Source organism: Paraburkholderia terricola (assembly GCF_003330825.1).
Taxonomy (GTDB): Bacteria; Pseudomonadota; Gammaproteobacteria; order Burkholderiales; family Burkholderiaceae; genus Paraburkholderia; species Paraburkholderia terricola.
Map to the genome: position 1 here is coordinate 3714599 of NZ_CP024941.1, position 115343 is coordinate 3829941.

Below are 115343 nucleotides of genomic sequence, written 5' to 3' on the forward strand. Positions count from 1 at the left end.
GCCATCCGGTGAACTTCGTCGCGCTTCTTCATTGCGCCGCCACGGCCTTCAGCCGCTTCGGAGAGTTCACCTGCCAGACGCAGGGCCATCGACTTCTCGCTGCGCTTCTTCGCGGCTTCACGCAGCCAACGCATCGCCAATGCCATACGACGCGACGGGCGCACTTCGACCGGAACCTGATAGTTCGCACCACCAACGCGGCGGCTCTTCACTTCCACCACCGGCTTGACGTTGTTGAGCGCTACCGTGAACACTTCCAGCGGGTCCTTGCCACCCTTGGTCTGGATCTGTTCGAAAGCGCCGTACACGATACGCTCGGCAACCGACTTCTTGCCGGAGAGCATCAGCACGTTCATGAACTTAGCTACATCTACGTTGCCGAATTTCGGATCCGGCAACACTTCCCGCTTGGGGACTTCGCGACGACGCGGCATGTTTCTTCCTTTACTTTTCAGTTGGAGCTATTTTTAGCTCCGCGGCCACCAACTAACCCGATTCATCTCTAGCGACTTACCAGCCTGGTCGGGTGACCACTTACTCGACAGCGCCGGCGATTCCGGCACCACCGCTATTACCGCCCTTGCAGGCGACCTGAAACTACTCTGACCGGCTAATTACTTGCCAGCTTTTGCACGCTTCGCACCGTACTTCGAGCGAGCCTGCTTACGGTCCTTGACGCCCTGGGTATCCAGCGAGCCGCGAACCATGTGGTAACGCACACCCGGCAAGTCCTTGACACGGCCGCCGCGAATCAGCACGACCGAGTGTTCCTGCAGGTTGTGGCCTTCACCACCGATATACGAAATGACTTCGAAGCCGTTCGTCAGGCGCACCTTCGCAACCTTACGGAGCGCCGAGTTCGGCTTCTTCGGCGTCGTGGTGTACACACGGGTGCACACGCCGCGACGCTGGGGGCAGTCCTGCAAAGCCGGGCTCTTGCTCTTCGTCGTTTCCGACGCGCGGCCTTTGCGAACCAGTTGATTGATGGTTGGCATTGTTTATTCCTGAAATTGAACAAAATCGACGCATCTGTTTCCGGGCAAAGCAGAAACGATTGCGCATCGAACTTCCGGATCCGATCGCAGCGCGTGGATTGATTCCGCGCGCAGGCATCTCAAGAACCGGAACCTAGCATAATATTCCGAAAATACTAAGAGAGTCAACAGCTTGCGATGCTTCGCACCCCAGCGGAGGCGCCCGAGCACTCAGTCGGCGGCGACGACTTCCAGCAACTCGTCGCCGAAACGATCCAGTTTCCGCGCCCCCATGCCCGGGATACTCCGCAAATCTTCGATGGAATCTGGGCCGTTGCGGGCAATCTCCGCGAGCGTCGCGTCGTGGAAGATCACATAAGCCGGCACACCGTCGCTCCTGGCCGTTTCGGTGCGCCACGCGCGCAGCCGCTCCCAGCGGGCGCGTTCGCGCGGACCCATGCCGATCGTGGGGTCGGCACGCTCGCTGGTGCGTCCGGACGACTGGCGGGAGCGCGTCGGCTTTACATAGCGACGCATCGTGACACTCTGCTCGCCCTTGAGCACCGGCTTGCTCGCTTCGGTGAGAACCAGCGAGCCAAATCCTTCGTGGTCGACCGTCAGATAGCCGAACGCGACGAGTTGGCGAAACACCGCACGCCACTCCGGCTCGCCTAGCGCGGCGCCGATGCCGAATGTGGTCAGCTTTTCATGCCCACGCTGCAAGATTTTTTCGCTGCGGTTGCCGCGCAGGATATCGATCAGATGGCCCGCGCCGAAGTGAAAACCGCTCGCCCGCTGCGCGCGAAACACGCAGGAAAGCGCCATCTGCGCTTCGCGCGTCGCGTCCCATGTGTGGGGCGGCTCGAGGCAGTTGTCGCAGTTGCCGCATGGCTCGCTCGATTCGCCGAAATAGGCGAGCAACCGCACCCGCCGGCAGGTCGCGGCCTCGCACAGACCGAGCAACGCATCGAGCTTGCCGGTCTGCACGCGTTTGTGTGCGTCGTCGGCGTCGGATTCGTCGATCATCTTGCGCTGCTGCACGACATCGCCGAGGCCATAGGCCATCCACGCGTTGGCAGCCATGCCGTCGCGACCGGCGCGCCCCGTTTCCTGGTAATAGCCCTCGACGCTCTTCGGTAAGTCGAGGTGAGCGACAAAGCGCACGTCCGGCTTGTCGATTCCCATGCCGAATGCGATCGTCGCGCACATCACGATGCCTTCCTCGCGCTGAAACATCTCCTGATGCTTCTGGCGGATTTCGAACTCCATGCCGGCGTGATACGGCAACGCGCGCATGCCTTTTTCCTTCAGCCACTCCGCCGTTTCTTCGACCTTGCGGCGCGACAGGCAATACACGACGCCGGCGTCGGTCGTGCCGTCCGGCCGCGTATGTTCCGCGCGAATGAAATCGAGCAACTGGGTGCGCGCATTGTCTTTTTCGACAATGCGATAGCGGATGTTCGGCCGATCGAAACTCGACACGAAAACGCGTGCGTCGTCCAGCGCCAAACGGTGAATGATCTCGTCACGCGTAATCGCGTCGGCCGTGGCGGTGAGTGCGATGCGCGGCACATTCGGGAAGCGCTCGTGCAGCACCGACAACTGGATATATTCCGGCCGGAAATCGTGCCCCCATTGCGACACGCAATGCGCCTCGTCGATTGCGAAGAGCCCGATGCGCGTGCGCTCCAGCAACTCCTGGAATCGGGGCGTCATCAACCGCTCAGGCGCCACGTACAACAGATCGATTTCGCCATCGCGCAATGCGCGTTCCGTGGCCATCGCTTCGGCACTCGACAACGTCGAATTCAGATACGCCGCACGCACGCCGACTTCAGTCAGCGCCGCCACCTGATCCTGCATGAGCGCGATCAGTGGTGAAACCACGATTCCCGTACCGAAGCCGCCTTCTCGCCGTACCAGCGACGGAATCTGATAGCACAACGATTTGCCGCCGCCCGTTGGCATCAGTACGAGACAATCGCCGCCGCCCGAGACGTGTTCGACAATTTCGCCCTGCTGTCCTCTGAACGCGGGGTAACCGAAGACTTCGTTGAGGATTTCGAGCGGACGGGACATGAATTTGAGAGAAGCAGCGTGGAGCCGGTGACACGAATTTTACCAACGCATTCGTGCTGCGCCCGCCATTTGCGACAAACGTTAGCCGTTTGGCCTAACAAATCAGCGCAAAGCACGCAAAAGAAGAGCGCATAAAAAAAAGCCGCTCAGTCGAAACTGAGCGGCTTCGCTGGCTGGTGAGTCCAAAGCGGCTAACGCCGCCCGGACTTACTCGCCGGAGTGGTGCTGTTCGGCGGCCGGGGTTTCCGGCGTACCGAATTCGAACGACTCTTCCGCTGCGATCTGATCGAAACGCTCGCGGTCGGACAGTTCCTTGCTCTTGCGTGCCTTGTGGAACGCGAGACCCGTACCGGCCGGAATCAGACGGCCGACGATCACGTTTTCCTTCAGACCACGCAGGTCATCGCGCTTGCCCATGATCGCCGCTTCGGTCAGCACGCGGGTCGTTTCCTGGAACGACGCCGCGGAGATGAACGAATCGGTCGACAACGAGGCCTTCGTGATACCGAGCAGCACGTTTTCGTACGTTGCCGGACGCTTGTCTTCCGCGATCATACGGTCGTTCTCGTCGAGCATGTCCGACCGCTCGACCTGTTCGCCCGGGATGAAACGCGTATCGCCGTTGTCCGTGATCTGCACACGGCGCAGCATCTGACGAACAATCACTTCAATGTGCTTGTCGTTGATCTTCACGCCTTGCAAACGGTACACGTCCTGCACTTCGTCCACGATGTAACGCGACAGCGCTTCGACGCCCTGCAAACGCAGGATGTCGTGCGGATCCGCCGGCCCGTCCACGATCATTTCGCCCTTGTTGACGACCTGACCATCGTGCACCAGAACCTGCTTTTCCTTCGCGATCAGGAACTCGTGCTGGTTGCCCTCGAGGTCCGTGATAACGAGACGCTGCTTGCCCTTCGTGTCCTTGCCGAACGACGTCGTACCCGTGACTTCCGCCAGGATACCTGCGTCTTTCGGCGAACGTGCTTCGAACAGTTCCGCCACACGCGGCAGACCGCCGGTAATGTCACGCGTCTTCTGCGATTCGGTCGGGATACGTGCGAGCACTTCGCCGACCTGCACTTGCTGCCCGTCCTTCACGGTGATCAGCGCGCCGACCTGGAAGCCGATTTGCACCGAGTGCTCGGTGTTCGGGATCTTGACTTCTTCGCCGTTCGCATCGAGCAGCTTGACCTGCGGACGCACCGTCTTCGACGCTTGCGAACCGCGGCGCTTCACGTCGATCACGACCAGCGTCGAGAGACCCGTCACATCGTCGATCTGCTTGGCAACCGTCACGCCTTCCTCGACGTTTTCGAACTTCACCGTGCCACCGTACTCGGTGATGATCGGACGCGTCATCGGATCCCACGTCGCCAGTTGCGTGCCGGCCTTGATCTGCGCGCCGTCCAGTTGCAACAGCGTCGCGCCGTACGGCACCTTGTGACGTTCGCGCTCGCGGCCGTGGTCGTCGGTGATCATCGCTTCGCCGGAACGCGAAATGACGATCTGCTCGCCCTTCGCGTTGGTGACGTAGCGCATCGTTGCCGTGAAGCGCACCGTACCGTTCGACTTCGCTTCGATCGACGAAGCCACCGCTGCACGCGACGCCGCACCACCGATGTGGAACGTACGCATCGTGAGCTGCGTGCCCGGTTCACCGATCGACTGCGCGGCGATCACGCCGACTGCCTCACCGACGTTGACCGACGAGCCTCGGCCCAGGTCGCGGCCGTAGCAGGCTGCGCACAGACCGTAACGCGTTTCGCAAGTCAGCGGCGTACGCACGCGCACTTCGTCGATGCCGAGGCGTTCGATTTCCTCGACCGCATCTTCGTCGAGCAGCGTGCCCGTTTCGTACAGCGTTTCCTGCGATTCCGGATTGACGACGTCAGCCACCGTCACGCGACCGAGGATACGGTCACGCAGCGCTTCGACGACTTCACCGCCTTCGACCAACGCCTTCATGGCAACGCCGTTGGACGTACCGCAGTCGTCCTCGACCACGACCAGATCCTGCGTCACGTCCACGAGACGACGCGTCAGGTAACCCGAGTTTGCCGTCTTCAGTGCCGTATCAGCCAGACCCTTACGTGCGCCGTGGGTCGAGATGAAGTACTGCAACACGTTCAGGCCTTCGCGGAAGTTCGCCGTGATCGGCGTCTCGATGATCGAGCCGTCCGGCTTCGCCATCAGGCCACGCATACCGGCCAGCTGACGAATCTGAACCGCCGAACCGCGAGCACCGGAGTCGGCCATCATGTAGATGGAATTGAACGACTCCTGACGCGTTTCGTTGCCGTCGCGATCGACCACCGGTTCCGTCGACAGCTGTTCCATCATCGCCTTGCCGACCGCTTCCGACGTTGCCGACCAGATGTCGACGACGTTGTTGTAGCGCTCTTGCGACGTGACGAGACCCGACATGTACTGACGGTCGTATTCCTTCACCTTCTTCGCGGCGTCGCCGACGATGGTTTCCTTCTGCGGCGGCACGAGCATGTCGTCGACGCAGATGGAGATACCCGCGCGCGTTGCCAGACGGAAACCCGACTGCATCAACTGGTCGGCGAAAATCACCGTTTCACGCAGACCGCACTTGCGGAATGCGGTGTTGATCAGGCGCGAGATTTCCTTCTTCTTCAGCGGCTTGTTCAGCACCGAGAACGGCAGGCCCGGCGGAAGAATCTCCGACAGGATTGCGCGGCCGACGGTGGTCGGATACAGCGTGATCTTCGGCACGAACGCCGGCGCACCTTCCGACTTGTCTTCGTTGTGGACCATTTCCGTGATCCGCACGTTGACGCGCGAGGCGAGCTCGACTTCCTTGTTCTCGTAGGCACGCAGTGCTTCCGAGACGCCGGTGAACGTCAGGCCTTCGCCCTTCGCATTCACCGCTTCACGCGTCGCGTAGTACAGGCCAAGCACGATATCCTGCGACGGCACGATCGACGGATCGCCATTGGCCGGGAACAGGACGTTGTTCGACGCCAGCATCAGCGTGCGCGCTTCCATCTGCGCTTCCAGCGACAGCGGCACGTGAACAGCCATCTGGTCACCGTCGAAGTCGGCGTTGAACGCCGCGCAAACGAGCGGGTGCAGCTGGATTGCCTTGCCTTCGATCAGCACCGGCTCGAAAGCCTGAATGCCGAGGCGGTGCAGCGTAGGCGCACGGTTCAGCATGACCGGATGCTCGCGGATCACCTCTTCGAGGATGTCCCACACCACCGGCGTCTGGTTCTCGACTTCCTTCTTCGCAGCCTTGATGGTGGTAGCGACACCCATCACCTCGAGCTTGTTGAAGATGAAAGGCTTGAACAGTTCGAGCGCCATCAGCTTCGGCAGGCCGCACTGGTGCAGCTTGAGCGTCGGGCCGACCACGATCACCGAACGGCCGGAGTAGTCCACGCGCTTACCGAGCAGGTTTTGACGGAAACGGCCGCCCTTACCCTTGATCATGTCAGCGAGCGACTTCAGCGGACGCTTGTTCGCGCCGGTCATCGCCTTACCGCGGCGACCGTTGTCGAGCAGCGAATCGACGGCTTCCTGCAGCATCCGCTTTTCGTTGCGGACGATGATTTCAGGCGCCTTCAGCTCGAGCAGACGCTTCAACCGGTTGTTACGGTTGATCACGCGGCGATACAGGTCGTTCAGGTCCGACGTCGCGAAGCGGCCGCCGTCCAGCGGCACCAGCGGACGCAGTTCCGGCGGCAGCACCGGCAGCACTTCGAGCACCATCCAGTCGGGCTTGATGCCCGAACGCTGGAAAGCCTCGAGCACCTTCAGGCGCTTCGCGTACTTCTTGATCTTCGCTTCCGAACCCGTGTTCTTGAGTTCGGTGCGCAGCATCTCGACCTGCTCGTCGATGTTGATCGCGCGCAGCAGTTCGCGCACGCCTTCCGCGCCCATTTCGGCGCGGAACTCGTCGCCGTACTCTTCGACCTTGTTGTAGTAATCCTCTTCGGTCATGATCTGCCGCGCTTTCAGCGGCGTCATGCCCGGATCGATCACCACATAGGCTTCGAAGTACAGCACGCGTTCGATGTCGCGCAGCGTCATGTCGAGCACCATGCCCAGACGCGACGGCAGCGACTTCAGGAACCAGATGTGCGCAACCGGCGAGGCCAACTCAATGTGGCCCATCCGTTCGCGACGCACCTTGGCGAGCGTCACTTCGACGCCGCACTTTTCGCAAATCACGCCACGATGCTTCAGGCGCTTGTACTTGCCACAAAGGCATTCGTAGTCTTTGATCGGCCCGAAAATCTTCGCGCAGAACAGACCATCACGCTCCGGCTTGAACGTCCGGTAGTTGATGGTTTCCGGCTTCTTCACTTCACCGAACGACCACGAACGGATTTTGTCGGGCGAGGCCAGACCGATCTTGATCGCGTCAAAAACTTCTGGTTGTTGGACTTGCTTGAATAGATCGAGCAGAGCTTTCATTGCCTTCTCTCCGTAGTCCGATTAGTTGCGGTCGAGGTCGATGTCGATACCGAGCGAGCGGATTTCCTTCACCAACACGTTGAAGGATTCCGGCATGCCGGCGTCGATCACGTGATCGCCCTTGACCAGGTTCTCATAGACCTTGGTCCGGCCGGTCACGTCGTCCGACTTCACCGTCAGCATTTCTTGCAGCACGTACGATGCGCCGTACGCTTCGAGCGCCCACACTTCCATCTCACCGAAACGCTGGCCACCGAACTGCGCCTTACCGCCCAACGGCTGCTGCGTCACGAGCGAGTACGGGCCCGTGGAACGCGCGTGCATCTTGTCGTCGACCAAGTGGTGCAGCTTCAGGTAGTGCATGTAGCCGACAGTCACCGTACGTTCGAACATCTCACCCGTGCGACCGTCGTACAGACGCACCTGGTTTTTCGACGGCGTCATGCCGAGGTTCTTCGCGATGTCGTCCGGGAATGCCAGGTCCAACGCGCGCGACATTTCTTCTTCCGTCGCACCGTCGAACACCGGCGTGGCGAACGGCACGCCTTCGCGCAGGTTCTTCGCCAGTTCGACGATTTCGTCGTCGGTGAAGCTGTCCAGCTCTTCAGCGCGGCCCGACTCGTTGTAGATCTTGGTCAGGAATTCGCGCAGTTCTTCGATCTTCGCCTGACGCTGCAGCATTTCACCGATACGCCAGCCGAGACCCTTCGCGGCCCAACCCAGATGCACTTCGAGAACCTGACCCACGTTCATCCGCGACGGCACGCCGAGCGGGTTCAGAACGACGTCAGCCGGACGGCCATCGGCCATGTACGGCATGTCTTCAATCGGAACGATCTTCGACACGACACCCTTGTTACCGTGACGGCCGGCCATCTTGTCGCCGGGCTGCAAACGGCGCTTGACCGCCAGGTAAACCTTGACCATCTTCAGCACGCCCGGCGGCAATTCGTCGCCTTGCGTGAGCTTCTTGCGCTTCTCTTCGAACGCGAGATCGAACTGGTGACGCTTCTGTTCGATCGAGTCCTTGATGGCTTCGAGCTGTGCCGCTGCTTCTTCGTCCGCGAGGCGGATGTCGAACCAGTGGTAGTGGTCGAGATCTTCGAGGTAAGCCTGTTCGATCTTCGTACCCTTCGCAAGCTTCTTCGGACCGCCGTTCGCGACCTTGCCGGTCAACATACGTGCGAGACGCTGGAACGCGTCACCTTCCACGATACGCAACTGGTCGTTCAGGTCGAGGCGATAACGCTTCAGCTCATCGTCGATGATCTGTTGCGCGCGCTTGTCGCGCTGAATGCCTTCACGCGTGAACACTTGCACGTCGATCACGGTGCCGCTCATGCCCGACGGCACGCGCAGCGACGTGTCCTTCACGTCCGAAGCCTTCTCACCGAAGATCGCGCGCAGCAGCTTTTCTTCCGGCGTGAGCTGAGTCTCGCCCTTTGGCGTGACCTTGCCGACCAGCACGTCGCCTGCTTCGACTTCAGCGCCGATGTAGACAATGCCCGACTCGTCGAGACGGCCGAGTTGCACTTCAGCCAGGTTCGAAATGTCGCGCGTGATTTCTTCCGGTCCGAGCTTCGTATCGCGAGCAACGACGTTCAGCTCTTCGATGTGGATCGACGTGTAGCGATCGTCCGCAACCACCTTCTCCGAGATCAGGATCGAGTCTTCGAAGTTGTAGCCATTCCACGGCATGAACGCGACCAGCATGTTCTGGCCGAGCGCCAGTTCGCCGAGGTCGGTCGAGGCGCCGTCAGCCAGCACGTCGCCACGCGACACGATGTCGCCGACCTTTACGATCGGGCGCTGGTTGATGTTCGTGTTCTGGTTCGAACGCGTGTACTTGATCAGGTTGTAGATGTCCACGCCGACGTCGCCGGCAGCGGCTTCATCGTCGTTCACGCGAATCACCATACGGCCCGCGTCGACGTAATCGACCACACCGCCACGGAATGCCTGAACCGTCGTGCCCGAGTCGACCGCGACCGTGCGCTCGATGCCCGTACCGACCACGGCCTTCTCAGGGCGCAGACACGGCACAGCCTGACGCTGCATGTTCGAACCCATCAACGCGCGGTTCGCGTCGTCGTGCTCGAGGAACGGAATCAGCGATGCCGCCACCGACACGATCTGCGACGGTGCCACGTCCATATACTGGATGCGGTCCGGCGTGACCATCAGCGTTTCGCCCGCTTCACGCGAGGAAACCAGTTCGTCGGTCAGCGTGCCGTCTTCAGCCACCGCCGCGTTCGCCTGAGCGATCACATAACGGCCTTCTTCGATCGCCGACAGGTAGTCGATCTGGTCGGTCACCTTGCCGTCCACAACCTTCCGATACGGCGTTTCGAGGAAGCCGTATTCATTCAGGTGCGCATACAGCGCGAGCGAGTTGATCAGGCCGATGTTCGGACCTTCCGGCGTTTCAATCGGGCACACACGACCGTAGTGCGTCGGGTGCACGTCGCGGACTTCAAAGCCGGCGCGCTCACGCGTCAAACCGCCCGGGCCAAGAGCCGAAACACGGCGCTTGTGGGTGATTTCCGACAGCGGGTTCGTTTGGTCCATGAACTGCGACAGCTGCGACGAACCGAAGAATTCGCGAATCGCCGAGGAAATCGGCTTTGAATTGATCAGATCGTGCGGCATCAGGTTTTCGCTTTCGGCTTGGCCGAGGCGTTCCTTCACAGCACGTTCGACACGCACGAGACCTGCACGGAACTGGTTTTCCGCCAGTTCGCCGACGCAACGCACACGACGATTGCCCAAGTGGTCGATATCGTCCACTTCGCCCTTGCCGTTGCGCAGCTCGACCAAGATCTTGATCGTGGCGAGGATGTCGTCGTCTTGCAGCGTCATCGGGCCGATGATTTCATCGCGACCGACGCGGCGGTTGAACTTCATACGACCTACCTTCGAGAGGTCGTATGCATCTTCGCTGTAGAACAGACGGTTGAAGAGCGCCTCGACCGCTTCTTCGGTCGGCGGCTCGCCAGGACGCATCATGCGGTAGATCGCGATGCGCGCGGCCATCTTGTCTGCGGTTTCGTCGATGCGCAGCGTCGACGAAATGTACGGACCCTGATCCAGATCGTTCGTGTAGAGCGTCTGGATGTCCTTGATCTTCGACTCGCGCAGCTTTTCGAGGACGGTTTCCGTGATTTCGTCGTTCGCGTTGGCGATGACTTCACCGGTGTCGCCGTCGACGACGTTCTTCGCCAGCACGCGACCGAGCAGATAGTCTTCCGGCACCGAAATGAACTTCGTCTTCGCGTTGTCGAGATCGCGAATATGCTTGGCGTTGATCCGCTTGTCCTTCTGGACGATCACGTTGCCGTCACGGTCCGTGATGTCGAAGCGCGCGACTTCACCACGCAGACGCTCGGGCACGAATTCCATCTGCGCGCCTTCCGGCATCAGCGTGAAATTGTCGAACACGAAGAAGTTTGCGAGGATCTGTTCCGGCGTGAGGCCGATCGCCTTCAGCAGGATCGTGACCGGCATCTTGCGGCGACGGTCGACGCGGAAATACAGTACGTCCTTCGGATCGAATTCGAAGTCGAGCCACGAACCGCGGTAGGGGATGATACGCGCGGAAAACAGCAGTTTGCCCGAGCTGTGCGTCTTGCCCTTGTCGTGTTCGAAAAACACGCCGGGCGAACGGTGCAGCTGCGAAACGATCACACGTTCCGTGCCGTTGATGACGAAGGAACCGGTCGGCGTCATGAGCGGAATTTCGCCCATGTAGACTTCCTGTTCCTTCACTTCCTTCACGACCGGCTTACTCGGCGATTCCTTGTCGAGCAGCACAAGACGCACTTTGGCGCGCAGAGCCGAACAATACGTCAAACCGCGCTGCTGACATTCCTTGATGTTGAATGCCGGCGGCGACAGCATGTAGCTGACGAACTCTAGACGTGCGAACCCGTTATGCGAAACAATCGGGAAAACGGATGTGAACGCAGCTTGCAGACCTTCCGGCTTGCGTTGCGTGGACGGCGTGTCTGCTTGCAGAAACGTGCTGAATGATTCAAGCTGGGTAGCCAGCAGGAAAGGTACTTGGTGAACGATGGGGCGCTTCGCAAAACTCTTGCGAATGCGCTTCTTCTCGGTGAAGGAATATTGCATACGATCTCCGAATCACGGCGGGCATTGTTGTCGAGGCAGGATACCTTGATGAGACAACCCGAGTGTTCACCGACTGAGACCCGATGGCCGTCCGATGGCTTGAACGAGCCTAGAAGCTTGGTGGTTGGCCGCTACCAACCGCTGGCTGACGGCAGCGGATGCCTGTGTTGCCCGCTACCCGACCAAACTTGCCTTCTGCAGTCGCTTCAGAAGACAAAGAGAAACGCCGGTCAATCTTGCCGATAGACGGTTTTTCTTTGACTTCTGGGAGCGATGTTTTTGCCCAAACGTCTTGCAAAAACGTGCCCCCCACAAAGCACAAAAAGGCCGGCGGTGGAAAACCGCCAGCCTTAGCGCAACGCGCTGAAACTTACTTGATTTCAGCCTTCGCGCCGGCTTCTTCCAGCTTCTTCTTGGCTTCTTCAGCAGCAGCCTTCGGTACCGATTCCTTAACAGGCTTCGGTGCGCCGTCGACCAGGTCCTTCGCTTCCTTCAGGCCGAGACCCGTCAGTTCACGAACGGCCTTAATGACCGAAACCTTGTTCGCGCCGACTTCCGTCAGGTTGACCGTGAATTCGGTTTGCTCTTCAGCAGCAGCAGCAGCACCACCGCCTGCCGGGCCTGCCACTGCAACAGCAGCTGCCGACACGCCAAACTTTTCTTCGAACGCCTTGACCAGCTCGTTCAGTTCCAGAACCGACATCGAGCTTACTGCCTCGAGGATGTCTTCTTTTGCGATTGCCATTTGAAATACTCCTAAATTGAATTCGGATACAGCCAGCGATCAATCACGCTCGACTGAAGTACCTTATGCAGCGGTTTCTTCGCCTTGTTTCTTTTCTGCCAGCGCGGCCAGAGCGCGCGCAAAGCCCGAAACAGGTGCTTGCATAACGTACAACAGCTTGGAGAGCAGTTCTTCGCGGCTCGGGATGTTTGCCAGCGCTTGCACGCCAGCCTTGTCCATCACCTTGCCTTCGTAGGAACCAGCCTTGATGACCAACTTGTCATTGCTCTTGCCGAAGTCGTTGACGACCTTAGCAGCAGCAATTGCATCTTCCGAGATGCCGTAGATCAGGGGACCGGTCATCTGCTCTGCCAGCGGAGCAAAGGGGGTACCTTCGACAGCGCGACGCGCCAGCGTGTTTTTCAACACACGAAGGTAAACCTGTTGCTCACGCGCTTTCGCGCGCAGCTTGGTCAGATCGCCAACCGTGATCCCACGATACTCAGCCAGAACCACGGTCTGGGCTTTCGCGACTTGCGCGGCAACCTCAGCGACGACGGCCTGCTTGCTTTCTTTGTTGAGTGGCACGGTTAACCTCCAGATTCGATACACGCGGCGTGCGCCTTGTGTACCGCGTTCAATAACGGCGTCCGACCAGTCAGGAGTATTTCGACCGTTGGAAATCCACATTGCTGCGGATATCCAACGGTTTCATCACTACAAAACCTTTTCGGGTTCGCCATCTGCGTTGGCTTTCCATTAAGGACCCGCCTACCCGCTGCGTGCCCGCCAACGGTCTTTGACAACCGGTTGCGTGATGCAGACCGCCACCTCGCAACCGCCCAAAGCCCATAAAAGCGTCTCGACTCTCGCCGAGACGACGTGAAATCTCTTACTGTGCCGCGAGCGACGCTTGGTCGACGCGAACGCCAACACCCATCGTGCTCGACAGAGCGACCTTGCGCAGGTAGACACCTTTGCTCGTTGCCGGCTTCGCTTTTTGCAGCGCGTCGACGAGAGCGTTCAGGTTGCTACGCAGAGCCGTCGGCTCGAACGAAGCGCGGCCGATGGTAGCGTGGATGATACCGGCCTTGTCGACACGGAATTGCACTTGGCCAGCCTTGGCATTCTTGACTGCCGTTGCGACGTCGGCCGTAACCGTACCGACCTTCGGGTTCGGCATCAAGCCACGCGGGCCGAGGATCTGACCCAACGTACCGACTACGCGCATCGTGTCTGGCGAAGCGATCACAATGTCGAAGTCCAGCTTGCCAGCCTTGACTTGTTCAGCCAGATCTTCCATACCGACGATTTCCGCGCCGGCGACACGGGCTTGTTCCGCCTTCTCGCCCTGTGCGAACACTGCCACGCGGACCGATTTACCGGTACCTGCCGGCAGCACGACCGAGCCACGAACTACCTGGTCAGACTTCTTCGCATCGATGCCGAGTTGCACTGCAACGTCGATCGACTCGTCGAACTTTGCGCTTGCACATTCCTTCACGAGCGACAGTGCGTCATCGATCGGATACAGTTTTTGACGATCCACCTTGGCTGCAAATGCTTGCAGACGCTTCGAAAGCTTAGCCATTTACACGCCCTCCACGGTGATGCCCATCGAGCGGGCGCTACCAGCGATCGTACGAACCGCTGCGTCCAGATCAGCTGCCGTCAGATCGGGCATCTTGGTCTTGGCGATGTCTTCAGCTTGAGCACGAGTGATCTTGCCGACCTTGTCCGTATGCGGCTTGCTCGAACCCTTGTCGATCTTCGCTGCCTTCTTGATCAAAACCGTAGCCGGCGGCGTTTTGAGAACAAACGTGAAGCTCTTATCCGCAAATGCGGTGATCACGACAGGAATCGGCAGACCCGGTTCCATTGCTTGAGTCTGAGCGTTGAACGCCTTGCAGAACTCCATGATGTTCAGGCCACGTTGGCCTAACGCCGGACCGACCGGCGGCGACGGATTGGCTTTACCTGCAGGAATCTGCAGCTTGATAAAGCCGATGATTTTCTTTGCCATGTTAAAAACCTCTTTGGAACGCCGCTCCGATACATGCAGACGTTCAGTGAGTAGTAGCGCGCGTTCACCGAAAAACAGGCTACTTGCGCTCCTCAACGGCCATTACGCGAGCCGTAAGCGCGAGATGCGGAACGCGCCGATGCCGCGTTCCGCAAAATTCTGAATTACAACTTTTCGACCTGGCCAAATTCCAGCTCGACCGGCGTTGCGCGGCCGAAGATCGTAACGGAAACCCGGACACGTGACTTCTCGTAGTTCACTTCTTCGACGCTGCCGTTGAAATCCGTGAATGGGCCGTCCTTTACCCGCACCATCTCGCCTACTTCAAACAGGGTCTTCGGTCGCGGTTTTTCGACACCTTCCTGCATCTGCGACATGATCTTCTCGACTTCTCGCGGAGAGATCGGACTCGGACGATTACGCGCGCCACCAACGAAGCCTGTCACCTTTGCCGTATTTTTCACGAGGTGCCACGTTTCGTCCGTCATTTCCATTTCCACGAGCACATAGCCCGGGAAGAAACGACGTTCGGTCACGGATTTGTGGCCGCCCTTCACCTCAACAACTTCTTCAGTCGGTACGAGGATCTGGCCAAACTGGTCTTGCATGCCGGCGCGTTCGATGCGCTCCTGAAGCGCGCGTTGCACGCTCTTCTCCATTCCGGAGTAGGCGTGCACGACGTACCAACGTTTTCCGCTCGGGGATGCCGGAGTATCGCTCATATCATTTCCAACCCAGAATCACCGAGAAAATCGCCCATTCGATGGATTTATCGCTAATCCAAAGAAAGATCGCCATGACGAAGACGAAGCCGAATACTACAAGCGTTGTCTGCGTAGCCTCTTTGCGCGTTGGCCAGACAACTTTGCGAACTTCTTTATACGAATCCTTGGCGAAAGCGATGAAGCCCTTGCCAGGCGCAGAGAGAAGACCGACTACGATGCCGGCAATCACACCGACAGCCAAGGCGGCTCCGCGGACGTACCACTCCTGGCCATTGAGCCAGAAAAATCCCACAAATCCGGCCAAGACCAACAATACGCCCGCGACGAGCATCAGCTTGTCGCTGGATGTATTTACAGTTTCGACGGAAGGATTCGCCATAACACCTTAACGAAGCGTCAAATGCGACGCGAGAGTTGGCAGGGGCAGAGGGAATCGAACCCCCAACCTTCGGTTTTGGAGACCGACGCTCTGCCAGTTGAGCTATACCCCTAAACCATTTGGGGTTGACGACACCGCCAACCCCGAAATTACCGATTAACGAGAACTATCTGGCGTTACTCGAGAATCTTGGCAACGACACCTGCGCCGACGGTACGGCCGCCTTCGCGGATCGCGAAGCGCAGACCTTCTTCCATCGCGATCGGATTGATCAGCTTCACCGTGATCGACACGTTGTCGCCCGGCATGACCATTTCCTTGTCCTTCGGCAACTCGATCGAGCCCGTCACGTCCGTCGTACGGAAGTAGAACTGCGGACGATAGTTGTTGAAGAACGGCGTGTGGCGGCCGCCCTCGTCCTTGCTCAGCACGTACACTTCGGCCGTGAAGTGCGTGTGCGGATTGATCGAGCCCGGCTTCGCCAGCACCTGACCACGCTCCACGTCTTCACGCTTCGTGCCGCGCAGCAGGATACCCACGTTGTCGCCTGCCTGACCCTGGTCGAGCAGCTTGCGGAACATTTCCACGCCCGTGCAGGTCGTCTTCACCGTCGGTTTGATACCGACGATCTCGATTTCCTCGCCGACCTTCACCACGCCGCGCTCGACGCGACCCGTCACCACCGTGCCACGACCCGAGATCGAGAACACGTCTTCCACCGGCATCAGGAAGGCGCCGTCAACTGCACGCTCCGGCGTCGGGATATACGTGTCCAGCGCGTCGGCCAGGTTCATGATCGCCACTTCGCCCAGCTCGCCCTTGTCGCCTTCCAGCGCCAGCTTGGCCGAACCCTTGATGATCGGCGTGTCGTCGCCCGGGAAGTCGTACTTCGACAGAAGTTCGCGAACTTCCATCTCGACCAGCTCCAGCAGCTCGGCGTCGTCCACCATGTCGCACTTGTTCAGGAACACGATGATGTACGGAACACCCACCTGGCGCGCCAGCAGGATGTGCTCGCGCGTTTGCGGCATCGGGCCGTCAGCGGCCGAGCACACCAGGATCGCGCCGTCCATCTGCGCTGCGCCCGTGATCATGTTCTTCACATAGTCAGCGTGGCCCGGGCAGTCGACGTGGGCGTAGTGGCGGTTAGCCGTTTCGTACTCGACGTGCGCCGTGTTGATCGTGATGCCGCGCGCCTTTTCTTCCGGCGCCGCGTCGATCTGGTCATACGCCTTCGCTTCGCCGCCGAACTTCTGCGTCAGAACCGTCGTGATCGCTGCCGTCAGCGTGGTCTTGCCGTGGTCAACGTGACCGATCGTGCCGACGTTCACGTGCGGCTTGGTCCGCTCAAACTTACCCTTGGCCATTTTCGACTCCTAAGAGGATTTATCCGTACGTTGCGCCGGGCGCAAACAATCACCGAGTACTTCTGGTGCCCATGGGCAGGATCGAACTGCCGACCTCTCCCTTACCAAGGGAGTGCTCTACCACTGAGCCACATGGGCGCTACATCTTGTGCTGGAGCGGGTGAAGGGAATCGAACCCTCGTCGTAAGCTTGGAAGGCTTCTGCTCTACCATTGAGCTACACCCGCAAGGATTCATGGATTCCCAACCACTTCTACAGCTTGCATTTTCTGGTGGAGGAGGTTGGATTCGAACCAACGTAGGCGTAAGCCAACAGATTTACAGTCTGCCCCCTTTAGCCACTCGGGCACCCCTCCGCAGAGAACTGACGATTATGAGGGAACAACCGCTCGATGTCAAGGCTTGCTTGATCGTTCCCACACCACAGCTTTCACCTATAAGGTAAATTCCTCTTCGCGTAAACGCACAAACCCCACCGGTGTGGGGTGGGGTCTGTGTTTCTGCATGGGAGCCTGACGATTACCTACTTTCACACGGGCAATCCGCACTATCATCGGCGTGGAGTCGTTTCACGGTCCTGTTCGGGATGGGAAGGGGTGGTACCGACTCGCTATGGTCATCAGGCATGACTTGTTGTCAGGTTGACGCGGGGGTCAACACGACCAATCTGGAAGAAGTAGTGTCTGGTGCATCGCACCAGGGGCAATGGGGTGGTGAGTGTATCGGGCACAACGCGGATCTCAACCGTGCGGGGCGACGCGGGGAGGCGCCACCGGAAACACACTGGTTATAGGATCAAGCCTTACGGGCAATTAGTATCAGTTAGCTCAACGCATTACTGCGCTTACACACCTGACCTATCAACGTCCTGGTCTTGAACGACCCTTCAAGGGGCTCGAAGCCCCGGGGATATCTCATCTTAAGGCGAGTTTCCCGCTTAGATGCTTTCAGCGGTTATCTCTTCCGAACATAGCTACCCGGCGATGCCACTGGCGTGACAACCGGTACACCAGAGGTTCGTCCACTCCGGTCCTCTCGTACTAGGAGCAGCCCCCTTCAAATATCCAGCGCCCACGGCAGATAGGGACCAAACTGTCTCACGACGTTTTAAACCCAGCTCACGTACCTCTTTAAATGGCGAACAGCCATACCCTTGGGACCGGCTACAGCCCCAGGATGAGATGAGCCGACATCGAGGTGCCAAACACCGCCGTCGATATGAACTCTTGGGCGGTATCAGCCTGTTATCCCCAGAGTACCTTTTATCCGTTGAGCGATGGCCCTTCCATACAGAACCACCGGATCACTATGACCTGCTTTCGCACCTGCTCGACTTGTCGGTCTCGCAGTCAAGCACGCTTATGCCATTGCACTATCAGCACGATTTCCGACCGTACCTAGCGTACCTTCGTACTCCTCCGTTACACTTTGGGAGGAGACCGCCCCAGTCAAACTGCCTACCATGCACTGTCCCCGGTCCGGATTCACGGACCAGGGTTAGAACCTCAAACAGATCAGGGTGGTATTTCAAGGATGGCTCCACGCAAACTGGCGTTCACGCTTCAAAGCCTCCCACCTATCCTACACAGACCGGTTCAAAGTCCAATGCAAAGCTACAGTAAAGGTTCATGGGGTCTTTCCGTCTAGCCGCGGGGAGATTGCATCATCACAAACACTTCAACTTCGCTGAGTCTCGGGAGGAGACAGTGTGGCCATCGTTACGCCATTCGTGCAGGTCGGAACTTACCCGACAAGGAATTTCGCTACCTTAGGACCGTTATAGTTACGGCCGCCGTTTACCGGGACTTCAATCAGGAGCTTGCACCCCATCATTTAATCTTCCGGCACCGGGCAGGCGTCACACCCTATACGTCCACTTTCGTGTTTGCAGAGTGCTGTGTTTTTATTAAACAGTCGCAGCCACCAGTTTATTGCAACCCCTTCACCCTTTGCGCGCAGGCGCATCAAGCTACAGGGGCGTACCTTATCCCGAAGTTACGGTACCAATTTGCCGAGTTCCTTCTCCCGAGTTCTCTCAAGCGCCTTAGAATACTCATCTCGCCCACCTGTGTCGGTTTGCGGTACGGTCTTGTTGAACTGAAGCTTAGAGGCTTTTCCTGGAACCACTTCCGATTGCTTCGTCACCGAAGTGACTGGCCTCACACCCTTGAATTACGCGCCCGGATTTGCCAAAGCGCCTTCTCCAATGCAAGGACCGGGACTTCCAACACCCGGACAACCTTCCGCGATCCGTCCCCCCATCGCATTCAACAATGGTGCAGGAATATTAACCTGCTTCCCATCAGCTACGCATTTCTGCCTCGCCTTAGGGGCCGACTCACCCTACGCCGATGAACGTTGCGTAGGAAACCTTGGGCTTACGGCGAGGGGGCCTTTCACCCCCTTTATCGCTACTCATGTCAGCATTCGCACTTCCGATACCTCCAGCACACTTTCCAGTGCACCTTCGCAGGCTTACGGAACGCTCTCCTACCATGCATATAAATATGCATCCGCAGCTTCGGTATATTGCTTAGCCCCGTTACATCTTCCGCGCAGGACGACTCGATCAGTGAGCTATTACGCTTTCTTTAAAGGATGGCTGCTTCTAAGCCAACCTCCTGACTGTTTTAGCCTTCCCACTTCGTTTCCCACTTAGCAATATTTGGGGACCTTAGCTGGCGGTCTGGGTTGTTTCCCTCTTGACACCGGACGTTAGCACCCGATGTCTGTCTCCCGTGATTGCACTCTTCGGTATTCGGAGTTTGCTATGGCGTAGTAATCCGCAATGGACCCCACAACCATGACAGTGCTCTACCCCCGAAGGTGATACACGAGGCACTACCTAAATAGTTTTCGGAGAGAACCAGCTATTTCCAGGTTTGTTTAGCCTTTCACCCCTATCCACAGCTCATCCCCTAACTTTTCAACGTTAGTGGGTTCGGACCTCCAGTACGTGTTACCGCACCTTCATCCTGGCCATGGATAGATCACCTGGTTTCGGGTCTACACCCAGCGACTGAATCGCCCTGTTCGGACTCGCTTTCGCTACGCCTGCCCTAATCGGTTAAGCTTGCCACTGAATGTAAGTCGCTGACCCATTATACAAAAGGTACGCCGTCACCCCTTGCGAGGCTCCGACTGTTTGTATGCATGCGGTTTCAGGATCTGTTTCACTCCCCTCCCGGGGTTCTTTTCGCCTTTCCCTCACGGTACTGGTTCACTATCGGTCGATCACGAGTATTTAGCCTTGGAGGATGGTCCCCCCATCTTCAGACAGGATTTCACGTGTCCCGCCCTACTTGTCGTACACCTAGTTCTTCCTCGCTGTTTTCGTCTACAGGGCTATCACCTGCTATGGCCGCACTTTCCAGAGCGTTCGACTAACAATGAAGATAAAGAGTACAGGCTGCTCCCATTTCGCTCGCCACTACTCTGGGAATCTCGGTTGATTTCTTTTCCTGCGGTTACTTAGATGTTTCAGTTCACCGCGTTCGCTTCACGTAGCCTATGTATTCAGCTACGGATACTCCATAAGGAGTGGGTTTCCCCATTCGGATATCGGTGGATCAAAGCTCGTTTGCCAGCTCCCCACCGCTTTTCGCAGGCTACCGCGTCCTTCATCGCCTGTGATCGCCAAGGCATCCACCACATGCACTTGTTCGCTTGACCCTATAACGAGTGTGTCTCCCGGTCCTTGCGGATCCGTTGAGCTCGCTACAGGTTGAGTATTCGTGTTGCGCCGTATTCCAGGGCAATCTTCCGATTCCCCTTTCATACATTGATACAATCACAACCCTGATTCACCTACTCGGACACCCATCTCGAGGTACCCTTTCGTGAATCTCTTTACTACTTCTTCCTGATTGTTAAAGAACGACAGCCGATATCGCAGTTGCCATAACCGCGTATCACTCTGACTGGCTCAATCGCCAATGCAAAACGCTCTGTGCCGTACACAGAACACTGCGCATTGAGGATTGGTGGAGGATGACGGGATCGAACCGACGACCCCCTGCTTGCAAAGCAGGTGCTCTCCCAGCTGAGCTAATCCCCCGGGATCATGCAGATGCGCCAGAGGGGTTGCATTCAGCACACCAGACAAGACAATGGTGGGTCTGGATGGGTTCGAACCATCGACCCCCGCCTTATCAAGACGGTGCTCTAACCAGCTGAGCTACAGACCCCTGAGTCTGCCTGATTTCACAGCCGATAAGCGTGAGCGCTCAACACTTGGACGCGTTAGCTCGAGAAAGGAGGTGATCCAGCCGCACCTTCCGATACGGCTACCTTGTTACGACTTCACCCCAGTCATGAATCCTACCGTGGTGACCGTCCTCCTTGCGGTTAGACTAGCCACTTCTGGTAAAACCCACTCCCATGGTGTGACGGGCGGTGTGTACAAGACCCGGGAACGTATTCACCGCGGCATGCTGATCCGCGATTACTAGCGATTCCAGCTTCACGCACTCGAGTTGCAGAGTGCGATCCGGACTACGATCGGTTTTCTGGGATTGGCTCCACCTCGCGGCTTGGCGACCCTCTGTTCCGACCATTGTATGACGTGTGAAGCCCTACCCATAAGGGCCATGAGGACTTGACGTCATCCCCACCTTCCTCCGGTTTGTCACCGGCAGTCTCCCTGGAGTGCTCTTGCGTAGCAACTAGGGACAAGGGTTGCGCTCGTTGCGGGACTTAACCCAACATCTCACGACACGAGCTGACGACAGCCATGCAGCACCTGTGTTACGGCTCCCTTTCGGGCACTCCCACCTCTCAGCAGGATTCCGTACATGTCAAGGGTAGGTAAGGTTTTTCGCGTTGCATCGAATTAATCCACATCATCCACCGCTTGTGCGGGTCCCCGTCAATTCCTTTGAGTTTTAATCTTGCGACCGTACTCCCCAGGCGGTCAACTTCACGCGTTAGCTACGTTACCAAGCCAATGAAGGCCCGACAACTAGTTGACATCGTTTAGGGCGTGGACTACCAGGGTATCTAATCCTGTTTGCTCCCCACGCTTTCGTGCATGAGCGTCAGTATTGGCCCAGGGGGCTGCCTTCGCCATCGGTATTCCTCCACATCTCTACGCATTTCACTGCTACACGTGGAATTCTACCCCCCTCTGCCATACTCTAGCCCGCCAGTCACAAATGCAGTTCCCAGGTTAAGCCCGGGGATTTCACATCTGTCTTAGCGGACCGCCTGCGCACGCTTTACGCCCAGTAATTCCGATTAACGCTTGCACCCTACGTATTACCGCGGCTGCTGGCACGTAGTTAGCCGGTGCTTATTCTTCCGGTACCGTCATCCCCCCGCCGTATTAGGGCAGAGGTTTTCTTTCCGGACAAAAGTGCTTTACAACCCGAAGGCCTTCTTCACACACGCGGCATTGCTGGATCAGGCTTGCGCCCATTGTCCAAAATTCCCCACTGCTGCCTCCCGTAGGAGTCTGGGCCGTGTCTCAGTCCCAGTGTGGCTGGTCGTCCTCTCAGACCAGCTACAGATCGTCGCCTTGGTAGGCCTTTACCCCACCAACTAGCTAATCTGCCATCGGCCGCCCCTGTAGCGCGAGGTCCCGAAGGAGCCCCCGCTTTCCTCCGCAGAGCGTATGCGGTATTAATCCGGCTTTCGCCGGGCTATCCCCCACTACAGGACACGTTCCGATGTATTACTCACCCGTTCGCCACTCGCCACCAGGGTTGCCCCCGTGCTGCCGTTCGACTTGCATGTGTAAGGCATGCCGCCAGCGTTCAATCTGAGCCAGGATCAAACTCTTCAGTTCAATGCCTGTTACTGTTTTTCGGTTGTTTTACCAACCGGTCGCTCACTCAACGTACTGACGAATGATCATCCTGTCTTTCAACAGGAAAACCTTCCTTTCATTACTGTGTGAGACTTGATACTTTCGCTTCCGGCAGACCCCGAAGAATCCACCGCGCGCCGCGCATCAAGCGCCCACACTTATCGGCTGTTAGTTTTTAAAGATCGCTTACGCATTCACCACCGTCACGACGCCCACTTCAACCACCCGGCACCGCTTCGTTCTGCGTCGCTGCATCTGCAGCAGAGAAACGAGATTATGAGACATCTCTTTCGTTTCGTCAAGAACATTTTTTCGCTTTCGCTTAAAACTTCTTTCTTGGCGCTACGCGCCGCTGGTTTCTACCGCGGCCCTCGTTTGCAACGAGGAGGCGAATCATAGGCCAACCTCAGCCATGTGACAAGGGTTTGACCAAATTCTTTTTTTGGCGGCTCACTTTAGGGACGAATTCACTACTGCAACGATAGGAACCGCATCCGCCATTGCGGCATAACCCGCATCGCTAGGATGAATATGATCGCCGCTGTCAAAAGCGCGCTGCAAGCGCTCCGGCTGCGCCGGATCGCGTAGCGCCGCGTCGAAATCCACCACCCCGTCGAAACCGCGGCTGCTCCGAATCCATTGATTGACCGCAAGCCTGATGCTCTCTCGCTGCGCCGGCAACGACGCGGGCGTCAGCGTCGAGCCGAACACCTTTACGCCACGCTGCCGCGCGGCGGCTACCACTCGTTGATATCCGGCGATCAGACCCGCAGCCGTGACCGGCGTATGCGGGAAATCGCAGTCGAGACCATTGCGGGCCGGCATCGCCGCGAAATTGATGTCGTTGATGCCAATCAGCAGAATCGCCGCCTTGACGCCAGGACGCTCGAGCACGTCGCGATCAAAACGCTGGACAAGCGCCTCGCCATAGCACGGCGAATCGCTTAGCAAGCGATTGCCGCTGATGCCGAGATTGACAACCGCAATCGAGCGCTCGCCGCTGCCGGCGAACCGGCGCGCTAGCGCGTCCGGCCAACGCTTGTTCTGATTGAGACTGGAGCGCATGCCATCGGTGATGGAGTCGCCGATCGCGGCCACGGCCATCGACGCAGGGGCGTCCACGGACAAGCCGGTCAGCCACACATATTGCGTAAACCGGCTGCGAAACGAATCGGCCGAAGTATCGGCCGTGTGATTGCCCGGTGCCGAAACATAGTTCACCTGGCTCGATACACGGTGCCACGCCACGATTCGTTGCTCCGCCCCCACGAACGCGCTGATCGCATAAGGCGCACCTTTGGCGACTTCGATTGCGACGGGATCGCTATCCAGCTCCGCTCCGGGCGGAATACTCACCGCTGTCTTCCCGCCGAACGTCACGCGCGTTTCGCTGCCGCCCAGAGCCGCGGCACCGCCGGCCGAGCGCGCGATGCGCAGTTCGTCGATGACCAACGCCGTCTTGCCGTACTCATTACTCAGATGGATCCGCGCCGATTTGCCGGACAGCGTCGGATAGACGATCTGGCGCACCGTGCGCCCCGCCACTTCTGGCGCGCGGTACAGCGAAGGCAAATCCGCACGTTGAGGAATCGGCTGCAGCGCCGTCGCCCACGCGGCCACCCAATGCGCGGAGGCGTCGGCGGCAAAAGCGCTCGGGGAAACGGCAAATTGGGTGAGCAACACCGCAGCGCATGCGGCAGCCAGAGTGCGAATGGTCATTCGGTGGTCGGTTCGAGGCGAAAACGTGCATTGTGCCCGATCGCAATGGCGGTCACGGGCGGCTGCGTACGCCCTTCGCCGACTCAGGCGGCCGCCCGCGCTCCGGTCATCTTCGATGCCAGCGCTTCCGCCACTTCGATTCCGTCGATCGCCGCCGAATAGATTCCGCCTGCATACCCGGCGCCCTCACCAGCCGGATACAGACCGTCCACATTCATGCTCTGATAATCGTCCCGGCGACGCACGCGAATCGGTGACGACGTTCTCGTCTCAACGCCCGTCAGCACCGCGTCATGCATGGCAAAGCCGGCGATCTTCTTGTCCATCTGCGGCAAGGCTTCGCGAATCGACTCGATCACGTAATCAGGCAGCGCGGTGCTGAGATCGGTCGGATGCACGCCGGGTTTGTACGACGGCACCACCGAGCCGAGCGAGGTGGACGGCCGTCCGGCGATAAAGTCGCCGACCAGTTGACCCGGCGCCATATAGTTGCCGCCGCCCAGCTCGAACGCCCGCTCCTCCCACTTGCGCTGAAACGCGATGCCGGCGAGCGGGCCGCCCGGATAATCGTCCGGCGTGATGCCGACGACAATCCCCGCATTGGCATTGCGCTCGGCCCGCGAATACTGGCTCATGCCGTTCGTCACGACGCGCCCAGGCTCCGAGGTCGCCGCCACCACGGTGCCGCCGGGGCACATGCAGAAGCTATACACCGCACGCCCGTTGCTGCAGTGATGCACCACCTTATAGTCGGCGGCGCCCAATTGCTTGTGCCCGGCGAACTTGCCGAACCGGCTGCGATCGATCAAACCCTGCGGGTGCTCGATCCGGAAACCGAGCGAAAAGGGCTTCGCTTCCATATAGACGCCGCGCTCATGCAGCATCTCGAACGTATCGCGCGCGCTATGGCCGACCGCCAGCACAACATTCTCGCAACGCAGCGTTTCACCGGTCGAAAGCTTCAGGCCGCGAACTTTGCCGTGGTCAATTTCGATGTCGTCGACGCGCGTTTCAAAGCGCACTTCACCACCCAACTCGTGGATGGTCGCGCGCATCTTTTCGACCATGCTGACGAGACGGAAGGTGCCGATATGGGGCCGGCTCAGATACAGGATGTCTTCCGGAGCCCCCGCGCGGACGAATTCGTCGAGCACCTTGCGACCGTAGTGCTTCGGATCCTTGATCTGGCTGTATAGCTTGCCGTCCGAGAACGTACCCGCGCCGCCTTCGCCGAACTGCACGTTCGATTCGGGATTCAGCACCGACTTGCGCCACAGGCCGAATGTGTCCTTGGTGCGCTCGCGCACGGCTTTGCCGCGCTCGAGGATGATCGGACGGAAGCCCATCTGCGCGAGGATCAGTCCGGCGAACAGGCCGCACGGCCCCATGCCGATCACAACCGGGCGCAATGTGGTGAATTGCGCCGGGGCCTTGGCGACGAACCGGTAAGTCATGTCAGGCGTCACGCCGCAATGCGGCACTGCGCCGAGCCGCTTGAGCGCGGCAGCCTCATCCGTTACCTCGACATCGACGATGTACGTGAGTTTGATGTCGGCGCGCTTGCGGGCATCGTGAGCGCGGCGAAAAACGGTGTATCGGATGAGCCCGTTCGCCGCCACGCCGAGTTCCGCGAGGCGCGCGCGGACCGCGGCTTCGAGGGCACTGTCGGGATGATCGAGCGGGAGTTTGATTTCGCTAAGACGTAACATGAGTACCGGGGATGCAGGAAGGCCGCAAATCGCGGCCAATTCGCAATTTTATAGGTTAAGCGTCGGCGCGGGGCGCCAGCGACGCGTGACTGCGGCCACCAAGGGTCCGCCAGCACCTATCGACGGCAAGGATCCGTCGCAAAAAAGTTATTAACCGACCGGTCGGTTGGCTTATACTGTGCAAACACAGAAACTTCCGCAGAGAGCGTCCCCATGTACACGCAATCCCTGGATATTCCCGGCAATGTCGCTCCGCTCGACTCGGGCGCGAATTCGCCTGAACAGGCGCGATTCGACGCAGTCATGACCGACGACGGCAAAATCGAGCCGCAGGACTGGATGCCGGACGCTTACCGCAAAACGCTGGTCCGGCAAATCTCGCAGCACGCGCATTCGGAGGTCGTCGGCATGCTGCCGGAGGGCAACTGGATCACGCGCGCGCCCAGCCTCAAGCGCAAGGCGATCCTGCTCGCCAAGGTGCAGGACGAAGCCGGCCACGGTCTCTATCTATATAGCGCGGCCGAAACGCTCGGCGTGTCGCGCGATGAGCTGATCGCGGCGCTGCATTCCGGCAAAGCCAAATATTCCAGCATCTTCAATTACCCGACGCCCACATGGGCCGACGTCGGCGTGATCGGCTGGCTGGTCGATGGCGCGGCGATCATGAACCAGATTCCGTTGTGCCGCTGCACGTACGGCCCGTATGCGCGGGCGATGATCCGCATCTGCAAGGAAGAGTCGTTCCACCAGCGCCAGGGTTTCGACGCGCTGATGTCGATGATGTCCGGCACCGAAGCGCAACGCGAACTGGTCCAGCAGGCCGTGAACCGCTGGTGGTGGCCGGTGCTGATGATGTTCGGCCCGAGCGACAAGGATTCGATCCACAGCAATCAGTCGTCGAAATGGGGCATCAAGCGCATCTCGAACGACGATCTGCGCCAGAAATTCGTCGATGCCACCGTCGACCAGGCCAAGGTGCTCGGCGTCACGCTGCCGGACCCGGACCTGAAATGGAACGAGGCGCGCGGCCACTACGACTACGGCGACATCGACTGGGAAGAGTTCTGGCGCGTCGTAAACGGTGACGGGCCGTGCAATCGCGAGCGTCTCGCCACCCGCGTCAAAGCCCACGACGACGGCGCCTGGGTGCGTGAAGCCGCCCTCGCCCACGCGGAAAAGCAGCGCCAGCGCGCGCAACAGCACGCCGCCTGACAAACGCGGCAAGAGCCATGCAAGGAATCAGGAGATCAGCATGAACAAGGAATGGCCGATTTGGGAAGTCTTCGTGCGCAGCAAGCAGGGACTCGACCATAAACACTGCGGCAGTCTGCACGCCGCCGACGCCCCAATGGCGCTGCGCATGGCGCGCGACGTCTACACGCGCCGCCAGGAAGGCGTGAGCATCTGGGTGGTGCCGTCATCGGCGATCACGGCCTCCGCGCCGCAAGACAAGACGGAACTGTTCGAACCGGCTGGCGACAAGATTTACCGCCATCCGACGTTCTACACGCTCCCCGACGAAGTCAATCACATGTAAGCGCGGCCATGCACACTACGCCTGAACATCTGCAATACGTGCTGCGCCTCGCGGATACCGCGCTGATCCTCGGTCAGCGCAATACCGAATGGTGCGGCCACGGCCCGGTCCTCGAAGAGGACATCGCGCTCTCGAACATGAGCCTCGATCTGATCGGCCAGGCGCGGCTGCTGTATACGCATGCCGCCTCGCTCGAACAGCAGCTCACCGGCAAAACCCGCACCGAAGACGACTACGCCTACTTCCGCGCCGAACGCGAGTTCGCCAATTACACGCTGGCCGAGTTGCCGCACTACGGCCCCCTGACCGGCACCGCGCAAACCGACAAGGACTACGCGGTCACGATCGTGCGCAATTTCCTCTACTCCGCGCTAATGGCGCACTTGTGGACGGCGCTCACCCGCTCCGCCGACGCGCAACTGGCTGCGATCGCGTCGAAGTCGATCAAGGAAACCAGCTATCACCTGCATCATGCAAGCGAATGGCTGATCCGTTTCGGCGACGGCACCGACGAATCGCACCGCCGCGCGCAAGCGGCGCTCGACTACCTGCTGCCGTACACGCGCGAGTTTTTCAGCACGGACGCCGTGGAAGAGACGATCGCCACCGCCGGCATCGGGCCGCTGACTTCTGACCTCGAACCTGCGTGGCTCGAGGACGTCCGCGCCACGCTCGACGAAGCCACGCTGAAACTGCCCGAAGCGGTCAAGCACATCACGACCGGCAAGCACGGCGAGCATTCGGAGCACATGGGTTTCGTGCTGGCCGAAATGCAGAGCCTCGCACGCCAGCATCCCGGCGCCACCTGGTAATCCGACGATGACGACCTCGACTGCCACACACGCGCCCGATGCCGCGCTCGCACGCGCGTGGGACGTGCTCGAAACGGTGCCCGATCCGGAGATTCCGGTCGTGTCGATCCGCGAACTCGGCATTCTGCGCGATGTGCGCCGCGCCGCCGACGGCGCGCTCGAAGTCGTGATCACGCCAACCTATTCCGGCTGCCCGGCCATGTCGCAGATCGCGGAGGACGTCGCCCATGCGCTTGACGTGGCGAACCTCAAGCCGTACCGGATCGCCACCGTGCTCGCGCCCGCCTGGACCACCGACTGGATGACCGCCGACGCGCGCGAAAAATTCCGCGCTTACGGCATCGCGCCGCCCACGGGCAATTGCGGTTCGGCCGCGCCGCCGCGGGAAAACGTGCTGCGCTTCGTGCCGCGAGCGCTGCCCGCGCCGCCGTGCCCACGTTGCGGCTCATCTCACACCGAGCGTCTCGCGCAATTCGGCTCGACGGCCTGCAAGGCCTTGTATCGCTGCCTCGACTGCCGCGAACCATTCGACTACTTCAAACCGTACTGATATGGCCACCCCGCAATTTCATCCGCTGCGTATCCGCGAAGTGCGGCCCGAAACCGCCGACGCGGTCTCCGTCGCCTTCGAAGTCCCCGCCGAACTGCGCGATCAGTACCGCTTCACGCAAGGCCAGTTCGTCACGTTGAAGACGCACATCGACGGTGAGGAAACGCGCCGCTCGTATTCGATCTGCGTCGGCGTGACGGACTACGATCGCGACGGCGAACTGCGCATCGGCATCAAGCGCGTGCGCGGCGGGCGCTTCTCGAACTTCGCCTTCGATACGCTGCAGCCCGGTCACACGATCGACGTGATGACGCCCGACGGCCGCTTCTTCACCCATCTGAACGCCGACCAGGGTCAGCAGTACATCGCCTTTTCAGGCGGCTCGGGCATCACACCCGTGCTCGCGATCATCAAGACCACGCTCGAAGTGGAACCGCGCAGCACCTTCACGCTGGTGTACGGCAACCGCAGCGTCGACCAGATCATGTTCGCGGAAGAACTGGAGGATCTGAAGAACCGCTTCATGAACCGCTTCGTGCTCTACCACGTGCTGTCCGACGACTTGCAGGACGTCGAACTCTTCAACGGCGTGCTCGATCAACAAAAGTGCGCGGCCTTCATCGAGAACCTGCTACCCGCCGATGCCATCGACGAAGCGTTCATTTGCGGCCCCGCCCCGATGATGGATGCCGCCGAGGCCGCCTTGAAAGCCGCGGGCGTGCCGCCGGAAAAGGTGCATGTGGAGCGCTTCGGTTCGCCGCTGCCGCAAGCGGGCGTGCCGCCGGTCGACATCACCGAGGACATGCCGGCCGCCGACCTCGAAATCGTCCTCGACGGAAAAAGGCGCAAGCTGCGCCTGCCGTACGAGGGCGTGAGCGTGCTCGACGTCGGCCTGCGAGCCGGCCTTGCGCTGCCGTATGCGTGCAAAGGCGGCGTCTGCTGCACCTGTCGCGCGAAGGTGCTGGAAGGCGAAGTGAAGATGGAAAAGAACTACACGCTGGAGGAGCATGAAATCCGCGACGGTTTCGTGCTGACGTGCCAATGCCATCCGGTCAGCGATCGGGTCGTGGTGAGCTACGACGAACGTTGAACCGCGCGCCGCGGCCGGTCCGTGCGACGTCCGCAGCGCTTTCAGCAGGTCCGCGATCCGCTTACACTAGGGGCCGCTCGCGATCGGACGTCCGTTCCGTTCGGCGAGCGGCCCCTTTTTGTTATCCCCGAGCGAAGCCACTGCCGATGAGCACGATCCATCTCACCAACGGCGATGTTGCCGCGGAATCACTGCGCGCCGCGCTTAAGGAGGCGGGCCGCGACGATCGCGTGCAAGCGCTGCGCGATGACCTGGCAGTCGGCCCCTTGCGCGGCATCGACGAGGCGCCCGAGGTGCGAGCCAGCTTCTGGGATCGGGTCAGCGCCGATACGAAGCGGGATTTCCTGCGCGAGTTCCGCGAGCAGGCGGCGACACTGGAAAAGATCGCTAGCGGCGATACAAATCTGGTGGCCTGGCATGGTGAAAGCGCATCGGATCAATTGATGCTCCGCCGGGTCTGCTATCACCTGCGCAACAGCCCGCAGCGCCTGAACGAAGTGCGTCTGTCGATTCGCGACCTTACCGACCCCGGCGCCTGGGCGCACAGTCGCAAAGACCGCGCGACCTCCGTCGGCATGTTCGCGCCGACCGTGCTGCAAGCGCACCTGTCCGACGCCGCGCCGATTTCGGTGCTGCGTATCAGCCGGCTCGCGCTCGAATGGCAGGAAGTCAAACACGCGAACGGCGAGACGCGGCGCTGGCGCGACAACTCATTTACAAGCGGCAACTTCGCCGACCTGGACGCGCGAATCCTCGACCACGTCACCGAGGACTGGCAACCCGCCGCGCGCGTTGCCGCTGAGTTGATGACCGCCGACCTCGGCTTGCTGGTCAGCGACAGCATCGCGCTATGGCGCTTGCACGAACTGGCCGCGACCCGGCGCATCAAGCTGCGCGGCGACGCGCGCGCGTGGCGCACGCTGGAGTTGTGCGCAGCGCTCTCCCACTGTCCACACTAATAGAAGAACAGACGACCATGGCCCGCACCCGAGCCCCCGACCACGAAACCCAGCGCGAGCAAATTCTCGAGTTAGCCGCGGCGAAATTCGCCCAGACCAGCTATCCGAGCACCTCGATGGCCGATCTCGCCGCCGCCAGCGGCACCTCGAAAGCGCGCCTGTACCACTACTACGCGAGCAAGGAAGCCATCCTGTTCGACCTGCTGGACCGTTACACCAAGCGGCTGATGCTGATCATCGCCGAGGTGGAGGGCGCAAGCCAACGCCGCGGACTCACGGAGCGGGAAACCTTCGCCGAGCTGATTCGCGCATTTCTATCCGAGTACGAGACGTCGCACAGTCGGCACGTCGCATTGCTGAACGACGTGAAGTATCTGGAGGATACGCAGCGCGAGATCATCCTGAACCGCCAGCGTGACGTGGTCGCGGCCTTTTCGCGGCAACTGGCGCGCGCTTATCCGGAGCGCGCCAGGCGCGAAAATCAAACCGCCCTCACGATGATGGTGTTCGGCATGATCAACTGGACGTTCACCTGGCTGAAGCCGGATGGCCGCATGGGCTATCGGGAGTTCGCCGAGCAGGTGGTCGGCATGGTCGATCATGGGCTGGGCTCAGCGCCGGATTGATTGCGCAGAGCAACAATAGTCAGGAGATACACGCCGACCTTCAGTTGCCTTGCCGCGACACCGAGGCACGAACGCCCGTTCAGTTTATTTATTGTTTAAAATCAATAGATTAATAGATCGGCGCGACGTTTTTAGGTGCTTTACTCGGAATTGGATACGGGTTTTCCCTAGTATGCGGTTAGCATTTCCGCTAAAATCGTTTTTGCGGCGCACCACGCCGCTCGATTAAAAGGAGAACCCGACCATGAATCCGATTACACCCCGCGCAGCCGAGCCGATCATCGCGCACGATCGGCTGTCGCAGCCAGCCGGTCGTGCACCCGCTCTGGTCCGTGAACTCACCGCTGCCGACCGCGAACGGCTGCTTACCCACTTCCTCGCGCTCGACGAAGATGACCGCCTGCTGCGCTTCGGCCAGATCGTGCCGGACCATGTCATCGAAAATTACGTTCGCGCCATCGATTTCAAGCGCGACACGGTTTTCGGCGTATTCAACAGTCAGTTGCAACTGACCGGCGTCGGTCACCTGGCTTATCTGCCGGTGGAAGGCGACAAACGCACCGCCGAATTCGGCGTATCAGTGCTGGAAAGCGCTCGTGGGCAGGGCATCGGCTCCAAGCTTTTCGAGCGCGCCGCCATTCGCAGCCGCAATACGCACGTCAGCATGCTCTACATGCATTGCCTGTCGCGCAATTCGACCATGATGCACATCGCGAAGAAAGCCGGCATGAAGATCGAGTACGCATACGGCGAAGCCGACGCCTATCTCACGCTGCCGCCGGCCGACCAATCCAGCATCATCGCCGAGATGTTGCAGGAGCAAGCTGCGGTGTTCGACTACGCGCTCAAACGCCAGGCACGTCGCACGACGCAGTTGTTCGAATCGTTTTTGCCGACGGCAGAGGCGGCCTGACAGCCACGCGCTTCGGTGACGCAAGAAAAGGGCGGCCTCCAGGCTGCCCTTTTTTGTTTCACCGCTGACAGTCGCCTCGCGCGGCACGGCTTACACAATCGGCAACGCCGTCGTTTCCTTGAACGTTTCGAGCGAGAAACTCGTCTTGACGTCGATCACCGACGGATGGTGCAGGAGCTGCTCCTGCACGAAACGCGAAAAGTGCGCCATATCCGCTACCTGGACGCGAAGCAGATAGTCCATATCCCCGGTCATCGCGTAACACGCGACCACCTCCGGCCAGGTCTGAACCGCCGCGCGAAACAAATCCGCGTGCGTTACGTCACCGCCTCGGGGACTGAGCGCCGGCCCACTGCGCTTTTCCAGCCGCACGTTCACGTAAGCGAGCAAATCGAGACCTAATAGCCGAGGGTCGAGCAGCGCCACGTAGCCGCGAATCACGCCGCTCTCTTCCAGTCGACGGATACGCCGCAGGCACGGGCTCGGCGAAAGATTGACGCGCTCCGCGATCTCCTGATTCGACAGCCGGCCATTCTCCTGAAGGATGGCGAGAATGCGCCGGTCGATCGCGTCCATCTCTATTTTGGTCATTTTCTGCCCTCAAAAAGCGAAGCTGCGCAAGAAGATAGCGCAAGCTTATTCACGCGCGATTAAGTTCGCAAGTTTTCGTTGCGACCGGACCTTTACACTTGGCTCACTCGGTCGCGCTCAATCGCACACCCCGCACCGGCGCAAATCAGGAGACAGACAATGCAAGTTTCAACTTGGGACAACCCGCTCGGCACCGACGGTTTCGAATTCATCGAATACACCGCGCCGGATCCGAAAGCGCTCGGCAAGCTGTTCGAACAAATGGGCTTCACCGCGGTAGCGCGACATCGTCATAAAGACGTCACCCTGTATCGTCAGGGCGGAATCAACTTCATCGTCAACGGCGAGCCGGATTCGTTCGCGCAGCGGTTCGCACGCCTGCATGGCCCGTCGATCTGCGCGATCGCCTTCCGCGTGCAAGATGCGGCGAAGGCCTACAAACAGGCGTTGGATAAAGGCGCCTGGGGCTTCGACAACAAGACCGGCCCGATGGAACTGAACATCCCGGCGATCAAGGGCATCGGCGACTCGCTGATCTATTTCGTCGACCGTTGGCGCGGCAAGAACGACGCCGAGCCGAACAGCATCGGCAACATCGATATTTACGACGTCGACTTCGAGCCGATTCCCGGTGCGAATCCCAATCCCGCCGGGCACGGCCTGACCTATATCGACCACCTGACGCACAACGTGCATCGCGGCCGCATGCAGGAGTGGGCGGAGTTCTACGAGCGTCTGTTCAACTTCCGCGAAGTGCGTTACTTCGACATCGAAGGCAAGGTGACGGGCGTGAAATCGAAAGCGATGACTTCGCCCTGCGGCAAGATCCGGATTCCGATCAATGAAGAAGGCTCGGAGACGGCCGGCCAGATTCAGGAATATCTCGACGCGTATCACGGCGAAGGCATCCAGCATATCGCGCTCGGCAGCAACGATATCTACCGCACGGTGGACGGTTTGCGCGCGGCGAACATCTCGCTGCTCGATACCATCGACACCTACTACGAACTGGTCGATCGGCGCGTGCCGAATCATGGCGAGCCGCTTGACGAACTGCGCAAGCGCAAGATTCTGATCGACGGCGCGCCGGACGATCTGCTGCTGCAGATCTTCACCGAAAACCAGATCGGGCCGATCTTCTTCGAGATCATTCAACGCAAGGGCAATCAGGGCTTCGGCGAGGGCAATTTCAAGGCGCTGTTCGAATCGATCGAACTCGACCAGATCCGTCGTGGGGTGGTGCAGGACAAAGCATGACCGCAAACGTCCCGCGCGGAATTTGAGGTTCGCGAGTCAATAAGAAAGGGCGAGGATCTTGCGATCCCCGCCCTTTGTCATGTGTGTCATTTGCGCCGTTGCCCGCACCGGTGCGGCGGCCGGTTTTCAATCGACACGCCGCATCGGCGGCGCATCACGAATTCTGTCCTACTCGCCGGCTTTGGCGGATCGCGTGACGCGGTCTACCGCAATGCGCGCGGGCGCGACTTGCGCCACACGAGCCACCGCGGCTGATAGCGTCCCTGCGCTGCCGGTATTCGAGCGCATCGGGGCGCTCATGGCGAAGAATGCGGCCGAAACCATCAGGAATGTCTGGATGTTTCTGGTGTTCATGCGTACTCCTTGTCTGACTGCCCTGTTGTCGTGAACCTCCACCGAATGCGGAGCGTTTCGCCGACATTGCTCACAGGTGCGGGATTAGACAGGGATTTCATCGTCGGTTCCGAGAATTTGTCGCATTTACAGCTTGTTACAGCACCGGCGCCGAGGCCCCGCAACAGCGTCAGCCAGGCTGCCATCGATCGTTATCGACCCCGCTGCATCCGCGATTGCCGACATGCTGCGGCGGGTTTTCACCAGTGCTACCATCACTTAAAACACGTCAATATGGCGACCCCGGCCCCAAGCATTCACAAGATGCCGCGGCCCAAAAAGTTTTGGCGATCCCAAACTGGGTGGAGGAGTACACATAATGAATGCCCCGCTAGACGCAGGTCAGCGAGCCTCGCTAGAAGCTGCGCTCTCGTCCGTCACGCTCGACGACAAATACACCCTCGAACGCGGCCGCGCGTACATGAGCGGCATCCAGGCGCTGGTGCGTCTGCCCATGCTGCAACAGGAACGCGACCGGACCGCCGGACTCAATACCGCCGGCTTCATTTCCGGTTACCGTGGATCGCCGCTCGGCGCCCTCGACCTGTCTCTGTGGAAGGCGAAACAGCATCTCGCCGCGCATCAGGTCGTGTTCCAGCCCGGCGTCAACGAAGACCTCGCGGCCACCGCCGTGTGGGGTTCGCAACAGGTCAATCTGTACCCGAGCGCCAAATACGATGGCGTGTTCTCGATGTGGTACGGCAAGGGTCCGGGCGTTGACCGTTCCGGCGACGTCTTCAAGCACGGCAATTCGGCGGGCTCCTCGCGGCATGGCGGCGTTCTGGTGCTCGCCGGCGACGATCACGCGGCCAAATCCTCCACGCTCGCGCACCAGTCCGAACATATCTTCAAGGCGTGCGGCCTGCCGGTGCTGTTCCCCTCGAACGTGCAGGAATATCTCGACTTCGGCCTGCACGGCTGGGCAATGAGCCGCTATTCGGGCCTGTGGGTCGCGATGAAGTGCGTGACCGACGTCGTGGAATCGTCGGCTTCGGTCGATATCGATCCGCACCGCACGAAGATCATCCTGCCGGACGACTTCGCGATGCCTGAAGGCGGCTTGAACATCCGTTGGCCGGATCCGCCGCTCGTGCAGGAAGCGCGTCTGCTCGACTACAAGTGGTACGCGGCGCTCGCCTACGTGCGCGCGAACAAACTGGATCGCGTCGAAATCGATTCGCCCGATGCGCGCTTCGGCATCATGACCGGCGGCAAGGCTTATCTCGACGTGCGTCAGGCGCTGACCGACCTCGGTCTCGACGACGATACCTGTTCGCGCATCGGCATTCGCTTGTACAAGGTGGGTTGCGTCTGGCCGCTCGAGGCACAAGGCGCGCAAGCCTTCGCACGCGGCCTCCATGAAATCCTGGTGGTCGAGGAAAAGCGCCAGATTCTCGAATACGCGATCAAGGAAGAACTGTACAACTGGCCGGACGCGCAGCGTCCGCGCGTGTTCGGCAAGTTCGACGAGAAAGACGGCGCGGGCGGCGAATGGTCGGTGCCGATGGGCAACTGGCTGCTGCCGGCGCATTACGAGCTCTCGCCGGCGATCATCGCCAAGGCGATCGCCACGCGGCTCGACAAATTCGATCTGCCGTCCGACGTACGCGCTCGCATCGCCGCGCGCATCGCGGTCATCGAGGCGAAGGAAAAGGCGCTCGCGCGGCCGCGCGTTGAAGGCGAACGCAAGCCGTGGTTCTGCTCCGGCTGCCCGCACAACACGTCGACCAATGTCCCGGAAGGCTCGCGTGCGATGGCCGGCATCGGCTGCCACTACATGACTGTGTGGATGGACCGCAGCACCAGCACGTTCAGCCAGATGGGCGGCGAAGGCGTCGCGTGGATCGGCCAGGCGCCGTTCACCCACGACAAGCATGTGTTCGCCAATCTGGGCGACGGCACTTACTTCCACTCGGGCCTGCTCGCGATTCGCGCGGCGATCGCGTCGAAGGCGAACATCACCTACAAGATTCTCTATAACGACGCGGTCGCGATGACGGGCGGCCAGCCGGTCGACGGCGTGTTGACCGTGCCGCAGATCACGCATCAACTCGCCGCCGAAGGCGCGACGAAGATCGTCATCGTCACCGACGAGCCGGAGAAGTACCACACGAATGTGGGCCTCGCGCCGGGTATCGACATCCACCATCGCGACAAGCTCGACGAAGTGCAGCGCCAGCTACGCGAGGTTCCCGGCACCACGATCCTGATCTACGACCAGACCTGCGCGACCGAGAAGCGCCGCCGCCGCAAACGCGGCACGTATCCGGATCCGGCACGCCGCGTCGTGATCAACGAGGCCGTGTGCGAAGGCTGCGGAGATTGCTCGGTGAAGTCGAATTGCCTGTCGGTCGAACCGGTCGATACCGAATACGGCACCAAACGTCAGATCAACCAGTCGACGTGCAACAAGGACTTTTCGTGCGTGAACGGATTCTGTCCGAGTTTCGTGTCGATCGAAGGTGGGCAGTTGCGTAAGCCGAAAGCCGCGTCGGGCATCGTCGCCGATGCCATGCCGCCGGTGCCGGAACCCGCATTGCCGTCGATCGGCCGCCCTTACGGCGTGCTGGTGACGGGCGTCGGCGGCACGGGCGTCGTCACGATCGGCGCGTTGCTCGGCATGGCCGCGCATCTGGAGAACAAGGGCGTCACCGTGCTCGACGTCACCGGCCTCGCCCAGAAGGGCGGCGCCGTGATGAGCCACGTACAGATCGCGCAGAAACCGGACGATATCCACGCAACGCGCATTGCAATGGGCGAGGCGAGTCTCGTGATCGGCTGCGACGCGATCGTCACGGCAAGCGACGAATGCGTCTCGCGGATGCAGGCAGGCCATACGCGCGTTGTGCTGAACAGCGCGCACACGCCGACAGCGGAACTGATCAAGAACCCGAACTGGCGCTTTCCCGGCAGCAGCACCGAAGCCGACGTGCGCGCCGAAGCGGGCGACGAGTGCGTCGATACGGTCGATGCGAACCACTTCGCCGTCGCGCTGCTCGGCGACGCGATCTATACGAATCCGTTCGTGCTCGGCTACGCATGGCAGCGCGGCTGGGTGCCGCTCACGTATCAGTCGCTGATGCGCGCGATCGAGTTGAACGACGTCCAGGTCGAAAAGAACCGGGCCGCCTTCGAGTGGGGCCGTCGTGCAGCGCACGATCTGGCCGCGGTGCGCAAGCTCGCGCAGTCGCAAGGACGCGGCGCCGCTGCTGAAACGGCAAGCGGCAAGATCATCTCGCTACACACGCCGAAGGCGCTCGACAGGCTGATCGACAAGCGCGCCGACTATCTTGCCGCGTGGCAGAACGCGGCGTACGCCGAGCGTTATCGCGCGTTGGTCGCTCAAGTGCGCGCAGCCGAGTCGGCACTCGATTCGGCCGACGATCAGTTGCCGTTGACCGAAGCCGTGGCGAAGAATCTGCACAAGCTGATGGCGTACAAAGATGAGTACGAGGTTGCGCGCCTCTACAGCGACCCCGCGTTCATCGACAAACTGAAGGCGAGTTTCGAAGGCGACTGGAAACTGCATATCCATCTCGCGCCGCCGGCGTTCTCGAAGAAAGACGCTCAAGGTCATCTGATCAAGAAGAAGTACGGACCGTGGGTGTTCAGCGCGATGCACGTGCTGGCCAAGCTCAAGTTCCTGCGCGGCACTGCGTTCGACCCGTTCGGCAAAACGGAAGAGCGCCGTACCGAACGTGCGCTGATCGGCGAATATGAAGCGCTCGTGCGTGAACTGATTGGCGGCCTGACCGCGCAGAAACGTGAGCTGGCCATGGAACTCGCGAATCTGCCGGACGGCATTCGCGGCTACGGTCACGTGAAGGAAAACAACCTGAAGGGCGTGCGCGTCAAGTGGAACGAATTGCTGACGCGCTGGCGCTCCATCGAGACCGGAAAGACGCAACACGCGGCGTAATCCGGCTGGCCGCGTCGGCCCACATCATGGGCCCCGGAAACGGAAAAGGCGGCTGTCCTCTCGGACAGCCGCCTTTTTTTTGCTTGTTTCGACACATGATGCGTGTGTACGAGAACAAGCGGTACTGCCTCTTGCAACAACACAACAACACAACAACCAATCAAAAACAAACAACAGGAACTGCTAACTTCTACTGCAACTACGAACTTCTACTGCAACATCATCAAATACAACTACCAACTACCAACTACCAACTACCAACTACCAACTACCAACTACCAACTACCAACTACCAACTACCAACCAACTACCAAGACGAAGCGCCGCGCCAGACGATCCACGGATTGAACTGCCGACTATTCCGTTGTCATCGCGGTGTGCTGCGCTTCGGGAACAACTTTACAAAAGTGTCACAGAAAATCGAATAAGAGCACTCTTAAAAGACGCTCATCGCATTGAGATGCATTAGGACGACAAGTCGCACAGACCGAACCTGCAAATAAAAAACGCCACGGAATCGACTCCCGCGGCGTTTTCGTCAGCTTGTCGCGAACGCCGCGATGCGGCGCCGCTTCACCATCAAACTACCTGCATTACTGCGCGTTGACCTTCTTGCGTGCGTTAGCCGAAGCCACCGCCGTCATGTTGATGATCCGGCGCACGGTCGCAGCCGGCGTGAGGATGTGCACCGGCTTTTCGGCGCCGAGCAGGAACGGTCCCACCGTCACGCCTTCGCCGCCGACCATCTTCAGCAGGTTGTACGTGATGTTCGCCGCTTCCACATTCGGCATGATCAGCAGATTCGCTTCGCCCGTCAGTGTCGTGCCGGGGAACGCGGCCTTGCGGACCGCCTCCGACAACGCCGCATCGCCGTGCATTTCACCGTCGATTTCAAGCGACGGCGCGCGCTCCGCAATCAGCTTGCGCGCCGCGGCCATACGCTGCGACGACGACGAAGGCGCGCTGCCGAAGTTCGAATTGGACAGCAACGCCACCTTCGGCGTGATACCGAACTTCTCGATTTCGCGCGAAGCCAGCATCGTCATGTCGGCGAGTTGTTCGGCGGTGGGCGTTTCGTTCACGTACGTATCGCAGATGAACAGATTGCGGCCCGGCAGCATCAGCAGATTCATGGCGGCGAAATTCTGCACGTTTTCGGCCTTGCCCAACACCTGCTCGATAAAGTTCAGATGCGTGTGGTACTGACCGATCATCCCGCAGATCATGCCGTCCGCTTCGCCGAGGCGCACGAGGATCGCGCCGATCAGCGTATTGAACTTGCGCATCGCGGCCTTGGCGACGTCCGGCGTGACGCCTTCGCGCGCGCCGAGTTCGTGGTACGCCTGCCAGCATTGCTGATAACGCGGATCGTCCTCGGGATCGACGACCTCGAAGTCTTCACCGCACTTGAGCTTCGAGCCCACCTTCTTCAGACGCATCTCGATTACCGACGGACGGCCGACCAGAATCGGCTTGGCGATCTTTTCCAGCAGCACGAATTGCGCGGCGCGCAGCACGCGCTCGTCCTCACCTTCGGCGAACACGATGCGCGCCGGCTCCGACTTCGCTGCGGCGAACACCGGGCGCATCACCATGCCGGTGCGATACACGGTCGTGCCGAGTTCTTCACGGTACGCGTCCATGTTCTTGATCGGACGGGTCGCGACGCCCGAATCCATCGCTGCTTGCGCGACGGCCGGCGCGATCTTGATGATGAGGCGCGGATCGAACGGCTTCGGAATCAGATATTCCGGGCCGAATTCGAGCGAGTGACCTTCGTAAGCCTTCGCGACTTCATCGCCCTGATCGGTTTCTTCCGCCAGTTCGGCGATGGCGCGCACGCACGCGAGCTTCATCTCTTCCGTGATCGTGGTCGCGCCGACATCCAGCGCGCCACGGAAGATGAACGGGAAGCACAGCACGTTGTTGACCTGGTTCGGATAGTCCGAACGGCCCGTCGCGATGATGCAGTCCGGGCGCACTTTCTTGGCTTCCTCGGGGCGGATTTCCGGCTCCGGGTTGGCGAGCGCGAGAATCAGCGGCTGCGTGCCCATTTCGGCGACCATTTCCGGCTTCAGCACGCCGGCGCTCGAACAGCCGAGGAACACGTCGGCGCCGCGGATCGCGTCAGCCAGCGTGCGCGCGTCGCTGTTCGCCGCGTAGCGCTCCTTCGACGGATCGAGATTGCCGCGGCCTTCGTAGATCACGCCCTTCGAGTCCGCGACCAGAATGTTCTGCTTCGACAAACCGAGATTCACCAGCAGGTCCAGGCACGCAATCGCCGCCGCGCCCGCGCCCGAACACACCAGCTTCACTTCGTCGAGTTTCTTGCCGACCACTTTGAGGCCGTTCAAGATCGCCGCTGAAGCGATGATCGCGGTGCCGTGCTGGTCGTCGTGGAAGACCGGAATCTTCATGCGCTCGCGCAGCTTCTTCTCGATATAGAAGCATTCCGGCGCCTTGATGTCCTCGAGGTTGATGCCGCCGAGGGTTGGCTCGAGCATCGCGATCGCTTCGACCAGTTTGTCCGGATCGGACTCGTTGAGCTCGATATCGAACACGTCGATGCCGGCGAACTTCTTGAACAGACAGCCCTTGCCCTCCATCACCGGCTTGGCGGCGAGCGGACCGATGTTGCCGAGACCGAGCACCGCCGTGCCGTTCGTGATCACGCCGACGAGGTTGCCACGCGAGGTGTACTTCTGCGCGTCGAGCGGTTCTTCGTAGATCGCCATGCAGGCCGCGGCGACGCCCGGCGAGTACGCAAGCGACAGGTCGAGCTGGTTCGACAGCGGCTTGGTGGGCGTGACCGAAATCTTGCCGGGTTTCGGGTTCTGGTGATAGGCGAGAGCGCTTTGCTTCAGTTGTTCGTCCATTTTTTGGCCTGCGAGACGTAAGAAATTGGGCCCGGCACACCGCACCGTTGGCGTCGCTTGCATCTATCGAATGAATGATCGACTGAGGCGGTTTTCGCATGCGCCGGTTGGGCGCGGCGTCGAACCTCGGCGGAGGACAAGACGGTGCGGAAGTGCTGCGCGGGTCGGTTAGTGTACACCCCGGATGCGTCGATGCACTGGGTGGTTAACGCGGCGCGCCATTGGCGAAACAGCGGCGGACAATGCTGCAACGCCGCATCCAGCGGGCATTCGGCGCGTTGTCATGCATCGGCATTTGGGCGTCATTGGCGGTCGTCCAAACTTACTGAAGCTCGGCGCCGCGCCGTTCGGGAATCAGAAAAAGCGTCGCGAAGATGTCGAGCAAATAGATCGACGCGAGCACGGCGAGCGCGGCGCCGAACGAATAGCGCGCGGCCAGCGCATCCACCGCGACCGGCCCAAAACCGCCCATCGCCCGTCCAATGTTGAACAACACGTTCTGCGCGGTGGCGCGCGCCTCGGTCGGATAAAGCTCGGAGATCAACGCGCCATAACCGCCGATCATCCCATTGACGAACACGCCCATCGCCGCGCCACCGATCAGGAGCGTCATGGGCGTCGTCAGATGGGCGTAGACAAATACCATCACCACCGCGCCCGCCTGATAAAACAGAAAGGCCGGCTTGCGGCCGAAGCGGTCGGCGGCCATGCCGAACAGCCAGATGCCGCACGCCATGCCGAGCACCGTGACCGCGGTCCACACGCCGGATTTGGTCAGCGAGTAGCCGAAGGTTTTCGACAGATAACTCGGAAGCCAGATCACCAGCCCGTAATAGCCGAAGTTCTGCACCGAGCAGAGAATCGCGACGCCCATGCTCGCGCGCGCGGTCCTTCCATCGGCCACCAGCAATTTCAACGGCAGCCTGCGCATGCCGCGCGCCGCGCGCTCGGTAAACAGCGTCGGCTCCTCGACCCGCCGTCGTACAAAGAAAGACACCACGGCGGGCAGCAAGCCAAGCGCGAACATGCCGCGCCAGCCGATCACTGGCAACAGCACCGGCGTCAGCAAAGCGGCGCCGAGCACGCCGAACTGCCATCCGAGCCCGACATACGACGACACGCGCGCCCGCTGCGACGCCGGCCACGCTTCGGCCACCAAGGTCATCCCGATGCCGAACTCACCGCCTAACCCGATGCCGGCGATGGTCCGATAGGTCAATAGATCGGCGTAACCTTGCGCCAGCGCGCACAAACCCGTGAAGACGGCGAAGATCAGGATGGTCCACGTCAACATTCGCACGCGTCCGAAATAGTCGCTCAATACGCCGAAGATCAGACCGCCCGCCACCGCGCCGATCAGCGTCCACGTGACGAGCAAGCCGGCCTGCGCGGAACTCAGATGCAGGTCGGCGGCAATGGCCGGCAGCATGAAACCGAGGATCAGCAGATCGAAGCCGTCCATTGCATAGCCGAGCACCGAGGCGATCAACGCGCGGCCGGCGTAGCCATTCCTGATGGATGCACCGGCAGCGGCAGCGGGGGAAACGGCGGTCATTGAAGCTATTCCGTAGGTGGGACGGCCGGCAACGATAAACCGGCGCGCAGGAAATTCGCGTGAGTGTAAAGGCGCCCCAGCCTGCTCACAAGCTGACCAAAAAGCCTATGCGAAACCGCCGGACAGCCGCTCCCGCCACCGCCCCGGCGACCCGCCCGGCGCGCTCCCCACGACCGCCATTCGCCGCCGGCGCGCACCACCGCCTCCTCGAAAGTGCTCATTTCGAGTAAAATGTCGGCCTACGCGCGCAGCAAAAACCGGCCTGCACTCCACTGACCGGTTGCGTATCCGCCCATCAAGGCGTGCCTATCAAGGCGCCGCCCAGCATGGCGCGGCATACGTCGCTCGCTGCGCCACCGGGCCCCGCGTCCGCTTCTCCCCGCTCACACCCAAGGATTCGCCCATGACAGGCTTCGATCGCCAGACGATCTCCGACACCACCGCCAAGATGCTGCTGGAAGTCCAGGCAGTGCACTTCAACGCGGAGAAACCGTACATTTTCACGTCCGGCTGGGCGAGCCCGGTTTATATCGACTGCCGCAAGCTGATTTCGTATCCGCGCGTGCGCCGCGGCCTGATGGAAATGGCCGAAACCACCCTCCTGCGCGACGTCGGCTATGAGCAGATCGACGCCGTCGCCGGTGGCGAAACCGCCGGCATCCCGTTCGCCGCATGGCTTTCCGACCGCCTGATGGTGCCGATGCAATACGTGCGCAAGAAGCCGAAGGGTTTCGGCCGTAACGCGCAGATCGAGGGTCTGCTGACCGAAGGCCAACGCGTGCTGCTGGTCGAAGACCTGACCACGGACAGCCGCAGCAAGATCAACTTCATCAATGCGCTGCGCGGCGCGGGCGCCACGGTGAACCACTGCTTCGTGCTGTTCCACTACAACATCTTCAAGGAAAGCGTGTCCGTGCTGAAAGACATCGACGTCGATCTGCACGCGCTCGCCACGTGGTGGGACGTGTTGCGTGTCGCGAAGGAAAACAGGTACTTCGACACGAACACGCTCGACGAAGTGGAAAAATTCCTGCATGCGCCGGCCGAATGGTCGGCAGCCCACGGCGGCGCCACCTCGGCGCCGCAGTAAGCACCCCGGCAACGAACGCGGCCGCTTATGCGGCCTGAATGACAAGGCCGCCTGTCTCATCGACAGGCGGCCTTGTCTTTTTGCTCACGAAAAGCACGTGAAATTAATGCAGGTCGCCCTTGTCTTCCACGGAGTGAGACGAGAGATTCAGCAGGCCGTTGCTCTGCGCATACTGGAACAACTCGGAATCGCGATCGATGCCGAGCTTGCGCATCGCCGTATTTTTCTGCGTGCTGATGGTCTTGATGCTGCGATTGAGTTGCTCCGAGATTTCCTTGATCGTCATGCCCGACACGAACAGGCGCACGACTTCGAGTTCGCGCCTCGACAGCATCACCTCTTCGTTCTTGCCACCGGCGTTCATGCGCAGCGCATCAAGCGACGCCTTGACGGACGGACTCATGTATTCGAGGCGGCGGCTCACGTGCTGCACCGCGAGGCCGATATGACTCAGATCATCCGACTTGTTGACGACCGAGGTCACGCCAATTTCGCTCAACCGCTTGAGCAACGCGGCATTCTCCAACATCGTCAGCACGACAATTGGCAGATCGGGAAAATTGCGGCGCAGATAGCCGATCAGCGGCAGCCCATCGCCATACTGGCCGCCAGGCATGGCCAGATCAGTGACCAACACGTCGCAAGCAACTGTTTGCAGCACCTTGATCAGTTCCGTTGATTGTCGCGCCCGTGCGACGACCTGCAATCCGGGGAATTTGAGCAAGGCTTGCTCGGCGCCGAACAGAATTACCGGATGGTCGTCGGCGACCACGACCCTGACTGGATCTTGCATTGCGCTCCCCTCTACGAATAAACCACTCTCCAGAACATCTGACATGTCTTTTTTCTTCGTACTTAGACTGATCGCTTATACGGCCCCGCTCCACGCGGATAATCCTCGGACTATAGCTGATTTCGGGTGGGCAAAGGCGCCGAAGCACAACAATGATGCGCAGAGCTAATGTTAGACTTGATCCGACCCTGGGGCACGGAATAGGGACAATAACCATCGCGCGGCCACCGCCTCGCGCCCTGACAGGAGAACCGGCACATGCGCTCGCGTTGCCTGGTTGTTTCGCTCGCTTCGCCATTTCGCCGTATGCCGTCGTTCACTTGCGCGATGCTGGGTCTCGCGTTAGTGGCGGCGAACGGCCCTCATGCGCTCGCCGAGGGTGCATTCGCGCTGACCAGCGCCAGCTTTCGCTCCGGCGGTACCGTTGACGCCGCACAGGTTTTCAATCAGGACGACTGCAAGGGCGGCAATCGCTCGCCGCAGTTGACGTGGCGCGACGCGCCGCCCGGCACCCGCAGTTTCGCGGTCACCATGTTCGATCAGGATGCGCCGGGCCGCGGCTGGTGGCATTGGGCGGTGGCGGGCATTCCGGCCACCGTCGGGAGCTTGCCGGAGAACGCCAGTTCCTCCGGCTTCCTGAAGAAACTCGGCGCGGTGGAGGCCCGCAACGACTTCGACATCGACGGCTATGGCGGCCCTTGCCCGCCGCCCGGCAAACCGCATCGCTACGTCATCACCGTTTATGCGCTGAACACGGCCGACCTCCGCCTCGCGCAAGGCCGTCCCGCGCTGATGTTCGATCACGAGATCGGCACCGCGACGCTTGGCAGCGCGCGGATGGTCGTCAATTACGGGCGGTAGCTTCGGCTAGTGCGTCGTGCGTCGACCGGATGCGCCGCTGGGCGACCGCAGCGATGCCCGGCCGCCGGGAGGCACAGGGCGGGCCGAGGACGGGCAGACTGTTGCGATCAGATTGCCCCGCCGCGAACTTCCCGTCATCCGCGCGAGCTAATGTGTGCAGCCGGACTAGAAACGGCATGCTTCCAGATGTGCGGCGCCGCAGCATCCGCGTGCGGTCGCTGAATCCACGTCCTCTTTCACTTGCCGGAGATTGTCATGTCGAAGATCGTCATCGCGTATCACAGCGGCTACGGCCATACGAAGAAAGTAGCGGAAGCCGTACTAGCGGGCGCGCTCGAAGCCGGAGCGGACGCGAAACTCCTGCCGGTCGGCGAGCTCGACGACGCGTCGTGGGCCGAACTCGCCGCGGCCGACGCCATCATCTTCGGTGCGCCGACGTACATGGGCGGCCCGTCCGCCGACTTCAAGAAATTCGCCGACGCAAGTTCGAAGCCGTGGTTCGGCCAAACGTGGAAAGACAAGATCGCGGCCGGTTTCACCAATTCGGCGACCATGAACGGCGACAAGTTCTCGACGATCCAGTACTTCGTCACGCTGGCGATGCAGCACAGCATGATTTGGGCGGGCACCGGCATGATGCCGTCGAACACCAAGGCGGCGACCCGCAACGACCTGAACTATGTCGGCGGCTTCACTGGCCTGCTCGCGCAGTCCCCGGCGGACGCTTCGCCGGAAGAAGCGCCGCCCGCAGGCGATCTGGAGACGGCGCGCATGTTCGGCGCGCGCATTGCCGGCGTGACGGCGCGTTGGATCGGCGCGACACGCTAGGCAAGCACCCGGTTCGCCGCGAACCGGACGGCATCGGCCCGCATCTACCCGACAACAGGTCATGCCGACGTCATATTCGGCGCGCATCGTCGTTTTTTCACCCGTTCTGCACGCCTGCGGCCATGAAGTCTTAAAATAACGTTCCCGCGCGGCGTCGCGCCCCGTTTCCAGCAAGCCAGTGAGATCGAGATGAGCACGAAAGTTTTTGTCGACGGACAGGAAGGCACGACCGGCCTGAAGATTTTCGAATACCTGTCGCAACGCGCCGACGTGGAGATCCTGCGTATCGAGGAAGCGAAGCGCAAGGACATCGAGGAGCGTCGCCGTCTCATCAATGCTTCGGACGTCACGTTCCTGTGCCTGCCCGACGTCGCCTCGCGCGAATCGGCTTCACTGGTGGCAAACGAGCGCACGGTGCTGATCGATGCCAGCACCGCCTTTCGCACGGCCGCCGACTGGGCCTACGGCTTGCCGGAACTGGCGCGCTCGCAGCGCGAGCGTCTGCGCACCGCCAAACGCATCGCCGTGCCGGGCTGCCACGCGTCGGCCTTCGTGCTGGCCATGCGCCCGCTCGTCGAAGCAGGCGTGGTGGCGCCGGAGTTTGCCGCGCACGCTTACTCGATCACCGGCTACAGCGGCGGCGGCAAGAAAATGATTGCCGACTATGAAGCGGCCGGCAACCAGAAGCTCAAGAGTCCGCGCCCCTACGCACTCGGTCTCACGCACAAGCACCTGCCCGAAATGGCCGCGCATACCGGCCTGAAGGCGGCGCCCGTCTTCACGCCGATCGTCGGCGACTTCTACAAGGGTCTCGCGGTCACCACCTTCTTCTCGCCGAGCCAGTTCTCCAAGAAGACGACGCCGCAAGACGTGCAAGCGCTGCTCACCGAGTACTACTCGGGCGAGGCTTTCGTGCGCGTCGCGCCGTTCGATGCGGAAGCCAACCTGGACAGCGGCTTTTTCGACGTGCAGGCGAATAACGACACCAACCGTGTCGACCTGTTCGTGTTCGGCAATGAAGAGCGTTTCGTGACCGTCGCGCGCCTCGACAACCTGGGCAAGGGCGCGTCGGGCGCGGCGATTCAGTGTATGAATCTGGCGATCGGCGCCGACGAGGAAGCCGGTTTGAACCGCTAAACAAGTTTGCTTATACGCGCGACAATTCGCTGTCGATTCGTAAAGAAAGCCGGTCTCTAAAAGACCGGCTTTTTGTTTTAAAAACACCTCCTTTTAAATGACATTCCCCTGCAGTTAATCAGCAGCAATCCGATTTCTTTCAAAATGAAATAAATAGTCTGCCGATCAATGCGACGGTAATTGTTTCTGATTTCGACCCATGCAGCATAGTTTTCCGCGTAGGGAAACTCCGGATTTTTGGCCGAACGGTCGTTCGAAGATGATAGAGCCATTTTGCTCAAAGGCTTGCCTGCAAAGGACATGCGGGGAAGCAACGGTATCGCGCCCAACGCGAAATCTCCTTTTCTGTTTAAAAGGATGGCCATCGTCCGCACGGTGCGCGTCCGGCAAAAAACCGCGCTGTTTGAATCGGCCTTTTTAGACGGCTCATTCAATTGACAGGCATTAACCTCCCGGCGAAATTACTTCGCACAATTACACGAAGGGAGACAACAGCATGTCGCACGCCATTATTCGAGGCCTGGCGATGGCCATTGCCACGGCCCCAATCCTGATCGCTTGCGGCGGCGGCAAGGCCGACAATCCAGGCGCTATCGACACGCCCCAATGCTCGGGTTCGAGTTGCGGCGTGCAAGGCCCGCCCGCCTCGGGCGCTCAGGCTGCGGGCTTGTGTCCGGCCACCGCCGACATCGCAAAGAACACCTTCCTCGGCGGCGCCGGTAGCGGCGAAGTGGTCCAGTTGAACATCGACGCAACGGCGATGACGTACACGCTGAAGTGGCTCGAGTCACCGATTCCGCTGCGCACCGGCACCGTCACGCCGACGCGCGCCGGCACGCAGATCACCGGCGCGGTGATCCACCCGCCGACCGGCACGCTGCCCACCGCCGAACAGACGCGCTGCGCGTTCATACTCGGCGCGGGCACCGGCACCGCCGCAGGCGACGGCCAGCCTTATACGACGGCCGATTTCACCCACAACCCCAATCCGCCGATGATCCTCGTGGGACTCGGCGTGGCGGGCGGCGGCATTCCGGGAGCCACGGTGCAGTTCGACGGACTGGACATTCCGCTGGTCGGCTCGGGTATCGGCGCGGTGCCCAGCCGCCATTTCGACTTCTATCCGTTCCTCGGCTTCGCCAGCACCACCACCGACATCACGAAACTGCCCGGCTCGTATAACGGCCTGCTGTATCACCTCGCGCCGTCGGGCAGCTATGCGACGGTCGCGACCAACACGGTCGAAACGTTCGACGCCAGCGGCACCTGCACGAGCAGCAACACGACTAATCCGAACTACTCGCCGAATGCCGGCGGCTGCCTGAGCACCGGCAACCCGTGGACGCTGAACGGCAACGGCTATTTCGACAGCCAGCAAGCGCCGCAAATCGTGCCGCAGTTCAAGCTGCCGATCATCGGCGCGACCGGCAAGTCGGCGACGGCGCACATGATCCTCGGGCAGATCAACGGCGCGACGGTGCCGCTCGTCGTGCGCACGGGCTTTATCAACCTCGGCACCGCCCCATTCCATCTCGACGCGAAGGTCGACGACGAATCCGGCATCGCGATGCTCGCCGCGGCCACGCCGCTCGCATCGGGCGGCTTCGACGGCGGCTACGCCGGCGCGGATTCGAACTTCAAGTACACCGCGACGCTGATCCAGGGGAACGTCGGCACGTTCATCAACCCGAGCACGTCGGCGGCGGAAAGCGGTTTCGCTCTCGGCTATGGACTGCAGAGCCCGGGGCTCGTCGGCGTGCAGGACAGCAACGGCAAGACCGGCTTCGCGATTGCGTCCGGCGGCCTTTACGCCATCGAAATCCAGGGCGCGGAGAACGGCGGCATCGCGTCGACGTCGGCCAACGCCGATACGCCGAGCACGCCCTACTTCGGCATCGGAGCGCAAATCAGCAAGTAACCGGCGAAGGCTTGCCAGGGGCACTCAGAGACATCACTAAAGCAAAGGTGGCTGGACAGGGAGCCGGCCACACACAACGAGAAAATTCAGGAGGCGGTATGACATGGAGAATCCTTTCGGTGCTCGCTCTTGCTGCACCGTTGCTGGCAGCGTGCGGCGGTGGCGGCGGCGGCGATGGCCCAGTGACCGAAGTGCGCTTATGCCCCGCATCGCTCGACTACGGCACCGTGTTTACAGGCGGTGGCGGTGACGGCGAACTGGTCAAGCTGCAACTCGACACCAGCAAGATGACCTGGCAGGTCAGCTACATCGAATCGCCGGTCCCCGCGACCACCGGCACGGTCGTGCCGACCCGCGCCGGCCTGACCGCCAGCGGGACGCTCACCCAGGAAACCCTGCTGCCGACGAACAAGCTCAACCAATGCGCGTTCCGGCTGAACGGCGCGAGTCTCGATCCGGCTCGTCCGGCGCGGATTTTCGTCGGCGAAGGCGTGGCGGGCGGCACGATTCCGGGCGCCGAGATTTCGTTCGGCGGGATTCTCGGCGTGGGCGCCGTGCCCGACACCACGTTCCCGTACTACCCGTTCATCGGCTTCTCGTCGATTGAAACGAGTCTCGCGAACGTGGCCGGCACCTACAACCAGCTCGGCTATCACCAGGTTCCGTCGCAGAACTTCGCGCCGGTCGCGGTCGACTCCAGGATCACGATCAATGCGGACGGCACGTGGACCGAGTGCGACAACACCGGCATCAACGCCGGCAAATGTCAGCAGCCCGGCACGAACTTCGCGCAGGCCGCCGACGGCAGCGGCGCGTTCCAGACCAACAACTTTCTCGGACAGGCGAAGCCGACGCTCGCCAGCACGCCGAAAGCGCGCGGCTACATGATCGTCGGCAAATTGCGCAACCAGTTGGTGCCGATCCTCGTGCGAACCGGCGCGGCGAACTCGTCGGTCACGGTGCCGCAGAACGGCGAACTCGGACCCTACGCGGACGACGAATCGGGCATCTCGATCCTGGCGCCGCAAAGCGCGGTCGCGGTGAACGCCCCGAACGGCGAGTACGTCGGCGTGGATAGCCAGTTCGACTATCGCACCACCGCGCTCGAGGGCAAGCAGGCCACGTTGCTGGATCCGTTCAACGCATCGCAGGCATCGCTCGCCACCGCGCTCGATCTGGACTTCACGCAAGCCGTCCCCGGTCTGGTGACGACGACGCACGTGGGCGCATCCACGGGCGCCACGCCGACCGGAAAGATGATCTTCACGGGCGGAGTGTTCGGCTACCTCGATATGACCAACGCGGCCTCGCCGTACTTCACGATCGGCGCGTTCGTCCAGTAACCGACGCATCACGCGCCGCCCATTGGCAATCAGGCGTTCGCGCCGCGGCCGACGCGTAGCGTTGCAACGCGGCAGCCCGCGCTCGCCCGGCGTTCAGCGCGCCGGCGGGTAGACAACCGCCGCCGCTCGCCGCGCGATCACTGCGACGAGCGTCCCAGGAGGAGCAGCATGAAAAAAATCTATCTCACGATCTTGGCCGCCTGCTTGTCTGCGGGCGCGCACGCTCAGCGTGCGGGCGACAACGTCGCCGCGCTTGGCTGGTTCCACGTGATGCCGCAGGACTCGAGCACACCGCTCACCACCAACGTCGCGCCGACGCCGATCAATACGCCGTTGCGCCTGCCAAATTCGTTCACGTCGGCCGGCACGAGTTTGTCGACCAATAACGCGAACACCGTCGGCCTCGTGTTCAGCCATTACCTCACCGATCACATCGCGGTGACGACCGTGGCAGGCGTGCCGCCGGTGTTCAAGATCTACGGCCACGGCACCATCAGGCCGCCCGGACCGGCGGGCGCGCTCGGCCAGCAGGATCTGGGCGACCCGCAAGCCAATCCGATCGTGAAAAGCGTGCGGCAGTGGAGTCCGGCGCTGCTGTTCCAGTACTACTTCAATGCGCCGACGGCGAAGTTTCGGCCGTTCGTCGGCATCGGCGTGTCGTACAACTGGTTTTCCGATATCCAGTTGAGCCAGAACTTCGTGCAGTCGACGCAGAACAATCTCGGCGCCGTGCTCGCCGCCGGTGCGGGCAAGCCCGGCAAGACCCAGGTGTCAGCGAAGGCGTCGTCGTCATGGGCGCCGGTGTTCAATGCGGGCCTCGCGTACAACATCACGGAGCATTGGGGCTTGGTGGCATCGGTCACGTACATTCCGCTCAAGACGACGTCGTCGGTCATCATCAAGGCGGCGGACGGTACTGAACTGGGCGTCTCCCGGGCGGACCTGAAGGCCGATCCGATCATTTCGTTCCTGGCCGTCTCGTACAGGTTCTGAGTTCAGCGCGGGTGTGTGGCAAAGCCGGCGGTCTTGTGCAAAGGCCAGCCGGCTTTTTCATTTATAGGGAGCTGGAAAATCGGGGCAAAAAAAAGCCCGCCTAAGTTGGCGGGCTGAATCCATATCAGAGGAGACATGGAGGAGACAAGGCAAACTATAGCAAATCGTTTGGTGCGGCGCAACATTCAAATAAGGGTTGACCCTCAACGTTGCTAAAATGCAACACGTCGCGCGAGGCTCGCAAGGCGCAATGACCGCGCGACGGATGCCTAGCGCCCGGCCCGCCGCGCTGCGACCTGCCCAAGCACGGCGAAGTCTTTCTCGCCGTCGCCGTGAGCGACCGCTTCGAGCAGACTGTCGCGCACCACGCTTGCGATCGGGAGCGGCGTCGTCACGGCATCGGCCGCGGCGAGCGCGAGACGCAGGTCCTTCAGCCCGAGGCGCGCCTTGAAGAGCGCCGGCTCATAGCGCTGCTCCGCGATCATCTTGCCGTAGCCCGAATAGACCGGTCCGGTAAACAGGCCGCTCGTGATGATGTCGAGGAAATCCTGCATCGCAAGGCCGTGGCCGGTCACGAGCGCGCCCGCTTCGCCGAGTGTCTCGACGGCCGCGCCGATCATGAAATTAGCGGCGAGCTTCATGACGTTCGCCTGCTGCGGCAGCGAACCGATGCGCCATGTTTTCTGACCGATCACGTCGAAGATGGGCTGAACCTGGTCGATCGCTTCGGCCGGGCCGCCGGCGACGATCGTCAGCTTGCCCGCCGCCGCGACATCCGGCCGCCCCAACACCGGCGCGGCGACGTAGTGGACGCCGCGCGACGCGTGCGCGGTCGCGAGTTCCTCGGCCAGCGCCACCGAAATCGTCGCCATGTTCACGTGGATCAGGCCGCGTGGCGCATGTTCGAGCAGCGTCGCGGTCACGACTTCGCGCAACGCGGCATCGTCGGCGAGCATCGAGAATACGGCGTCGCCCGCGAACGCTTCAGCCGGCGTCGCGACGATCCTCGCGCCGGCGTCGGCGAGCGGCTGCGCGCGTTCCGGCGAGCGGTTCCACACGCGCACCTGGTGCCCGGCTTTCAACATGTTGGCAACCATCGCGGCGCCCATCTCGCCCAGGCCGATAAAACCGATGTCCATCTGTCGCTCCATCTTCTAAAGAACTGGAAGTAAAGCACACCCATGCAACACGTGCAGGAGAGCGCGCAGCGAAACACGGTGCGATACTGCTGCGATGGTGACCGCGACATTCCGCTTCTATGAGGAGCTGAACGATTTTCTCGCCCGGCCGCTGCGCCGGCGCGCGTTTAGCTACGCCTGCGCGCGCGGCGCAAGCGCGAAGCACATGATCGAGGCGCTAGGCGTGCCGCATACCGAGGTCGAGTTGATTCTCGTGAACGGCGAGTCGGTCGGTTTCGATCATCCGCTGTCGGACGGCGATCGCGTCGCCGTCTATCCGAAGTTCGAAGCGCTCGACATCCAGCCGCTCCTGCGCGTGCGCGAACGGCCGCTGCGAGTGATGCGCTTCATCGCCGACGCGCATCTCGGCGGTCTCGCACCGCTGTTGCGGCTTGCCGGCTTCGATACGCTGTTCGACAACCATTACGCCGACGCCGACATCGAAACCCTCGCCGTCGCGCAACAGCGCATCGTGTTGACGCGCGACCGCGAACTACTGAAACGCCGCAGCATCACGCACGGCTGCTACGTTCGTACACTGAGGCCTCGCGAGCAGTTGCGCGAGGTGTTCGAGCGGCTCGATCTGGCGGGCAGCGCGCAGCCGTTCCGTCTGTGCCTGATGTGCAACGCGCCGCTGCGGCGCATCGCCAGGGAAGAAGTCGGCGCGCGCGCCCCCGACGGCGTGCTGGAACGGCACAGCCAGTTCGTCACCTGCGACGTGTGCCGGCGCGTGTTCTGGGAAGGCACGCACTGGCAACGAATGCGCGCGTTGATGGATAGCGTGGCGGGCGCGCGGAACGCGTCCGCGTGAGGTTGCTGGCTGCGTCTTGCGCACCGTCCAGACGCGTAATCGGCGCCGCGCGCGCGACGCCTCGCGCGGTGCGTACAATGCGGGATTACTTATCTGGCAGAGGCCTTCCGTATGGCGATGAAAAAAACCGACCTTGAAAAGAACAAGGCACTCAAGCTGAACAACGCAATGAAGTTGTCGACCGCCGATCGCTTCGGCAAGGCCGCTGCCGCCGAGCCGAAGCTCGATCGTCGCGAGCAGCGCAAGCTCGACCAGGCACAGGGCCTGGTTGCATTCGCGTGCAAGCTGAACGGCGAGTTGGTCGCTGAGCTGAAAGAGCGGGCGGCCACCCATCCCGAAGGCATGACCGGGTTGCTGAACGAAGTCATCAAGCGCGGCCTCGCGGGCTGAGCGGTGACAGGCCACGCTTAGCTAGCGTGGGCGCCGGGCTCGCGCTTTTCGAGCCGTGACAAGGCGCCGTCGAATGCGTCGCGCAAGCACCGATCTGCGGAAAACCCGCAAAAAACACCGCTGTCATGCAAAAAGGCCAGAGTACGCGCTCTGGCCTTTTTACTGGCGATGCCTTAATCCGAACCACCCGGCAACCGCGCTTTGCGCGGCGCGCCGGGCGTCAGCTTAGTTCTGCGTGCCCTTGTCGTTCGTGCCGGCTGCCGACGCTGCGGCCGCAACCGGAGCGCGCTTGCCATGCGACTTCAGCTTCTTCACGTGGTGCTTCTTCGGCGCGCTAGCTGCAGCGGCCGGTGCAGCTGCGTCCGATGCCTGTGCGAAAGCTTGAACGGAAACCAGTGCGATCGATGCTGCTGCGAGCGAGACGATAACTTTTTTCATGTGTTGTTCCCCAAACCTGGACGACTGAGTCGATGTGAATGAATTAGCTGCACGGTGAAGCGGCTGCGGTTAAAACCCCCGCCGCTCCCCGCGGGAGAGTATTACCCAGTTGTAGGCGGTTTGTCATGCGCAATACCCGATATGTATTTTCCGCGAGACAGCTTGCTTTCGGGATGCTTTCACTCATTAAGCCCCTATCTCAAGAAAATTACCTGGCCGCAGTCAAACCAGGTTGCGCAGCAGACTGGCGGTTTCCTGCAAGGTCGGTAGGACACGATGCAGCGCGGCTTTCGCCGACTCGTCGCCGATCGGCATGCTGACGCTAATGGCCGCCACCACCGCACCATGCCGGTCACGCAAAGGCACCGCGACACCACGCACGCCCAACTCCAGTTGCTGATCGGTGACCACGAAGCCATTGCGGCGGATTTCGCCGAGCACTTCGCGCAAGCGCTCGATGGTCGAATAGGTGTGCGGCGTGAACACCTTGATGGGATAGGACGCGAGCCACTGCTCGATGCTCTCGGGCGCCTGAAACGCCAGCAGCACCAGGCCCGCCGACGACAACGGCGCAGGCGCCCGCGAGCCCAGCACGAAGCCGACCGCCATCGCCCGGTTCACGCCGTTGCGCGCGACGTAGACCACATCGTGTTCATCGAGGATCGCGACCAGCGCGGTTTCCTGAACCGTCGCGGTGATGCGCTGAAGAAACGGCTGCACCGTGCGCGGCAAGCGCGCCGAATCCAGATACGACTGGCCGAGCCGCAAGACACGCGGCGCGAGCCAGAACAGCTTGCCGTCGGTGTCGACGTAACGGAGTTCGTGCAAGGTCAGCAGATAGCGGCGCGCCGCCGTGCGCGACAGACCCGCGCGAGCGGCCACGGCGGTCGGCGTCATGCGCGCATGTTCTTCGTCGAATGCTTCGATGATCGCCAACGCCTTCGCGGCGCCGGCGATCCAGTCTTTCTCGTCCATTGCATGTGCCTAAAAGTCGGGCCGGCTCGGTGGTCGGTAGTATCGGAGGTTGCATGGCCGCTGCGCGATTATCGCGCGAGTCGCTCGATGTGGTGCGCGCGTTTCGATCCGCGTTCGCTTGGACCATGCGGTGACGCGCACGTCGGCGCGAAGCTCCGCGCCCGCTTCATGCTTCGTCTGTAGCGTGGTCAAGCTTCGTGAGGGCGCCGCCAGTCGCCCGAGGGCGCGCAAGCGTCATAGCTGGACGGCCGCGCGGAAAGCGCGGCCGCATCGATTGGAGAGAGAAGCAAAATGGATTACCAACTGATGGAAGTAGCGGACGGCAAGCCGGTGAAAATGTGGACCGAAGGCGTCGCCGTCGACGACTTCGCGCGCGACCAACTCGCCCACGCCGCGAAACTGCCGTTCATTTTCAGGCACTTGGCCGTCATGCCCGACGTGCACGCCGGCAAAGGCTCCACGATCGGCAGCGTGATTCCGACGCTCGGCGCGATCATTCCGGCTGCGGTCGGCGTGGATATCGGCTGCGGCATGATGGCCGCGCGCACCACGCTCAACGCCGCCGATCTGCCGGACTCGCTCGCGGGTCTGCGCAGCGCGATCGAACGCGCGGTGCCGCACGGCCGTGCGCCGGGCCGGCGCGATCCAGGCGCGTGGGATCGGCCGCCGCAGCCGGTCGACGTTGCATGGAAAGCGCTCGCCGAAGGCTTCAAGCGCATCGTCGACAAATATCCGAAACTCGCGCGGACCAACAACTATGTGCATCTCGGTACGCTCGGCACCGGCAATCACTTCGTGGAAGTGTGCGTCGACGAAGCAAACTCGGTGTGGTTTATGCTGCACAGCGGCTCGCGCGGCGTCGGCAACGCGATCGGCAACCTGTTCATCGAACTGGCGCAGGCGGACATGCGGCAGCACATCGCCAACCTGCCGGACCGCAATCTTGCCTACTTCGAGGAAGGCAGCGCGCACTTCGACGATTACGTGGAAGCGGTGGGCTGGGCTCAGGACTATGCGCGGCGCAATCGCGAACTGATGATGGACGCGGTGGTCCGCGCGGCGCGGTCGGTGATCGCCAAGCCGTTTTCGCTCGATGAGCACGCGGTGAACTGCCACCACAACTACGTGCAGAAGGAGCGTCACTTCGGGTCGGAGATTCTGGTCACGCGTAAAGGGGCGGTGTCGGCGCAGAAGGGTCAGCTCGGCATCATTCCGGGTTCGATGGGCGCGAAAAGTTTTATCGTGCGCGGCCTCGGCAACGCCGAAAGCTTCTGCTCGTGCAGCCACGGCGCGGGGCGCTCGATGAGCCGCACGGAAGCCAAGCGGCGCTTTTCCGTCGACGATCAGATCAAGGCGACCGCGCACGTCGAATGCCGTAAGGACGCGGGCGTGATCGACGAAATCCCGATGGCCTACAAGGACATCGACGCTGTGATGGCCGCGCAGCGCAGCCTCGTCGAAGTGGTGCACACGCTGCGGCAGGTGGTGTGTGTGAAGGGATAGCCGTGCAGGGGCCGCCGGTCAGGCGGTCGCGGCGGCGGTGTCGCTCTCGCGTGGCCGCCGCCAATCGCTTTCCGAAGAAAGCCGCAAGCTACGCAGCGCGCGGATGCGCGAAAAATCTTGGCGTGTCCGCGGTTGGCGGAAATACACACCAGCAACCGTCGTCGTGACGAAAGAAGAACAACCCGCGCGAGCCGCCCTCGACGGAGGTTTCGACGCGCACATAACGCCGGCCGCCCAACCGCGTGCGGCTGAATTCGGTGACATGAACGGGCGCCGAGGGCTCCGGCGCGAGCCATTTCTCAACCAGAAAACGCAGCGATTGTTCGCTCGTGGCTCTCATGATCCGCTCCGGGCCGGCTTGTCCTCGCGGACGTCACGCGCGGTTTCGGCGGTTTCGTCGCTTGCCGCGTCGTTGGCCGCATCCGCGTCGCGTTCGGCGGCGGCAAGGGCCATCGTCCGATTGGTGGCAGCCGCGCGCAGCGTACTGCAATGCGCGGCATGCCGGATATCCGAGAGAAGACGAACCAGTTGTCGTGCTGTTCTGCGTTTCATGACACCCCCCCGCACTGCACCAAGAACCTCATAAAACACTTTAACTCTATGCCTGAATCGGGCGTCGCTGAAATGGTTTTGACTAAATAGCAACGGTTGCGCTTGCATAAACAGACACGCAATCTTCATACCGACCAGGTTCAATGTGCGCGGCCGCCTCGTCGCCGTCTGTGCGCTCGCGAGCGCTCGCGTGTAAAAAGCTACGCCGCCGCCTGGAATAAATATGAGGTCAAAATGCAAGTTATCCACATTTGCCTATGAATAACTTCGGGACAGCGCCGGGATAGTGTGTGCGCGGAATCTGGATAAAACGGATCGGCGAGCTAGCGCGGACATAGTTATCCCGCTCTTGTAGTTTTTCTACCGGCGCAGTCCGCAGGGTTATGTATTTCGGATGATGTTGATGCGATGGAGGATTTGACAGTTGTCCACAGAAGGCTTTCGCCCTTGTTAACTATTACTACATACGTATACACACGGGATAAACAAAAAGGATAAGTCACGTGGGCGTGCGTAGTTTGAAGGCTGCTCGGTCAGCGCAACCCAGTGGACGAAGTCGCCTCAAGGCACCACGCGCGTTCCGCTCGCAGGTTCCACGGAAGCAGCCTTGCCGATTGTTGCGTCAGGCATCGCGGCAACCGGCGCGAGAGCCGGCGCTTCGACAGGAACCGGCAACAAACGGCTTTCGATACGGTTGGTCGGCACCGCCTGCGTGCGCACCACGGTTTGCAGATAGTGATCGACGAGGCCGAAAAAGCGGTCATAAAACTTGCCCGACGGAATCGTCTCGCTTGAAATCTTCACCATCGCGTCGCTGTTCGAGCGGATCGGCAGTGAGAGCGAACCCAGCACACTCAGTCCGACGCTCGCCGACGTATCGCTCTTCTTCAGCGCAAAGCCGTTCTGCACGGCATTCACATAGACGATGCTGGTATCGCTCGCCTCTTCCCCCGGCGTGCAAACCACATGAAATTCGACTACGACGTGGGTATCGCCGCTCGGCTGGAAGTTCTTGGTGCCGTCGACGGTATCGGTGCGCGTCATCGTCGTCAGGTAGCCCTGACTCAACAGGGCGCGGCGCGCGGCTTCGCAGGTATCGGTCGTGTTCGAGTTGAAATTGCGTGCGTACGGACTCGCGCCCGTCTCAAACAATTCCTGCTGGAATTTGGGCTGCGGGGTGCTGCTGCAAGCGGCAAGGATCAGCAAGCCAAGCAGCGAGGCGAAGGTGGCTTTGGAAAACGAGGTCAACATGGTCGATCTGAAGGGGGCGCTGCGAAAACACAGTGGGAATGCATTGTAGAGCGGGTTGCCGGCCGTGCGTAAAAAGCGCGCAGCGCGCTTCGCGCCTTATTTGGCGTGACGGCCGATTACCGCAGCCCAAGCCACGGCAACGCAAAAAAGAGGGAAGAGCGTCGCTCAGTTCGACGCGGCGGACGATCCAGTCGACGGTTTCGCCGAGCCGGCAATTCCACTGCTATCGACGGCCGGCACGGTAAAGGCGTTGGCCCAGTTGTCCGGTGCCGCACAACGGTCGGCCGGTGCAGCGTCGCATCTGGCGGCTCGCGCGTCTGCACGCCGGGCGGTGCCCGGTTCAGGCGCGAGCGCGGCAAAGTCCTGAACCCGCAAGCTCACCTTTTGCGCATACGCCTTCGACCCGCCGTAGCTTTTGAGCGCCGCGTCCATGTCGCCGTTGGCGGAGCGCATGTAGCCGTACAGGATTGCCGAGCCCACTTCGATGTTCGTGGTCGGCTCGGTGAGGTCCTTGACGTTCCTCAGCAGCCCCCGATGAGCGCCCGGCACCACTTGCATCAGCCCGGTTGCGCCGTTGGCGCCCCTGGCTTTTTCCTTGAAGCGGGACTCGATGGAAATGATCGCCAGCAAAAGCGCCGGCGGCAAAGAGTATTTGGAAGCGGCGGATTGCACCGCGTCGGAGATCTTTTGCGCCTTCTCCGTTGCGAGACCGAATTTTTGCGTGAGATACGCGGACATGCGATCGGTGTTGTCGTCGGCGACGGCGGTTTGGATCAGACCGAACGAAAGCATGATCAGGCAAAGGAACCGGCTCATAACGGAAGACGGGAGAAAAAGAAAGCGCGCATTATAGCCCTGCCCGAAAAATAGGCACCGAACAGACAAGTTTCATCGTAGGAATAATAGTCGATGATCGCAGCCGCGACCGATGAACCCCACGGCTTTACTTCGCGTAGCGACGGTTCAGCGCTGCCACCGTTTCGCACATATGCGCGCGCAATTCGGGCGGCGCCAGCACCTCGGCTTCGGCGCCGAAGCGCAGTAATTCCGCGCACGCCTGCCTCACCGAGCCGACCGGCAGCGTCACGGTGCGCCAGCCGTCGGTGGGATCGGGCTCGCCGATTGTCGCGGCCGAGCGCGCGAACGGCGAAGTGAAGGCTTCCAGCATCCGCATGCCCCACGGAGACAGCCGCAGCGTTGCTTCGCTCGCATGCATCTCCGCGGAGAGCCGCTGCGTGCTGTCCCGCCAGTACTCGGCGAGTTCGAACGCGGGCGGCCGCTCGAAGGTTTCGTCGATCAGGGTCAATTCGAGAATGCGCGAAATGCGATAGATGCGAATATCCGCATCCACGCGCCCGACCACGTACCACGCCCCGCCTTTCAGCACGACGCCGAGCGGTTCTATCCGCCGGACTTTTTCGGCTTTCCAGCTCTGATAGCGAATCCGCAGCGGATGCTGCTCCCACACCGCGCGCGCGATCAACGGCAGATGCGCGGGCTGATCGGCGTCGGCGAACCACGCCGGCGCGTCGAGATGAAAACGCGAGCGCATGCGCTCGGCGGTGCAGCGCAATTCGACGGGCAGCGCCGCGAGCAGCTTGGTTTGCGCGCCGGCCATCACCGCGCCGAGCCCGAGCGCCTGCACCGGGCCGGGCAAGCCGGAGAGAAACAACGCCTCCGCTTCCTGCGGCGACAAGCCGTTAAGCCGCGTCCTGTAGCCGTCCAGTAGCCGGTAGCCGCCTTCCGCGCCACGCTCGCTATGCACGGGGACGCCGGCGGCGCTGAGGGCGTCGATGTCGCGATAGATGGTGCGCAACGACACAGCGCATTCGTCGGCGAGCGACTGGGCGGTGACCCGGCCACGCGCCTGCAATGTCATCAAAATCGAAAGAAGGCGGCTGGCTCTCATGTCGGCAAGTGTAGCCATACCTGACACTCGCTGACAGGTATGGACGCTTACGATAGGTGCGCCCGGCGAAGCCTGCTTGCCGGTTTTCCAACGCGCACTCATTCGGAAGGCTGACACCATGACCCCAGACCGCACGATCACGCTGTTCCATTCGCCGCAATGCCGCTCCGTCAGCGCGCTGACGCTGCTCGAGGAACTCGGGGCACAGTATCAATTGAACGTGTTGAACATGAAGGCCGGCGAACAGCGCAAGGCGCCTTTTCTCGCGATCAATCCGCTCGGCAAGGTGCCGGCGATTCTCCACGGCGATGCGTTGGTGACCGAGCAGGTCGCCATCTTCATCTATCTGGCTGATCTCTTTCCCGAAGCGGGCCTCGCGCCCGCGCTCGACGATCCGTCGCGCGGGCCGTATCTGCGGTGGCTCGTGTATTACGCGGCGTGCTACGAACCGGCGCTGGTCGACAAAGCGATGAAGCGCGACCCAGCGCCGCCCTCCACGTCGCCTTATGGCGATTTCGATTCGATGCTCGGGACCGTGACGAGCCGGTTGCAAACGTCGCGCTACCTGCTCGGAGACACGATGTCGGCGGCGGATATCCTGTGGGGCATCGCGTTGCATTGGGGGACGATGTTCAAGCTCGTCCCTGAAACGCCGGTGCTAGTCGAGTACGCCGGTCGCATTTGCTCACGGCCGAGCTTCGTGAAGGTGAGCGAGCGGGATGCGGCGCTGGCGGCCGAGCATGAGGCGGCGGTCAAGCGTAACTGAGGCGCGGGCCGACCGGTTTGGATTCGCTCCATGCCACACGGTCAGTCGGCTGTCGCCGGGATTTGAGACAATGGTGCCCGTCGGCGAAGGTATTCCCGCGATAACCGGGGTGTAGCCTTGGCCGTTCGCACACATGCCGCCCTTTTGACGAACCAGAGCCGTTTCAGTGATGAGCAAGATGGCATTCATTCCCAGCGTCCCCGCAGCGTCGGAAGACGATTTCGAAGTATTGGCGACGTCGAAACTGGCCGGCTACCGGCGTTTCTTCGGCGTATTGAAAGTGGTTCGAACCACCGATGGCCGCGTGCTGTTTCCGTTCGACGGGGCACCGGAACTCGGGCCGTATGCAACCAAGCTGGAGGCGGTCGCGGCGGCGCAGGTGTGTGGCGAACACATCGTGATCAGCGATCTGGCGCGCCCCGAACTGTAGACCGGAAATTTGCTTCAGTTGCCGCGTACATATGCAATCCCTCTATGCCGCCGCGGTTCAACGCGGTGGCATAGAGGCCGGGCGACAAACTGACAGTCAGCCCAAAACAGCTTTACACCTTGGTGCTTTTTTAGTGCTCGCTAGGCCTGATAGCCGGGTCGCTCTCCACCACTTCGTGGGTGGCTGACCAGTACGGCTCGCGGTTGTAGTAGCTGTGGGTCGACATGCCCCACTTCGCATCCGCCATGGCAGGCCAGTGATCCTTGTCGAAGCCTGGATCGTCCTTGAGCCGCTGCGCTGCTATGTCGACGTAGAAGCACTTCTGATCCGTATCCAGAGTCAGCGCGTTCCACGGGATCGCGTGCAGGGTCGAACCCATGCCGAGGAAACCTCCCTCCGACAGCACAGCGTAGGCGATACGTCCGCTGCGAACGTCAAGCATGATGTCTGAAATTTTTCCCACGTCTTCGCCATCCGAAGACATCACCTTGTTGCCGTCGAGCGTCGACGCGGCCATGATGTCCGGCCCCGGCCCTTCGCCTATTCCGCCACCGACAATGTCAGCTCCGCCTCGAGTGGCGCTTCGCGGATTGATAGAGCCCATCATTCACCTCCTTGAAAAATGGTGCTCTTTTGTGCCGCAAGCAGCGTGCCCGCGATGGCGAGCATGCGGCGCGTCCGGACGCCCGGTTGGCCGGGGCGAGTCGTGGCCTCCGCCACGACCGCCCGCCTCACTCAACCGTAACCGACTTCGCCAGGTTCCGCGGCTTATCCACGTCCGTGCCTCGCGCGCACGCCGTGTGATACGCCAGCAACTGCAGCGGCACCACGTGCAGAATCGGCGACAGCAGGCCATAGTGCTCCGGCATGCGGATCACGTGCAGCCCCTCATCGTTGACGATCTTCGTATCCGCATCGGCGAATACAAAAAGCTGACCGCCGCGCGCGCGCACTTCCTGAATATTCGACTTCAGTTTTTCCAGCAGCGCGTCGTTCGGCGCGACCGTCACCACCGGCATCGCTTCAGTGACGAGCGCGAGCGGCCCGTGCTTCAACTCGCCAGCCGGATAAGCCTCGGCGTGAATATAGGAGATCTCCTTGAGCTTCAACGCACCTTCGAGCGCGATCGGATAGTGCAAGCCGCGCCCGAGGAACAGCGCATGCTCCTTGCGCGAAAACTCTTCCGACCACGCGATGATCTGCGGCTCGAGCGCCAGCACGCTGTTCAACGCCGCCGGCAAGTGGCGCAACTGCTTCAGGTATTCCGCTTCCTGCTCCCGGCTCACCTGCCCGCGCAGCTTGGCGAGCGTCACGGCCAGCACGAACAGCGCGACCAGTTGCGTCGTGAATGCCTTCGTCGACGCCACACCGATTTCGCGCCCCGCGTGCGTCAGGAACGACAACGCGGTTTGCCGCACCATTGCGCTCGTGCCGACATTGCAGACGGCCAGCGTGTGCTTATGTCCCAGCGACTGCGCATGCTTGAGCGCCGCCAGCGTATCCGCCGTTTCGCCCGACTGCGAGATCACCACCACCAGCGATTTCGGATTCGGCACCGACTCGCGGTAGCGATACTCGCTGGCGATTTCCACCTGTGTCGGGATCTTTGCGACCGATTCCAGCCAGTACTTCGCCGTCAGCCCCGAGTAATAACTCGTGCCGCACGCGAGGATCAGCAGGCTGTCGATCTCGGCGAACACCTTGTCGGCGCCCTCGCCGAACAGCGCCGTATCGAATGAATCCGTCTGCGGAATCGTGTCGGTGATCGCTCGCGGCTGCTCGAAAATTTCCTTCTGCATGAAGTGACGATACGGGCCGAGTTCGACCGCGCCGCCATATGCCGCCACCTGACGCACCTCGCGCTGCGCTTCATGGCCGTCGCGATCGGCGATACGCACGCCGTCGAGCGACAGTTCGCAAACGTCGCCTTCCTCGAGGAAGATGAAGCGTTCAGTGCTGCCGGCAAGCGCCAGCGCGTCGGACGCCAGAAAGTTTTCGCCGTTGCCGAGGCCCACCACCAGCGGCGAGCCTTGCCGCGCGCCGACCACCGTATGCGGCTGGTCCTTATGCAGCACCGCGATTGCATACGCGCCGTGCAATTGCGTGACGGCTTCGCGCACCGCGGCGAACAGGTCGCCGCGATACAGGCTGTGAACCAGATGTGCGATAACCTCGGTGTCGGTCTGCGAGACGAACGCGTAACCCTTGCCGCGCAACGTTTCGCGCAGCGACTCGTAGTTCTCGATGATGCCGTTGTGTACCAACGCGAGTGCGTCTTTCGAGAAGATCGGATGCGCGTTGTCCGTGACCGGCGCGCCGTGCGTGGCCCAGCGCGTATGCGCGATACCCGTGATGCCTTCGAGACGGGTTTCGCGCACCTGGTCATCGAGATCGGCCACGCGCGCGACGCTGCGCGCGCGGCGCGGCCCCTCGCCGCCGAGCACGGCGACGCCGCAGGAATCGTAGCCGCGATATTCGAGGCGACGCAGTCCTTCGATCAGGACCGAAACGATGTTACGTTGCGCAACCGCGCCGACAATGCCACACATGGCTTATTCCTTTTCAGTGCCGTGTTTCAGGGAGCGCGCCTCGCGCGCGCGTCGTGCCCATCAGCTCTTCTTTTTGGTCGGGCGTACGTAGCCCGTCTTGCTCGTTTGCGTCTTGTCGTTCAGCACCAGCGTGTCTGCCTCGGCATCTTTCCAGACCGTGGTGCCCGCCGCGATCGTCACGCCGCGCTTGATGCGCACCGGGGCGACCAGTTGCGTGTCGGAACCGACGAACACGTCGTCTTCAATGATGGTGCGGAATTTGTTCGCGCCGTCGTAGTTGCACGTGATGGTGCCCGCGCCGATATTCACGCGCGCGCCGATGTCCGCGTCGCCGATATAGGTGAGGTGATTCGCCTTCGAGCCGTGACCGAGCACCGCGTTCTTCACCTCGACGAAATTACCGACGTGCGACTCGTCGTGCAACGATGCGCCCGGACGCAGGCGAGCATACGGTCCCAGTACGACGTTCGCGCCGACTTCGGCGCCTTCGATATGCGTGAACGCATCGACGCGCGTACCCGCGCCGATGTTCGCATTGCGGATCACGCAGTTGGGCCCGATGGTGACGTTGTCGGCCAGCGTCACGCGGCCTTCGAACACGCAGTTCACGTCGATCGAAACGTCGCGGCCGCATTCGAGCGTGCCGCGCACGTCGAGGCGCGCCGGATCGGCGAGCGTCACGCCCGCAACCAGCAACGCATCGGCCACGTTGTGCTGATGAATCCGTTCGAGTTCGGCAAGCTGCTGCTTGCTGTTCACGCCGAGCGTTTCCCACTCCTGGTCCGGCTGCGTGGTGACGATTTCCAGCCCGGCTTCGATCGCCATCTCGACCGCGTCGGTGAGATAGAACTCGCCTTGCGCATTGTCGTTCTTCAACGCCGCGAGCCAATCACCGAGCCGTTCGGTGGGTGCGACGATGATGCCGGTGTTGATCTCGGCGATCTTCAGTTGTTCGGGCGTGGCGTCTTTCTGCTCGACGATGCGCGACACCTTGCCGTGCTGATCGCGCACGATGCGGCCGTAGCCGCTGGGGTCTTCGAGCGTGACAGTAAGCACGCCATAGCCGCCCTGCCCCGCGCGCTCGGTGAGCGCCTGCAAGGTGCTGGCGCGCGTGAGCGGCACGTCGCCGTATAACACCAGCGTGGGCGCGGACGCATCGAGCAGCGGCAACGCCTGCTGCACCGCGTGGCCTGTGCCGAGTTGCTGCTCCTGTACGGCGAACTGGACGTCCGGCGCCGCGACCGCTTCGCGCACGGCTTCGGCGCCGTGGCCGATCACCACGACGAGACGCGTGGGCTTCAACGCGCGGGCGGTGTCGATGACATGAGCGAGGAGCGGCCGGCCGGCCAGGGGATGGAGCACCTTGGGAAGCGCGGACCGCATGCGCTTGCCGGTGCCTGCCGCCAAAATCACGATGTTCATGGCGTCGGCGAATAGACGAGTTTGGAGCCGACGATTCTATCACGCAGCCCTTGACGACAAAGGCCGCCAACGCGGCCTTACGACATGCTCGACTGCGCGCAAACGCCCGGCGCGCGGGTGTTTCCGTTAAAGATCGTCAAACTGGACGATCGAGATCGATTTCGATGCGCCGAGTGCCGGGCCCTCGCCGGTATCGGTCGAGCACGGCTCTTCGTCGAAAGCGATGTCGCCTTGCGGATCGGCCTCGCCGGTTGCGCGCAGCCCGGCGAACGGGAACAGCTTGTGATCCATCAGATGCGACGGCACGATGTTCGACAACGCGTTGAACATGTTCTCGATGCGGCCTGGAAAGCGCTTTTCCCAATCGCGGATCAGCGCCTTCATTTCCGCGCGCTTCAGGTTCGGCTGGCTGCCGCACAGATTGCACGGAATGATCGGGAACTCGCGTAGCTCCGCGTACTTCTCCAGATCGGTTTCCTTCACGTAGGCCAGCGGCCGGATCACGATGTTCTTGCCGTCGTCCGATTGCAGCTTGGGCGGCATGCCCTTCAGCTTGCCGCCGTAGAACATGTTCAGCAGCAGCGTTTGCAGGATGTCGTCACGATGATGGCCGAGCGCGATCTTGGTCGCGCCGAGTTCGCCCGCGACGCGGTACAGGATGCCGCGGCGCAAGCGCGAACACAGCGAGCAGGTGGTCTTGCCCTCCGGCACCAGCCGCTTGACGATGCTGTACGTATCCTGGTTCTCGATGTGAAACGGAATGTCGAGCTGCTTCAGGTATTCCGGCAGCACGTGCTCCGGAAAGCCCGGCTGCTTCTGGTCGAGGTTCACCGCGACGATGTCGAAGTTGATCGGTGCGCGCTCGCGCAGCCGCATCAGGATCTCCAGCATCGCGTAGCTATCCTTGCCGCCGGACAGGCAGACCATCACCTTGTCGCCGTCCTCGATCATGTTGAAGTCGCCGATCGCCTCGCCGACCTGGCGCGCGAGACGCTTGAACAGCTTGTTGTTCTCGTACGCTTCTTTCTGCTCGCGGCGCGTGAGCGGCGACTTGGGCTTCGCCGCCTTTGCGCCGAGCGCGGCGGCTTGCGTGGACTCGGTGGCTTGCGTGGCTTCGGCGGACGCGGCGCCGTTCAGGATTTCCGGAGCATTCATGGCTCAATCCTCTTTGATGCGAAAGACTTCGACACCCACCGCGTCGCAGTCGGGATAAACGTCGGGCTTTTCGGTCGACACGCACGCCGCGCGCACCTGCGGATGCTCGAGCATGGTCTTGACGAGATCGTCGCAGAGCGTTTCCTGCAGATGGATATGACCTTGCTCGACGCGCCGCGCGATGGTGGAGCGCATGAAATCGTAGTCGACGACTTCGTGCAGCTTGTCCTGCACCGGCGTGGACAGCGCGAGCGGCACGAACAGTTCGACGTTGATCACGACGCGCTGTTCGCCGCGCTTTTCGAAGTCGTGCACGCCGATGTTGATGTGCACTTCGTAATTGCGCAGAAAGAGCCGGCGGCAATCGGCGAGCCGGGGATGCGAAAGAGCGGCAAACATGTTCGTTCCAGTCGAAAAAAGCGTGCGGAGCACGCAAGGGGGCGCTTCACGGCGCGGCGGCCGCCACGATCGAGGCGGGCCGCGCGCTTCAGGCGCCCGTCAAAAACATTACGTCGCGCGGCAGCGGCACGAGATGCTGCCCGCCGTCGACCACCAGCGTCGTTCCGGTGACGCCCGCTGCGTCCGCGAGATACAACGCGGCGGCGACGATATCCTCCGGCCGCGACGCACGGCCCAAGGGTGTGACCCGGTGGGCGGCTTCAAAACCCTCCGGCGTTTGATCGGCGGCTTGCATCGTGAGGCCGGGCGCGAGCCCGACCACCCGCACTTTCGGCGCCAACGCCTGCGCCAGGGCCACCGTGGCTGTCTGCAACGCCGCCTTCGAGAGCGTGTACGACAGGTAATCCGGATTCATGTTGTACAGCTTCTGATCCAGCACGTTGATCACCACGCCGCGCTGGCTTTCGTCGGTGCGCGCAGCCTCCGGCGTCGCCTCGAACAGCATGCGCGCGAGCACCAGCGGCGCGCCGAGATTCATTGCGGTGAGCCTGAGCAGCAGTTCGTAACCGACGTTCTGCGCCGTGTCTTCCTCGAAGCGCGACGCGTTGTTGACGATGCATGCCGGCCGGCCCAGCGCGGCGATACAGTCCGGCAACAGCCGCTCGACCTGCGCTTGGTCGCCCAATTCCGCATGCAAGGCGACCGCCCGACGGCCCGTCGCCACGATTTCCGCGACCAGTTCCCGCGCGTCCTTTTGCGAGGCGCCGTAGTGGACCGCCACGTCCCAGCCACGCGCTGCGAAGCCGAGCGCGAGCGCCCGGCCAATGCGGCGGGCCGCGCCGGTAATCAGCACGACGCGTGGCGTTTCAGGCGCGCGGGGGGCGGCGGTATCCAGAGGGGCGGTCATTTACAATGCGGGGATGAATCCGAAAGCTCACCAACCCGTTAGTTTACCTGCTCCCGGCCCGAGCGCGCTGGCGCAGTCGGAAGCGCTGCTCGCGCGAATCCGCGCGGAGCTCGAAGCCGCTGGCGGCTGGCTGCCGTTCGACCGCTATATGGAACTCGCGCTGTATGCGCCCGGGCTCGGCTATTACAGCGGCGGCGCCCGTAAATTCGGGCTGCGCGGTGACGACGGCAGCGACTTCGTCACCGCGCCCGAACTGTCGCCGCTCTTCGCCGCGACGCTGGCGCGCCCGCTCGCCGAAGCCTTGCAGGCAAGCGGCACGCGCGAGGTGATGGAATTCGGCGCCGGCACCGGCAAACTGGCTGCCGGCTTGCTCAACGCGTTGGACGCGCTGGGCACGCCATTCGAGCGCTATTCGATCGTGGATTTATCGGGTGAATTGCGCGAGCGCCAACGCGAGACGATCGAGGCCGCCGCACCGGCGCTGGCCGCGAAGGTTCGCTGGCTCGATGCGTTGCCGGAGCGATTCGAAGGCGTGGTGATCGGCAACGAGGTGCTGGATGCGATGCCCGTGCGACTCTTCGCATCTGGCGGCGGCGCCTGGTCCGAGCGCGGCGTGGTGTGGCGCGATCAGACGTTGGCGTTCGATGATCGTCCGGTGTCGGCGGCTGCGGACATTGCGCTGCTGTCGGACATCGAAACGGCCGGCGACGATTACGTGACCGAGACGCACGACGCCGCCCGCGCCTTCACGCGAACCATTTGCACGATGCTCGCGCGTGGCGCGGCCTTCTTTATCGACTATGGGTTTCCGCGTCACGAGTACTACCATGCACAGCGCGCGCAGGGCACGCTGATGTGTCATTACCGGCACCGCGCGCATGGCGATCCGTTCGTTTATCCGGGCTTGCAGGACATGACCGCGCACGTGGAATTTACCGGCATCGCCGAAGCCGGTATCGACGCGGGCGCGGATCTGCTCGGCTTTACGTCGCAAGCGCGGTTCTTGCTGAATGCGGGGATCACCGAGGCGTTATCGGAGATCGATCCTGCGGATACGGCGAGGTTTTTGCCTGCGGCGAATGCGGTGCAGAAGCTGTTATCCGAGGCCGAGATGGGCGAACTGTTCAAGGTGATCGCGTTTTCGCGCGGACTGGATGACACGCTGCGGGCCTTTTCCAGTGGCGACCGTTCGCATACGCTGTGATTCATACCCTGTGATTTTTTGCGTTAGGGATTCGCGATGATCCGCTGGTTGTTGACCACCTTCATTGCCGTCGCGGTGTTGTCGGCCTGCTGGCCGTGGCTCAGGAAAATCGGCATTGGGCGGATGCCCGGTGATGTCACATTGCGGATCTTTGGGCGGGAGTATCCGTTTCCGTTTATGTCGACGCTTGTTTTGTCTGTTGTTTTGTCGATTATTGCTCGGGTTTTGTAGATGGGCTTGGGCGTGTGGGGCTGGTTGGTTGTGCTGTTGCTGTTTTGGCCTTTCCTTGTTGTCTTAGTGGTCTATTAGCGTTGCCCCTGTGCGGGGCAATGCTCTCAACTTAAGCCTCAAAGAGCTTGTAAACGAGGCATTGCCCCTGTAAACTTCATCGCATAACTCACTGATAAATCAACGATATGAACTCAAATACCAGCGTCCTCGCGGCTTCTGGCTGAGTTCTCCGATTTCCTGCTCGATCCGGCGCTCGCCGATCGCGTGCGTCGTTCTCCCACTGCCTTTACCCGCAATCGCACACTGACCTTGCCGCGCATGGCCGCGCTGATGATGTCCGGCATGTGCGCCAGTGTGCAGGCCGAACTTGACGCGCTATTCGGCGCACTGGGAAGCAGCGGCGGGCGCACCCGCGCTGTCAGCGCACAGGCCTTCAGCAAGGCGCGACGGGGAGTGTCTGCCGAACTGTTCGAACTGGCCCGCGCCCGCCTGATCTCGCTGGCCCAACCCCATATCGATTCGATGCGCTGGCACGGCCTGAGGCTGGTCGCCGCTGACGGTAGCCGCCTGCGTGTGGGCACGCGTCGCGGCCATGAACTGCGCGCCGATCACTACGCGTTTGCGCTGTTCCTGCCGGGTTCCGAACTGACCCTGCACGCTGCACTTCATCCCGCCGACGGCGGCGAGCGGCAGATGCTGTTCGAAGCCCTCGATGTACTGCAACCGCATACCGACCTGCTGCTGCTCGATCGCGGCTATATCGGCAACGCGATGGTGGCGGCGCTCGCACAGCGCGAAATCCCGTTCTGCATGCGCGTCGATGCGCGTAACTGGAAATGCGTCAGCGCCTTTACCCGCAGCGGTAAAGCCGAGCATGTGGTGACACTGGAAGCGCCCAGCGAACCGGATGCCCGCGCCTATGAACTGGCGCGTACGCCCACGACTGTGCGCCTGATCCGCGACGTCACGCCGGGCGGTCGCGTGCGTGTGCTGATGACCTCGCTGCTCGATGGCGGGCGTTATCCGGCGGCATCGTTCGGCGCGCTCTATCACCAGCGCTGGCGGGTCGAGGAAGCATTCAAACGACTCAAGCACCGGCTGCGGCTGGAAGCCGTCACAGGCCTCGATTACCTGGCGTTACAGCAGGACTTCGGCGCAAAAATCCTCGCCGACAACCTGTGCACACTGCTCAGCGATCTCGATGCGCCGCACGACGACAGACATGCCAGCCGTCCTAACCGGGTGTATGCACTGGGCGCACTCAAGCCCATCCTCGGCGCGTGTCTTCTGCGCATCCAGCGCTGTCTGGACGGCCTCGCCGGTGTGCTGGAAATGATCCACCAGACCCGATGCCGGATACAGCCCTCACGCTCCTATCCAAGACCACCCAGAAAAGCCAAGCCCCACTTCCATCTCGCGTACAAACTCGCTTGATGCAGCGGGGCTTAAGTTGAGAGCATTGCTGTGCGGGGCGGCACTGTAGTGGTCCAATGACTCTGGACACCTCTAAAGGGGATAATCTCCAACCGAGGTGAGAAATGAGCAGACGGAACATAACCGACGAATTCAGGGCCGAGGCGGTGCAGCTGGTTGTCGCGCAGGGCTATTCATTTGCCAGGGCCTGCGAGGCGCTGGGCATTGGCGATACCGCGTTGCGGCGGTGGGTGGCGCAATGGCGGGCCGAGCAGGCTGAGCCTCCGCGCACCGAGGTGCAGCTCAAGGCCGACCAGCGACGTATCCGGGAGCTGGAGGCACGCGTGACCGAGCTCGAAAGGGAGCGCGAGATACTAAAAAAGTCCACGGCCTTCTTCGTCAAGGAACTGGATCGCTCCTCGAGGTGATCCGTTCGCTGAAGAAGGCCTGGCCAGTCAGCGTGATGTGCCGGTTGCTGAAGGTGCCGCGAAGCAGCTACTACACCTTTGCCGCGCGGCGGCCCGCCAGGGCTGCGGCTTCGCCGGCCCTGCTCAGGGCCGTGCGTGAAATTCACAACGAAAGCCGCGGCAGCTATGGCAGCCGCAGGATGGCTCAGGCGTTACAGCACCAGGGCCATGCGATCGGACGCTACCGCGCGCGGTCGTTGATGCGTGAGGCGCAACTGGCCGTGACGCGACGACGAACGCACCGTTACCGCAGGGCTGACGGTGAAGCGCTGGTGGCGCCCAACCTGCTTGAGCGCCGCTTCCAGCCGCCGGCGATCAATCAGGTGTGGGCGGGCGACATTACGTACGTGAGAACGCTTCAGGGCTGGTCCTATCTGGCGATCGTGATGGACCTGTATTCGCGCCGTATCGTCGGCTGGGCGTTCGCGCTGTTGCCGGATACGGTTCTGGTTATCCGGGCCTTGCAAAGGGCGCGCGAGCATCGACGCCCGCCGCCCGGCCTGATGTTCCACTCCGATCAGGGATGCCAGGGCGGATTCAACCGGTCGTCGCAACACTAGAATGTTGAACGGATTTTAGGTAGGCGTCCAGGGTTTCCGCAGGCGTCTTCCAGCCGAGCGTTTTCCGGGGCCTTGCGTTTAACGTGTTAGCAACTGCCTGGAGCTCTTGAACACTCCATCTGGACAGGTCCGTGCCCTTTGGAAAGTACTGTCTTAGAAGGCCATTGGTGTTTTCGTTCGTACCACGCTGCCATGGACTGTGCGGGTCGGCGAAGAAGACCTTCACGCCCGACTCTTCACGCCCGACTCAATAGTAAAGCGTGCGTGATCGGCCAGCTCTTTGCCACGATCCCATGTCAGTGATCGCCACAACTGAGCAGGTAAGTCCCCCACAGTCTTCTTGAGTGCGTTGGCCATCGTGACAGCTCCATAGCCGGCGAGCGCGGGCCCGTTCTTCGTGCGTGGGATCACCCCATAGCCTTTCTCGCGAGGCAAGTGCACGAGCATCGTAAAGCGGCTTGATCTCTCCACCAACGTGCCGATGGCTGATCGATTTAAACCGATAATCAGATCTCCCTCCCAATGGCCCGGCACAGCACGATCTTGCACCTCTGCAGGCCGGCTGGAAATCATCACCTCCTCGCTGACATGCGCCCATGCCTTGGCACGCGCTCTCGCTCGGGGAACGCGCAAGGCACGCCCGGTGCGAAGGCAACCCACCAGCTCCCGCTTGAGTGCACCGCGCCCTTGAATATAGAGGGCTTGATAAATGGCTTCGTGAGAGATGCGCATAGATTCATCATCCGGGAAATCGGCCTTCAATCGATTAGCAATTTGCTCGGGTGACCAGCCGTTGACCCACTTTCGGTCCCCGCGATGTGGTTTATTGCGCCCCTTGAAGGGCGCCTGCCTGGGACCTGCAATATCACGGCCATCCGCGTCACGCACCTTGCCCTCCAAACGCTCCCGTACGTATTGGAGCAGCCGTGCATTACTCGTTAGCTTCGCCGGCTTTGGTCGTTTGGCGATCCGCTCCGCCTTCCACTGCGCGACCGAAGCACGATACTCGAGGTACCCACCACGTGTCGCCGCATTGCGGGTAAGCTCTCTTGAAACGGTTGATGGACTGCGTCCGATGCGGCGGGCGATTTCGCGTACACCGATGTCTTGAATAGAAAGCAATGCTATCTCTTCTCGCTCAGCGAACGACAAGTATCGACCAGCGATAGGTTTCGACATGAATAGTGGCATGCCGCCACGATAGCGGAACCAGCGCGAGCCTACCGCCTGAGACACGCCGACCGCCTCCGCTGCTTTCTCGCTTGTAATGCCGGTTCCGATCTGTAGCCAAAAGCGACGCTCGACCTCATTTCCAAGCGACGGCGCACCCGGTGAGTACATCGCTGCTCGCCCTGTCAACTGATACACCCGCTTTGCACTTTGAACCATGGCAACACCTCCTTAGTTTAAGGTGTTGCGACGACCGGTTGAATCCGCCCAGTACACCAGCGCGCATTTCGTGAACGAACTGAAGGCAAACGGCATCATTCAGAGTATGAGCAGAAAGGGAAACTGCTGGGATAACGCGCCGGTTGAACGGTTCTTCAGAAGCCTGAAGAACGAGTGGATCGACGAGAAAGGGTACCCGGATCACGCGCAGGCCGAGCGCGACATCGGGGCCTACATCGACAACTTTTATAACTACAGGCGCATCCATTCGGCGGCAGGCGGTCTGCCACCGGCACGGTGCGAAGCTTCGCTTTTTTAAAAATTCGCCTTTGGGGTGTCCAGGTTTGCTTGACCACTACACACCTACTTTCTTTGCCGCCGCAAAGAAAGTAGGCAAAGAAAGCGGCTCACACCGCCAGCTTTGAAGCGGGTCTCCTGGCTTGGAGGGGGCAGTGGTGCATCTGGAATCGGTGCCCTTGCACATTCGACGCTTGTGACAAGGCCGTCATACTTCCCGCCTCGCACTGCGTGCTTGCCGGAAGGGTTTACCGGCACACCAGCGGTTTCATTGGGCGCGGCGGGGGCCATCGGCTTCGCCTCGGCGTGGCGCCGAAAACGGGCGGCTGTTTCGAACGTGTCGCTGGTTCCCGGGCGCCGGTTGCGGCTCGCGGCGCCGCGCTAACGGTGCGATCGCGCACCGACGCGCGCAGCAATTCAACGGTGTTCAGTCGAGCGGCAACTCGCGCATGCAGCGCTAACGACATGAAGAAGTACTGCTGACCGCAGAAGCAGCCTGCGATTTGACGAAGCACCGCGACGGCGCGCGCAGCGCCGCCGGAAGAATGACTGCCTTGTCACGAACGCGGAGTGTGCGAGAGCACGGATTCCAGATGCACCACGATCCCCTCCAAGCCAAGAGACCCGCTTCAAAGCTGGCGGTGTGAGCCGCTTTCTTTGCCTACTTTCTTTGCGGCGGCAAAGAAAGTAGGTGCCGCCCCGCACAGGGGCAACGCTAATAGACCACTAAGCCAGCAAGGAAAGGCCAACAAAACAACCCCACAACCAACCAGCCCCGCACGGGCAAAAAAACCTCACCCCCCCATCACCGCCTCGACAGCCCGAACTCTCTCCCGATGCACCGCATCCTTGATGCCAGCAGGCGCATCAGCCATCCGCATAGCAACAGCACCGGCATCCACGCCTCGCGCAGCGACAAGCGCAATCCGCAATCGTTCGGCCTGCGGATACTCGCGCATCTCAAACCCGAGCCGCCCGCGCGCATCGGCCTCGCAGGCCTGCAAGGCCTCGGCGAACCGCGCCGGTTTGCGCAGCGCATCGCTGCGTTCGAGCAACCGCACCAGCGCGGCAGCGCCCATCTCCATCACGCGATGAATGTTGCCGTGCTCGCGAGCCACCAGCAGCGCCAGATCCCGACATTCGTTCGGCACGCGCAGCCGCTCGCATAAGGGCTTCAGCAGATCCACGCTGCGCTCCTCATGCCCGATATGCCGCGGCAGCACGTCTGCCGGCGTGGTCGCCTTGCCGAGGTCGTGCGTCGACGCGGCAAACCGAACCGTCAATGCATAGCCCTGCTGCGCGGCATGGTCGACCACCATCATCACATGCATGCCCGTATCCACCTCGGGATGATAGTCGGCGCGCTGCGGCACGCCGAACAGCGCGTCGATCTCCGGCAGAATGCGCGCCAATGCGCCGCACTCGCGCAACACCTCGAACATGCGCGAAGGCTTCTTCTCCATCAAGCCGCGCGACACTTCCTGCCAGACGCGCTCGGCCACCAGCGCATCCACCTCGCCCTCGGCCACCATCTTGCGCATCAGCGCCAGCGTTTCCGGCGCGACCGTGAAATCGACGAACCGCGCCGCAAACCGCGCAATCCGCAAAATGCGCACGGGGTCTTCGAGAAACGCCTCGCTGACATGACGGAAGAGCCGCGCCTGCAAATCGCGCTGTCCGTTGAACGGGTCGATCACCGGGCCGGTCAACGCCCCATCCGGGCGCACCTCGCGCGCCATCGCGTTGATCGTCAAGTCACGGCGCGCGAGATCCTCTTCCAGCGTGACGTCCGGTGCGTAAAAGACCTGGAAGCCGCGGTAGCCCGCCGCGGTCTTGCGCTCCGTGCGCGCCAGCGCGTACTCCTCGTGCGTCTGCGGATGCAGGAATACCGGGAAATCCTTGCCCACCGGACGGTAGCCCTGCGCCACCATCTGCTCGGGCGTCGCGCCGACCACCACGTAATCACGATCCTGCACCGGCACGCCCAACAACTCGTCGCGGATCGCGCCGCCCACGGCGTAAATGTTCATGGGCATACGTCTTGATAAGGAATGGCGTGCGTTTCACGCAGTGCGTCGTCGATCCAGGCCTTCACGGCGGGCAGGTCCGTGATTCGGCGCACATACGCCGAGGCGGCTTCGGACAACGGCGGCTGCCACGTATTGAAGCGCATCGCCACCGGCGCGTACATGGCGTCGGCAATGCTGAACTCGCCGAACAGGAACGGCCCGCCGTAGGTCTCGAGGCAGCCGGTCCAGATCGCCTCGATGCGCGCGATGTCGGCCAGCACGGCCGGCGTGGCGTTCCTGCCCGGAAACGACGCGCGAATGTTCATCCACATGTTCGAGCGCAATTCGCCGAAACCGGAGTGCATCTCGGCGCTCACGCTGCGCGCGTGGCTGCGCGCCGCCGCATCGCGCGGCCACAGCGCATGCTGCGTAAAGCGTTCGGCCAGCGTCTCGGCGATCGCCAGCGAATCCCACGTGGCCGCACCGTCTTCGTCGATCAGCGTCGGCACCTTGCCCGGACTCGCCGGCGCGTGCGCCAGAATCTCCGACTTCGTGTCGGGCGTGTACAAATGAATCAACACCTCCTCGAACGGGATGCCGAAATGCTTGAGCAACAGCCACGGACGCATCGACCATGACGAATAGTTCTTGTCACCGATAATCAGCTTCATGCTTGACTTGAATAGAAGGGTTGGAGATCAACGAGGCTCACCGTCCAGCGCTGGCGCGAAACGTGTCGAAGCGCGAACGCGTCGACGCGCCGGTCAGATACACGGGCGCGATCGATTCGATGCTGGCCGGCTCGATGCCGAGTTCGGGCGCGAGCGGTCCGCTCAACACGTTGTCGACTTTCATCGAATCGAGATTGTCGCGCGAGATCACCGGTTCGCCGGGCGCCATTTCAAACGTCAGCGCTTGCAGGCGCGCCAATGCTTCCGGCAAACGAATGATGCGTGCATGCCGGCCGATCACATCGCCGCAATATTTGACGAGCTCCTCGAGCGAGTAGACGGTCGGGCCGCCCAGTTCATAAGTATGGCCGCTGGCCGCGTCGAGATCGAGCACGTTGACGATCGCCTTCGCCACGTCGGCGACATAGACCGGCTGGAACTTCGCGTCCGGCATGGCGAGCGGAATCACCGGGAACGTCCGCTGCAAGAACGCGAACTTGTTGAGGAACTGGTCTTCGGGACCGAACAGGACTGACGGACGGAACACCGTCCACGCGAGATTCGCCGCGTGCACCGCCTTCTCGCCATCCCCCTTGGAGCGCGAATACATGCTCGGGCCGTTCGAATCGGCGCCGAGCGCGCTGATATGAATCAGCCGATGCACGCCTTTGCCCTCGCAGGCGGCGACGATCCTGGTCGGCAGTTCGACATGGATTCGCGCAAACTCGCGGCCATACGGCGTGCCGCGTTTGCCGTTCAGCGTGCCCACCAGATTGATCACACAATCGGCGCCCTCGACGAAGCGCGCGAGCTGTACCGGATCGAACACGTCGGCTTCGATCACGTCGATGGGCAGCAGCGTGAGATGACGCGCGTTGTAGCGCCGCCGCGTGGCGATGCGCACGTCCTTGCCCACGTCGACGAGCGCGTTGACGAGATGGCTGCCGATAAAACCGGACCCGCCGATGAGCGCAATGGCTTGATGTCGCATTTTCGACTCCCTGGTGGAAGCCGCGGCAACGGCTGGCGTGGCGCACCGCCGCATCACGATCGACGCAGCGGCGGCACGGCGCTTACGGCGCGATATAACCCAGACGCGCCTTCAGCGATTGCGGACGGCCTTCGAACAATGCCGCGTAGTAGACCGTGTTGGACAACACGTTCTTGACGTAGTCGCGCGTTTCCTGGAACGGGATCGACTCGGCGAAGATCGCGCCTTCGACCGGACGCTGCAGCGACTGCCGCCAGTTGCGCGGACGGCCCGGCCCGGCGTTATACCCTGCCGTAGCCAGCACGGCGGACCCGTCGAACTGATTGTAGATCATCGACAAGTAGTTCGTGCCGAGCAGGATATTCGTGTTGATGTCGTTCATCTGCTCGCGCGAAATCGGGCCGAGGCCGATCTTCTTCGCGACCAGTTGCGCGGTGCCCGGCATCAACTGCATCAAACCGCTCGCGCCGACCTCCGAGCGCGCGTTCATGATGAAGCGCGACTCCTGGCGAATCAGCCCATAGGCCCATTCCACATCCAGCCCGTTCGACTGCGAATCGCGCTCGACGATATCGCGGAACGGCGACAGGTAACGCAGCGAGAAATCGTGCTCGCTCTTCGTGCGGTCCGCCGTGTTGACGGTGCGGTCATATAACTGGATACGGCGGGCGTATTCGGCGGCGGCGAGCAGTTGCCGGTCGCTCATGCCGCGCAACGGCCAGTTCCATTCGCGATTGCCTTCGAGCCGCAGATTCAGCGCATAGAAACGCTGCGCCAGGTCGAAGCCCGGCGTATTGCCGGCTTGCTGGACTTCGGCGTCGCTCACGGTGGTTTTCGCGGGCACGCTGATTTTCTGGCCGAGTTCCTCGGCTGCCAGTTGGCCGTAGAAGTTGAAGCCCTGCGAGATCGACTCGAATTCCTGGTTGGCCGTGGTCGTGTCGCCCGCCTGCTTCAGCGCGCGGGCATGCCAATACACCCACGACGGCTGATTGCGCAGCGCCGCCGGCATCTGCTCGATCGACCAGCGCACCATCGTCCAGTCGCCGGCGAGGAGCGCGGTGCGGGTGCGCCATTCGTAGGCCGGGTTCGACAGCGGCGCATTGGCCGACAAGCGGTACCAGTCGACCGCGCTCGGCATCTGCTTCGCGGCGGCCTGATAGGCAATGGTGCCCCAGCCGATCGCGCGTTCAGGCGAGTTGAGCGACGGCGCCACCGAAGCGAACGTGGCCGCGGCCATGGCCGGGTCGTTGCGCGCCATGCGTGTGATCGCGAGCAGCGCCAGCTGATGCGACTTCGGATCAGGGCCTACGCCGCGCGCGAGCAGCAACGGCGGCGTGCTCGTGGCCTGGCCGAACAGCACGGGGTCGGGCGCGTCGTTGCCGAGCGCGTCGAGGAGCTTGCTGCCCGTGTTCGTGTAGTTCTGCTCGTACGCGAGACGGATTTGCTGCCAGATATCGTCGGTGCTGAATTGCTTGTTGACGCCCAGCACGGTGATCAGATCGACGCAGCCGTCGCCGTACCATTTGGGATCGACCAGCAGCGCACGCGCCGCCTCGGCGACGTTTTCACCACGCGACGCACGCGATTCGAGCGCGTAGCACTTCACCTGCGTGTCGTCGTTGAGTACGAAGCGCGCGTATTGCTGGTCGAAGTTGCGCCAGTCGTGACGCGTGCCGAGCACCGTGAGGTAGTCGTTGCGCATGCGGTCGGCAATCGCCTCGCCGTCGTACTTCTGCAGGAACGCGAGCACCGGCGCATCCGGCGCGTCGACCCGCGCGTGGCCGCTCGAATCGAACAACTGCGGCTTGATCTGGAAGTATTCCAGATAGGAAGGCGCCGGATAGTTCGGGATCAGGCTGGCGAGTTGCGCCGCGCGCGCCGCGTCGTTATTGCGCGCGGCCTCGCGAAGCTGGACGAAGGTCTGGTCGTCGCTCGTGAGTTGCGAAAGGGGAATGGGCTTGACGGCTGAGGCCGTGCTGCACGCGACGAGTGCGGCTGCGGCGAGCGCCAGACCGGCCGCGCGATATACTCGGTAAAGGCGTTTTGACATCGTTGTTTCTGGAGCGCGAATTGAACCCAAGCATAGCATGCAACCCCAACGCGGAATCGAAAAAGGCGCTGCGTCGAATGCTATTGGAAGCAAGGCTGCAAGCGGCTTCCGAGCCGGCGCACAATGCCGCGCTCGGCCGGCGCATTCTCGATGCGCTGAAGCATTACGGCGTGAGCAGCGTGGGGTTCTACTGGCCGCTCGCGGGCGAATTCGACGCGCGCGCCGCCATGTCGATCTGGCTCGCGGCAGGCGAACCACGCGAAGCGAGTTTGCCGATCATCAAGGAGCGCGGCGTGCCGCTCGAGTTCCATGCGTGGACGCCTGATACGCCGATGAAGATCGGTCATCACAGGATCGCCGAGCCAACTTCGGGGCGAGTGGTGATTCCCGAATTGCTGTTCGTGCCGTGTGTCGGTTTCGACGCCGAAGGTTATCGGCTCGGCTACGGCGGCGGCTACTACGATCGCACGCTGGCCGCATGGCCGGGCGCAAAGCGGCCGGTCACGGTGGGCATCGCCTATGAAGCGTGTCGCACGCAAGCGCTGCAACGTGAGCAGCACGACATTCCGCTCGACCTGATCGTCACCGAGGCAGGTCTTTATCCGCAGCGGGCGGATTGAGCGTCGGGCGCTCGGCATCGAACGCGTGAACCACGCGTGCTCCGCATCGCGCACCGCCGCCCCGAGTCCCGCAAGCCCCGCTATAAAGACGCCGCCGCCCGCGCGGCCGTGTCGTACAGACCCGACGCGTTGCGCATCAACTGCGCCGCCTCGCCGATCTGCTCGTTGGTCAGGCCGCTTTCCTTCAGCGTGGAAATCAGGCAGCTCTCGCGCACCTCGCGATATTTCAGACACAGCGCGCGGCCCGAATCGGTGGCCGAGAAGAACACTTCCTTGCCGGTCTTTTCGCTTTTTACATACCCTCTAGCTACCAGCTTCTTCAACGCGTAGGTGGCGACGTGCGTGTCCTCGATGTTGAGCACGAAGCAGATGTCGGCCAGTTTCTTGCGGCGCTCGCGGTGGCTGACGTGGTGCAGCAGCGAGACTTCGATAGCGGTCATGTCCTTGTCGCCGGCCGCGGACATGCAGCGCACCATCCAGCGGTTGAATGCGTTGCCCGCCATGATGAGCGCGTATTCCAGCTCTGACAGTTCGGCGCTTGTCTCAGACACGAGATGTTCCGAAGAGACGATCTTGGTGGGATGGCGCGACATGGAGATTCTCAGGGAACAGGATGGGAAGGTGTCGCGAGTGTACGACGAGCGATCGATTCATGGGAGCCCTGGCACAAATGCTTATTGAGAAATTGTTGATATTTTATTGATAATGTACGCTCCAAACATCGCGTGCCGCTACCTAACCTGTTTGACAGGGTTCGCTGTGCCGAATCCGCCGACTCGACCAAGGCCGTTAAGCAATGAGCCAACCTAGAATCTTTCCGCTGGGCGATGCCGCGCTTGTCTGCGAGGCGCCGCCGCCCGCGACGCTGGCATGCCAGCGTCGCGTGTGGGCGGCCGCCGAGGCCGCGCGCGACTGGCCGCATGTGCTGGAGGTCGTGCCGGGCATGAACAACCTGACGCTCGTGTTCGATCCGCTCGAAGCGGACCGCGACGCGCTCGTGAACCATTTGCAAGCGGCCTGGAACGCGGCCGGCGACACGCCCGCGATCGGCCGCGAAGTCGAGATCCCCGTGCAATACGGCGGCGAGTTCGGCCCCGATCTGCAGGTGGTCGCCAATCACACGGGCCTAAGCGCGCGCGAGGTCGTGCAGCGACACTCGGACGGCGAGTATGTGGTGTTCTTTCTCGGCTTTCAGCCCGGCTTCGCCTATATGGGCGGACTCGATGAAGCGCTGCACACGCCGCGCCGCGCGTCGCCGCGGCTGGAAGTGCCGGCCGGCTCCGTCGGCATCGGCGGTGAGCAAACCGGCATTTATCCGGCCACCTCGCCGGGCGGCTGGCAACTGATCGGCCGCACCGCAACGCCGCTGTTCGATCCGGCGCGCCGCCCGCCCACGCTGCTGCAACCGGGCGACCGGGTGCGCTTCACCATCGCGGGGATACACGCATGATCGATGTGATTCGCGCGGGTCTGTTGACCACGGTTCAGGATCTCGGCCGTCACGGCTACCGGCATCTCGGTGTCGCGATGGGGGGCGCGCTCGACCGGCTGGCGCTCGAAGTCGGCAACCGGCTGGTCGGCAACCGGCCCGACGCAGCCGGTCTGGAAATCACCTTCGGGCCGACGGTGCTGCGCTTTCTGCGCGCCACGCGAGTGGCCATCACCGGCACCGAATTCGGCGCGACGCTCGACGGCAAGCCCGTCTATTCATGGTGGAGCCTGCCGGTGCGGGCCGGCCAGGAACTGGTGCTGAACGCGGCGCGACGCGGCATGCGCGGCTATGTGTGCATCGCCGGCGGCATCGATGTATTGCCGATGCTCGGCTCGCGCAGCACCGATCTCGCCGGCCATTTCGGCGGACTCGGCGGCCGGGCGTTGCGCGACGGCGACCGCCTGCCGCTCGGCGCGCCGCCGCCGCGCGGCCACGCCGGCTTCTCGCCCGAGGCGCCGGAGTTCGGTGTGAAGGCGCCCGCGTGGTGCAAGTTCGTGCTGGTTCACGAGCCGCTGCGGCGCGGCCGTCATCCGTCGGGGGTGCCGTGGGCCGTGCCGATCCGCGTGCTGCGCGGCCCGGAATACGAGAGCTTCACCGAGGAAGCCCACGAATCCTTCTGGTCCGATGAATGGCTCGTCACGCCGAACAGCAACCGCATGGGCTACCGGCTTGCCGGCACCGAACTGAAGCGCACGCAGAAAGCCGATCTGCTGTCGCACGCGGTGCTGCCGGGCACGATTCAGGTGCCGCCGAACGGCCAGCCGATCGTGCTGATGAGCGACGCGCAAACCACCGGCGGCTATCCGAAGATCGGCGCCGTGATCCAGGCCGATCTCTGGAAGCTCGCCCAGGTTCGCCTGAATGCGGCAGTCCGCTTCATTCCGACCACGCCTTACGAGGCGCGCCAGGCGCTACTGGAAGAACGCGCGTATTTGCGGCAGATCGACGCCGCGATCGCCATGCACGAGGAACGCTGCACGCGCCAATTGGCTGTCGCGGCGCTGTGACACTGAGTAGAGGAACACCATGGAAATCGATCTGAACGCCGACCTCGGCGAAGGCTGCGGCTCCGACGAGGCGCTGCTCGACCTCGTCAGTTCCGCGAACATCGCGTGCGGCTGGCATGCGGGCGGCGCCAATGCGATGCGCGATTGCGTGCGTTGGGCGGTGCAAAAAGGCGTCTCGATCGGCGCGCACCCGAGCTTCAACGATCCGGAAAATTTCGGCCGCAAGGAAATGGATCTGCCGGCCAACGAAATCTATGCGGGCGTGCTCTACCAGCTCGGCGCGCTGTCGGCGATCGCCCAGGCCGAAGGCGGGCGCATCGCGCACGTCAAGCCGCATGGCGCGCTGTACAACCAGGCCGCGCGCGACGCGCGGATCGCCGACGCGATCGTATCCGCCGTGCACGATTTCGATCCGTCGGTGGCCGTCTTCGCGCTTGCCAGCAGCGGGCTCGTGACGGCCGCGCGCAACGCGGGACTGACCGCGATCGAAGAAGTCTTCGCCGATCGCGGCTATCGCGCCGACGGCTCGCTGGTGCCGCGCAAGGAGCCCGGCGCGCTGCTCGACGACGAGGACGAGGTGCTCGAACGCACGCTCGCGATGGTGCGCGAGCGCCGCGTGCGGGCCGTCGACGGGCAATGGGTGCCGCTGAACGCGCAAACCATCTGCCTGCACGGCGACGGGCCGCATGCGCTGGCCTTCGCGCGGCGCATCCGCGGCGCGCTGGAACAGGCCGGTATCGAAGTGCACGCGGCCGGCGCCGCGAGCGTCTGAAGCCCGCGCCGGCCGGCACTCACGAGACGCAGTGAAGCACATCTTGCCAAGCCCTGAACGCCCCGCTCCACGCGGGGCGTTTGCCAGGTGCAGCCAGATGCAGCCAGGTGCATCACGTCTGCCCGGTGCGGGACATATTGCCGTAACCGCTGTCGGTCGCTCAGTCGACGCGGAAACGGCTGCAGGTGTAGTCGAAGCAACGCGGCCATCTAGAGCCGCGGCAACAAGACGACGCATGGATCGCCACGCGCCGTCCCACGTTAGCCGCCACAAGCGGCGAGGTTAAACCCTGTTTGGAGATCCAGATGCAGACAACAGTCAGTCTATGGCCGCTCATTGGCGTGGCCGTCATCATCGTCGGCTTTTTATTACGGTTCAATCCGATGCTGATCGTGGCGGTCGCCGCGATCATCACCGGACTCGCCGCGCACTTCCCGCCTGAAAAGATCCTGGCCGAAATCGGCACCGGCTTCATCAAGACGCGCAACATTCCGTTGATCATTCTGTTGCCGCTCGCGGTCATCGGCCTGCTCGAACGGCATGGCCTGCGCGAGCGCGCGCAAGCGTGGATCGGCGGCATCAAGGCGGCCACCGCCGGGCGTCTGCTGATCGTCTATCTGCTCGTGCGCGAACTCACCGCGGCGGTCGGCCTGACCGGTCTCGGCGGTCATCCGCAGATGGTGCGTCCGCTGATCGCGCCGATGGCCGAAGGCGCGACCGAAACCCGCTTCGGCAAGATCAGCGACGCGGTGCGTTTCAAACTGCGCGCGTTCTCCGCGGCGACCGACAACGTGGGCCTCTTCTTCGGCGAGGACATTTTCGTCGCGTTCGGCGCGATCGTGCTGATGACGACCTTCCTGAAGGAAGCGGGCATCATCGTCGAGCCGATTCACGTCGCCGTCTGGGGCATTCCGACCGCGATCTGCGCGTTCCTCATTCACGGTTTCCGCCTGTATCTGCTCGACCGCAAGCTCGAGCGCGAATTGCGCGGCAATGCCGCGAGCGGCAGCACAATCACGCCGACGCAAACGGCCGCGGGAGATAAAGCATGACGCTCACGATTACCTATCTGTTCTGGCTGCTGGGCGTGGTGCTGCTGATCATCGGCGGCATGATCGTCACGGACAAGGAGCATCCGCGCCGCTTCACCGCCGGCGGTTTCTGGATTCTCTACGCGCTGATTTTCCTGATCGGCGACAAACTGCCGCCCGCCGTGGTCGGCGTGGCGGTGATCGTGATGGCGCTGATCGCCGGCTTCGGCGGCGTGACGGCGGCCAAGCCGAAAACGCTGTCGCTGGAAGCGCGCAAGGCGAGCGCCGCGCGTCTGCGCAACAAGCTGTTCGTGCCCGCGCTGACGATTCCGGTCATCACCGTGATCGTCACGCTGTCGGCGAGCCATCTGGTTTTCGGCGGCCTGCCGCTCATCGAGAAGGCGAACGTCACGCTGATCGGCTTCGGCATCGGCTGCGTGATCGCGCTCGCGATTGCCTGCGTGCTGACGCGCGACACCGTCGGCCAGTCGATGAAGGAAGCGCGCCGGCTCGTCGATGCGTTGTCGTGGGCGGCGGTGCTGCCGCAGATGCTCGGCATGCTCGGCCTCGTGTTCTCGGACGCCGGCGTCGGCAAGGCGGTCGCTCACGTGACCACGGCCTACATCAGCCTCGACTATCGCTTTGTCGCGGTGGCCGTGTACTGCATCGGCATGGCGCTCTTCACGATGGTGATGGGCAACGGCTTCGCCGCATTCCCGGTGATGACGGGCGGCGTCGGCGTGCCGATCCTGGTGGGCGTGTTCCACGGCAATCCGGCCGTGATGGTCGCAATCGGCATGTTCTCAGGCTACTGCGGCACGCTGATGACACCGATGGCCGCGAACTTCAACATGGTACCGGCCGCGCTGCTCGAACTACCGGATAAGAATGCGGTGATCAAGGTGCAGGTGCCCACGGCGCTGACCTTACTGGTCGTGAATATCTTCCTGTTGAATTTCCTGATGTTCATGTAGGGCTCTTGTAGTCGCATGCGTGAAATACCGGCGTGTCACGGGATCTCTCTGTGACACGCCGGTGAAAGGGATTCGTCGCGGGACCTACTATGCGAAAGAGACAACCGAAATAGGATGCGTCCGATCGTCTGTGGATGGACCGAAATATAAGCTGGCGGGCGGTCTCCCATCCACATGCACCGGCGCGCGCAGCGCGCGCCGCCGGCGCCTTCCAGCAGGTCTCTCATGGAACGTCAATCCCACCCCGACGCTGTGCGCACCGATGCGTCATCGCCTTCCCACCTCGCGTCATTGATCGAAGCCGCGCTCGCGGCACACCAGACCGGTCAGCTCGACGCCGCCGAACCGTTTTATCGTGAAGCACTCGCGCTCGATCCGTCCCATGTCGACGCGCTGCACTATTTCGGCGTGCTGCAACATCAGCGCGGCAATCACGAGGTCGCCGCCCGGTTGATGAACGAGGCGCTCAAGCTCGATCGCACCGACGCCGCATGCTGGAGCAACCGCGGACTCGTGGCCGCCGCCCTCGGCCATCTCGACGAAGCGATGATCTGCTACGACCAGGCGTTGCAGATCCAGCCGGACTTCGCCGACGCTCGCAGCAACTTCGGCGTCGCGCTGCAAGCGCAAGGCTCCTTCGACGAAGCGGTCGAACAATACCGGCTGGCGCTGGCGTCGAACCCCGGCATGGTCGACGCGCACCTGAACCTCGGCACGGTGCTGAGCAAGCTCGCCCGTTATGACGAAGCTCTGGCGTGCTATCGCGACGCCTTGTCGCTCGACCCCGAGTCGGCGGAAGCGCACTTCAATGCGGGCAATGCGCACAACGCACGCGGCGACCGCGAAGCGGCCATCGCCAGTTTCGAACAGGCGCTGGCGCTGCGCCCGCATTACGCCGAGGCGCATATCAACCTCGGCAGCCTGATCGGCAAGCTCGGCGACTATGCGGGCGCCGAATCGCACTACCGGCGCGCGGTTGAGTTCAAACCCAACCCCACCAATCTGGTGTGCCTCGGCGGTTCGCTCGGCGCGCAAGGCCGGCTCGATGAAGAAGAAGGCTTCTATCGTCAGGCGCTGCAACTCGCACCCGACCATGCGGATGCGCATCAGAATCTCGCATGGCTGTTGCTCAAGCGAGGCGATTACAAGCAAGGCTGGGCTGAATTCACGCAGCGCTGGCGCAAGCGCGACTACGAAGCGATCGCGATTCCGGGCGTGCCTGAATGGCGCGGTGAGCCGCTCGAGGGGCGTCGTCTGCTGATCGTCGGCGAACAGGGTTTCGGCGATCACTTCCAGTTCCTGCGCTTTGCGCGCGTGCTCGAGCAACTCGGCGCGACTGTCGACATTCGCGTGCGCGAGCCGCTGCTGCCGCTGCTCGAACGCGCACCGGGCGTGCACCGCGCGTTCAGTGGCCAACCCGAAGAGCCATACGATTTCTGGGTGCCGATGATGAGCGTACCGTCGTGCATCGGCATGGAGTTGTCCGCCATTCCGGCTGAAGTGCCGTACCTGTTCGCCGACAAAGCGAAGACCAAGGCGTGGCGCAAGCGGGTCAACGCGGGCGATAGATCGAAACGTAAAGTAGGCCTCGTGTGGGCCGGCAGTTCGACGTTCGGCAACGACCGCTACCGCTCGGCCGAACTGGCGGATCTGAGCGCGCTAAGTTCGCTGAAGAACGTTGCCTGGCACGCGTTGCAAAAAGGCCCGGCGCACGCGCAGTTGGCCGACGCGCCGGCGGCATTCCGCGCTCACGACTTCACCGCCGACCTGCATGACTTCGACGACACCGCCGCGCTCATCATGAATCTCGATCTGGTGATTGCCGTGGACACCGCCGTCGCGCATCTCGCGGCGGCGCTCGGCAAGCCGGTGTGGACGCTGCTGCCCGCCAACTCCGACTGGCGTTGGCTCGAGGCGCGCAGCGATTCGCCGTGGTATCCCGGCATGAAACTGTTCCGGCAGACGACGCTGGGGGACTGGGCGCCGGTGGTCAGGCAGGTGTCCGAGGAACTCCGCGCGGGCAATTGACAAGGCGCAGGCAGCGCCGGAGCCAGGTGCTTCGGCGCAGGTCCTCCAGAGCAGCGCCCTCCACAAATCATTCGCGAAAGGGCGCGCCGCCCCTACTTGAGGGCGCGCCGCTGATGCGCCAGCATATAGGCGCGCAACAGCTTGTTGATGCGCGTCTGATAGCCCGCACCCTGCTCCTTGAACCAGCTCAGTACGTCCGCATCGAGGCGCATGGTGACGGCCTGCTTCGGCGGCAGATGCAGTTCCGCCTGCTCGAAAAAATCGTCACCCAACTCGGGCACGTCGCTTGTGTCGATATGTGCGTCGTCTGCCTTCGCGAGTCGCTTCCAGTCTGTTCCTGTTGGTTTGCTCATCATTTCCGCCCGTGTTCGTTTTTCGGCGATTGCCGAAGATGCCCCGTCAATGCCAGATGCTGCGCTTGTAACGCGTGACTTCGTGTCTCGTGGCCTTGCGCGCCGAGATGATGCGGACCACGTCCATATCGCGCTCGACGTACACCACCACACCTACGATAGCCGCCATCCAACCGGGTGCGATCCAGCGGTCCTCACCGTAGTCGTTGCGCTGATCCAATGCGGTGAGCACCGGATGATTGAACACGTTGATGGCGTCTCTGAAGTCGATGCCATGCTTGCGAATGTTGATCTGATTCTTGGCTTCATCCCACTCGACACGCACGCGGCACCCGTATTGACGTTTGTACATACACAATAACACGTACAGAGCACTCGGCGGTCCTGGAAGATTGCGAGCGGTACGCGGCGAAAGTGAGCGTCAGACTGGCAGGGAGAAGGCCCGTTCCTAACCTGGCCGAACGGGCTATACGGAGTCAGAGAGAACCGACCATCGTGCGCGGCGCAAGCATGAGGGAATGCCACGGACAAACAAACCTCACCCCGCCTCCACCACGAATCCGCGCTGCCGCAAAAGCTGCAGGACACCTTTGCGGCCGCCCAGATGCAGTGTGCCGATCGCCACGAACACCGGTTTGTTGGGCGCGGCGATCAGCAGCATGCGCGACACGAAGCGCCGGTTCCGCTCATAGACGATCTTGTTGTCGATCGAATCGGAGATGCGCTTGTCGCGCGCCAGTTTCTCCGACTTCGCGGCCTGCCACGCGGCGATCGCATCGGCATCGCCCACGCGCCACAGGCGATGCAAGGTCCGCACGTCCGCGACGTTTTCCGCCGGCGTCTGCGCGAGATCCTGCGCCAGCATTTCGCGCTGCTGCGCGAGCGTGAGGCTCGTAAACGCTCGCATCTGCTGCGGCAAGGTCTCGAGGCCGACGATCTTGCCGCGCGTCTTGAGATACACGTTCTGCAACTGGGCTTCCGTGCCGTATTCGGTTTGCAAACCGGCGCTGAGCGAATCGTAGGTTTCGACGAGCAACGAAGCGAGCCACGGCCGCATCTTCCTGATTTCATCCAGCGCGGCGCGATTGCCGCGCAGACGCCAGGCGAGCTTGTGCCACAACGGTTCGGGTAGCAAGCCGGGCAGACAGTCGCGCCGGCATACGCCGTACTTCGATACGTCGTCTTGCGAGACTAGCAGTTCATCGGGCGAGAGTTCGAGCGCGAGCGTCGGCGAGGCGGCCAGCGCGCCCATGATCGCCGGGCGGAACGGCTGCTTGACGGGGTAGTCGGCGGGATCGCCCACGTGCAGCGTGCCGAGCACGTAGAGGGTCGTGGCGCCGCGCGTCGCGACGTAGAACGGCATGCGTGCCGGCTGCGTGCGCACCGGGCCGCTCGCGGTGGTGCCCGACGTGGCGGGCGGCGGATTGAAGCCGGGTAAGGTGGCGCGCGGCGGCGCCGGCTGATTGGGCACCGGCAATAAAGGGCGCCCGGCCTGAGCGGGCGTATTGGCGGCGGCGCCCGCGGCATGCGCGACGCCGATCGGCCCCGCGCTCAAATGAAAGATGGAACAAACGCCGAGGAGCGCGGCACCGGTCAGTGCGCGCGCGCCCCAGCGCCGCGCAAAAGCGACGCTACGGCCGCCATCACGCGAGCGGCGCGCAAGACGACGCGCCGCCACCACATCAGGCATCCACGTCCCCCACCTCCTCGGCGCGGTGACACGAGACCTGACGGCCATCCACTTCGCGCAGCTTCGGTTCCTCGCTGCGGCAACGGTCGATCACGTAAGGACAGCGCAGATGGAACGTACAGCCGGACGGCGGATTCAGCGGCGAGGGCATCTCACCCTGCAACTTGATCTTGATGGTGCGATCCGCCTCGAAGATCGACGGCGTGGCCGACATCAACGCACGCGTATAAGGATGGCGCGGTTTCGAGAAAATCCGCTTCTTGTCGCCGAGCTCCGCCACGCCGCCGAAGTACATCACCATCACGTCGTCGGCGATATGCTCCACCACCGAGAGATTGTGCGAGATGAACACATAGCTCGTCTTGAACTGCTCCTGCAAATCCATGAACAGATTCAGAATCTGCGCCTGGATCGACACATCGAGCGCGGACACCGGTTCATCGGCAACCACGATCTGCGGATCGAGAATCATCGCGCGCGCAATCGCCACGCGTTGCCGCTGGCCGCCGGAGAACATATGCGGATAGCGCTTCGCATGTTCGGGGCGCAGACCGACGGTGCGCATCATCTGCGCGATCCGCTCGGCGCGTTCGGTGGCGCTCAGTTGCGTGTTGATCGCGAGCGGCTCGCCGAGCGTCTGCTCGACGGTTTTACGCGGATTCAGCGACGCAAACGGATTCTGGAACACCATCTGCACGCGCCGCCGCAGCGCGGCGATCCGCTCGCGATCGGCGCCCGCGACATCTTCACCGTCGATCAGCAGACGGCCGGCGCTGGGCGCCTCGATCATCGTGAGTTGACGCGCGAGCGTGGACTTGCCGCAGCCGGATTCGCCGACCACCGCCAGCGTCTTGCCGCGCTCGAGCGCGAACGAGACGCCGTTGAGCGCCTTCACCGTGCCGTGAGCGAACATGCCGCGCTTGACCGTGTAGTAACGCGCGAGCTTGTCGGCGACGAGCACGTGATCGCCCGCATGATCCGACTGGCGCCGCGTTTCGAGTACTGCGTTCATCGTGCGCCTCCACGGGTGTGAACGTTGGCGTCGCCGCTCAGGTTCAGGGGTTTGATGCAGCGCACGCGCGCCACTTCGGCGTGACCTTGCATCGGCGCGAGCGCGGGCCGCGCCTTGGTGCAGTCGTCAACCACGTACTTGCAGCGCGGCGCGAACAGACAGCCCTTAGGCCGGTCGTCGCGCCCCGGCACCATGCCCGGCAAGGCGGCGAGCCGCACCGCGCCGACGTTGTGCTCGGGAATCGCCGCCAGCAACGCCTCCGTGTACGGATGATGCGGCGCGGCGAAAATATCCGGCACGCGGTTGGTCTCGATCACTTCGCCAGCGTACATGACCGCGACGCGCTGCGCGACCTCGGACACCACCGCCAGGTCGTGCGAGATCAGCACGAGCGCCATGCCGCGCTCCTTCTGCAGGCGCATCAGCAGTTCCATGATCTGCGCCTGGATGGTCACGTCGAGCGCGGTGGTCGGCTCGTCGGCGATCAGCAGCTTGGGATTGCAGGCGATCGCCATGGCGATCATCACGCGCTGGTTCATGCCGCCCGACATCTGATGCGGAAACGAACCGATGCGGTTCCTCGCGTCCGGAATGCCGACCTGATCGAGCAGTTCCAGCGCGCGCCTGTGCAGTGCGTCGCCGCGCAAGCCTTCGTGCAGCTTCAGCACTTCCTTGATCTGATAGCCGACCGTGTAGCTCGGATTCAGACTGGTGAGCGCGTCCTGGAACACCATCGCGATGTCCTTGCCGATGATCCTGCGGCGTTCCTTCGCCGACGCCGTCAGCAGATTCTTGCCGTTGAAGGTGATCTCATCCGCGGTGACCTTGCCGGGCGCGTCGATCAGGCCCATCAGCGCCATCATCGTGACGCTCTTGCCCGAGCCGGATTCGCCGACCACGCCGACCACTTCGCCCGGCGCGACGTCGAGATTGATTCGATCGACCGCGGGTAGTCCGTTGAAGTTCACCGCCAGATTGCGGATGGTCAATAAACTATCCATTTCAGGCCATCCGTTTCAGTTTGGGATCGAGTGCGTCGCGCAGCCCGTCGCCGAGCAGATTGATCGCGAGCACCGAAATCAGGATGGAGAGGCCCGGCATCGTGACGATCCACCAGGCGCTGTCGATGTAATCGCGCGCCGAGGCGAGCATCGCGCCCCATTCCGCTGAAGGCGGCTGCACGCCGAGACCGAGGAAGCCGAGCGCGGCCGCATCGAGAATCGCCGACGAAAAGCCGAGCGTGGCCTGCACGATCAGCGGCGCGGTGCAGTTCGGCAACACCTGCGAGAACATCAGGCGCAGCGTGCCGGCGCCCGCGACGCGCGAAGCCGTCACGTATTCCTTCTGCAACTCGCCTTGCGCGGAAGCGCGCGTCAGGCGCACATAACCCGGCAACGCGACGATCGCGATCGCCAGCATCGTGTTGACGAGGCCCGGACCGATGATCGCCACCACCGCGACTGCCAGCAGCAGGGAGGGCAACGCGAGCAGCACGTCCATGATGCGCATGATCGGCGTATCGGCCCACTTCTCGAAGAACGCCGCGATCAGGCCGAGCACCACGCCCGGAATCAGCGCGAGCACGACCGAGACGAAGCCGATCCAGAACGACAGACGCGCGCCGTACATCAGGCGCGAGAGGATGTCGCGGCCCGCTTCGTCGGTGCCGAGAATGAACTTCCAGTTGCCGCCTTCGAGCCATGCGGGCGGAATCTTGACGAAGTCGCGATATTGTTCGATCGGGCTATGCGGCGCGATCAAGGGCGCGAAGATCGCGACGAAAATCAGCACCAGCACGACGATGCCGGCGCTGACCGCGCCGCGGTTGCGCGAGAAATTCGCCCAGAATTCGCGGGCCGCGATCGCGCGGCCGCTGGGCGGCGTGACCGCTGTGGGGACTGTGTTTTGAATGTCTGCCATGGTCATGCCTCCCGCCGAGCCGCCTCAAGGGAGGCATGCGCCCCCTTGAGGGGCAGCGAACGCAAGTGAGCGTGGGGGTTCATATTCTTTACCTCGTATGGCGAATGCGCGGGTTCAACACGCCGTACAACAGATCGACGACGAGGTTCACGACGATCACGAGCGTAGCGATCATCAGGATACCGCCCTGCACCACCGGATAATCGCGCCGGCCGATCGCGTCGATCAGCCATTTGCCGATGCCCGGCCACGAAAACAGTGTCTCGGTCAGCACCGCGCCCGCGAGCAGCGTGCCGACCTGCAAGCCGATCACCGTCACCACCGGAATCAGCGCATTGCGCAACGCATGCACGACGATCACGCGCCCAGGCGGCAAGCCCTTCGCCCGCGCGGTGCGGATGTAGTCCTCGCGCAGCACTTCGAGCATCGACGAGCGCGTCATGCGCGCGACCACCGCCAGCGGAATCGTGCCGAGCACGATGGCGGGCAGGATCAGATGGCTCAGCGCGGATTTGAACGCGCCTTCGTCGGTGGACATCATTGCGTCGATCAGCATGAAGCCGGTCACGTGCGGAATGTCGTATTCGACCGCGATGCGGCCCGACACCGGCGTCCAGCCGAGCTTCACCGAGAACACCATGATGAGGATCAAGCCCCACCAGAAAATCGGCATCGAGTAGCCGGTCAGGGCCGTACCCATCACGCCGTGATCGACCACCGTGCCGCGCCTCAACGCCGCGAACACGCCCGCCGGCAAGCCGACGATCAGCGCGAACAGCATCGCGCAGATCGACAGTTCGACGGTGGCGGGAAAGCGTGCGAGGAATTCGCCCATCACGCTGGTATTGGTGATGATCGAGGTGCCGAGATCGCCGTGCAGCGCGCGGCCGATGTAGTGGATGTATTGCATGGGCAGCGGCTCGTCGAGCCCCAGCCGGTGCATCGCGGCGGCATGCATGGCCGGATCGACGCCGCGCTCGCCCATCATCACTTCGATGGGATCGCCCGGTATCAGGTGAATCAGCGCGAACGCAAGGATCGTGATGCCGATGAACGTCGGTATCACCATGCCGATGCGGCGCAAAACAAAGCGGAACATGGTTCGTCCCTATGGTCTTGATGAAGAAAAAACGCAACCGGCGACGAGGGCTTGTGACCCCGGCCGCCGGACCATTTCGACCAGTTTTCTAACCGTGCGAAAAGCTACTGCGTAGGCTTGACTCTATTACTTGACGCTCACGCCGTCGAAGCGCGCATAACCGAGCGGCTCGATGCGCATGTCGACCACCTTCTTGCTGACAGGCTGGTACACGGTCGAGTGAGCGATCGGCGAGAACGGCAGTTGCTGCGCGAAGATCTGCTGCGCCTGCGTGTAAGCCGTGGTGCGCGCGCCCTGATCGGACGTGACGCGGCCCTTCTGGATCAGATCGTCGAACGGCTTGTGGCACCACTTCGAGAAGTTGTTGCCGTTCACCGCATCGCAGCCGAGCAGCGTGCCGAGCCAGTTGTCCGGATCGCCATTGTCGCCGGTCCAGCCGATCAGCATCGTGTCGTCTTCACCCGCATGCGCGCGCTTGATGTACTCGCCCCACTCATACGTGACGATCTTCGCCTTCACGCCGATCTTGGCCCAGTCGGCCTGGATCATTTCCGCCATCAGGCGGGCGTTCGGGTTGTACGCGCGCTGCACCGGCATCGCCCACAGCGTGAGCTCGAAGCCGTTCGGATAGCCGGCCTTCGCGAGCAGGGCCTTGGCCTTCGCCGTGTCGAACGACGCGGCCTTCAGGTTCTTGTCATACGACCATTGAGTCGGCGGCATCGGGTTCGTCGCGGCCTGGCCTGCGCCTTGATACACCGAGTCGATGATCGCCTTCTTGTTGATCGCCATGTCGAGCGCCTGGCGCACCTCGACCTTGTCCACCGGCTTGTGCGACACGTTATACGCGAGGTAGCCGAGATTGAAGCCCGGCTGCGACGGCATCGCAATGTTCGCTTCGGCCTTCAGCGGCGCGATGTCGGCGGGACGCGGATAGCTCATCACCTGGCATTCGTCGCGCTTGATCTTCTGCACGCGCACGCCGGCGTCCGGCGTGATCGAGAAGATCAGCTTGGCGATCTTGACGGTGTTCGGCTTCCAGTAATCGGGATTGCCGTCGAAGCGGATCGTCGCGTCTTTCGTGTAGCTGCGGAAGATGAACGGGCCCGTGCCGACCGGGAACTGGTTGATGTCGGCCGCCTTGCCGGCCTTCAGCAACTGATCGCCGTATTCGCTGGAGAGAATCGACGCATATTCCATCGCCATGTTCTGGATGAACGGCGCGTTGACTTCCTTCAGCGTGAACTTGACCGTGTACGGATCGACCTTCTCGACGCTGGTGATCAGCTTGTCGAGGCCCATGTCCGTGAAGTACGGGAATTGCACGGGGTACGCCTTGCGGAACGGCTGGTTCGTATCCAGCATGCGCTGGAACGTGAACACGACGTCGTCCGCATTGAATTCGCGCGTGGGCTTGAAGAACGACGTGGTCTGGAACTTCACGCCGTGGCGCAGATGGAACGTATAGGTCTTGCCGTCCGCCGAGACATCCCACTTTTCGGCGAGACCGGGTTCGACCTTGGTGCCGCCGCGTTCGAATTCGACGAGGCGGTTGTAGACCGTGAACGTGTTAGCCGTGAAATCGGTGCCCGTGGTGTATTGGGCTGGATCGAAACCCGCAGGGCTGCCTTCTGAGCAGTAAACCAGGGTTTTATTCGGAATCTCAGCGCGCGCAACGCTTGCGCCTAGCATCGATGCCGCTGCGGCAGCGACGAGCGTCGTAACACGCGCGGCGCGCAACAGATTGTTTTGCTTCATGTTTCCTCCAGGTTCGGGGCCGGCTGTCGCCAGCGTAGCGCGATATTACTTGAGCTTGGCTCACAGCAACAAGCGGACGAAATTTCCTGGGTAGACGATCGGAAACCCAATGAGGCATACGCGTAGCCGCACGCCGGCGCTGGCCGGAGCGTGCGGCTTTAGAGGGCGGGCTCGACAGAAAGCGGCCCGCGGGCGGTCATTTCAGGCCGACGTTCATGAATTGCGTCGGGCCGAACGGGTCGATCTTGAAGCCCGTCACGTTCTTGCTGATCGGCTGATAGACCGTGGAGTGGGCAATCGGCGTGAACGGCACCTGGTCCTTGAAGACCTCCTGGGCTTCCGTATAGGCCTTCGTGCGTTCGGCCAAATCGGTCGTGCCGCGGCCTTTTCTGATCAGGTCGTCGTAAGGCTTGTAGCACCATTTGGAAAAATTGCTGCCGTTGACCGCATCGCAGCCGAGCAGAACCCCGAGCCAGTTGTCGGGATCGCCGTAGTCGCCGGTCCATCCGATCAGCATCGCTTCGTGCTCGCCGGAGTGGCCGCGGCGAATGTACTCGCCCCATTCGTAGGTGGCGATCTTCACCTTCACGCCGATCTTCGCCCAATCGGCCTGCAGCATTTCCGCCATCAGCCGCGCGTTGGGGTTGTACGGCCGCTGAACCGGCATGGCCCACAGCGTCAGGTCGAAGCCGTCGGGATAGCCCGCCTGTTTGAGCAGCGCTTTCGCTTTGTCGACGTCGTAAGGCGCGTCCTTCAGATTCTTGTCGTAGCCCCATTGCGTCGGCGGCATCGGGTTGGTCGCCGCCTGGCCGGCGCCCTGGTAGACCGAGTCGATGATTGCTTTCTTGTTGATCGACATATCGAGCGCGCGGCGCACCAGCAGATTGTCGAGCGGCTTTTTGGTGTTGTTGTAGGCGATGTAGCCCAGGTTGAAGCCCACCTGGCTCGGCATGGCGAGCGATGCGTCGGCTTTCACCGCCGGGATATCGGCGGGCCGCGGATACGCCATTACCTGGCATTCGCCGCGTTTCAGTTTTTGCAGACGCACCGCCGGGTCCACCGTGATCGCGAATATCAGCTTGCTGACTCTCACGACGCCAGGTTTCCAGTAATCGGGATTGCCGTCGAAGCGGATCGAGTCGTCCTTCGTATAGCTGCGGAAAATGAACGGGCCGGTGCCGACCGGATACTGGTTGATGTCCGACGCCTTACCCGCCTTCAACAACTGATCGCCATATTCGGCCGAGAGAATCGACGCAAACGGCATCGCGATCTGCTGCAAAAACGGCGCATCGACTTCCTTCAGCGTGAAGCGCACGGTGTACGGATCGAGCTTCTCGACCTTCGTGATGTTCCTGGCGAGCCCGAGATCGGAGAAATACGGGAACGGCACCGGATACGCCTTGCGGAACGGCTGCTCGGGATCGAGCATCCGCTGATAGGTGAAGACGACGTCGTCCGCGTTGAATTCGCGGGTCGGCTTGAAGAACGGCGTGGTCTGAAACTTCACGCCGCGCCGCAGATGGAACGTGTAGGTCAGGCCGTCGGGCGACACATCCCACTTCTCGGCGAGGCCCGGCTCGATATCGGTGCTGCCGTGCGCGAACTCGATCAACCGGTTATAGACGGTGTACGAGCCCGCGCTGAACTCGACGCTGGTGGTGTACTGCGCGGTGTCGAAGCCCGCGGGACTGCCCTCGGAACAGAACACGAGCGTTTTGTCGGGCAAGGTGGCGGCGCCCGCGGGCGCGAGGCCGGCAGAGAGCGCCGCGCAGGCGCTCAACGCGGGAAGGCAGATATGGCGAACTGCAAACAGCAACCTGGATACTGTCATCACGTTCTCCGCACGGCAGCCACGTCAGCTGCGCCTCGATCATAGACAGCACAAAAAACGGCTTCAATGCGGGCTTACGTGTTGCAAGGTGAGACGGAATGGATCGCTTTGTGACGCGTCGCGCGGATTTGCGAGTCGAGCATTCCGGCGGCGTTGCCGTTGGCGGCGACGCTGCCCCGCCGCGGATTTCCGCGCGCGCCATTTCTTTCGATGCAAAAAAAACCGCGCGGCCGGGTAAGCCGCGCGGTTTTCATCCATCAAATCGGCGCCGGGACTTCCAGGCGTCTTACACGCCCAGCCGTTCGCAGATCGCCTTGGTCGCCGCGGCGCCGTTCAGCGTGTAGAAGTGCAGGCCCGGCACCTTCGCGTCGATCAGACGCCGGCACAGGTCCGTCACCACGTCGAGACCGAACGCGCGGATCGCCTCGCGGTCGTCGCCGAAGCTTTCCAGCCGGCGCGCGACCCAGCGCGGCACTTCCGCGCCGCACATCTCCGAGAAACGCATGAGTTGCGAGAAGTTCGTGATCGGCATGATGCCGGGCACGATCGGCACGTCGACGCCGAGTTTCCTGGCGTCGTCGACGAAACGGAAGTACGCGTCCGCGTTGAAGAAGTACTGCGTGATCGCCGAATTGGCGCCGGCCTTCACCTTGCGGGCGAAGTTCGCCAGATCGTGATCGGGCGAGCGCGACTGCGGATGGTACTCCGGGTAGCCGGCCACCTCGATCCAGAACCAGTCGCCGAATTCGGCGCGGATAAAGCTCACCAGTTCCGACGCATAGCGCAATTCGCCGACCGCGCCCATGCCGGACGGCAGATCGCCGCGCAGCGCGACGATATGGCGGATGCCATGCGCGCGGTACTCGTTGAGGATCGCGCGCAGGCTCTCTTTCGAGGAGCCGATGCACGACAGGTGCGGCGCCGCCTCGAGGCCTTCCTTCGCCATATCGACGACGGTATCGAGCGTGCCCTGTTGCGTCGAGCCGCCGGCGCCGAACGTGACGGACACGAACTTCGGCTTGAGCAACGCGAGCTGCGTGCGCGTGGCGCGCAGCTTGTCGACGCCTTCCTGCGTTTTCGGCGGGAAGAATTCGAATGAAAGTTCGATCGGGTTCATGGTTCAGTCAATCAACCGAGACTGCGGTTGCCGAAAATAAGTGCGGACAGCAGCCATGAAACGATGCTGTACAGAATCGAGCCGAAGAACGCCGACCAGAAACCCGACACCTCGAAGCCCTTCAGCAGCGACGCGCCCAGCCAGAAGCACAGCGCATTGACCACCAGAATGAAGATTCCGAGCGTGAGGATCGTGACGGGCAGCGTTAGCAGGATCAGCACCGGCCGCAGAATCGTATTGATCAATCCGAGCACCACCGCGACGATCAATGCGGTGCCGAAACTGCGGATATGAATCGACGGAACGAGGTAGGTGATGATCAGCAGCGCAAGCGCGTTGATCAGCCAGGTCAGCAGCACGGTCATGTAGAGCTCCTTGCAGGCAGGATGTCCATTGAACGGGAAGGCGGGCATGGTGAACGAGGCGGCGCATCGTGCGCCGCCTCGTGCTTAAACCGTCATGCTTTCAGACCGCCCGCATCTTTAATAGCGGTAGTGGTTAGGCTTGAACGGGCCGTTCTTGTCGACGCCGATATAACCGGCCTGCGCGTCGGAGAGCACCGTGAGGTTCGCGCCGATGCGCGCCAGATGCAGGCGCGCCACCTTCTCGTCCAGATGCTTCGGCAGCACGTACACCTTGTTCTCGTACTTGTCGCCTTGCGTGAACAGTTCGATCTGCGCGAGCGTCTGGTTCGTGAACGAGTTCGACATCACGAACGACGGGTGGCCGGTCGCGCAACCGAGGTTCACCAGACGGCCTTCGGCCAGCAGGATCACGCGCTTGCCGTCCGGGAAAATGATGTGGTCGACTTGCGGCTTGATGTTGTCCCACTGGTACTGGCGGGTCGACGCCACGTCGATTTCCGAATCGAAGTGACCGATGTTGCAGACGATCGCGTTGTGGCGCATCGCCTTCATGTGATCGTGGTTGATCACGTGGTAATTGCCGGTGGCCGTCACGAAGATGTCGGCCTTGTCCGCCGCGTATTCCATCGTCACGACGCGGTAGCCTTCCATCGCCGCTTGCAGCGCGCAGATCGGATCGATTTCGGTGACCCACACCGTCGCGCCCAGGCCGCGCAGCGATTGCGCGCAGCCCTTGCCCACGTCGCCGTAACCGGCCACCACCGCGATCTTGCCCGCGATCATCACGTCGGTTGCGCGCTTGATGCCGTCGACCAGCGACTCGCGGCAGCCATACAGGTTGTCGAACTTAGACTTGGTGACCGAGTCGTTGACGTTGATCGCCGGGAACGGCAGGCGGCCTTCCTTTTCCATCTGATACAGACGGTGCACGCCGGTGGTGGTTTCTTCCGTCACGCCCTGGATGTGCGCGAGGCGCGTGGAGTACCACGTCGGGTCCGCGTCCAGATGACGTTCGATCGACTTGTACAGCGCGACTTCTTCTTCGTTGGTCGGCTTGGCGATCACCGAGCGGTCTTTCTCCGCCTTCGAGCCGAGAATCAGCAGCAACGTGGCGTCGCCGCCGTCGTCGAGGATCATGTTGGCGAATTCGCCGTTCGGCCATTCGAAAATGCGGTGCGAGAATTCCCAGTATTCGTCGAGCGATTCGCCCTTGAACGCGAACACCGGCGTGCCGGCCTTGGCGATCGCGGCGGCGGCGTGGTCCTGCGTCGAGAAGATGTTGCACGATGCCCAGCGCACGTCGGCGCCGAGCGCGGTCAGCGTCTCGATCAGCACGCCGGTCTGAATGGTCATGTGCAGCGAACCCGCGATGCGCGCGCCCTTCAGCGGCTGCTGCGCCTTGTATTCTTCGCGCGTTTGCACGAGGCCGGGCATTTCCGTCTCGGCAATGTTCAGTTCCTTGCGACCCCAGTCGGCAAGCGACATGTCGGCAACGATGTAATCCTGGGAAGCTTGGGAATCGATAACTGCGGCGTTCATCACGCCCTCCTTTCTAAGAAATTGACTAGAAATTTGACGTGAGCGCGGTTCGATGCGGTGGATCGGAACGCGCGATGCGCATCCGACCCTTCCGATTGAAGCCTTCGAGCCTGGCGGGCGGCCGGCGAATGCAGATTCGCGGTACCCGTCGCAACGCTCCTCGAAGACGAACGGCGATTGTAGCAAATCGAGATGGCTTCGGGGCGTGGATCGGGTATGCGAGCGGGTTGTTTTCCGGATACGGAAAACCGCTGCGGGGAACAGCTGGGCGGGCGTCCCCGTGATGTGTGGGCGTTGCGGGGCCGAGCGGCCTGCGCGTTATACAGCGGGCGCGGCGGGCTCCTGCGCCATGTTCGCCGTTCGCAGTTGCGCGATGCCAGCGCGCGCGGTCTCGACAAACTGCCTCGAATACCTGAACGCATCGGCGACGTCGGCGGGATGCACGGTGGCCATCCCGAGCGCGATGCGGAAGTAGCGCTCGGCGTGGATGCCCGCGTGGTAATGCATGCGCACGCGCTTCGCATCGTCGAGGCGGCGGTTGCCGAAAATGTCGCGCAGCGCCCACGAAAACGCGCCGTCTTCGCCGCCCCGAACGCGAAACGCGTCGTCCATTGGGAAACCGCCGAGCGCGGCGTAGGCCGCGCGGCGAATGATCAGGCTGCTCGGCACCGTATTGCTGAGCGTCGCGGCGTGTTTGGCGAAATCGGCGTGGCCGGTGATGTCGGCTGGAAAACCGGTGTATTCGACGTCGAGCCGCACGGACACTTCTGTCGGGTTCTTCGCGAGAAACGAGCTTGCCGCGGCAAGCGCGCCGGGCAGGTATTCGGCGTCGAGGAAGGCGAGCAGATCGTGTGAAGCATGCAGCGCGCCCCAGTTGCGCGCCCGCGCGGGGCCGCCGTTTTGAGGCATTCGCAACAGGCCCACGCGCGGATCGAGGCTGCCGCACTCGGCCACGATGTCGGCCGACGCGTCGGTCGAACCGTCGTCGACGACGATGATCTGCGCGACTTCGGGCTGAATCTGGCCGCTGCGCAGCGCACGGACAACCGTCGCGGCGCCGTTGTAGCAGGGAATGATGATCGAAATGGGCTTCATGATGAGGACCTGCGCCAGGGCGCCGACGGTGGAAAGCCGCCAATCTTATCCGCGCTGAAACGGCAAGCATCCTGAAAAGCCGCGCGGCGCCCGCGCGCGCCGCCGTCGCATAAATATGGTGACTTACAATCATGCCGGTCATTCCAATCTGGAATTCTGGAGCCGGAGATCGTGGAACTACGTGCGCTGCGGTATTTCGTCGAAGTGGTACGCCAACAGAGCTTCACCGTGGCAGCCGAGCAGATGTTCGTGACGCAGCCCACCATCAGCAAGATGGTCAAGTCGCTGGAGGACGAAATCGGCTCTCCGCTGCTGTTGCGTGACGGCCGCCAGATGGTGCTGACCGACGCCGGCCGGATCGTCTACCAGCGCGGCGAGGACGTGCTGGCGGCGCACGCGCAATTGCAGGCCGAACTGAACGATCTCGACACGCTCGGCCGCGGCGAACTCACCATCGGCATTCCGCCGATGGGCGGTTCGCTTTTCACGCCCACCATCGCCGCGTTCCGCCAACGCTACCCGAAAATCGACCTCAAGCTGTTCGAGCAAGGCTCGCGCGCGATCGAAACGGCGCTGATCAACGGTGAACTGGAACTGGGCGGCGTGCTGCAACCGGTCGACCCCGAAAACATCGACGTGCTGCCGATCACGCACCAGTTGCTATGGCTCGTCGCGCGCACCGGCTCGCACTGGGACGATCTGCACGAGGTGCCGCTCGCCCAACTCGCCAACGAGCCGTTCGTGTTCTACGGCGAGAGCCTCGCGCTCAACGACGTGGTGTTGAATGCCTGCCGCGCGGCCGGCTTTGCGCCGACCATCGTCGGACGCAGCGGGCATTGGGATTTCATGGCGGCACTGGTGCTGGCCGGCGTCGGCATCGCGCTGCTGCCCGCGCCCTATTGCCGGCGGCTCGATGCCGCGCAGTTCACCTGCCGGCCGGTCGTGGAACCGGAAATTCCGTGGGAAATGGCGATCGGCTGGCGCCGCAACGGCTATCTGTCGCACGCCGCGCGCGCGTGGCTCGAGGTGGCGCGCGAGACGCTGCCGGGCCAGGCCGGCGATGATTTCATGCTGGGGCCGGGTATCGGGATCAAGGGAATCACGGGGATCACGGACATCGCAGGCATTACCGCGCCCGCTCCGACACCGCCCGTCAAATGAAAAATGCCGCCCGGCGCGAGCCGGGCGGCATGGCACAAACGCTCGATAAAGGCGCGCTTACTGCTGCGCGACGAACTCGATGCGGCGGTTGGCGAAACGGCCGCTCGCCGTATCGTTGCTCGCGACCGGACGCGCATCGCCGTAACCCTGCGCGATCAGCGAATCAGCCGGCACGCCAGCCTTGACGAGATACGCGCGGATGGCTTGGGCTCGCTTCTTCGAGAGTTGCAGATTGGCTTGCTCGCCGCCCACGTTGTCCGAATAGCCGGCCACTTCGAGCTTGACCGCCTTGCCGTTGCGCGCGCATGCAGCAAGCACCTGCGCGGACTGGTTCAGGTCCTCCCGCGCCGAAGCCGGCACCTGATTGCTGGCGTTCGCGAAGTTGATCACTTGCAGATTCAGCACCTTCACGATGTCCGCTGACGCGCATGCGTTGTCCGGAGCCAGCAGCCCCTTGATCGCGCCGCGGAAGCTTTCCGTTGCGTTGGCCACGGCCTGCTCGACGTTGAACGACCCGATCTGATACGACGCGCCGAACAGCGACTTCAGCTTATCGAGCCAGCCGAGCTTCGCGTTGGCCGCGCTGCCGCTCAGTTCGATGCGCGTGCCGTCCACTTTCGCTTCCGCGCCCGGCAGGGCCATCAACGGCAAAAGGCCCTCGAGACGCGCGAGCCAGTCGGCCGGCTTGGTGTCCGCATCGATCGCGACGTTCGCGACGAAGTTGTTCGCGCCGAGACGCTGCGTCAGCGCGTCGATGAACTGCTTGCGTTCCGCTTCGCTGCCGAGCGTTGCGGTGAGGGTCGGCTTGCCGGCGGCGTCGACGGTGAAGCTGAGCTGACTGTTCCTGGTCGGCACGGGCGCGGCGGCCGCTTGCTCCACGGCGCTGGCGACACTGGCGGCACTCGCCGCAGGGGCGGCGCTGGCCGCGGCAGGCTGTGCAGCCGCCGCGGCATCCGCATTGGCGCGCGTGGCGCTTTGCTCGCCTTGACACCCGCGCAGGAACAGGAAAGCGAGCACGGCCGCAATGGCCGCGAGCAGCCACCACAACCAACCGCGCGAGCGGCGCTCTTCGCGCACCACCGCGTCGGCGGGCACCTGGACCGTTGCCTGGCTGGGGTGCCCTGGCTTGGCCGCGGGCGTGGGATGGTCGACGTGAGACGAAACCGCTTTCAACTGCGCCAGCACGCTGCCGGCGAAACCGCCAAGCCCGCCCAAACCGAGTGCGGCCATGAGGCTGTCGTTCAGATGCGGCGCAATGAGCGGCAATTGATGACCCAACAGCGTGGGTAACTGGCCGACATTGCCGCGCGCTTCGAGGAAATGCCGCTTGAGCACGCCGAGCACCGTTGCGCCGACGATGCCGGTCAGCGCATGCGTGGCGTGCGCCGGCACGCCGGTTTGCGTGGCGACCTCGTCGCTGAGGGCATCGACGCGGCGTTCCAGCACGCGTTCGAGCAACTGACGCCCCGCGCCTTCGAGCTGGCTTACGCCGCCGGTGCTGCCGAGCAATTGCGGCAGTTGTTCGGCAATGTGTCCGTTCACCTCGGGCGAGAGAATCGTGGCGAACAGCGACCGCGCGCCTTCCAGCGTCGCTCCCTTTTGCATCAGGCCGGCGACCACTGCCGGAGCAAGGGTGGCAAACACCTTCCGCGTCGCCTCCGGCGGCAGTCCGAGACGGGATCCCAGTTGCTGCACGACCCCGTCCGTCAGTGCGGACTGAATCAGCTGAATCACATTGATGCTCATCGCTTCACTTCCTCGAATTTCCCGAGCGCGCCACCTGACGCGCTCCTCTTTTGGCGGCGCGATTATAGGTTCGGGAAAATCTCATAAAAGAAGCAGCACAATTTATGACGAATAGACCGACGTTCGACTAATTTCTCCTATGTTTGAACGTTGGATCTCAAGCGAACCCCGCTAAGGCGGCATTCGCCGACGCCGCCGCCCACAGCGTTTCTACTTCGCGACGAGCCGCCGCAATCAGGTCGGCTGCGCGCTCGCCGATCATCACGGTCGGCGCGTTGGTGTTGCCGCCGATCAGCGTCGGCATCACCGATGCATCCACGATCCGCAGCCCCGTCACGCCGCGCACGCGCAACTGCGGATCGACCACCGAGCGCGCGTCGCCGCCCATCCGGCAGGTCGCCACCGGGTGATAGATCGTGTCCGCGTGCTCGGCGATGGTCCGGCGCAATTCGTCCTCGGCTTGGCCGGCATGCGTATAGAGTTCCCTGCCGCCGTGCAGCGCGAGCGATGGCGCATCGAGAATGCGCCGCGCCATCCGTGTGCCTTCCACCAGCAGATCAAGGTCGCGCGAATCGCTGAAGAAACGCGGATCGATCACCGGCGCCACGCGCGCATCGGCGCTCGCGAGCGTCACGCTGCCGCGGCTCTTCGGCCGCAGGACGCACACGTGCAGCGAATAGCCATGACCCCAATGCATATGGCGGTTGTGATCGTCGACCAGCGCGGCGCAAAAATGCAGTTGCAGGTCGGGGCGCGCGAGCGTCGGACGGCTCCTCAGAAAGCCGCCTGCCTCGGCCACATTGCTCGACAACATGCCGCGCCCGTGGCGCATGAAGGTGACGAACTGCGGCAGCAATCGCGCGATGCCGCGAATCGAATAGCCGGTCGGCTCGATCGACGCAACCCGTTTGTTGATAGTGAAATCGACGTGGTCGATCAGGTTCTGGCCGACCTCAGGCGCATCGTGCAGCACCGCGATGCCGAGCGCTTGCAGATGCGCTGCAGGCCCGATGCCCGAGCACATCAGCAGTTGCGGCGAATTGAATGCGCCCGCCGCCAGCACCACCTCGGCGCGTGCCTCCAGCGTTTCGATGCGACCGCCGCGCACGACCTCGACGCCGCTCGCGCGCTTGCCGTCGAACACGACGCGCAGCACCGTCGCGTCGGCGATCGTATGGAGATTGGGGCGCGCGCGATCGTAGATATACGCGCGCGCCACGCTGCAGCGGCGACCGTCGCGCTGCGTCACCTGATAGAAGCCGATGCCTTCCTGGTCCTCGGCGTTGAAATCGCTGTTCGCCTTGTAGCCGGCTTCGATGGCGGCCTGCACGAAGCGCTTCGAAAACGGATTCCGGTAGCGCAGGTCGGACACCGTCAGCGGACCGCCAGCGCCGTGCCATGCATCGGCGCCGCGCTCGTTGTCCTCGGCGCGGCGGAAATAAGGCAACACCTGCGCCCACGACCAGCCCTCGCAGCCCAGTTGCGCCCATTCGTCGTAATCGAGCGGATGGCCGCGCGTATAGATCATCGCGTTGATCGCACTCGATCCGCCGAAGCCGCGCCCACGTGGCTGATAGCCTTGCCGTCCGCCGAGTCCCGCTTGCGGCGTGGTCAGATACCCATAATTGGTCTTGAGCTTGTTCGGCACCACCACCGCCACGCCCACCGGCATGTTGACGAACAGATTGCGCTGCGTGTGCGGGCCGGCTTCGATCAGCGCGATCGTCGCGTCGGGGCAGTGGTCGGCGAGACGGCTCGCCAGCGAGCAACCGCCCGAGCCTGCACCGACGATGAGGTAGTCGTATTGCATCCTCTCCTCCTGATGGTCCGCGTTGCTCGCGAATCCTGTCTCGTGCCGATCGGCGTTAGCGCTTTAGCGGTTACTTCGATCCCATGCAATTTATTGCGGCACACTTGTCTACGTGTGTTTCACGGCATTGTAGGGAGCCTTCCCACGCGACGGCGGCTTCGCGTCAGAGCGGTTACTCTAAACGGAAGCACCCCCGCGACCCTATGATGAAAGACGCGCAGACGCCGGCCGCACGGCCGCGCGCGGCATTCAAACACGGCGTGGCGCACGCCGTCCCCCAGCGTGCGACATGACACGCGGCGATCAAACAGCACACCGTCGATCAGCACCGGCGAGCCTGCGGTGAGCATCCGGTGAACGGAGACAGCACATGCAACAGCACAGCTTCGGCCAGACTCACGAAGTGACGAATCAGGTCCCGCCGCTGACGGATTACAACCTGTTCGCGCGCGACGCCGCGTTGTCCGCCGCCCTCGATCGCGAAGCCGCCGCATGGCATCGCGACGCGCTGCTGCGGCATGGCGCGGCGCTCACGACGCCCGACACGCTCGCACTCGCGGAGCTGGCGAATCGTCATCCGCCTGAATTGTTCACGCACAGCCCGCGCGGCGAACGCATCGACGCGCTCGAGTTTCATCCCTCGTGGGATACGCTGTTGTCGCTGTTGCGGCGCGAAGGTCTGCACGCGCTGCCGTTTTCCGATCCGCGAAGTGGCGCGATGGTCGCGCGCTGCGCCGGTTACTTCCTGCATGCGCAAATCGAATCCGGTTCGCTCTGCCCGCCGACCATGACCTTTGCGAGCATTCCGGTGTTGCAGCGCGAACCCGCGTTGTTCGACACGTTGCGCGACAAGCTCTACACGCGCGAGCACGATCCGCGCGACGTGCCGCTCACGCAGAAAACGTCGGCGATGATCGGCATGGGCATGACCGAAAAACAAGGCGGCTCGGACGTGCGCAGCAACCAGACTCGCGCCCACGCAACCACAGGCGGCGGGCGCGGCGGCGAATACCGGCTCGTCGGTCACAAATGGTTTTTCTCCGCGCCGCAATGCGACGCGCACCTCGTGCTCGCCCGCACCGGCGATCACGAAGGCCTTTCGTGTTTCTTCGTGCCGCGCTTCGCGCCGGACGGCAGCAAGAACGCGGTGCAGATTCAGCGTCTGAAGGACAAGCTCGGCAACCGTTCGAATGCGAGCAGCGAAGTCGAATTTCTCGACGCGTTCGGCATCATGATCGGCGACGAAGGACGCGGTGTGCCGACCATCATCGAAATGGCGAACTACACCCGGCTCGATTGCGTGATCGGCAGCGCCGCGCTGATGCGCGCGGCGTTGGTGCAGGCGATTCATCATGCGCGGCATCGCAGCGCGTTCGGCCGGCATCTGGCCGAGCAGCCGCTGATGCGCAACGTGCTGGCCGATCTGGCGTTGGAGTCGGAGGCGGCCACGCTGCTGTTCATGCGTCTCGCGCGCGCGTTCGAGGCATCGGCCGATGCGGCGAACGCGCCGCCCGCCGAGCGCGCATGGCGGCGCATCGTCACTCCGGCGGCGAAGTATTGGGTCTGCAAGCGCACGCTGGAATTCACCGGCGAGGCGATGGAAGTGTGGGGCGGCAACGGATATGTCGAAACCGGTCCGATGGCGCGCTTCTATCGTGAGGCACCGGTCAATTCCATCTGGGAAGGCTCGGGTAACGTCATGTGCCTCGACGTGTTGCGCGCGCTGGAGCGCGAGCCGGAAGCCGCGCAGGCGCTGTTCGCCGCATGGCAAGCGGACGCGCAAGGGCATCCGGCATTGAGCGCCGCGCTCGCCAAGCTCGCCGCCACGCTCGGCGCGCCGGCCGGTCATCGCGAAGGCGCGGCGCGGCGGATCGCGCAACAGATCGTGCTGATCGCGCAGGCCAGCTTGCTCGTGAAGCACGCGCCCGGCGAGATCGCCGACGCCTTCATCGCCACGCGTCTTGCCGAAGGCTGCGGCGAAAGCGGCCGGGTGTACGGCACGCTGCCGGTCACGTTCGATCATGCGGCGATCATCGAACGGGCTTTTCCGGCGTGATCGTCAGAGGCGCTCCGATATATCCATCAGGGAGAGGACCAACATGAAGAACGATCTGCCGGAGGTCGCCGCGCTCGAAGCGCTGCTGCGCGAGCAGCGCCATGCTTATTTGCGCGCGCCGTATCCGTCATGGGAAACGCGCGCCGCGCATCTGCAGGCGTTGCGCAAAGTCCTGCTCGACAACCGCGACGCGCTCGCCGACGCGATGAACGCCGACTTCGGCAACCGCGCGAAAGAGGAAGTGCTGCTCGCCGAATTCCTGCTGGTGAAGGAAGAGATCGACGGCGCGCTCAGACACGGCAAACGCTGGATGAAAGCGCAGCGCCGCCGCACCAACAAATGGCTGCTGCCCGCGCGCGCCAAGGTCGTGCCGCAGCCGCTCGGCGTGGTCGGCATCATCGTGCCGTGGAATTATCCGGTGCTGCTTGCCGCCGGGCCGCTGATCAGCGCATTGAGCGCCGGCAATCGCGCGATCATCAAAATGTCGGAACTGACGCCGCGCACCTCGGCGCTGTTCGAGCAACTGATCGGCCAGACCTTCGCGCGCGATCACGTCGCGGTGGTGAACGGCGACGCCGCGCTCGCCGCCGCGTTCAGCGCGCAGCCGTTCGACCATTTGCTGTTCACCGGCTCGACCAAGGTCGGCCATGAAGTGATGCGCGCCGCCGCGGAGCATCTGACGCCGGTCACGCTGGAACTGGGCGGTAAATCGCCCGCGCTGATCGCCCCGCAGGCGCGCTTCGACAACGCGGTGGACAACCTCGTCGCCGGCAAGACGCTCAACGCGGGACAAACCTGCGTCGCGCCGGATTACGTGCTGGTGCCGCGCGGCACGGAGCAGGCGTTCATCGAACGGGCGCGCGCGCGAATGGCGAAGCTGTATCCCGGCTTCGCCGGCAATCGCGATTACACGTCAATCATTTCGGAGCGCCACTTTGCGCGCCTTCAGCGTCTCGCCGACGAGGCACAGGCCGCGGGCGCGCAACTGCACGCGCTCACCGACAGCGCGCCCGATGCGGCGAGCCGCCGTTTTCCGCTGATCGCGGTCACGCAGGCGCCGGACGACAGCACGCTGATGCAGGAGGAAATCTTCGGGCCGCTGCTGCCGATCGTGCCGTACGACACGCTCGACGACGCCATCGCGTGGATCAACGCCCGTCCTCGTCCGCTCGCGCTGTATCTATTCGCCGACGACGCCGCCACCATCGAACGCGTGACGCACGAAACGATCGCCGGCGGCATGGCGGTCAACGAAACGCTGATGCACCTCGCGTGCGAAAGCCTGCCGTTCGGCGGCGTGGGGGCGAGCGGAATGGGCGCGTATCACGGCTACGAAGGCTTCGTGACCTTCTCGAAGATGAAGCCGGTGCTGACGCAAGCGCGTCTGAATGCCCGTGGATGGATCGCGCCGCCGTATGGCAAGCGGGTCAACGCGCTGCTTAAGTTGATGATGCGGTTTTGATGCGAACGGCGGCTGGCGGCCCATTGCACTGACGAGGTGGGGCTAGACGTTGCGGGTCGCAGCGGACGCACACCCCACCCCGCTCACCGCCCGGCGCTACCGCCGATCTCGGTGGCGACCACGTCGATCACATCCTGCGCGCCGGCATTCGCGCCCTGCGCCGGCGTCTCGGCGCCGCTTTCCAGCCGATGCAGCCACGCGAGCAATTCCGCCACCGCCTGATAAAGCTGCGGCGGAATTCGCGCGTCGAGGTCCACCTGCATCAGCAGCGAGACCATTTCCGGCGCCTCGTGCACATACAGGCCGGCTTCCTTGGCCCGCTGCACGATCATGTCGGCCAGCAGCCCATAGCCCTTGGCGACCACGCGCGGCGCGGGATCGCCGCCTTGGGCGTCATAGACGAGCGCTGCCGCGCTGCGGCGATGCTTGCGGCTCATCACATGTCCCAATCGAAATCGTCGAGCGGCGCGTTTTCCGTGCGGCTCACGCGCGCCGCACGGCGTCCGCTCGCGGCCTTGGCCGCAGCCGAACCGGCCGAACCGGCCGAACTCGCCGCGCCCATCGGAGCACCCGCCGACGCGGAACGCGCATACGCCGAAGCCGCCGCCTGCGCAGCCGCCGCGGCGCCCGCGTCGGCTGCGCCCATGACAGGCGCGCCGCCGCCGATCTCGCGAATCGTCAAGCCGTTCAGTTCGATGCCCGCCGCCGCGAGCCGCTGACGAAAACTCTCGCCCTGCTGCGCGAGCCGCGCCGCGCCGCCGGGGCTCGCCTGCACGCGCGCCGTGAGCCGCGTGCCGATCAGCGTCAAATCCGCATCGACGGTGCCGAGCGTCGGCAGCGACAGCGTCAGACGCGTGCGCCACGGATGGTCGTCCTCGCTTGCCGCACCGCCGCCGCTGCGGTCCCATTCGTCGCCTTCCTGCTCGATGGTCCAATCGAGCTTGGCGCCCGGCCACGCCTCGCCGGTCCAGCGAAACTGCCCGGTCGCGAGCAGATCCAGTTGCTGACGCACCAGCGACACGGTCGCCGGATGAACCGCCGCCGCCATCGATTGCGGATTCTGCGACGCGCCGCCGTCGGCGAGCTGCGCGGCCGCGCCGTGCGGATTGGCGTGCGCGGGCTGGCCGTTCAGGTCGGAAAGCGAACTCGCCAGCACCTCGCCGGCCACGAAACGGGCGGCCTGCGCGGTCTGGATCGAGGGCATCGCGCGAGCCGCGGCGTTGGCATCCGGCGCGCCGTTCGGCGGACCATTCGGCGCGGCGCCCGTGCCTTGCCGCGTGGCGGGATTGGCGGGCGACGCGTCCCCGGCGTCGTTCGCCCAGTCGAGCGGCAATTGCGCGGCGGCGGCCACCAGCTTGTTCTGCGCCTCGCCGGCAAGCGTCGCGGGCGAACGCTGTCCCGCCAGCCATTGCGCGAGATGCGCTTCGTAGAAAAGACCGCTGTCGCCGACCGTCTGTTCGAGCGCCGCCGCAAGCGCCGCGACCGGCACCTGGGCCGCCGCCACATGGGCGCTGGCCGCCGTCGCGGCGGTGTTCGGATTGGCGGTCGAAGCAGTCGAAGCGGCTGGCGTGTTGGTCGAGTTCGCGGCACTACCGGCAGCCGGCGTATCAAACAGCGGCAAGCCCACTTCGACATCGAGCGCGGGTGCGGCGGGCCAGATGGGCATCTGGCCGAGTACGGCGGGGGTCGCCTCGCCGCCCGAGCGCACGATCGCGTTGAGCGCGAGCGCGACGGCGGACAGCGCGGTTTGCGCGGAAGGCTGCGGCGCGGGCGTGGCAACGGGAGGCGCGGTGGTCGGCGCGGTGTCGACGCCCGCCGCGCCGGTTTGCGACGCGGCCGCGCTGCCGGGCGCGATATTGAGCAGACTGTCGACCCGGCTCGCGAGCACCGAGGTAAGGGCCGTGTCGATTCCGTTCATGCCGGTTCCTTGGTCACATTGGCGGCAGCGCGCTCAACCGCATGCGGTCGGCGGATTCATGCGGGCAAGCCGTCGCGGCGCCGGCGCGCACACTCAGCGCGCGCCGTACAACTCCTTGAGCAGGCGAGTCGGCCGTCCGGCGAACAGCGCCGACAGCGTCGCCATGCGCGGATTCGCCAGATCGCGGATCGCCGCGTCGTCCGCGAGAATCTGCCGGATCAGCGCGTATTTGCGCAGGCGCTCGGCTTCATCCAGCTTCACGCCGTTCTCCGCGTCCCGCAGCGCCTCCACCAGGTTCCGGTACTCCTCCTGCAGGAGCACCAGATCGTTCCACAGGGCGCGCCGGGCGGCTGTCAGCATGCGGCGGGAAATCGCTGCAATCGCCTCGTAGCGGGCGAAATATTCTGCGTTCGATGTCATCTCATGCTTTCCGCGGCCGGCTGGGCTGCCATCCGCGCGATCTCCGGGGCAATCCCGATCCAGGCCTCTTCGAGCGTCGCGAGCAGGCCATCCACCTCGACCAGCATTGCTTCGCTCTGTTTGATGTTGGCTTCGAGCAGCCGGCGCGTCATATAGCTGTACAACGCGTCCAACCGCTCCGCAATCTCGCCGCCCGCCTCGAGGTTGAGCGACTGCTGCAGCCCGCTTTCGACGATCTGAATCGCCTTGCCGACCGCCTCGCCACGAGCCGGCACGTTGCCCTGCTGCAAATGCATGCGCGCTTGCGCAATGGCCTGCCGGGCCCCTTGATACAACATCACGATCAGACGATGCGGACTCGCGCCCATCACCCCTGTCTCGACGCCGACGCGAGCGTACGCATTGGCTCCAGAGTGTCCTGGGGAAAACATCGGCGCTCCTCCTCTCTTGCACTGTGGTTGGTCGCGGCACCCCGTCCGGGTACGTCGCCGCGCCCCGATTCATGCCTGTATCTGGTTATCGGATAGGCGGCGGGAAAGCTTTAGGCCAGCGTAAGGAGGATCGAGGGGGCCGGGTGGCGCGGCCGGCAGCGGCCGCATGGCGGGCGCGCGGGCAGCGTGGCTCGGGCGGGCCGAACAGCCTTGCCGCCCGAAACACGGTTCAGACTTGCATCTGCATGATGTCGTTATAGGCGGACACCAGTTTGTTGCGCACCTGCAAGCCGAACTGGAAGCCGACGTTGGCCTTCTGCATGTCGACCATCACGTCGTTCAGCGACACGTTCGACGCGCCGAGTTCGAACGCCTGCGATTCGCCGATCGCCTTAGTCTGATCGCCGCTGATCTTGTCGAGCGACGCCTTCAGCGCGGAGGCGAAACCGCTGGGGGTCGCCGCGCCGGACTGGCCGGCCACCGGGCTGCCGCCGCCGGCCGCTTGGGCCGCCAGCGACTGCATCTGTTGCAGCGCCGACGAGAGCGCGTTCACGGGCAAAGTCATGTTCTCTCCAGGGAATGACGACCGGCATGCGAGAAACCGTGCCGATCTGGACGAAAGCATAGCAGCGGCCCCCGCGCGAAAGCCCCCAAACTAGGGGGAAAACCCGGCTCTATTCAAGCAATCGGGTCGGGCCGCCCTGCGGATAATTTCAACGGTGAAAGTCTCTGTCCATACGCCCGCCGACCTCGGCGCCGCCACGCGACAGAAACGCAAAGGCATCCCGGAGATACCCGACGCATGGATTCGTCAGCCAACTCTTTGATCAACCCCGACGCCCGCATGGGGCTGGCCGGCGCGCAGCCCGGCGCCGGCACGGCCGGCCCCGGCCAGCCTGGCGCCGCCGCGGACCTCGGCGGACTGGGGAGCACCCTCGGCGGCAATTTCGGCCAGCGCCTGTCGGGCCTCGCGCAAATGCGCGGCAACCCGCGCGCGCCGCTGATCTTCGCGGTCGCGCTGCTGGTCGCCATCGTGGCGGGCCTGTTCCTGTGGTCGCGCGCGCCGGACTACAAGGTGCTCTACAGCAATCTGTCGGACCGCGACGGCGGCGCCATCATCACCGCGCTCCAGCAGGCCAACATTCCCTACAAGTTCTCCGAAGCCGGCGGCGCGATCCTCGTGCCGGCCGAGCAGGTGCACGAAATGCGTCTGCGGCTCGCCTCGCTGGGCTTGCCCAAGAGCGGCTCGGTCGGCTTCGAATTGATGGACAACCAGAAGTTCGGCATCAGCCAGTTCGCCGAGCAGATCAACTATCAGCGCTCGCTGGAAGGCGAGCTGGAGCGCACGATCCAGTCGATTTCGACGGTGAAGTCGGCGCGCGTGCATCTGGCGATTCCGAAGCCCTCCGTGTTCGTGCGCGACAAGGAAGCGCCGTCGGCCTCCGTGCTGGTGAACCTCTACCCCGGCCGCGCGCTCGACGAGGGCCAGGTGCTGGCGATCACCCATATGGTGGCGTCGGCGGTACCGGACATGCCGGTGAAAGGCGTGACCATTCTCGACCAGGACGGCAACCTGCTGACACAGCCGTCCACCGGCAGCGGACTCGACGCCTCGCAACTGAAGTACCGCCAGCAGATCGAGCGCAGCACCCAGCAGCGCATCGACGCGATCCTCGCGCCGCTGTTCGGCTCGGGCAACGCGCATTCGCAGGTCAGCGCCGACATCGACTTCTCGCACAGCGAGCAGACCTCGGAGAACTACGGCCCGAACGGCAACCCGCAACAGGCGGCGATCCGCAGCCAGCAATCGAGCACCGCCACCGAACTGGCGCAAGCCGGCGCCTCGGGCGTGCCGGGCGCGCTGTCGAACCAGCCGCCGCAGCCGGCCTCCGCGCCGATCAATGCGCCGGTCGGCGCGAGCGGCGTGACGACCACGCCGGTCAGCGACCGCAAGGATTCGACCACCAACTACGAGCTCGACAAAACGGTGCGCCACCTCGAACAGCCGATGGGCGGCATCAAGCGTCTGTCGGTGGCCGTGGTGGTCAACTATCTGCGCGTGGTCGACGCCAAGGGCCACGCGACGATGCAGCCGGTCACCGCCGACAAGCTCGCCCAGGTCAACCAGTTGGTGAAGGACGCGATGGGCTTCGACGCGGCGCGCGGCGACTCGGTCAACGTGGTCAACAGCCCGTTCACCGCCGACCTCGACCCGAACGCCGACGTGCCGTGGTGGCGCACCCCCGACATGATCGCGCTCGCCAAGCAGATCGCCACGTATCTCGGCATCGGCGCGGTCGCCCTGTTCCTCTACTTCGTGATGGTGAAGCCGGCGCTGCGCCGCGCTTTCCCGCCGCCGGAGCCGGTCGCCGCCGCGGCGCTGCCGTCGCCGGACGAGCCGGTCCTGCTGGACGGCATTCCCGCCGCCGAGCGCGAGGGCGCGGTGGTCGAGCTGGAAGCCGACAACGAGAAGCTCGCGCTCGAACACGCAAGACACAAATATGAGCGGAACCTGGAATTCGCGCGCAGCATCGCGCGCCAGGATCCGAAGATCGTTGCAACCGTCGTGAAAAATTGGGTGTCCGATGAGCGCTGAAGGC

The 115343-nt window shown here is 62.6% G+C and carries 96 protein-coding genes, 6 tRNA genes, 3 rRNA genes, 3 pseudogenes and 1 riboswitch (2 of these 109 running past the window's edge); of the genes and pseudogenes, 40 read left to right on the forward strand and 68 right to left on the reverse strand.

The annotated features are described in order from the left end of the window. From rpsG to CUJ90_RS16880, 23 genes are all read right to left on the reverse strand, one after another. Positions 1-434 carry the 5' portion of a 30S ribosomal protein S7 gene (gene rpsG, locus CUJ90_RS16770; protein ID WP_006053291.1) on the reverse strand. Its footprint begins 37 nt before the window's first position, so 434 of the gene's 471 nt are visible here — the first part of the coding sequence; its start codon is at positions 432-434; its stop codon lies off the left edge, out of view. A gap of 180 nt (positions 435-614) precedes the next feature. Beyond that, positions 615-995 carry a 30S ribosomal protein S12 gene (rpsL, locus tag CUJ90_RS16775; protein ID WP_006998493.1) on the reverse strand — a complete coding sequence of 127 codons (381 nt, stop codon included), beginning with the start codon at positions 993-995 and terminating at the stop codon, positions 615-617. Positions 996-1205: 210 nt separating this feature from the next. After that, positions 1206-3053, reverse strand: a complete 1848-nt coding sequence (gene recQ, locus CUJ90_RS16780) for a DNA helicase RecQ (protein WP_114163230.1) — start codon at positions 3051-3053, stop codon at positions 1206-1208. 207 nt (positions 3054-3260) lie between these two features. Continuing rightward, complete coding sequence (gene rpoC, locus CUJ90_RS16785; RefSeq protein ID WP_073432699.1) at positions 3261-7499, reverse strand: DNA-directed RNA polymerase subunit beta'; 4239 nt, start codon at positions 7497-7499, stop codon at positions 3261-3263. A gap of 21 nt (positions 7500-7520) precedes the next feature. After that, a complete protein-coding gene (gene rpoB / locus CUJ90_RS16790) occupies positions 7521-11627 on the reverse strand; it encodes a DNA-directed RNA polymerase subunit beta (protein ID WP_073432701.1) in 4107 nt (1368 codons plus the stop codon). A gap of 370 nt (positions 11628-11997) precedes the next feature. Next, positions 11998-12372: a 50S ribosomal protein L7/L12 gene (rplL, locus tag CUJ90_RS16795; RefSeq protein WP_011490060.1), complete on the reverse strand. Its 375-nt coding sequence runs from the start codon at positions 12370-12372 to the stop codon at positions 11998-12000. Positions 12373-12435: 63 nt separating this feature from the next. Further along, positions 12436-12939 (reverse strand): 50S ribosomal protein L10, encoded by a 504-nt coding sequence (gene rplJ / locus CUJ90_RS16800; RefSeq protein ID WP_006053279.1) that lies wholly within the window; start codon positions 12937-12939, stop codon positions 12436-12438. Between the two features lie 304 nt (positions 12940-13243). Next, the gene (rplA, locus tag CUJ90_RS16805; RefSeq protein WP_114163231.1) at positions 13244-13942 is read right to left on the reverse strand and encodes a 50S ribosomal protein L1; all 699 of its coding nucleotides are present in this window, start codon (positions 13940-13942) and stop codon (positions 13244-13246) included. Further along, entirely contained in the window at positions 13943-14374 is a 432-nt protein-coding gene (gene rplK, locus CUJ90_RS16810; protein WP_042329781.1) for a 50S ribosomal protein L11, read from the reverse strand. A gap of 164 nt (positions 14375-14538) precedes the next feature. Next, positions 14539-15096, reverse strand: coding sequence for a transcription termination/antitermination protein NusG (gene nusG, locus CUJ90_RS16815; protein ID WP_007180147.1), 558 nt, complete (start codon positions 15094-15096; stop codon positions 14539-14541). A 1-nt stretch (position 15097) separates the two neighbouring features. Next, the gene (gene secE, locus CUJ90_RS16820) at positions 15098-15478 is read right to left on the reverse strand and encodes a preprotein translocase subunit SecE (protein WP_073432705.1); all 381 of its coding nucleotides are present in this window, start codon (positions 15476-15478) and stop codon (positions 15098-15100) included. Between the two features lie 36 nt (positions 15479-15514). After that, positions 15515-15590, reverse strand: a tRNA-Trp gene (locus tag CUJ90_RS16825). A 64-nt stretch (positions 15591-15654) separates the two neighbouring features. After that, the gene (tuf, locus tag CUJ90_RS16830; protein ID WP_012434572.1) at positions 15655-16845 is read right to left on the reverse strand and encodes an elongation factor Tu; all 1191 of its coding nucleotides are present in this window, start codon (positions 16843-16845) and stop codon (positions 15655-15657) included. Positions 16846-16908: 63 nt separating this feature from the next. Beyond that, positions 16909-16983, reverse strand: a tRNA-Thr gene (locus tag CUJ90_RS16835). A gap of 14 nt (positions 16984-16997) precedes the next feature. Continuing rightward, positions 16998-17071: transfer RNA gene (locus tag CUJ90_RS16840), tRNA-Gly, on the reverse strand. A gap of 43 nt (positions 17072-17114) precedes the next feature. Further along, positions 17115-17200 (reverse strand) — tRNA-Tyr (locus CUJ90_RS16845). A gap of 154 nt (positions 17201-17354) precedes the next feature. Then, a 5S ribosomal RNA gene (rrf, locus tag CUJ90_RS16850) occupies positions 17355-17468 on the reverse strand. Between the two features lie 167 nt (positions 17469-17635). After that, a 23S ribosomal RNA gene (locus CUJ90_RS16855) occupies positions 17636-20516 on the reverse strand. Between the two features lie 309 nt (positions 20517-20825). Continuing rightward, positions 20826-20901: transfer RNA gene (locus CUJ90_RS16860), tRNA-Ala, on the reverse strand. A 53-nt stretch (positions 20902-20954) separates the two neighbouring features. Beyond that, a tRNA-Ile gene (locus CUJ90_RS16865) sits at positions 20955-21031 on the reverse strand. 65 nt (positions 21032-21096) lie between these two features. After that, a 16S ribosomal RNA gene (locus CUJ90_RS16870) occupies positions 21097-22629 on the reverse strand. The 16S, 23S and 5S rRNA genes sit together here with 5 tRNA genes alongside, the layout of an rRNA operon. A gap of 471 nt (positions 22630-23100) precedes the next feature. Continuing rightward, positions 23101-24369: an SGNH/GDSL hydrolase family protein gene (locus tag CUJ90_RS16875; RefSeq protein ID WP_114163232.1), complete on the reverse strand. Its 1269-nt coding sequence runs from the start codon at positions 24367-24369 to the stop codon at positions 23101-23103. Between the two features lie 83 nt (positions 24370-24452). After that, a complete protein-coding gene (locus tag CUJ90_RS16880) occupies positions 24453-26078 on the reverse strand; it encodes an NAD(P)/FAD-dependent oxidoreductase (protein WP_114163233.1) in 1626 nt (541 codons plus the stop codon). A gap of 213 nt (positions 26079-26291) precedes the next feature. Here CUJ90_RS16880 and paaA point away from each other — a divergent pair, with 213 nt between their 5' ends. The 8 genes from paaA to CUJ90_RS16920 all read left to right on the forward strand — a co-directional run bounded on the left by paaA (position 26292) and on the right by CUJ90_RS16920 (position 32565). Continuing rightward, the gene (gene paaA, locus CUJ90_RS16885) at positions 26292-27290 is read left to right on the forward strand and encodes a 1,2-phenylacetyl-CoA epoxidase subunit PaaA (protein ID WP_073432201.1); all 999 of its coding nucleotides are present in this window, start codon (positions 26292-26294) and stop codon (positions 27288-27290) included. A 40-nt stretch (positions 27291-27330) separates the two neighbouring features. Further along, positions 27331-27615, forward strand: coding sequence for a 1,2-phenylacetyl-CoA epoxidase subunit PaaB (gene paaB / locus CUJ90_RS16890; protein ID WP_114163234.1), 285 nt, complete (start codon positions 27331-27333; stop codon positions 27613-27615). 8 nt (positions 27616-27623) lie between these two features. Beyond that, entirely contained in the window at positions 27624-28427 is an 804-nt protein-coding gene (gene paaC, locus CUJ90_RS16895) for a 1,2-phenylacetyl-CoA epoxidase subunit PaaC (protein WP_114163235.1), read from the forward strand. A gap of 7 nt (positions 28428-28434) precedes the next feature. Continuing rightward, the gene (gene paaD, locus CUJ90_RS16900) at positions 28435-28977 is read left to right on the forward strand and encodes a 1,2-phenylacetyl-CoA epoxidase subunit PaaD (RefSeq protein ID WP_114163236.1); all 543 of its coding nucleotides are present in this window, start codon (positions 28435-28437) and stop codon (positions 28975-28977) included. A gap of 1 nt (position 28978) precedes the next feature. After that, positions 28979-30067, forward strand: a complete 1089-nt coding sequence (gene paaE, locus CUJ90_RS16905) for a 1,2-phenylacetyl-CoA epoxidase subunit PaaE (RefSeq protein ID WP_073432197.1) — start codon at positions 28979-28981, stop codon at positions 30065-30067. A gap of 146 nt (positions 30068-30213) precedes the next feature. Further along, entirely contained in the window at positions 30214-31026 is an 813-nt protein-coding gene (locus CUJ90_RS16910; protein ID WP_114163237.1) for a DUF1835 domain-containing protein, read from the forward strand. Between the two features lie 17 nt (positions 31027-31043). Then, positions 31044-31652 (forward strand): TetR/AcrR family transcriptional regulator, encoded by a 609-nt coding sequence (locus tag CUJ90_RS16915; RefSeq protein ID WP_114163238.1) that lies wholly within the window; start codon positions 31044-31046, stop codon positions 31650-31652. Positions 31653-31896: 244 nt separating this feature from the next. Beyond that, positions 31897-32565, forward strand: coding sequence for a GNAT family N-acetyltransferase (locus CUJ90_RS16920; protein ID WP_073432194.1), 669 nt, complete (start codon positions 31897-31899; stop codon positions 32563-32565). A 90-nt stretch (positions 32566-32655) separates the two neighbouring features. Here CUJ90_RS16920 and CUJ90_RS16925 read toward each other — a convergent pair whose 3' ends face one another. After that, positions 32656-33156, reverse strand: coding sequence for an Lrp/AsnC family transcriptional regulator (locus CUJ90_RS16925; protein ID WP_114163239.1), 501 nt, complete (start codon positions 33154-33156; stop codon positions 32656-32658). A gap of 159 nt (positions 33157-33315) precedes the next feature. Between CUJ90_RS16925 and hppD the strand changes: the two genes are divergently transcribed. Then, positions 33316-34413, forward strand: a complete 1098-nt coding sequence (gene hppD, locus CUJ90_RS16930) for a 4-hydroxyphenylpyruvate dioxygenase (RefSeq protein WP_114163240.1) — start codon at positions 33316-33318, stop codon at positions 34411-34413. A gap of 168 nt (positions 34414-34581) precedes the next feature. Here hppD and CUJ90_RS16935 read toward each other — a convergent pair whose 3' ends face one another. Continuing rightward, positions 34582-34767 (reverse strand): hypothetical protein, encoded by a 186-nt coding sequence (locus tag CUJ90_RS16935; RefSeq protein ID WP_073432191.1) that lies wholly within the window; start codon positions 34765-34767, stop codon positions 34582-34584. A 358-nt stretch (positions 34768-35125) separates the two neighbouring features. Here CUJ90_RS16935 and CUJ90_RS16940 point away from each other — a divergent pair, with 358 nt between their 5' ends. Further along, entirely contained in the window at positions 35126-38725 is a 3600-nt protein-coding gene (locus CUJ90_RS16940) for an indolepyruvate ferredoxin oxidoreductase family protein (RefSeq protein ID WP_114163241.1), read from the forward strand. A gap of 593 nt (positions 38726-39318) precedes the next feature. Here the strand turns inward: CUJ90_RS16940 and CUJ90_RS16950 are convergent. Next, positions 39319-41601 (reverse strand): NADP-dependent malic enzyme, encoded by a 2283-nt coding sequence (locus CUJ90_RS16950; RefSeq protein WP_114163243.1) that lies wholly within the window; start codon positions 41599-41601, stop codon positions 39319-39321. A gap of 322 nt (positions 41602-41923) precedes the next feature. Further along, positions 41924-43156 carry an MFS transporter gene (locus CUJ90_RS16955; RefSeq protein WP_114163244.1) on the reverse strand — a complete coding sequence of 411 codons (1233 nt, stop codon included), beginning with the start codon at positions 43154-43156 and terminating at the stop codon, positions 41924-41926. Positions 43157-43559: 403 nt separating this feature from the next. On the opposite strand from CUJ90_RS16955, the gene CUJ90_RS16960 reads away from it, so the two are divergent. Then, positions 43560-44246 (forward strand): orotate phosphoribosyltransferase, encoded by a 687-nt coding sequence (locus CUJ90_RS16960; protein WP_073432187.1) that lies wholly within the window; start codon positions 43560-43562, stop codon positions 44244-44246. Positions 44247-44349: 103 nt separating this feature from the next. Here the strand turns inward: CUJ90_RS16960 and CUJ90_RS16965 are convergent, their stop codons facing one another. Next, positions 44350-45039, reverse strand: coding sequence for a response regulator (locus tag CUJ90_RS16965; RefSeq protein ID WP_073432186.1), 690 nt, complete (start codon positions 45037-45039; stop codon positions 44350-44352). A 258-nt stretch (positions 45040-45297) separates the two neighbouring features. On the opposite strand from CUJ90_RS16965, the gene CUJ90_RS16970 reads away from it, so the two are divergent. From CUJ90_RS16970 to CUJ90_RS16995, 7 genes are all read left to right on the forward strand, one after another. After that, positions 45298-45900: a YbhB/YbcL family Raf kinase inhibitor-like protein gene (locus tag CUJ90_RS16970; protein ID WP_073432185.1), complete on the forward strand. Its 603-nt coding sequence runs from the start codon at positions 45298-45300 to the stop codon at positions 45898-45900. Positions 45901-46155: 255 nt separating this feature from the next. Next, the gene (locus tag CUJ90_RS16975; RefSeq protein WP_114163245.1) at positions 46156-46728 is read left to right on the forward strand and encodes a flavodoxin family protein; all 573 of its coding nucleotides are present in this window, start codon (positions 46156-46158) and stop codon (positions 46726-46728) included. Between the two features lie 189 nt (positions 46729-46917). After that, a complete protein-coding gene (gene argC, locus CUJ90_RS16980; RefSeq protein WP_114163246.1) occupies positions 46918-47865 on the forward strand; it encodes an N-acetyl-gamma-glutamyl-phosphate reductase in 948 nt (315 codons plus the stop codon). Positions 47866-48102: 237 nt separating this feature from the next. Further along, on the forward strand, positions 48103-48303 hold the full coding sequence (locus tag CUJ90_RS32390; protein WP_152035354.1) for a hypothetical protein: 201 nt from the start codon (positions 48103-48105) through the stop codon (positions 48301-48303). A 58-nt stretch (positions 48304-48361) separates the two neighbouring features. After that, positions 48362-49783, forward strand: a complete 1422-nt coding sequence (locus CUJ90_RS16985) for a DUF2957 domain-containing protein (RefSeq protein ID WP_114163247.1) — start codon at positions 48362-48364, stop codon at positions 49781-49783. A gap of 98 nt (positions 49784-49881) precedes the next feature. Further along, positions 49882-51126: a DUF2957 domain-containing protein gene (locus CUJ90_RS16990; protein ID WP_114163248.1), complete on the forward strand. Its 1245-nt coding sequence runs from the start codon at positions 49882-49884 to the stop codon at positions 51124-51126. 168 nt (positions 51127-51294) lie between these two features. Beyond that, positions 51295-52119, forward strand: coding sequence for an OmpW/AlkL family protein (locus tag CUJ90_RS16995; RefSeq protein WP_114163249.1), 825 nt, complete (start codon positions 51295-51297; stop codon positions 52117-52119). Positions 52120-52388: 269 nt separating this feature from the next. On the opposite strand, the gene CUJ90_RS17000 is transcribed toward CUJ90_RS16995, so the two are convergent. Further along, the gene (locus tag CUJ90_RS17000; RefSeq protein ID WP_114163250.1) at positions 52389-53258 is read right to left on the reverse strand and encodes an NAD(P)-dependent oxidoreductase; all 870 of its coding nucleotides are present in this window, start codon (positions 53256-53258) and stop codon (positions 52389-52391) included. Between the two features lie 94 nt (positions 53259-53352). Here CUJ90_RS17000 and CUJ90_RS17005 point away from each other — a divergent pair, with 94 nt between their 5' ends. Together CUJ90_RS17005 and CUJ90_RS17010 are read left to right on the forward strand one after the other, a co-directional pair. Next, complete coding sequence (locus tag CUJ90_RS17005; protein WP_073432178.1) at positions 53353-54108, forward strand: Mut7-C RNAse domain-containing protein; 756 nt, start codon at positions 53353-53355, stop codon at positions 54106-54108. A 111-nt stretch (positions 54109-54219) separates the two neighbouring features. Continuing rightward, entirely contained in the window at positions 54220-54498 is a 279-nt protein-coding gene (locus tag CUJ90_RS17010; RefSeq protein ID WP_073432177.1) for a hypothetical protein, read from the forward strand. A 225-nt stretch (positions 54499-54723) separates the two neighbouring features. On the opposite strand, the gene CUJ90_RS17015 is transcribed toward CUJ90_RS17010, so the two are convergent. Both CUJ90_RS17015 and CUJ90_RS17020 read right to left on the reverse strand, forming a co-directional pair. After that, entirely contained in the window at positions 54724-54936 is a 213-nt protein-coding gene (locus CUJ90_RS17015; protein ID WP_006052583.1) for a hypothetical protein, read from the reverse strand. Positions 54937-55158: 222 nt separating this feature from the next. Next, positions 55159-55911, reverse strand: coding sequence for an IclR family transcriptional regulator domain-containing protein (locus tag CUJ90_RS17020; RefSeq protein ID WP_114163251.1), 753 nt, complete (start codon positions 55909-55911; stop codon positions 55159-55161). Between the two features lie 291 nt (positions 55912-56202). On the opposite strand from CUJ90_RS17020, the gene CUJ90_RS17025 reads away from it, so the two are divergent. Then, entirely contained in the window at positions 56203-57414 is a 1212-nt protein-coding gene (locus CUJ90_RS17025; RefSeq protein ID WP_114163252.1) for an RtcB family protein, read from the forward strand. Positions 57415-57502: 88 nt separating this feature from the next. On the opposite strand, the gene CUJ90_RS17030 is transcribed toward CUJ90_RS17025, so the two are convergent. The 5 genes from CUJ90_RS17030 to CUJ90_RS17050 form a co-directional block, all read right to left on the reverse strand. Next, a complete protein-coding gene (locus tag CUJ90_RS17030; protein WP_114163253.1) occupies positions 57503-57754 on the reverse strand; it encodes a hypothetical protein in 252 nt (83 codons plus the stop codon). Next, positions 57751-58206 carry a hypothetical protein gene (locus CUJ90_RS33250; protein WP_244219933.1) on the reverse strand — a complete coding sequence of 152 codons (456 nt, stop codon included), beginning with the start codon at positions 58204-58206 and terminating at the stop codon, positions 57751-57753. The genes CUJ90_RS17030 and CUJ90_RS33250 overlap by 4 nt, the downstream gene beginning before the upstream one ends. Before the next feature lie 321 nt (positions 58207-58527). After that, on the reverse strand, positions 58528-59217 hold the full coding sequence (locus tag CUJ90_RS17040) for a DUF2242 domain-containing protein (protein ID WP_114163254.1): 690 nt from the start codon (positions 59215-59217) through the stop codon (positions 58528-58530). Between the two features lie 165 nt (positions 59218-59382). Then, complete coding sequence (locus CUJ90_RS17045; RefSeq protein WP_073432172.1) at positions 59383-60033, reverse strand: lytic transglycosylase domain-containing protein; 651 nt, start codon at positions 60031-60033, stop codon at positions 59383-59385. 127 nt (positions 60034-60160) lie between these two features. Further along, the gene (locus CUJ90_RS17050) at positions 60161-61144 is read right to left on the reverse strand and encodes a helix-turn-helix transcriptional regulator (protein ID WP_244219934.1); all 984 of its coding nucleotides are present in this window, start codon (positions 61142-61144) and stop codon (positions 60161-60163) included. Positions 61145-61244: 100 nt separating this feature from the next. On the opposite strand from CUJ90_RS17050, the gene CUJ90_RS17055 reads away from it, so the two are divergent. Together CUJ90_RS17055 and CUJ90_RS17060 are read left to right on the forward strand one after the other, a co-directional pair. After that, on the forward strand, positions 61245-61892 hold the full coding sequence (locus CUJ90_RS17055) for a glutathione S-transferase family protein (protein WP_114163256.1): 648 nt from the start codon (positions 61245-61247) through the stop codon (positions 61890-61892). A 169-nt stretch (positions 61893-62061) separates the two neighbouring features. Continuing rightward, a complete protein-coding gene (locus CUJ90_RS17060; protein WP_114163257.1) occupies positions 62062-62322 on the forward strand; it encodes a DUF6723 family protein in 261 nt (86 codons plus the stop codon). Positions 62323-62452: 130 nt separating this feature from the next. Here the strand turns inward: CUJ90_RS17060 and CUJ90_RS17065 are convergent, their stop codons facing one another. From CUJ90_RS17065 to CUJ90_RS17090, 6 genes are all read right to left on the reverse strand, one after another. Beyond that, a complete protein-coding gene (locus tag CUJ90_RS17065) occupies positions 62453-62926 on the reverse strand; it encodes a PRC-barrel domain-containing protein (RefSeq protein WP_073432204.1) in 474 nt (157 codons plus the stop codon). A 127-nt stretch (positions 62927-63053) separates the two neighbouring features. Next, the gene (glmS, locus tag CUJ90_RS17070; RefSeq protein ID WP_114163258.1) at positions 63054-64871 is read right to left on the reverse strand and encodes a glutamine--fructose-6-phosphate transaminase (isomerizing); all 1818 of its coding nucleotides are present in this window, start codon (positions 64869-64871) and stop codon (positions 63054-63056) included. A gap of 60 nt (positions 64872-64931) precedes the next feature. Then, the gene (gene glmU / locus CUJ90_RS17075) at positions 64932-66293 is read right to left on the reverse strand and encodes a bifunctional UDP-N-acetylglucosamine diphosphorylase/glucosamine-1-phosphate N-acetyltransferase GlmU (protein WP_114163259.1); all 1362 of its coding nucleotides are present in this window, start codon (positions 66291-66293) and stop codon (positions 64932-64934) included. 126 nt (positions 66294-66419) lie between these two features. Continuing rightward, positions 66420-67448 (reverse strand): tRNA 2-thiocytidine(32) synthetase TtcA, encoded by a 1029-nt coding sequence (ttcA, locus tag CUJ90_RS17080; protein ID WP_114163260.1) that lies wholly within the window; start codon positions 67446-67448, stop codon positions 66420-66422. A 3-nt stretch (positions 67449-67451) separates the two neighbouring features. Next, positions 67452-67847, reverse strand: coding sequence for a dihydroneopterin aldolase (locus CUJ90_RS17085; protein WP_073432945.1), 396 nt, complete (start codon positions 67845-67847; stop codon positions 67452-67454). Between the two features lie 88 nt (positions 67848-67935). Beyond that, the gene (locus CUJ90_RS17090; RefSeq protein ID WP_114163261.1) at positions 67936-68754 is read right to left on the reverse strand and encodes an SDR family oxidoreductase; all 819 of its coding nucleotides are present in this window, start codon (positions 68752-68754) and stop codon (positions 67936-67938) included. Positions 68755-68767: 13 nt separating this feature from the next. Between CUJ90_RS17090 and CUJ90_RS17095 the strand changes: the two genes are divergently transcribed. The 4 genes and pseudogenes from CUJ90_RS17095 to CUJ90_RS17115 all read left to right on the forward strand — a co-directional run. Beyond that, positions 68768-69958: a class I SAM-dependent methyltransferase gene (locus CUJ90_RS17095; RefSeq protein WP_114163262.1), complete on the forward strand. Its 1191-nt coding sequence runs from the start codon at positions 68768-68770 to the stop codon at positions 69956-69958. 75 nt (positions 69959-70033) lie between these two features. Beyond that, the gene (locus CUJ90_RS17100) at positions 70034-70189 is read left to right on the forward strand and encodes a DUF2905 domain-containing protein (protein ID WP_227470913.1); all 156 of its coding nucleotides are present in this window, start codon (positions 70034-70036) and stop codon (positions 70187-70189) included. Between the two features lie 264 nt (positions 70190-70453). Then, positions 70454-71623 (forward strand): IS4 family transposase, encoded by a 1170-nt coding sequence (locus CUJ90_RS17105; RefSeq protein ID WP_244143167.1) that lies wholly within the window; start codon positions 70454-70456, stop codon positions 71621-71623. Positions 71624-71727: 104 nt separating this feature from the next. Further along, a pseudogene (locus CUJ90_RS17115) lies at positions 71728-72599 on the forward strand (IS3 family transposase); the annotation flags it as partial. A gap of 7 nt (positions 72600-72606) precedes the next feature. Here the strand turns inward: CUJ90_RS17115 and CUJ90_RS17120 are convergent. Further along, a pseudogene (locus CUJ90_RS17120) lies at positions 72607-74018 on the reverse strand (IS30 family transposase). A 40-nt stretch (positions 74019-74058) separates the two neighbouring features. Between CUJ90_RS17120 and CUJ90_RS17125 the strand changes: the two are divergent. Further along, positions 74059-74337: pseudogene (locus CUJ90_RS17125) on the forward strand (integrase core domain-containing protein); the annotation flags it as partial. A gap of 772 nt (positions 74338-75109) precedes the next feature. On the opposite strand, the gene CUJ90_RS17130 reads toward CUJ90_RS17125, so the two are convergent. The 4 genes from CUJ90_RS17130 to CUJ90_RS17145 form a co-directional block, all read right to left on the reverse strand. Further along, on the reverse strand, positions 75110-76345 hold the full coding sequence (locus CUJ90_RS17130; protein ID WP_114163263.1) for a multifunctional CCA addition/repair protein: 1236 nt from the start codon (positions 76343-76345) through the stop codon (positions 75110-75112). Beyond that, positions 76342-76995 carry a glutathione S-transferase family protein gene (locus CUJ90_RS17135; protein ID WP_114163264.1) on the reverse strand — a complete coding sequence of 218 codons (654 nt, stop codon included), beginning with the start codon at positions 76993-76995 and terminating at the stop codon, positions 76342-76344. The genes CUJ90_RS17130 and CUJ90_RS17135 overlap by 4 nt, the downstream gene beginning before the upstream one ends. A 37-nt stretch (positions 76996-77032) precedes the next feature. After that, positions 77033-77986, reverse strand: coding sequence for a complex I NDUFA9 subunit family protein (locus tag CUJ90_RS17140; protein ID WP_114163265.1), 954 nt, complete (start codon positions 77984-77986; stop codon positions 77033-77035). An 82-nt stretch (positions 77987-78068) separates the two neighbouring features. Continuing rightward, positions 78069-80036 carry a lytic transglycosylase domain-containing protein gene (locus CUJ90_RS17145; RefSeq protein WP_114163266.1) on the reverse strand — a complete coding sequence of 656 codons (1968 nt, stop codon included), beginning with the start codon at positions 80034-80036 and terminating at the stop codon, positions 78069-78071. Positions 80037-80113: 77 nt separating this feature from the next. Here CUJ90_RS17145 and CUJ90_RS17150 point away from each other — a divergent pair, with 77 nt between their 5' ends. Further along, positions 80114-80656 carry a 5-formyltetrahydrofolate cyclo-ligase gene (locus CUJ90_RS17150; RefSeq protein WP_244219935.1) on the forward strand — a complete coding sequence of 181 codons (543 nt, stop codon included), beginning with the start codon at positions 80114-80116 and terminating at the stop codon, positions 80654-80656. Positions 80657-80736: 80 nt separating this feature from the next. On the opposite strand, the gene CUJ90_RS17155 is transcribed toward CUJ90_RS17150, so the two are convergent. After that, entirely contained in the window at positions 80737-81249 is a 513-nt protein-coding gene (locus CUJ90_RS17155; protein ID WP_073427721.1) for a winged helix DNA-binding protein, read from the reverse strand. A gap of 203 nt (positions 81250-81452) precedes the next feature. Between CUJ90_RS17155 and pxpB the strand changes: the two genes are divergently transcribed. From pxpB to CUJ90_RS17185, 6 genes are all read left to right on the forward strand, one after another. Beyond that, positions 81453-82106, forward strand: coding sequence for a 5-oxoprolinase subunit PxpB (gene pxpB / locus CUJ90_RS17160; protein ID WP_114163267.1), 654 nt, complete (start codon positions 81453-81455; stop codon positions 82104-82106). Further along, positions 82103-83155: a 5-oxoprolinase subunit C family protein gene (locus tag CUJ90_RS17165; RefSeq protein ID WP_114163268.1), complete on the forward strand. Its 1053-nt coding sequence runs from the start codon at positions 82103-82105 to the stop codon at positions 83153-83155. Before pxpB ends, CUJ90_RS17165 begins: the two co-directional genes overlap by 4 nt. A 19-nt stretch (positions 83156-83174) precedes the next feature. Further along, positions 83175-83927 carry a 5-oxoprolinase subunit PxpA gene (gene pxpA, locus CUJ90_RS17170; RefSeq protein ID WP_073427724.1) on the forward strand — a complete coding sequence of 251 codons (753 nt, stop codon included), beginning with the start codon at positions 83175-83177 and terminating at the stop codon, positions 83925-83927. Between the two features lie 305 nt (positions 83928-84232). Then, positions 84233-84979 (forward strand): DUF969 domain-containing protein, encoded by a 747-nt coding sequence (locus CUJ90_RS17175; RefSeq protein WP_073427725.1) that lies wholly within the window; start codon positions 84233-84235, stop codon positions 84977-84979. Continuing rightward, positions 84976-85932 carry a DUF979 domain-containing protein gene (locus CUJ90_RS17180; RefSeq protein WP_073427726.1) on the forward strand — a complete coding sequence of 319 codons (957 nt, stop codon included), beginning with the start codon at positions 84976-84978 and terminating at the stop codon, positions 85930-85932. Before CUJ90_RS17175 ends, CUJ90_RS17180 begins: the two co-directional genes overlap by 4 nt. Positions 85933-86157: 225 nt before the next feature. Then, positions 86158-87960: a tetratricopeptide repeat protein gene (locus CUJ90_RS17185; RefSeq protein WP_114163588.1), complete on the forward strand. Its 1803-nt coding sequence runs from the start codon at positions 86158-86160 to the stop codon at positions 87958-87960. A 92-nt stretch (positions 87961-88052) separates the two neighbouring features. Here the strand turns inward: CUJ90_RS17185 and CUJ90_RS17190 are convergent, their stop codons facing one another. From CUJ90_RS17190 to CUJ90_RS17255, 13 genes are all read right to left on the reverse strand, one after another. Further along, positions 88053-88313 (reverse strand): BrnA antitoxin family protein, encoded by a 261-nt coding sequence (locus CUJ90_RS17190; RefSeq protein WP_073427915.1) that lies wholly within the window; start codon positions 88311-88313, stop codon positions 88053-88055. A gap of 46 nt (positions 88314-88359) precedes the next feature. Beyond that, positions 88360-88665: a BrnT family toxin gene (locus CUJ90_RS17195; RefSeq protein WP_208645226.1), complete on the reverse strand. Its 306-nt coding sequence runs from the start codon at positions 88663-88665 to the stop codon at positions 88360-88362. A 186-nt stretch (positions 88666-88851) separates the two neighbouring features. Beyond that, positions 88852-90003, reverse strand: a complete 1152-nt coding sequence (locus CUJ90_RS17200; protein ID WP_114163269.1) for a TraB/GumN family protein — start codon at positions 90001-90003, stop codon at positions 88852-88854. Continuing rightward, complete coding sequence (locus CUJ90_RS17205; protein WP_073427729.1) at positions 89996-91015, reverse strand: peptide ABC transporter ATP-binding protein; 1020 nt, start codon at positions 91013-91015, stop codon at positions 89996-89998. The genes CUJ90_RS17200 and CUJ90_RS17205 overlap by 8 nt, the downstream gene beginning before the upstream one ends. Beyond that, complete coding sequence (locus CUJ90_RS17210) at positions 91012-92016, reverse strand: ABC transporter ATP-binding protein (RefSeq protein WP_073427730.1); 1005 nt, start codon at positions 92014-92016, stop codon at positions 91012-91014. Before CUJ90_RS17210 ends, CUJ90_RS17205 begins: the two co-directional genes overlap by 4 nt. A gap of 1 nt (position 92017) precedes the next feature. Then, positions 92018-92935, reverse strand: coding sequence for an ABC transporter permease subunit (locus CUJ90_RS17215; protein WP_073427917.1), 918 nt, complete (start codon positions 92933-92935; stop codon positions 92018-92020). Between the two features lie 88 nt (positions 92936-93023). Then, positions 93024-94034 carry an ABC transporter permease subunit gene (locus CUJ90_RS17220; RefSeq protein ID WP_073427731.1) on the reverse strand — a complete coding sequence of 337 codons (1011 nt, stop codon included), beginning with the start codon at positions 94032-94034 and terminating at the stop codon, positions 93024-93026. A gap of 126 nt (positions 94035-94160) precedes the next feature. Next, positions 94161-95789: an ABC transporter substrate-binding protein gene (locus tag CUJ90_RS17225; RefSeq protein ID WP_114163270.1), complete on the reverse strand. Its 1629-nt coding sequence runs from the start codon at positions 95787-95789 to the stop codon at positions 94161-94163. A 196-nt stretch (positions 95790-95985) separates the two neighbouring features. Then, positions 95986-97623, reverse strand: a complete 1638-nt coding sequence (locus tag CUJ90_RS17230; protein ID WP_114163271.1) for an ABC transporter substrate-binding protein — start codon at positions 97621-97623, stop codon at positions 95986-95988. Positions 97624-97909: 286 nt separating this feature from the next. Further along, entirely contained in the window at positions 97910-98740 is an 831-nt protein-coding gene (metF, locus tag CUJ90_RS17240) for a methylenetetrahydrofolate reductase [NAD(P)H] (protein ID WP_073427734.1), read from the reverse strand. Between the two features lie 11 nt (positions 98741-98751). Continuing rightward, the gene (locus tag CUJ90_RS17245) at positions 98752-99105 is read right to left on the reverse strand and encodes a phage holin family protein (RefSeq protein ID WP_073427735.1); all 354 of its coding nucleotides are present in this window, start codon (positions 99103-99105) and stop codon (positions 98752-98754) included. Between the two features lie 117 nt (positions 99106-99222). After that, the gene (gene ahcY, locus CUJ90_RS17250) at positions 99223-100644 is read right to left on the reverse strand and encodes an adenosylhomocysteinase (protein WP_114163273.1); all 1422 of its coding nucleotides are present in this window, start codon (positions 100642-100644) and stop codon (positions 99223-99225) included. Positions 100645-100677: 33 nt separating this feature from the next. After that, positions 100678-100812: riboswitch (S-adenosyl-L-homocysteine riboswitch) on the reverse strand. A gap of 150 nt (positions 100813-100962) precedes the next feature. Then, entirely contained in the window at positions 100963-101739 is a 777-nt protein-coding gene (locus CUJ90_RS17255; RefSeq protein WP_114163274.1) for a glycosyltransferase family 2 protein, read from the reverse strand. A gap of 171 nt (positions 101740-101910) precedes the next feature. On the opposite strand from CUJ90_RS17255, the gene CUJ90_RS17260 reads away from it, so the two are divergent. Then, positions 101911-102900, forward strand: coding sequence for a LysR family transcriptional regulator (locus tag CUJ90_RS17260; RefSeq protein WP_114163275.1), 990 nt, complete (start codon positions 101911-101913; stop codon positions 102898-102900). A 57-nt stretch (positions 102901-102957) separates the two neighbouring features. Here the strand turns inward: CUJ90_RS17260 and CUJ90_RS17265 are convergent, their stop codons facing one another. Both CUJ90_RS17265 and CUJ90_RS17270 read right to left on the reverse strand, forming a co-directional pair. After that, complete coding sequence (locus CUJ90_RS17265; RefSeq protein ID WP_114163276.1) at positions 102958-104646, reverse strand: OmpA family protein; 1689 nt, start codon at positions 104644-104646, stop codon at positions 102958-102960. Positions 104647-104803: 157 nt separating this feature from the next. Continuing rightward, entirely contained in the window at positions 104804-106456 is a 1653-nt protein-coding gene (locus tag CUJ90_RS17270) for a GMC family oxidoreductase (protein WP_114163277.1), read from the reverse strand. 370 nt (positions 106457-106826) lie between these two features. Between CUJ90_RS17270 and CUJ90_RS17275 the strand changes: the two genes are divergently transcribed. Further along, entirely contained in the window at positions 106827-108512 is a 1686-nt protein-coding gene (locus CUJ90_RS17275) for an isovaleryl-CoA dehydrogenase (RefSeq protein ID WP_114163278.1), read from the forward strand. Between the two features lie 43 nt (positions 108513-108555). Beyond that, a complete protein-coding gene (locus tag CUJ90_RS17280) occupies positions 108556-109974 on the forward strand; it encodes a coniferyl aldehyde dehydrogenase (RefSeq protein WP_114163279.1) in 1419 nt (472 codons plus the stop codon). Between the two features lie 83 nt (positions 109975-110057). Here CUJ90_RS17280 and CUJ90_RS17285 read toward each other — a convergent pair whose 3' ends face one another. The 5 genes from CUJ90_RS17285 to fliE form a co-directional block, all read right to left on the reverse strand. After that, positions 110058-110411, reverse strand: coding sequence for an EscU/YscU/HrcU family type III secretion system export apparatus switch protein (locus tag CUJ90_RS17285; RefSeq protein WP_073427743.1), 354 nt, complete (start codon positions 110409-110411; stop codon positions 110058-110060). Then, a complete protein-coding gene (gene fliK / locus CUJ90_RS17290) occupies positions 110411-111892 on the reverse strand; it encodes a flagellar hook-length control protein FliK (protein WP_114163280.1) in 1482 nt (493 codons plus the stop codon). The genes CUJ90_RS17285 and fliK overlap by 1 nt, the downstream gene beginning before the upstream one ends. 93 nt (positions 111893-111985) lie before the next feature. After that, positions 111986-112312: a flagellar protein FliT gene (locus CUJ90_RS17295; RefSeq protein WP_073427745.1), complete on the reverse strand. Its 327-nt coding sequence runs from the start codon at positions 112310-112312 to the stop codon at positions 111986-111988. Beyond that, complete coding sequence (fliS, locus tag CUJ90_RS17300; protein ID WP_073427746.1) at positions 112309-112743, reverse strand: flagellar export chaperone FliS; 435 nt, start codon at positions 112741-112743, stop codon at positions 112309-112311. Before fliS ends, CUJ90_RS17295 begins: the two co-directional genes overlap by 4 nt. Positions 112744-112972: 229 nt before the next feature. Further along, on the reverse strand, positions 112973-113308 hold the full coding sequence (fliE, locus tag CUJ90_RS17305) for a flagellar hook-basal body complex protein FliE (RefSeq protein WP_073427747.1): 336 nt from the start codon (positions 113306-113308) through the stop codon (positions 112973-112975). Between the two features lie 237 nt (positions 113309-113545). Here fliE and fliF point away from each other — a divergent pair, with 237 nt between their 5' ends. After that, on the forward strand, positions 113546-115339 hold the full coding sequence (gene fliF / locus CUJ90_RS17310) for a flagellar basal-body MS-ring/collar protein FliF (RefSeq protein WP_083085866.1): 1794 nt from the start codon (positions 113546-113548) through the stop codon (positions 115337-115339). After that, positions 115329-115343: the 5' end (the start) of a flagellar motor switch protein FliG gene (fliG, locus tag CUJ90_RS17315; protein WP_073427749.1), read on the forward strand. It continues 981 nt past the right edge of the window; the window shows 15 of its 996 coding nt (coding positions 1-15); it begins with the start codon at positions 115329-115331; its stop codon lies beyond the right edge, outside the window. The genes fliF and fliG overlap by 11 nt, the downstream gene beginning before the upstream one ends.

Bases quoted from the DNA above. Each gene is read 5' to 3' on its own strand.
- CUJ90_RS16875 (WP_114163232.1), bottom strand. From the start codon at position 24,369: ATGACCATTCGCACTCTGGCTGCCGCATGCGCTGCGGTGTTGCTCACC.
- CUJ90_RS17225 (WP_114163270.1), bottom strand. From the start codon at position 95,789: ATGAAGCAAAACAATCTGTTGCGCGCCGCGCGTGTTACGACGCTCGTC.
- CUJ90_RS17040 (WP_114163254.1), bottom strand. From the start codon at position 59,217: ATGTTGACCTCGTTTTCCAAAGCCACCTTCGCCTCGCTGCTTGGCTTG.
- ahcY (WP_114163273.1), bottom strand. From the start codon at position 100,644: ATGAACGCCGCAGTTATCGATTCCCAAGCTTCCCAGGATTACATCGTT.
- CUJ90_RS16925 (WP_114163239.1), bottom strand. From the start codon at position 33,156: ATGACCAAAATAGAGATGGACGCGATCGACCGGCGCATTCTCGCCATC.
- CUJ90_RS17185 (WP_114163588.1), top strand. From the start codon at position 86,158: ATGGAACGTCAATCCCACCCCGACGCTGTGCGCACCGATGCGTCATCG.
- paaD (WP_114163236.1), top strand. From the start codon at position 28,435: ATGACGACCTCGACTGCCACACACGCGCCCGATGCCGCGCTCGCACGC.
- CUJ90_RS16935 (WP_073432191.1), bottom strand. From the start codon at position 34,767: ATGAACACCAGAAACATCCAGACATTCCTGATGGTTTCGGCCGCATTC.
- paaB (WP_114163234.1), top strand. From the start codon at position 27,331: ATGAACAAGGAATGGCCGATTTGGGAAGTCTTCGTGCGCAGCAAGCAG.
- CUJ90_RS17135 (WP_114163264.1), bottom strand. From the start codon at position 76,995: ATGAAGCTGATTATCGGTGACAAGAACTATTCGTCATGGTCGATGCGT.
- CUJ90_RS16995 (WP_114163249.1), top strand. From the start codon at position 51,295: ATGAAAAAAATCTATCTCACGATCTTGGCCGCCTGCTTGTCTGCGGGC.
- CUJ90_RS17010 (WP_073432177.1), top strand. From the start codon at position 54,220: ATGGCGATGAAAAAAACCGACCTTGAAAAGAACAAGGCACTCAAGCTG.
- CUJ90_RS16970 (WP_073432185.1), top strand. From the start codon at position 45,298: ATGCGCTCGCGTTGCCTGGTTGTTTCGCTCGCTTCGCCATTTCGCCGT.
- CUJ90_RS16965 (WP_073432186.1), bottom strand. From the start codon at position 45,039: ATGCAAGATCCAGTCAGGGTCGTGGTCGCCGACGACCATCCGGTAATT.
- pxpA (WP_073427724.1), top strand. From the start codon at position 83,175: ATGGAAATCGATCTGAACGCCGACCTCGGCGAAGGCTGCGGCTCCGAC.
- fliE (WP_073427747.1), bottom strand. From the start codon at position 113,308: ATGACTTTGCCCGTGAACGCGCTCTCGTCGGCGCTGCAACAGATGCAG.
- CUJ90_RS17000 (WP_114163250.1), bottom strand. From the start codon at position 53,258: ATGGACATCGGTTTTATCGGCCTGGGCGAGATGGGCGCCGCGATGGTT.
- rpoB (WP_073432701.1), bottom strand. From the start codon at position 11,627: ATGCAATATTCCTTCACCGAGAAGAAGCGCATTCGCAAGAGTTTTGCG.
- CUJ90_RS16950 (WP_114163243.1), bottom strand. From the start codon at position 41,601: ATGGACGAACAACTGAAGCAAAGCGCTCTCGCCTATCACCAGAACCCG.
- CUJ90_RS17210 (WP_073427730.1), bottom strand. From the start codon at position 92,016: ATGGATAGTTTATTGACCATCCGCAATCTGGCGGTGAACTTCAACGGA.
- CUJ90_RS17175 (WP_073427725.1), top strand. From the start codon at position 84,233: ATGCAGACAACAGTCAGTCTATGGCCGCTCATTGGCGTGGCCGTCATC.
- rplA (WP_114163231.1), bottom strand. From the start codon at position 13,942: ATGGCTAAGCTTTCGAAGCGTCTGCAAGCATTTGCAGCCAAGGTGGAT.
- CUJ90_RS17255 (WP_114163274.1), bottom strand. From the start codon at position 101,739: ATGAAGCCCATTTCGATCATCATTCCCTGCTACAACGGCGCCGCGACG.
- CUJ90_RS16960 (WP_073432187.1), top strand. From the start codon at position 43,560: ATGACAGGCTTCGATCGCCAGACGATCTCCGACACCACCGCCAAGATG.
- secE (WP_073432705.1), bottom strand. From the start codon at position 15,478: ATGGCGAATCCTTCCGTCGAAACTGTAAATACATCCAGCGACAAGCTG.
- CUJ90_RS17005 (WP_073432178.1), top strand. From the start codon at position 53,353: ATGGTGACCGCGACATTCCGCTTCTATGAGGAGCTGAACGATTTTCTC.
- CUJ90_RS17020 (WP_114163251.1), bottom strand. From the start codon at position 55,911: ATGGACGAGAAAGACTGGATCGCCGGCGCCGCGAAGGCGTTGGCGATC.
- CUJ90_RS16880 (WP_114163233.1), bottom strand. From the start codon at position 26,078: ATGTTACGTCTTAGCGAAATCAAACTCCCGCTCGATCATCCCGACAGT.
- fliS (WP_073427746.1), bottom strand. From the start codon at position 112,743: ATGTTTTCCCCAGGACACTCTGGAGCCAATGCGTACGCTCGCGTCGGC.
- recQ (WP_114163230.1), bottom strand. From the start codon at position 3,053: ATGTCCCGTCCGCTCGAAATCCTCAACGAAGTCTTCGGTTACCCCGCG.
- paaC (WP_114163235.1), top strand. From the start codon at position 27,624: ATGCACACTACGCCTGAACATCTGCAATACGTGCTGCGCCTCGCGGAT.
- CUJ90_RS17280 (WP_114163279.1), top strand. From the start codon at position 108,556: ATGAAGAACGATCTGCCGGAGGTCGCCGCGCTCGAAGCGCTGCTGCGC.
- CUJ90_RS17095 (WP_114163262.1), top strand. From the start codon at position 68,768: ATGAATCCGAAAGCTCACCAACCCGTTAGTTTACCTGCTCCCGGCCCG.
- CUJ90_RS16955 (WP_114163244.1), bottom strand. From the start codon at position 43,156: ATGACCGCCGTTTCCCCCGCTGCCGCTGCCGGTGCATCCATCAGGAAT.
- CUJ90_RS17155 (WP_073427721.1), bottom strand. From the start codon at position 81,249: ATGTCGCGCCATCCCACCAAGATCGTCTCTTCGGAACATCTCGTGTCT.
- CUJ90_RS17190 (WP_073427915.1), bottom strand. From the start codon at position 88,313: ATGAGCAAACCAACAGGAACAGACTGGAAGCGACTCGCGAAGGCAGAC.
- CUJ90_RS17285 (WP_073427743.1), bottom strand. From the start codon at position 110,411: ATGAGCCGCAAGCATCGCCGCAGCGCGGCAGCGCTCGTCTATGACGCC.
- CUJ90_RS17150 (WP_244219935.1), top strand. From the start codon at position 80,114: ATGCTATTGGAAGCAAGGCTGCAAGCGGCTTCCGAGCCGGCGCACAAT.
- CUJ90_RS16975 (WP_114163245.1), top strand. From the start codon at position 46,156: ATGTCGAAGATCGTCATCGCGTATCACAGCGGCTACGGCCATACGAAG.
- CUJ90_RS17200 (WP_114163269.1), bottom strand. From the start codon at position 90,003: ATGCCTGATGTGGTGGCGGCGCGTCGTCTTGCGCGCCGCTCGCGTGAT.
- CUJ90_RS17205 (WP_073427729.1), bottom strand. From the start codon at position 91,015: ATGAACGCAGTACTCGAAACGCGGCGCCAGTCGGATCATGCGGGCGAT.
- CUJ90_RS17265 (WP_114163276.1), bottom strand. From the start codon at position 104,646: ATGAGCATCAATGTGATTCAGCTGATTCAGTCCGCACTGACGGACGGG.
- CUJ90_RS17270 (WP_114163277.1), bottom strand. From the start codon at position 106,456: ATGCAATACGACTACCTCATCGTCGGTGCAGGCTCGGGCGGTTGCTCG.
- CUJ90_RS17085 (WP_073432945.1), bottom strand. From the start codon at position 67,847: ATGTTTGCCGCTCTTTCGCATCCCCGGCTCGCCGATTGCCGCCGGCTC.
- CUJ90_RS17060 (WP_114163257.1), top strand. From the start codon at position 62,062: ATGAGCAAGATGGCATTCATTCCCAGCGTCCCCGCAGCGTCGGAAGAC.
- CUJ90_RS16940 (WP_114163241.1), top strand. From the start codon at position 35,126: ATGAATGCCCCGCTAGACGCAGGTCAGCGAGCCTCGCTAGAAGCTGCG.
- CUJ90_RS17195 (WP_208645226.1), bottom strand. From the start codon at position 88,665: ATGTACAAACGTCAATACGGGTGCCGCGTGCGTGTCGAGTGGGATGAA.
- CUJ90_RS17045 (WP_073432172.1), bottom strand. From the start codon at position 60,033: ATGAGCCGGTTCCTTTGCCTGATCATGCTTTCGTTCGGTCTGATCCAA.
- paaE (WP_073432197.1), top strand. From the start codon at position 28,979: ATGGCCACCCCGCAATTTCATCCGCTGCGTATCCGCGAAGTGCGGCCC.
- rplK (WP_042329781.1), bottom strand. From the start codon at position 14,374: ATGGCAAAGAAAATCATCGGCTTTATCAAGCTGCAGATTCCTGCAGGT.
- tuf (WP_012434572.1), bottom strand. From the start codon at position 16,845: ATGGCCAAGGGTAAGTTTGAGCGGACCAAGCCGCACGTGAACGTCGGC.
- rplL (WP_011490060.1), bottom strand. From the start codon at position 12,372: ATGGCAATCGCAAAAGAAGACATCCTCGAGGCAGTAAGCTCGATGTCG.
- hppD (WP_114163240.1), top strand. From the start codon at position 33,316: ATGCAAGTTTCAACTTGGGACAACCCGCTCGGCACCGACGGTTTCGAA.
- CUJ90_RS16915 (WP_114163238.1), top strand. From the start codon at position 31,044: ATGGCCCGCACCCGAGCCCCCGACCACGAAACCCAGCGCGAGCAAATT.
- CUJ90_RS17275 (WP_114163278.1), top strand. From the start codon at position 106,827: ATGCAACAGCACAGCTTCGGCCAGACTCACGAAGTGACGAATCAGGTC.
- CUJ90_RS17180 (WP_073427726.1), top strand. From the start codon at position 84,976: ATGACGCTCACGATTACCTATCTGTTCTGGCTGCTGGGCGTGGTGCTG.
- glmU (WP_114163259.1), bottom strand. From the start codon at position 66,293: ATGAACATCGTGATTTTGGCGGCAGGCACCGGCAAGCGCATGCGGTCC.
- CUJ90_RS17025 (WP_114163252.1), top strand. From the start codon at position 56,203: ATGGATTACCAACTGATGGAAGTAGCGGACGGCAAGCCGGTGAAAATG.
- fliK (WP_114163280.1), bottom strand. From the start codon at position 111,892: ATGAACGGAATCGACACGGCCCTTACCTCGGTGCTCGCGAGCCGGGTC.
- CUJ90_RS17050 (WP_244219934.1), bottom strand. From the start codon at position 61,144: ATGGCTACACTTGCCGACATGAGAGCCAGCCGCCTTCTTTCGATTTTG.
- CUJ90_RS17165 (WP_114163268.1), top strand. From the start codon at position 82,103: ATGATCGATGTGATTCGCGCGGGTCTGTTGACCACGGTTCAGGATCTC.
- ttcA (WP_114163260.1), bottom strand. From the start codon at position 67,448: ATGAATGCTCCGGAAATCCTGAACGGCGCCGCGTCCGCCGAAGCCACG.
- nusG (WP_007180147.1), bottom strand. From the start codon at position 15,096: ATGAGCGATACTCCGGCATCCCCGAGCGGAAAACGTTGGTACGTCGTG.
- CUJ90_RS16985 (WP_114163247.1), top strand. From the start codon at position 48,362: ATGTCGCACGCCATTATTCGAGGCCTGGCGATGGCCATTGCCACGGCC.
- rpoC (WP_073432699.1), bottom strand. From the start codon at position 7,499: ATGAAAGCTCTGCTCGATCTATTCAAGCAAGTCCAACAACCAGAAGTT.
- metF (WP_073427734.1), bottom strand. From the start codon at position 98,740: ATGAACCCGATCGAACTTTCATTCGAATTCTTCCCGCCGAAAACGCAG.
- fliF (WP_083085866.1), top strand. From the start codon at position 113,546: ATGGATTCGTCAGCCAACTCTTTGATCAACCCCGACGCCCGCATGGGG.
- CUJ90_RS17140 (WP_114163265.1), bottom strand. From the start codon at position 77,986: ATGCGACATCAAGCCATTGCGCTCATCGGCGGGTCCGGTTTTATCGGC.
- CUJ90_RS17015 (WP_006052583.1), bottom strand. From the start codon at position 54,936: ATGAAAAAAGTTATCGTCTCGCTCGCAGCAGCATCGATCGCACTGGTT.
- rpsL (WP_006998493.1), bottom strand. From the start codon at position 995: ATGCCAACCATCAATCAACTGGTTCGCAAAGGCCGCGCGTCGGAAACG.
- pxpB (WP_114163267.1), top strand. From the start codon at position 81,453: ATGAGCCAACCTAGAATCTTTCCGCTGGGCGATGCCGCGCTTGTCTGC.
- CUJ90_RS17065 (WP_073432204.1), bottom strand. From the start codon at position 62,926: ATGGGCTCTATCAATCCGCGAAGCGCCACTCGAGGCGGAGCTGACATT.
- CUJ90_RS17055 (WP_114163256.1), top strand. From the start codon at position 61,245: ATGACCCCAGACCGCACGATCACGCTGTTCCATTCGCCGCAATGCCGC.
- CUJ90_RS16990 (WP_114163248.1), top strand. From the start codon at position 49,882: ATGACATGGAGAATCCTTTCGGTGCTCGCTCTTGCTGCACCGTTGCTG.
- CUJ90_RS17220 (WP_073427731.1), bottom strand. From the start codon at position 94,034: ATGTTCCGCTTTGTTTTGCGCCGCATCGGCATGGTGATACCGACGTTC.
- paaA (WP_073432201.1), top strand. From the start codon at position 26,292: ATGTACACGCAATCCCTGGATATTCCCGGCAATGTCGCTCCGCTCGAC.
- argC (WP_114163246.1), top strand. From the start codon at position 46,918: ATGAGCACGAAAGTTTTTGTCGACGGACAGGAAGGCACGACCGGCCTG.
- CUJ90_RS17295 (WP_073427745.1), bottom strand. From the start codon at position 112,312: ATGACATCGAACGCAGAATATTTCGCCCGCTACGAGGCGATTGCAGCG.
- CUJ90_RS16920 (WP_073432194.1), top strand. From the start codon at position 31,897: ATGAATCCGATTACACCCCGCGCAGCCGAGCCGATCATCGCGCACGAT.
- CUJ90_RS17230 (WP_114163271.1), bottom strand. From the start codon at position 97,623: ATGACAGTATCCAGGTTGCTGTTTGCAGTTCGCCATATCTGCCTTCCC.
- CUJ90_RS16910 (WP_114163237.1), top strand. From the start codon at position 30,214: ATGAGCACGATCCATCTCACCAACGGCGATGTTGCCGCGGAATCACTG.
- CUJ90_RS17215 (WP_073427917.1), bottom strand. From the start codon at position 92,935: ATGGCAGACATTCAAAACACAGTCCCCACAGCGGTCACGCCGCCCAGC.
- CUJ90_RS17245 (WP_073427735.1), bottom strand. From the start codon at position 99,105: ATGACCGTGCTGCTGACCTGGCTGATCAACGCGCTTGCGCTGCTGATC.
- CUJ90_RS17145 (WP_114163266.1), bottom strand. From the start codon at position 80,036: ATGTCAAAACGCCTTTACCGAGTATATCGCGCGGCCGGTCTGGCGCTC.
- CUJ90_RS17090 (WP_114163261.1), bottom strand. From the start codon at position 68,754: ATGACCGCCCCTCTGGATACCGCCGCCCCCCGCGCGCCTGAAACGCCA.
- glmS (WP_114163258.1), bottom strand. From the start codon at position 64,871: ATGTGTGGCATTGTCGGCGCGGTTGCGCAACGTAACATCGTTTCGGTC.
- CUJ90_RS17130 (WP_114163263.1), bottom strand. From the start codon at position 76,345: ATGAACATTTACGCCGTGGGCGGCGCGATCCGCGACGAGTTGTTGGGC.
- CUJ90_RS17030 (WP_114163253.1), bottom strand. From the start codon at position 57,754: ATGAGAGCCACGAGCGAACAATCGCTGCGTTTTCTGGTTGAGAAATGG.